At 42.1% G+C, this 106907-nt stretch carries 95 protein-coding genes, 9 tRNA genes and 1 other RNA gene; 55 read left to right on the top strand and 50 right to left on the bottom strand.

The window, feature by feature from the left end:
• Nucleotides 1-97: 97 nt before the first annotated feature.
• Complete coding sequence (locus tag RJ01_RS07085; protein ID WP_034170530.1) at nt 98-394, top strand: MGMT family protein; 297 nt, start codon at nt 98-100, stop codon at nt 392-394.
• A 39-nt stretch (nt 395-433) separates the two neighbouring features.
• Here RJ01_RS07085 and RJ01_RS07080 read toward each other — a convergent pair whose 3' ends face one another.
• Nucleotides 434-874, bottom strand: coding sequence for a universal stress protein (locus tag RJ01_RS07080; RefSeq protein WP_034170524.1), 441 nt, complete (start codon nt 872-874; stop codon nt 434-436).
• Between the two features lie 417 nt (nt 875-1291).
• On the bottom strand, nt 1292-1705 hold the full coding sequence (locus RJ01_RS07075; RefSeq protein ID WP_034170523.1) for a hypothetical protein: 414 nt from the start codon (nt 1703-1705) through the stop codon (nt 1292-1294).
• Between the two features lie 325 nt (nt 1706-2030).
• On the opposite strand from RJ01_RS07075, the gene RJ01_RS07070 reads away from it, so the two are divergent.
• A tRNA-Met gene (locus tag RJ01_RS07070) sits at nt 2031-2107 on the top strand.
• Nucleotides 2108-2311: 204 nt separating this feature from the next.
• On the opposite strand, the gene RJ01_RS07065 is transcribed toward RJ01_RS07070, so the two are convergent.
• The 3 genes from RJ01_RS07065 to gltA form a co-directional block, all read right to left on the bottom strand.
• Entirely contained in the window at nt 2312-3937 is a 1626-nt protein-coding gene (locus RJ01_RS07065) for an NAD+ synthase (RefSeq protein ID WP_034170522.1), read from the bottom strand.
• A gap of 373 nt (nt 3938-4310) precedes the next feature.
• Nucleotides 4311-4814, bottom strand: a complete 504-nt coding sequence (locus tag RJ01_RS07060) for a hypothetical protein (RefSeq protein WP_034170521.1) — start codon at nt 4812-4814, stop codon at nt 4311-4313.
• Between the two features lie 170 nt (nt 4815-4984).
• Nucleotides 4985-6259, bottom strand: a complete 1275-nt coding sequence (gene gltA, locus RJ01_RS07055; RefSeq protein WP_004782984.1) for a citrate synthase — start codon at nt 6257-6259, stop codon at nt 4985-4987.
• 1002 nt (nt 6260-7261) lie between these two features.
• Here gltA and sdhC point away from each other — a divergent pair.
• From sdhC to sucD, 9 genes are all read left to right on the top strand, one after another.
• The gene (sdhC, locus tag RJ01_RS07050) at nt 7262-7660 is read left to right on the top strand and encodes a succinate dehydrogenase, cytochrome b556 subunit (RefSeq protein WP_034705238.1); all 399 of its coding nucleotides are present in this window, start codon (nt 7262-7264) and stop codon (nt 7658-7660) included.
• Nucleotides 7660-8025, top strand: a complete 366-nt coding sequence (gene sdhD, locus RJ01_RS07045) for a succinate dehydrogenase, hydrophobic membrane anchor protein (RefSeq protein ID WP_004782980.1) — start codon at nt 7660-7662, stop codon at nt 8023-8025. Before sdhC ends, sdhD begins: the two co-directional genes overlap by 1 nt.
• A 12-nt stretch (nt 8026-8037) precedes the next feature.
• Entirely contained in the window at nt 8038-9936 is a 1899-nt protein-coding gene (locus RJ01_RS07040) for an FAD-binding protein (RefSeq protein ID WP_034170520.1), read from the top strand.
• Between the two features lie 14 nt (nt 9937-9950).
• The gene (locus RJ01_RS07035) at nt 9951-10661 is read left to right on the top strand and encodes a succinate dehydrogenase iron-sulfur subunit (RefSeq protein WP_034170519.1); all 711 of its coding nucleotides are present in this window, start codon (nt 9951-9953) and stop codon (nt 10659-10661) included.
• A gap of 822 nt (nt 10662-11483) precedes the next feature.
• Nucleotides 11484-14306: a 2-oxoglutarate dehydrogenase E1 component gene (locus tag RJ01_RS07030; RefSeq protein ID WP_034170529.1), complete on the top strand. Its 2823-nt coding sequence runs from the start codon at nt 11484-11486 to the stop codon at nt 14304-14306.
• A gap of 18 nt (nt 14307-14324) precedes the next feature.
• Nucleotides 14325-15545, top strand: a complete 1221-nt coding sequence (odhB, locus tag RJ01_RS07025) for a 2-oxoglutarate dehydrogenase complex dihydrolipoyllysine-residue succinyltransferase (RefSeq protein WP_034170518.1) — start codon at nt 14325-14327, stop codon at nt 15543-15545.
• Between the two features lie 60 nt (nt 15546-15605).
• A complete protein-coding gene (gene lpdA / locus RJ01_RS07020) occupies nt 15606-17039 on the top strand; it encodes a dihydrolipoyl dehydrogenase (protein WP_004782973.1) in 1434 nt (477 codons plus the stop codon).
• A 184-nt stretch (nt 17040-17223) separates the two neighbouring features.
• Entirely contained in the window at nt 17224-18390 is a 1167-nt protein-coding gene (sucC, locus tag RJ01_RS07015) for an ADP-forming succinate--CoA ligase subunit beta (protein ID WP_034170517.1), read from the top strand.
• 11 nt (nt 18391-18401) lie between these two features.
• Entirely contained in the window at nt 18402-19292 is an 891-nt protein-coding gene (gene sucD, locus RJ01_RS07010) for a succinate--CoA ligase subunit alpha (RefSeq protein ID WP_005234623.1), read from the top strand.
• Nucleotides 19293-19393: 101 nt separating this feature from the next.
• Here the strand turns inward: sucD and RJ01_RS07005 are convergent, their stop codons facing one another.
• From RJ01_RS07005 to RJ01_RS06995, 3 genes are all read right to left on the bottom strand, one after another.
• Entirely contained in the window at nt 19394-21112 is a 1719-nt protein-coding gene (locus tag RJ01_RS07005; RefSeq protein ID WP_034170516.1) for a flotillin family protein, read from the bottom strand.
• 51 nt (nt 21113-21163) lie between these two features.
• The gene (locus RJ01_RS07000; RefSeq protein WP_005234626.1) at nt 21164-21799 is read right to left on the bottom strand and encodes a YqiJ family protein; all 636 of its coding nucleotides are present in this window, start codon (nt 21797-21799) and stop codon (nt 21164-21166) included.
• A gap of 270 nt (nt 21800-22069) precedes the next feature.
• Entirely contained in the window at nt 22070-22612 is a 543-nt protein-coding gene (locus RJ01_RS06995) for a hypothetical protein (RefSeq protein ID WP_034170515.1), read from the bottom strand.
• A gap of 317 nt (nt 22613-22929) precedes the next feature.
• On the opposite strand from RJ01_RS06995, the gene cysD reads away from it, so the two are divergent.
• From cysD to RJ01_RS06965, 6 genes are all read left to right on the top strand, one after another.
• Complete coding sequence (gene cysD / locus RJ01_RS06990; RefSeq protein ID WP_034170514.1) at nt 22930-23844, top strand: sulfate adenylyltransferase subunit CysD; 915 nt, start codon at nt 22930-22932, stop codon at nt 23842-23844.
• Nucleotides 23845-23994: 150 nt separating this feature from the next.
• Complete coding sequence (cysN, locus tag RJ01_RS06985; protein ID WP_034170513.1) at nt 23995-25608, top strand: sulfate adenylyltransferase subunit CysN; 1614 nt, start codon at nt 23995-23997, stop codon at nt 25606-25608.
• Nucleotides 25609-25754: 146 nt separating this feature from the next.
• Nucleotides 25755-26021 carry a hypothetical protein gene (locus tag RJ01_RS06980; RefSeq protein WP_034170512.1) on the top strand — a complete coding sequence of 89 codons (267 nt, stop codon included), beginning with the start codon at nt 25755-25757 and terminating at the stop codon, nt 26019-26021.
• 254 nt (nt 26022-26275) lie between these two features.
• Entirely contained in the window at nt 26276-26791 is a 516-nt protein-coding gene (locus RJ01_RS06975) for a PadR family transcriptional regulator (RefSeq protein ID WP_034170511.1), read from the top strand.
• Nucleotides 26792-26800: 9 nt separating this feature from the next.
• Complete coding sequence (locus RJ01_RS06970) at nt 26801-27112, top strand: DUF3861 domain-containing protein (RefSeq protein WP_034170510.1); 312 nt, start codon at nt 26801-26803, stop codon at nt 27110-27112.
• Nucleotides 27113-27130: 18 nt separating this feature from the next.
• Nucleotides 27131-27391, top strand: a complete 261-nt coding sequence (locus RJ01_RS06965) for a DUF2798 domain-containing protein (RefSeq protein WP_034170509.1) — start codon at nt 27131-27133, stop codon at nt 27389-27391.
• An 18-nt stretch (nt 27392-27409) separates the two neighbouring features.
• Here the strand turns inward: RJ01_RS06965 and RJ01_RS06960 are convergent, their stop codons facing one another.
• Complete coding sequence (locus RJ01_RS06960; RefSeq protein WP_034170508.1) at nt 27410-27760, bottom strand: co-chaperone YbbN; 351 nt, start codon at nt 27758-27760, stop codon at nt 27410-27412.
• Between the two features lie 24 nt (nt 27761-27784).
• On the bottom strand, nt 27785-28225 hold the full coding sequence (locus RJ01_RS06955; RefSeq protein WP_034170507.1) for an N-acetyltransferase: 441 nt from the start codon (nt 28223-28225) through the stop codon (nt 27785-27787).
• Nucleotides 28226-28354: 129 nt separating this feature from the next.
• Between RJ01_RS06955 and RJ01_RS06950 the strand changes: the two genes are divergently transcribed.
• The 3 genes from RJ01_RS06950 to RJ01_RS06940 all read left to right on the top strand — a co-directional run bounded on the left by RJ01_RS06950 (nt 28355) and on the right by RJ01_RS06940 (nt 30831).
• Nucleotides 28355-29347, top strand: coding sequence for an NAD(P)H-quinone oxidoreductase (locus RJ01_RS06950; RefSeq protein WP_034170506.1), 993 nt, complete (start codon nt 28355-28357; stop codon nt 29345-29347).
• A 238-nt stretch (nt 29348-29585) separates the two neighbouring features.
• The gene (locus RJ01_RS06945) at nt 29586-29786 is read left to right on the top strand and encodes a hypothetical protein (RefSeq protein ID WP_004782944.1); all 201 of its coding nucleotides are present in this window, start codon (nt 29586-29588) and stop codon (nt 29784-29786) included.
• A 139-nt stretch (nt 29787-29925) separates the two neighbouring features.
• Nucleotides 29926-30831, top strand: coding sequence for a YafY family protein (locus RJ01_RS06940; RefSeq protein ID WP_034170505.1), 906 nt, complete (start codon nt 29926-29928; stop codon nt 30829-30831).
• Between the two features lie 132 nt (nt 30832-30963).
• On the opposite strand, the gene RJ01_RS06935 is transcribed toward RJ01_RS06940, so the two are convergent.
• Nucleotides 30964-31049 (bottom strand) — tRNA-Leu (locus RJ01_RS06935).
• An 11-nt stretch (nt 31050-31060) separates the two neighbouring features.
• Nucleotides 31061-31134, bottom strand: a tRNA-Cys gene (locus RJ01_RS06930).
• A 153-nt stretch (nt 31135-31287) separates the two neighbouring features.
• On the opposite strand from RJ01_RS06930, the gene folD reads away from it, so the two are divergent.
• Both folD and RJ01_RS06920 read left to right on the top strand, forming a co-directional pair.
• Complete coding sequence (folD, locus tag RJ01_RS06925; protein ID WP_005234671.1) at nt 31288-32136, top strand: bifunctional methylenetetrahydrofolate dehydrogenase/methenyltetrahydrofolate cyclohydrolase FolD; 849 nt, start codon at nt 31288-31290, stop codon at nt 32134-32136.
• Between the two features lie 264 nt (nt 32137-32400).
• On the top strand, nt 32401-33069 hold the full coding sequence (locus tag RJ01_RS06920; protein ID WP_034170504.1) for a methyltransferase: 669 nt from the start codon (nt 32401-32403) through the stop codon (nt 33067-33069).
• A 56-nt stretch (nt 33070-33125) separates the two neighbouring features.
• On the opposite strand, the gene RJ01_RS06915 is transcribed toward RJ01_RS06920, so the two are convergent.
• The 3 genes from RJ01_RS06915 to RJ01_RS06905 all read right to left on the bottom strand — a co-directional run bounded on the left by RJ01_RS06915 (nt 33126) and on the right by RJ01_RS06905 (nt 37223).
• Nucleotides 33126-33551 (bottom strand): hypothetical protein, encoded by a 426-nt coding sequence (locus tag RJ01_RS06915; protein WP_081402652.1) that lies wholly within the window; start codon nt 33549-33551, stop codon nt 33126-33128.
• 133 nt (nt 33552-33684) lie between these two features.
• Complete coding sequence (locus RJ01_RS06910) at nt 33685-35037, bottom strand: MFS transporter (protein ID WP_376738167.1); 1353 nt, start codon at nt 35035-35037, stop codon at nt 33685-33687.
• Between the two features lie 356 nt (nt 35038-35393).
• The gene (locus RJ01_RS06905) at nt 35394-37223 is read right to left on the bottom strand and encodes a phosphoenolpyruvate carboxykinase (GTP) (RefSeq protein ID WP_034170502.1); all 1830 of its coding nucleotides are present in this window, start codon (nt 37221-37223) and stop codon (nt 35394-35396) included.
• A 414-nt stretch (nt 37224-37637) separates the two neighbouring features.
• Here RJ01_RS06905 and RJ01_RS06900 point away from each other — a divergent pair, with 414 nt between their 5' ends.
• The 4 genes from RJ01_RS06900 (at nt 37638) to groL (ending at nt 41506) form a co-directional block, all read left to right on the top strand.
• Nucleotides 37638-38576, top strand: a complete 939-nt coding sequence (locus RJ01_RS06900) for a diacylglycerol kinase family protein (RefSeq protein ID WP_034170501.1) — start codon at nt 37638-37640, stop codon at nt 38574-38576.
• A complete protein-coding gene (locus tag RJ01_RS06895; RefSeq protein ID WP_034170500.1) occupies nt 38557-39333 on the top strand; it encodes a metallophosphoesterase in 777 nt (258 codons plus the stop codon). Before RJ01_RS06900 ends, RJ01_RS06895 begins: the two co-directional genes overlap by 20 nt.
• 178 nt (nt 39334-39511) lie before the next feature.
• Nucleotides 39512-39802, top strand: a complete 291-nt coding sequence (gene groES, locus RJ01_RS06890; RefSeq protein WP_004646315.1) for a co-chaperone GroES — start codon at nt 39512-39514, stop codon at nt 39800-39802.
• Nucleotides 39803-39871: 69 nt separating this feature from the next.
• Nucleotides 39872-41506, top strand: a complete 1635-nt coding sequence (gene groL / locus RJ01_RS06885; RefSeq protein ID WP_005234685.1) for a chaperonin GroEL — start codon at nt 39872-39874, stop codon at nt 41504-41506.
• Nucleotides 41507-41576: 70 nt separating this feature from the next.
• On the opposite strand, the gene RJ01_RS06880 is transcribed toward groL, so the two are convergent.
• A complete protein-coding gene (locus RJ01_RS06880) occupies nt 41577-42083 on the bottom strand; it encodes a copper resistance protein NlpE (RefSeq protein ID WP_034170499.1) in 507 nt (168 codons plus the stop codon).
• Between the two features lie 230 nt (nt 42084-42313).
• Here RJ01_RS06880 and RJ01_RS06875 point away from each other — a divergent pair, with 230 nt between their 5' ends.
• The gene (locus RJ01_RS06875) at nt 42314-43468 is read left to right on the top strand and encodes a helix-turn-helix transcriptional regulator (RefSeq protein ID WP_034170498.1); all 1155 of its coding nucleotides are present in this window, start codon (nt 42314-42316) and stop codon (nt 43466-43468) included.
• Between the two features lie 38 nt (nt 43469-43506).
• Here the strand turns inward: RJ01_RS06875 and RJ01_RS06870 are convergent, their stop codons facing one another.
• Complete coding sequence (locus RJ01_RS06870) at nt 43507-44691, bottom strand: hypothetical protein (protein WP_034170497.1); 1185 nt, start codon at nt 44689-44691, stop codon at nt 43507-43509.
• A gap of 309 nt (nt 44692-45000) precedes the next feature.
• Between RJ01_RS06870 and RJ01_RS06865 the strand changes: the two genes are divergently transcribed.
• Nucleotides 45001-45579: a 1-acyl-sn-glycerol-3-phosphate acyltransferase gene (locus RJ01_RS06865; protein WP_034170496.1), complete on the top strand. Its 579-nt coding sequence runs from the start codon at nt 45001-45003 to the stop codon at nt 45577-45579.
• A gap of 64 nt (nt 45580-45643) precedes the next feature.
• Here RJ01_RS06865 and RJ01_RS06860 read toward each other — a convergent pair whose 3' ends face one another.
• The 3 genes from RJ01_RS06860 to RJ01_RS06850 all read right to left on the bottom strand — a co-directional run bounded on the left by RJ01_RS06860 (nt 45644) and on the right by RJ01_RS06850 (nt 47695).
• The gene (locus RJ01_RS06860; protein ID WP_034170495.1) at nt 45644-45967 is read right to left on the bottom strand and encodes a hypothetical protein; all 324 of its coding nucleotides are present in this window, start codon (nt 45965-45967) and stop codon (nt 45644-45646) included.
• A gap of 132 nt (nt 45968-46099) precedes the next feature.
• Nucleotides 46100-46861: a 3-oxoacyl-ACP reductase gene (locus tag RJ01_RS06855; RefSeq protein ID WP_004782917.1), complete on the bottom strand. Its 762-nt coding sequence runs from the start codon at nt 46859-46861 to the stop codon at nt 46100-46102.
• 84 nt (nt 46862-46945) lie between these two features.
• The gene (locus RJ01_RS06850; RefSeq protein WP_034170527.1) at nt 46946-47695 is read right to left on the bottom strand and encodes a sulfite exporter TauE/SafE family protein; all 750 of its coding nucleotides are present in this window, start codon (nt 47693-47695) and stop codon (nt 46946-46948) included.
• Nucleotides 47696-47939: 244 nt separating this feature from the next.
• Between RJ01_RS06850 and RJ01_RS06845 the strand changes: the two genes are divergently transcribed.
• Entirely contained in the window at nt 47940-48146 is a 207-nt protein-coding gene (locus tag RJ01_RS06845) for a hypothetical protein (protein ID WP_004782913.1), read from the top strand.
• Between the two features lie 79 nt (nt 48147-48225).
• Here RJ01_RS06845 and rsmD read toward each other — a convergent pair whose 3' ends face one another.
• Both rsmD and mrdA read right to left on the bottom strand, forming a co-directional pair.
• On the bottom strand, nt 48226-48783 hold the full coding sequence (rsmD, locus tag RJ01_RS06840) for a 16S rRNA (guanine(966)-N(2))-methyltransferase RsmD (RefSeq protein ID WP_034170494.1): 558 nt from the start codon (nt 48781-48783) through the stop codon (nt 48226-48228).
• Between the two features lie 3 nt (nt 48784-48786).
• Complete coding sequence (mrdA, locus tag RJ01_RS06835) at nt 48787-50829, bottom strand: penicillin-binding protein 2 (RefSeq protein WP_081402651.1); 2043 nt, start codon at nt 50827-50829, stop codon at nt 48787-48789.
• 234 nt (nt 50830-51063) lie between these two features.
• Between mrdA and RJ01_RS06830 the strand changes: the two genes are divergently transcribed.
• The 4 genes from RJ01_RS06830 (at nt 51064) to RJ01_RS06815 (ending at nt 53998) form a co-directional block, all read left to right on the top strand.
• Entirely contained in the window at nt 51064-51582 is a 519-nt protein-coding gene (locus RJ01_RS06830; RefSeq protein ID WP_034170492.1) for a hypothetical protein, read from the top strand.
• Between the two features lie 65 nt (nt 51583-51647).
• The gene (locus tag RJ01_RS06825) at nt 51648-52964 is read left to right on the top strand and encodes a membrane protein (RefSeq protein WP_034170491.1); all 1317 of its coding nucleotides are present in this window, start codon (nt 51648-51650) and stop codon (nt 52962-52964) included.
• Between the two features lie 82 nt (nt 52965-53046).
• Nucleotides 53047-53706, top strand: a complete 660-nt coding sequence (gene adk, locus RJ01_RS06820) for an adenylate kinase (protein ID WP_004782907.1) — start codon at nt 53047-53049, stop codon at nt 53704-53706.
• An 82-nt stretch (nt 53707-53788) separates the two neighbouring features.
• Complete coding sequence (locus RJ01_RS06815; protein ID WP_034170490.1) at nt 53789-53998, top strand: hypothetical protein; 210 nt, start codon at nt 53789-53791, stop codon at nt 53996-53998.
• Between the two features lie 35 nt (nt 53999-54033).
• Here RJ01_RS06815 and nth read toward each other — a convergent pair whose 3' ends face one another.
• Both nth and RJ01_RS06805 read right to left on the bottom strand, forming a co-directional pair.
• On the bottom strand, nt 54034-54747 hold the full coding sequence (gene nth / locus RJ01_RS06810) for an endonuclease III (protein WP_034170489.1): 714 nt from the start codon (nt 54745-54747) through the stop codon (nt 54034-54036).
• A gap of 3 nt (nt 54748-54750) precedes the next feature.
• Nucleotides 54751-55542, bottom strand: coding sequence for an RnfABCDGE type electron transport complex subunit B (locus RJ01_RS06805; protein WP_034170488.1), 792 nt, complete (start codon nt 55540-55542; stop codon nt 54751-54753).
• Nucleotides 55543-55889: 347 nt separating this feature from the next.
• On the opposite strand from RJ01_RS06805, the gene gdhA reads away from it, so the two are divergent.
• Nucleotides 55890-57233, top strand: a complete 1344-nt coding sequence (gdhA, locus tag RJ01_RS06800; RefSeq protein WP_034170487.1) for an NADP-specific glutamate dehydrogenase — start codon at nt 55890-55892, stop codon at nt 57231-57233.
• A gap of 71 nt (nt 57234-57304) precedes the next feature.
• Here the strand turns inward: gdhA and RJ01_RS06795 are convergent, their stop codons facing one another.
• The 3 genes from RJ01_RS06795 to rlmH form a co-directional block, all read right to left on the bottom strand.
• The gene (locus RJ01_RS06795) at nt 57305-58087 is read right to left on the bottom strand and encodes an META and DUF4377 domain-containing protein (protein ID WP_034170486.1); all 783 of its coding nucleotides are present in this window, start codon (nt 58085-58087) and stop codon (nt 57305-57307) included.
• Nucleotides 58088-58226: 139 nt separating this feature from the next.
• A complete protein-coding gene (locus tag RJ01_RS06790) occupies nt 58227-59003 on the bottom strand; it encodes a dioxygenase (RefSeq protein WP_034170485.1) in 777 nt (258 codons plus the stop codon).
• A 106-nt stretch (nt 59004-59109) separates the two neighbouring features.
• Nucleotides 59110-59592 (bottom strand): 23S rRNA (pseudouridine(1915)-N(3))-methyltransferase RlmH, encoded by a 483-nt coding sequence (gene rlmH / locus RJ01_RS06785; RefSeq protein ID WP_004782895.1) that lies wholly within the window; start codon nt 59590-59592, stop codon nt 59110-59112.
• Nucleotides 59593-59747: 155 nt separating this feature from the next.
• Here rlmH and RJ01_RS06780 point away from each other — a divergent pair, with 155 nt between their 5' ends.
• Nucleotides 59748-60707 carry a M28 family peptidase gene (locus RJ01_RS06780; protein WP_034170484.1) on the top strand — a complete coding sequence of 320 codons (960 nt, stop codon included), beginning with the start codon at nt 59748-59750 and terminating at the stop codon, nt 60705-60707.
• Nucleotides 60708-60772: 65 nt separating this feature from the next.
• Here the strand turns inward: RJ01_RS06780 and lon are convergent, their stop codons facing one another.
• The 5 genes from lon to RJ01_RS06760 all read right to left on the bottom strand — a co-directional run bounded on the left by lon (nt 60773) and on the right by RJ01_RS06760 (nt 65340).
• Nucleotides 60773-63199, bottom strand: coding sequence for an endopeptidase La (lon, locus tag RJ01_RS06775; protein WP_034170483.1), 2427 nt, complete (start codon nt 63197-63199; stop codon nt 60773-60775).
• Nucleotides 63200-63346: 147 nt separating this feature from the next.
• Nucleotides 63347-63928, bottom strand: a complete 582-nt coding sequence (locus RJ01_RS06770) for a 5-formyltetrahydrofolate cyclo-ligase (RefSeq protein ID WP_034170526.1) — start codon at nt 63926-63928, stop codon at nt 63347-63349.
• A 288-nt stretch (nt 63929-64216) separates the two neighbouring features.
• Nucleotides 64217-64401: non-coding RNA, 6S RNA (ssrS, locus tag RJ01_RS15790), on the bottom strand.
• Between the two features lie 97 nt (nt 64402-64498).
• A complete protein-coding gene (locus RJ01_RS06765; protein WP_005234746.1) occupies nt 64499-64786 on the bottom strand; it encodes a cell division protein ZapA in 288 nt (95 codons plus the stop codon).
• Entirely contained in the window at nt 64783-65340 is a 558-nt protein-coding gene (locus RJ01_RS06760) for a hypothetical protein (protein WP_004782884.1), read from the bottom strand. Before RJ01_RS06760 ends, RJ01_RS06765 begins: the two co-directional genes overlap by 4 nt.
• A gap of 65 nt (nt 65341-65405) precedes the next feature.
• Here RJ01_RS06760 and RJ01_RS06755 point away from each other — a divergent pair, with 65 nt between their 5' ends.
• The 3 genes from RJ01_RS06755 (at nt 65406) to RJ01_RS06745 (ending at nt 68158) form a co-directional block, all read left to right on the top strand.
• Nucleotides 65406-66038 (top strand): UPF0149 family protein, encoded by a 633-nt coding sequence (locus tag RJ01_RS06755; RefSeq protein WP_034170482.1) that lies wholly within the window; start codon nt 65406-65408, stop codon nt 66036-66038.
• 151 nt (nt 66039-66189) lie between these two features.
• Nucleotides 66190-67524, top strand: a complete 1335-nt coding sequence (gene pepP / locus RJ01_RS06750; RefSeq protein WP_034170481.1) for a Xaa-Pro aminopeptidase — start codon at nt 66190-66192, stop codon at nt 67522-67524.
• 394 nt (nt 67525-67918) lie between these two features.
• Nucleotides 67919-68158 (top strand): DUF378 domain-containing protein, encoded by a 240-nt coding sequence (locus RJ01_RS06745; protein WP_034170480.1) that lies wholly within the window; start codon nt 67919-67921, stop codon nt 68156-68158.
• Nucleotides 68159-68348: 190 nt separating this feature from the next.
• Here the strand turns inward: RJ01_RS06745 and RJ01_RS06740 are convergent, their stop codons facing one another.
• On the bottom strand, nt 68349-69392 hold the full coding sequence (locus RJ01_RS06740; RefSeq protein ID WP_052209080.1) for an acyltransferase: 1044 nt from the start codon (nt 69390-69392) through the stop codon (nt 68349-68351).
• 1213 nt (nt 69393-70605) lie between these two features.
• On the opposite strand from RJ01_RS06740, the gene RJ01_RS06735 reads away from it, so the two are divergent.
• From RJ01_RS06735 to RJ01_RS06720, 4 genes are all read left to right on the top strand, one after another.
• Nucleotides 70606-71046 (top strand): BLUF domain-containing protein, encoded by a 441-nt coding sequence (locus RJ01_RS06735; RefSeq protein WP_034170479.1) that lies wholly within the window; start codon nt 70606-70608, stop codon nt 71044-71046.
• A 410-nt stretch (nt 71047-71456) separates the two neighbouring features.
• Nucleotides 71457-72665 (top strand): 2-octaprenyl-6-methoxyphenyl hydroxylase, encoded by a 1209-nt coding sequence (gene ubiH / locus RJ01_RS06730; protein ID WP_034170478.1) that lies wholly within the window; start codon nt 71457-71459, stop codon nt 72663-72665.
• Nucleotides 72662-73909: an FAD-dependent monooxygenase gene (locus RJ01_RS06725; protein WP_005234756.1), complete on the top strand. Its 1248-nt coding sequence runs from the start codon at nt 72662-72664 to the stop codon at nt 73907-73909. The genes ubiH and RJ01_RS06725 overlap by 4 nt, the downstream gene beginning before the upstream one ends.
• 174 nt (nt 73910-74083) lie before the next feature.
• On the top strand, nt 74084-74335 hold the full coding sequence (locus tag RJ01_RS06720; RefSeq protein ID WP_004782870.1) for a hypothetical protein: 252 nt from the start codon (nt 74084-74086) through the stop codon (nt 74333-74335).
• A 68-nt stretch (nt 74336-74403) separates the two neighbouring features.
• Here RJ01_RS06720 and rsmI read toward each other — a convergent pair whose 3' ends face one another.
• A complete protein-coding gene (gene rsmI, locus RJ01_RS06715; RefSeq protein ID WP_034170477.1) occupies nt 74404-75246 on the bottom strand; it encodes a 16S rRNA (cytidine(1402)-2'-O)-methyltransferase in 843 nt (280 codons plus the stop codon).
• Between the two features lie 10 nt (nt 75247-75256).
• Between rsmI and RJ01_RS06710 the strand changes: the two genes are divergently transcribed.
• From RJ01_RS06710 to RJ01_RS06695, 4 genes are all read left to right on the top strand, one after another.
• Nucleotides 75257-76216 (top strand): penicillin-binding protein activator, encoded by a 960-nt coding sequence (locus tag RJ01_RS06710; RefSeq protein ID WP_034170476.1) that lies wholly within the window; start codon nt 75257-75259, stop codon nt 76214-76216.
• 9 nt (nt 76217-76225) lie between these two features.
• Nucleotides 76226-76639, top strand: coding sequence for a YraN family protein (locus tag RJ01_RS06705; protein WP_034170475.1), 414 nt, complete (start codon nt 76226-76228; stop codon nt 76637-76639).
• A gap of 136 nt (nt 76640-76775) precedes the next feature.
• Nucleotides 76776-77468, top strand: coding sequence for a BON domain-containing protein (locus RJ01_RS06700; RefSeq protein ID WP_004782863.1), 693 nt, complete (start codon nt 76776-76778; stop codon nt 77466-77468).
• Nucleotides 77458-78336, top strand: a complete 879-nt coding sequence (locus RJ01_RS06695; RefSeq protein ID WP_034170474.1) for an alpha/beta hydrolase — start codon at nt 77458-77460, stop codon at nt 78334-78336. Before RJ01_RS06700 ends, RJ01_RS06695 begins: the two co-directional genes overlap by 11 nt.
• Before the next feature lie 69 nt (nt 78337-78405).
• Here the strand turns inward: RJ01_RS06695 and nudC are convergent, their stop codons facing one another.
• The 3 genes from nudC to dnaQ all read right to left on the bottom strand — a co-directional run bounded on the left by nudC (nt 78406) and on the right by dnaQ (nt 82328).
• A complete protein-coding gene (gene nudC, locus RJ01_RS06690) occupies nt 78406-79185 on the bottom strand; it encodes an NAD(+) diphosphatase (RefSeq protein ID WP_034170473.1) in 780 nt (259 codons plus the stop codon).
• On the bottom strand, nt 79185-80828 hold the full coding sequence (locus RJ01_RS06685; RefSeq protein ID WP_034170472.1) for a hypothetical protein: 1644 nt from the start codon (nt 80826-80828) through the stop codon (nt 79185-79187). The genes nudC and RJ01_RS06685 overlap by 1 nt, the downstream gene beginning before the upstream one ends.
• 126 nt (nt 80829-80954) lie before the next feature.
• Nucleotides 80955-82328, bottom strand: coding sequence for a DNA polymerase III subunit epsilon (dnaQ, locus tag RJ01_RS06680; RefSeq protein ID WP_034170471.1), 1374 nt, complete (start codon nt 82326-82328; stop codon nt 80955-80957).
• A 208-nt stretch (nt 82329-82536) separates the two neighbouring features.
• Between dnaQ and RJ01_RS06675 the strand changes: the two genes are divergently transcribed.
• The 5 genes from RJ01_RS06675 to RJ01_RS06655 all read left to right on the top strand — a co-directional run bounded on the left by RJ01_RS06675 (nt 82537) and on the right by RJ01_RS06655 (nt 91134).
• A complete protein-coding gene (locus tag RJ01_RS06675; protein ID WP_034170470.1) occupies nt 82537-85839 on the top strand; it encodes a LysM peptidoglycan-binding domain-containing protein in 3303 nt (1100 codons plus the stop codon).
• Nucleotides 85840-85882: 43 nt separating this feature from the next.
• Entirely contained in the window at nt 85883-87688 is a 1806-nt protein-coding gene (locus tag RJ01_RS06670) for an extracellular solute-binding protein (RefSeq protein WP_375725721.1), read from the top strand.
• A gap of 22 nt (nt 87689-87710) precedes the next feature.
• Nucleotides 87711-88754: an ABC transporter permease subunit gene (locus RJ01_RS06665; RefSeq protein ID WP_034170468.1), complete on the top strand. Its 1044-nt coding sequence runs from the start codon at nt 87711-87713 to the stop codon at nt 88752-88754.
• On the top strand, nt 88754-89764 hold the full coding sequence (locus tag RJ01_RS06660; RefSeq protein WP_034170467.1) for an ABC transporter permease: 1011 nt from the start codon (nt 88754-88756) through the stop codon (nt 89762-89764). The genes RJ01_RS06665 and RJ01_RS06660 overlap by 1 nt, the downstream gene beginning before the upstream one ends.
• A 125-nt stretch (nt 89765-89889) precedes the next feature.
• The gene (locus tag RJ01_RS06655; protein ID WP_034170466.1) at nt 89890-91134 is read left to right on the top strand and encodes an NADH:flavin oxidoreductase/NADH oxidase family protein; all 1245 of its coding nucleotides are present in this window, start codon (nt 89890-89892) and stop codon (nt 91132-91134) included.
• 66 nt (nt 91135-91200) lie between these two features.
• On the opposite strand, the gene RJ01_RS06650 is transcribed toward RJ01_RS06655, so the two are convergent.
• From RJ01_RS06650 to pyrC, 12 genes are all read right to left on the bottom strand, one after another.
• Complete coding sequence (locus RJ01_RS06650; protein WP_034170465.1) at nt 91201-92622, bottom strand: iron-containing redox enzyme family protein; 1422 nt, start codon at nt 92620-92622, stop codon at nt 91201-91203.
• A gap of 303 nt (nt 92623-92925) precedes the next feature.
• A tRNA-Glu gene (locus tag RJ01_RS06645) sits at nt 92926-93001 on the bottom strand.
• Nucleotides 93002-93046: 45 nt separating this feature from the next.
• Nucleotides 93047-93122, bottom strand: a tRNA-Glu gene (locus tag RJ01_RS06640).
• A 24-nt stretch (nt 93123-93146) separates the two neighbouring features.
• Nucleotides 93147-93222: transfer RNA gene (locus RJ01_RS06635), tRNA-Glu, on the bottom strand.
• Between the two features lie 131 nt (nt 93223-93353).
• The gene (locus tag RJ01_RS06630) at nt 93354-94265 is read right to left on the bottom strand and encodes a hypothetical protein (RefSeq protein ID WP_034170464.1); all 912 of its coding nucleotides are present in this window, start codon (nt 94263-94265) and stop codon (nt 93354-93356) included.
• Between the two features lie 248 nt (nt 94266-94513).
• Entirely contained in the window at nt 94514-95404 is an 891-nt protein-coding gene (locus RJ01_RS06625) for an alpha/beta fold hydrolase (RefSeq protein ID WP_034170463.1), read from the bottom strand.
• A gap of 84 nt (nt 95405-95488) precedes the next feature.
• Nucleotides 95489-96901 carry an amino acid permease gene (locus RJ01_RS06620; protein ID WP_034170462.1) on the bottom strand — a complete coding sequence of 471 codons (1413 nt, stop codon included), beginning with the start codon at nt 96899-96901 and terminating at the stop codon, nt 95489-95491.
• A gap of 110 nt (nt 96902-97011) precedes the next feature.
• A tRNA-Glu gene (locus RJ01_RS06615) sits at nt 97012-97087 on the bottom strand.
• Nucleotides 97088-97297: 210 nt separating this feature from the next.
• Nucleotides 97298-98719 carry an amino acid permease gene (locus RJ01_RS06610; RefSeq protein WP_034170461.1) on the bottom strand — a complete coding sequence of 474 codons (1422 nt, stop codon included), beginning with the start codon at nt 98717-98719 and terminating at the stop codon, nt 97298-97300.
• Nucleotides 98720-99166: 447 nt separating this feature from the next.
• Nucleotides 99167-99242 (bottom strand) — tRNA-Glu (locus tag RJ01_RS06605).
• A 20-nt stretch (nt 99243-99262) separates the two neighbouring features.
• Nucleotides 99263-99922, bottom strand: coding sequence for a ribonuclease T (gene rnt, locus RJ01_RS06600; protein ID WP_034170460.1), 660 nt, complete (start codon nt 99920-99922; stop codon nt 99263-99265).
• Nucleotides 99907-100941 carry a dihydroorotase gene (gene pyrC, locus RJ01_RS06595; RefSeq protein ID WP_034170459.1) on the bottom strand — a complete coding sequence of 345 codons (1035 nt, stop codon included), beginning with the start codon at nt 100939-100941 and terminating at the stop codon, nt 99907-99909. The genes rnt and pyrC overlap by 16 nt, the downstream gene beginning before the upstream one ends.
• Before the next feature lie 152 nt (nt 100942-101093).
• Between pyrC and RJ01_RS06590 the strand changes: the two genes are divergently transcribed.
• Nucleotides 101094-102365: a GGDEF domain-containing protein gene (locus RJ01_RS06590; protein WP_034170458.1), complete on the top strand. Its 1272-nt coding sequence runs from the start codon at nt 101094-101096 to the stop codon at nt 102363-102365.
• A gap of 54 nt (nt 102366-102419) precedes the next feature.
• Here RJ01_RS06590 and argG read toward each other — a convergent pair whose 3' ends face one another.
• Nucleotides 102420-103763 carry an argininosuccinate synthase gene (gene argG, locus RJ01_RS06585; RefSeq protein WP_034170457.1) on the bottom strand — a complete coding sequence of 448 codons (1344 nt, stop codon included), beginning with the start codon at nt 103761-103763 and terminating at the stop codon, nt 102420-102422.
• A 243-nt stretch (nt 103764-104006) separates the two neighbouring features.
• Here argG and RJ01_RS06580 point away from each other — a divergent pair, with 243 nt between their 5' ends.
• The 3 genes from RJ01_RS06580 to RJ01_RS06570 all read left to right on the top strand — a co-directional run bounded on the left by RJ01_RS06580 (nt 104007) and on the right by RJ01_RS06570 (nt 106722).
• Complete coding sequence (locus RJ01_RS06580; protein ID WP_034170456.1) at nt 104007-104360, top strand: hypothetical protein; 354 nt, start codon at nt 104007-104009, stop codon at nt 104358-104360.
• 147 nt (nt 104361-104507) lie between these two features.
• The gene (locus RJ01_RS06575; protein ID WP_034170455.1) at nt 104508-106544 is read left to right on the top strand and encodes an NADPH-dependent 2,4-dienoyl-CoA reductase; all 2037 of its coding nucleotides are present in this window, start codon (nt 104508-104510) and stop codon (nt 106542-106544) included.
• Nucleotides 106545-106631: 87 nt separating this feature from the next.
• A tRNA-Ser gene (locus RJ01_RS06570) sits at nt 106632-106722 on the top strand.
• The last annotated feature ends 185 nt before the right edge of the window (nt 106723-106907 follow it).

Below are 106907 nucleotides of genomic sequence, written 5' to 3'. Positions count from 1 at the left end.
TTGGTGTAAAGCCAAATGAGGACACGCCCTAATTATTAGAAGTTTCTATCAAGATTGAAAGCCTATGACATCAAGTGCAAGCCAGGAAATGGCACAAATGATTCTGAGTGTGGTTAGCCAAATTCCTTATGCGAAGGTAGCGACCTATGGACAGATCGCTAAGCTGGCTGGCTTGCCTAAACATGCACGTCTGGTAGGTAGGGTTTTAAGTCAGCTTGATACAAAAACCGATTTGCCTTGGCATCGTGTCCTGAATGCTCAAGGTAAGATCAGTCTCAATAAACTGGATGAATATGGACATAATATTCAACAGCAAAAATTAGGCGCAGAAGGGATTCTATGTGCTGGAAATTGGGTCAGCTTAAAGCAGTTTCAATGGGATGGATTTGTTTGAAAGAGAAATCCCCACTTAATTGAAGTGGGGATTTTTTTATTACTTACGGATGACCATTACAGGAACATTGGCCTGTCCCAAGATGCTTTGTGCAACACTTCCCAAGAACAGTTTCTTGAAGCCAGTGCGGCCATGTGAACCAATCACAATCAGATCAGTATTCAAAGATTCTGCCGCCTTGACAATTTCACTATAAATCACCTGACCTTCGAGTAATTGAGTTTCTGCATCAATACCTGCCGCAGCAAATTTCGCTTTTGCTTCGTCAAGTGTCTTCAGAATTGCAGTACGGGCACGTTCAACCAGGTCATTAGTTTGAGCTGCAGTAATGTATTCAGCAGCGATATAGGGATCAAGCGCCAGCACCTGAACCACTGTCACTTTACTGTTAAATGCTTTGGCAATTTCGACGGCTTTATCGACTGCAGCATAGGAAGTTTCTGAACCGTCAATGGGTACTAAAATATGTTCAAATGACATTAGAATTCTCCTTATCGGAAATAAGTTTTATAAAAATATGACGCGTTAAAATCGTGTACGAATTGTTGTTTATACTTTGATCATAGCGCGTATTTTATAAAAATAAAACCAAGTAAATACCTCAGTATTATGTTTAACAAAGCAATAATTTTTAATGGTTGGTATATTTTATAAGTTTTTGATTTATAATTATATTTTAAGATTAAAATAATATGATTTTAGAATATTAATGAACTAGGTTAAGAAAGCCATCTAATTTTAATAATGTATTATTACCTGTAATTTTAGATTCAAAAAATCCCTGTTATATAAAACTGTAGGGACAGGTTTAAAATTGAGATTTTAATAATAAAAAATCTATCAAACTGCATAAAGATAGCCTGCTATTTCTAATAGTAAGCTTCTATCAGCATAATTTTAGTGTTCTAAAATTTCCCTTTCCGAGGGTGGGGTAATACCGTTATTTTCTTGTTTAGATTGATCATGATCTGAAATGGATTTCTCACATTCATTATAGTGATCAATTGCAAAATTTTTAATTAAGGTTGAGCGTTCAAACTGATCTTGTAGTATTTCATATTTAAACGCTTTTTCAGTAAGTTTTATACCAATCAGAGCATGGAGATCATTCTCTGTACCGTAGTGCTGCTTTATTTGCTGAATCATCCATTTCTGAGGTGCACCTTTGAGTCTAAAGAGCATGACTTCTTGAGCCAGATCCTTTACATCTTCACATCCTAAAAATCTGCTGCTTGGATAAATAACAGTTGCAGTGGCTAAACTTGTAAAACTCAATAGGAGCAGGCTTAGGTATATTTTGAATTTCGTCATCTTCAGTTTTGCTTTAATCCAGAGATACTATTGGCCATATTTGGAAAAGCATTATAGCGATAGGAAAAGGTAGTAGATTCACTTTTTATTTTGTTTCTTCAGCAAGTTATTCTTAAAATTAAATATTATTTGATACGACTTCGATTCAGATTTGGCTTTAAAAAAAGATACTAATTTTCATAGTATTTGCTAATAGGTTTCGAATTAAAGCATGATTTGTACAAAGTTTAAGAGTTTATGATTAATTTGCATAAAGACTGAACATTTGTGGTTTAAAATGCTTGACGATACAACCTGAAATTACGATAATGCGCACACAGTTTACGGCTATGTAGCTCAGTTGGTTAGAGCACCGCACTCATAATGCGGGGGTCACAGGTTCAAGTCCCGTCATAGCCACCATTTTTAAAGACCAAGCTCTCAGCTTGGTCTCTTTTTTTGTACCATAAAAATATTAATAAAAAATTAAGAGAAAGTTCTTCTAAATTTCTTTCTGTTTAAATTTTTGAATCTTCTTTTAATTTCTTAACCCTATTTATTGCTTAAAGATAAAAAAATGCCCAAGCATTTACTTGGGCATTATGGCTAATCTAGTTTTGTTAAAACTTAGATACCTGCTTTCCAACCATTAACGACTGGATAGCGACGTTCACGACCATAAGACCGCGAGCTGATACGTGGACCAATTGCCCCTTGACGACGTTTGTATTCGTTAATATCAACTAGACGAATCACTTTTTTCACGACTTCAGCTTCAAAGCCTTTGGCAATGATGTCATCTTGGCTCAGATCTTCTTCAATATAAGCATAAAGAATCGCATCAAGCACTTCATAAGCCGGTAATGAATCCTGATCGACCTGATCTGGACGAAGTTCTGCTGATGGTGGACGAGTAATGACACGCTCAGGAATTACTGGAGTTTCTGCGATGCTGTTACGGTATTTTGCCAGTTCAAACACAATGGTTTTATAAACATCTTTTAATACCGCGAAGCCGCCGACCATATCGCCATATAGTGTGCAGTAACCAACGGCAAGTTCGGATTTATTACCGGTTGCCAGAACCAGATTGCCGAACTTGTTAGAAAGCGCCATTAATAAAGTACCGCGTGCGCGCGCTTGCAGGTTTTCCTCAGTAGCATCTACAGGGGCATTGCCAAAGAATGGATACAGGGTTTGCAAGAAGCCACTTACAATCGGGTTAATCTCAGCAATACCGAAAGTTACACCCATCGTTTTCGCCTGTTCAGTGGCATCTTCTACACTGATCTGAGCAGTATAGGTATAAGGCATCATCACTGCTTGGACTTTGTCAGGGCCAATCGCATCTGCTGCGATGGCAAGAGTCAGGGCAGAGTCAATACCACCAGACAGACCCAGAATCACGCCTGGGAAACCTGAACGCTGTACATAGTCACGAGTTGCCGTCACCAGACTTTGATAAATCTCAGCCATGGTTTCTAGGGCTGGAGTAATCGTGCCTTTGCTGAACTCTAATTTTTCTGCATCATATTCAGCGATATACAAGCCTTTTTCAAAGCTAGGCGCTTGTAGAGCCACTTCGCCTGATTTATTAAGTACAAAGCTGGTGCCGTCAAAAATGAGGTCATCTTGGCCACCTACCTGGTTACAGTACACCAAATTGATATTCAACTGTTTGACCAGTGCAGCCATGGTATCGATACGGTGTTGCGGTTTGCCTACTTCGTATGGAGAAGCATTTAGAACCAGCGCAGTATCAATATTTAATTGAGCCAGCTGTTGAACGGTAGATAATGACCAGACATCTTCACAGATCAGAACACCAAACTTGTGTCCCAGATATTCGAAGACCAGATGCTGATGTCCTTCACCAAAATAGCGTTTCTCATCAAATACACCATAGTTTGGCAGAGTTTGCTTATTATAAACCCCTAAAACTTCACCATCTTTCATGACGGCTGCTGAGTTATAGCGTTCACCATCTTCAGCCTGATTGACAAACCCGAAGACCATGACGATATCTTTTACTTCAGTCAGTTTCTCAAACGCCAGTTTTGTACGTTTAGCCAGACTTGGACGAATTAATAAATCTTCAGCCGGATAACCTAAAGTTGAAAGTTCAGGGAAAATAATAAGATCAGCATTATCTTTTTTGGCCTGATTTGCCAAATCTATCATTGTCTGCGTATTTGCATCTAAATTGCCCACATGTGGAGAGAATTGAGCAATCGCAATTTTAAAACTTTTCATTCCAATTAAGTCCTATTCCTATAGGTGAATACACTAAATCACTGATTTTTAAAATTCTAATTATCCAGCTGAGTGCAGTTTGATACGAACAAAATGCCAAATGGCCAAAATTAAAAAAGTCATGACCGCATGATCATTAAATCTTGATTTGCGAGCTACAAATATCATACTTGGCTTATTTTATCGAAATTTGAGGCAGATGCTAGAGCTGTTTCAGGAGAATTGAAACAGATATACAAAGTTATGATCAGAAATGATTTATTATGGTGCTTTTTTATTCTGGTAAATGCAAAAAAATACTCAATTGGATTTAAATGAGTTTATTTTCCAAAAATAGAAATCAACAGAATACTTGAGTGAAAAATATTCAATATCATCTGCTTAACTGATTTTTTAAAATAATATTAGGGATTTTTTTTAGAAAAATATCGCGTGCAATATCTCCCTGTTGTTCAATGTTATAGTCTAAAAAGGATTTGTTGGGATTAAATTGATATTTGTAAGGATTATATTTTCCCATACTTAAAAAATAAGCGGCTTGCAAAAAAGCACCCTTAAACAACACATTAATATTCTGCTGATATTGATAAATATGCGCCATTTCATGAATGAAAAGCGCCTGATAAGAACGGCTTTCTTTAGAATAATCGTCCCGATAATTCAGGTTACGCACATGAATATAACCACTTGGTGCCATAATCACATGCTTGGATTGCCAAGGCAGGAAAGGGTGATTCATGACACGGACTGCTGAATAGTCAATCAGGTCAGCAAAGACTTGCTGGCAAAGCTTGATTTCTCCTGAAGTCAGACTCCGGCTTTTAAACTGATCAAAACGAATCATTCTCAGGATGAAGGGAAGCAGGTAAAACAGCATTAAAACTCAATCCTTAACGATATAAGAGTAATTTCTAGAAATTTGCAGAAATTGAAAATTCTTCAGGTTTACTATTTTAAGTTTTTCACATCTTGGTTGTGTTGGTTTTTGTCAGTCATAAAAAAACCACCCAGAAGGGTGGTTTCTTACGTCTTTCAACGCTAACCGAATTAACGGTTGATGTCGCGTTGAACTTCGCCAGTGTAAAGCTGACGAGGACGACCGATCTTGTAAGGACCGCTGTGCATTTCTAACCAGTGGCTGATCCAACCAACTGTACGAGCAAGCGCGAAGATCACAGTAAACATTTCTGTTGGGATACCAATCGCTTTAAGGATGATACCTGAGTAGAAGTCTACGTTAGGGTAAAGGTTACGTTTGATGAAGTATTCGTCAGAAAGTGCGATACGTTCAAGTTCCATAGCAAGAGCAAGCTGTGGATCGTTGATGCCAAGAGCACCAAGAACTTCGTCACAAGTTTCTTTCATTACTTTCGCACGTGGATCGAAGTTTTTGTACACACGGTGACCGAAGCCCATGAGTTTAACTTCTTTAGTTTTCACTTTTTCCATGAAGCCAGCAACGTTTTCTACAGTGCCGATTTCATCAAGCATCTTAAGAACAGCTTCGTTCGCACCACCGTGAGCAGGACCCCAAAGTGCAGAGATACCAGCAGCGATACATGCATATGGGTTAGCGCCAGTAGAACCAGCTAAACGTACTGTAGACGTAGAAGCATTTTGTTCGTGGTCAGCGTGAAGTGTGAAGATACGGTCCATTGCTTTCGCAAGAATTGGATCTACTTTGTAGTCACGGTCTGCTGGAGTAGCAAACATCATGTACAGGAAGTTTTCAGCGTAAGTCAAATCGTTACGTGGGTAAACGAATGGTTGACCAACAGTATATTTGTAGCTCCAAGCCGCCAAAGTAGGAATCTTAGCGATTAAACGAATCGCAGTGATTTCACGATGGTTAACATCTTCGATGTCCAGATTGTTATGATAGAACGCAGACAACGCACCAACAACACCAACCATGATTGCCATAGGGTGAGCATCACGGCGGAAACCGTTATAGAAGCGGCTTACTTGATCGTGAACCATAGTGTGGTTACGAACTTTAGCGTCGAATTCTTCTTTTTGCTCAGCTGTTGGAAGCTCGCCATTAAGAAGTAAGTAGCAAGTTTCTAGGTAATCAGCTTTAGTTGCTAACTGGTCAATTGGGTAGCCACGGTGTAAAAGAACACCTTTATTACCATCGATGAAAGTGATTTTAGACTCGCATGCAGCTGTTGCCATAAAACCAGGATCAAAAGTAAAGTGACCTGCAGCCAACACATCCTTAACGTCGATTACATCTGGGCCCAATGTGCCGCTGTAAATTGGTAATTCAATTTCTTTGCCATCAAGCTGTAAAACGGCTTTCTTGCCAGTTGCTTCAGACATTCAATAGATCTCCTGTCCTGGTGAATGTATATCCGAGTTGCCTATCAATCTTTTAATGCACAAAACGGACGGATCAAAAATTTGCTATAAGATTAGTGGCTACTGAAATTTTGTCAATTATACTTATGGATGAAAAATGACATTCTCACAGTGGTTTAGTCATTTATCTTGGTATAAAAAGTTTAATAAAATCACAGTACCAAACCTCTATAATAAGTCAAATTGAACAGAAGGTGCAGAAAAAAATATAGTCTCTGCCGTATTTGTAAGCGTTTTTTCCTAGCAAAAAATAAAGCAGAAATTGAGAAAATATTTTAAGGCTGCAACTTAAAATTATATAAATCTCGTAACTTACATCGATTTCCTTAAGTTTTTACTTCAAACTTGAATTATAAATAAAAGCAATAAATTTTCTTTTTAGCTGTCTTTAGTCGGCTAAAAAATAGCTCGCAAATTTGCTTCACTTTGTTTAATGCAACTTAAACAAAAATAAATAAGTGTTTTTTTGAATCCAAAATGTCTAAAAACATCAAAAAAACTATGATCTACAAAGAGATAAGTAGGTTTTGGTACAAAAATTCCAAATTGAGATACCTCTATATAAATAGTCATTATTTATTTGTGAAATATATCCTTATGATTTTACTTGGGATTAAAGGACTTAGGGGCAGAATTACATTTTTACCGTTCATCTTTAGTCTAAATCTACTTAGTCGAAGCTTGGCTACATAACAGGCTAAATTAATCAGGTTAATTATTAAAAAACAAATATCTAGAATGAAAATATGAAGATAAAGCAAGTAGGGGAGAACTTAAAGTTGTTGTTAATGATTCTTATTTAAAGGTTTTTTGTTTAAAAAGCCAAATACAGTTGTTTGTATTTTAATAGTTCACGTTTTATAATTCAGTGTCGTTTTATGTTTAGGCATGTATTTGCCTGATAATGCCAGCTTTCCTTCGAATTAATTCCAACAAACTCCGGATGGAGTTTTTAACTACAGGATGCCCGCTGTGAAAAGCAACAGACCTGTCAATTTGTCCATGGGTCAAGTTTTAGAAGTAAACTTAAAATCACCCGTGGCTATTGCATCAATTCTACACCGTCTTTCAGGTGTCATCGTATTTTTACTCGTACCGGTCCTTTTGTGGCTGTTGGATAAATCATTGTCTTCAGCAGAAGGTTTTGCTGAAGTGCAGGAAATCTTTAACGGTTTCTTTGTTCGCTTTATCGTATGGGTATTTGTAGCCGGCTTAATTTATCATTTGTTCACTGGTATTAAGCACTTACTTGCAGATATCGGCGTTGCAGAAGAACTGCAAAGCGGTCGTACTGCAGCTACTATTTCATTAATCTTGTCTGCAATCGGTATTGTTGCAGCATTTGTATGGATCGTACTCTAATGAAAAGTGCTACTGGTTTAACAGGTTCAGGTTCTCGTGATTGGTTTGTCCAACGCATTAGTGCTGTAGTTCTAGCTGTTTATACCGTTGTGGTGTTTGGTTGGATCCTACTGAATGGTGGCTTCAACTACGAGCAATGGTACGGCTTTATGATGACAGTTCCAATGAAGATTATGTCTTTGTTGGCAGTCTTATCTCTTGTTGCGCATGCATGGATCGGTATGTGGCAGGTATTCACTGACTATGTGACTACTCGTCAAATGGGTCCATCAGCATCAGGTTTACGCCTTGTACTGACTTCAGCAGTGATTATTGCTGTATTTGCATATGCGATCTGGGCAATCCAGATTTTTTGGGCGAATTGATAGGAAACAATCATGGGCGCTATAACCCCTAAAGAAGATTACACAAATATTCCACACGAAACTTTCGATGCAGTTATCGTTGGTGGTGGTGGTTCTGGTATGCGCGCTTCTTACCAACTTGCTCAAGCAGGTTTGAAAGTTGCGGTACTGACTAAAGTATTCCCAACACGTTCTCACACTGTAGCAGCGCAGGGTGGTATCGGTGCATCTCTTGGTAACATGCAAGAAGATAACTGGCATTACCACTTCTACGACACAGTTAAAGGTTCTGACTGGTTAGGTGACCAGGACGCGATCGAGTTCATGACTCGCGAAGCACCGCAAGTGGTATACGAATTAGAACATTTAGGTATGCCATTTGACCGTAACGCAGACGGTACGATTTACCAACGTCCGTTTGGTGGTCACTCTGCAAACTACGGTGAAAAAGCAGTTCCACGTGCATGTGCTGCAGCCGACCGTACAGGTCACGCGCTTCTTCATACGCTTTATCAAAGCAATGTTAAAATGGGTACTCAGTTCTTCGTTGAATGGATCGCGCTTGACCTGATCCGTAACGAAGCAGGTGATGTACTAGGTGTAACAGCAATTGACCAGGAAACTGGTAAAATTGCCGTATTCCAGGCGAAAGCTACATTGTTCGCTACAGGTGGTGCTGGTCGTGTTTACCGTGCATCTACTAATGCTTATATCAACACTGGTGACGGTCTTGGTATGGCAGCTCGTGCAGGCATTCCATTACAAGATATGGAATTCTGGCAATTCCACCCTACAGGTGTTGCGGGCGCAGGCGTACTGTTGACTGAAGGTTGTCGTGGTGAAGGTGCAATCCTTCGTAACAAAGACGGCGAACCGTTCATGGAACGTTATGCACCGACTCTGAAAGACTTGGCTCCTCGTGACTTCGTATCACGTTCTATGGACCAGGAAATCAAAGAAGGTCGTGGTTGTGGTCCTAAAGGCGATTATATCCTTCTTGATATGACTCATTTGGGTGCTGACACCATCATGAAACGTCTGCCATCTGTATTCGAGATTGGCAAGAAATTCGCGAACGTCGACATTACTAAAGAGCCAATTCCTGTAGTACCAACAATCCATTACCAAATGGGTGGTATTCCTACGAATATTCATGGTCAGGTAGTTGTTCCTGAGTCTCCAGAATCTGAACCTCTAGTAACGAACTACGACAAGAATACTGATACCTATTCTACTAACCAAGAAGGTCGCAACTTCACGAAACCAGTGAAAGGCTTCTATGCGATCGGTGAATGTTCATGTGTATCTGTACACGGTGCAAACCGTCTAGGTACAAACTCACTGCTTGACTTGGTTGTATTTGGTAAGGCTGCCGGTCAGCACATCATCGATTATGTGACTAAACACCACGGTGATGAATATGAACCGCTTCCTACAACTGTACTTGAGCAAACTGTTTCACGTATTCGTAAACTTGACGAATCAACTACAGGTGAAAATGCTCAAGAAGTTGCTGATGCGATTCGTGATATCGTTCAAGACCACGCTGGTGTATTCCGTACATCTGCACTTCTTGAAGAAGGTGTGAAACAGATTCTTGCAATTGAACCGCGCGTGCGCAACATTCACTTGAAAGACAAATCTAAAGTATTTAACACAGCACGTATTGAAGCACTTGAAGTTGAAAACTTGTATGAAGTTGCTAAAGCGACTCTAATTTCAGCTGCAGCGCGTAAAGAATGCCGTGGTGCGCATACGGTAGTAGACTTTGAAGAGTCTCCTGACCATCCTGCATACCCATACGGTCGTCGTGATGATGAGTGGATGAAGCACACATTATGGTTCTCTGCGGACAACCGTCTTGAGTATAAGCCAGTGCGTTACCGTCCATTGTCGGTTGATGCGATTCCACCTAAACCACGTACATTCTAATTCGGAGAAGTAAGATGAGTAGAGGTACTCGTACATTTAATATCTACCGCTACGATCCTGATAAGGATGCAGCACCGTACATGCAAACTTTTAAACTGGAATTGACTGACAAGCACCGTATGTTGCTTGATGCACTTCTAGCCTTAAAAGTACAAGACGAATCTTTAACGTTCCGTCGCTCATGTCGTGAAGGTATTTGTGGTTCTGATGGTGTAAACATCAATGGTAAAAACGGTCTTGCATGTCTGTGGAACCTGAATGATTTACCAGAAACAATCACAATCCGTCCACTACCAGGTCTTCCAGTAGTTAAAGACCTTGTAGTTGACATGAACCAGTTCTACGATCAGTACAACAAGATTCATCCGTTCTTGATCAACAACCAGCCTGCACCTCCTAAAGAGCGTCTGCAGTCTCCTGAAGAACGTGAACATCTTGATGGTCTGTATGAATGTATTCTTTGTGCATGTTGTTCAACTTCATGTCCATCATTCTGGTGGAACCCAGACAAGTTCTTGGGTCCTTCAGCATTGTTGAATGCATACCGCTTCATCATTGATTCGCGTGATACAGGTACTCAAGAGCGTCTGGCTCGTCTTGACGATCCGTTCTCTCTGTTCCGTTGTAAAGGTATCATGAACTGTGTATCTGTATGTCCTAAAGGCTTGAACCCTACTAAAGCAATCGGTCACATCCGTAACATGCTTCTAGATATGGCTGGCTAATTTAGACTGCAATCAACAGTTTTTCAAAAAGCACACCACTTGGTGTGCTTTTTGCTTTATAGAGCTCCATAAATGAACAGTGGTAGTGAAAACTGCTGTTATTGGTGCTGTATCTTATATGATCAAATCGGGTGATGAATCATTGCAGAGCATTTTGGTCGGATTTATGCACTATTATGATGTTGTTTAAGGTATTTATGATTTTTAGATGTAATTCTGGACTGAAAAAGGTTTTCAATAATGTTATTATATAACGCAAAGTTGTAAAGGGAGTGGATTGGAAGATTTACTCTCTTTTTGTTTATCAAAAAGATGTAGGACTTTAGTCTACGCTGAATGTGTTTTTCATTTAAAGCTCCCTATGTTAGAGTAATTTCTGACGGAAGTATTTGACTAAAAAACATGCGTTTCTCGTCAAAAAAATCAATTGATTAGTCGAGATCGTGATAGCATTTAGCACAAGATTATATTTAAAAAATGTGTGGGCCGGTGTACATTTTTTAAACACGGAAAAAGTAGAGACTGGTATATAAATGTAAGTCAAAGTCGCTTTAGAAAAAATATAGTTTAAATCTTTGTTTTTTCTAAGTCGATTTGCAAAAAATTGCTCGGTCACGATCGGGTATTCAATGAGTGATGATGCCGCTGAGGGGCGTTATTGTTCATTAAACATATCAAGAATTTTCTTGGTGTGGTGATAACGCCTCATGGCTTATGCCTTATGGGGGACTAATGTTGAATTATCAATTTGACATTACTAATCCTGGGTTTTGCTTAAAAAGCATCCTGAAAATGTTTTTGCAATAGGAAATGGGTCCACAAATGCAAGAAGTTGCTGACGCTCTGCGTCTTGACACTGAACTTTCCGCTGATAGTGCAGCGTATATTGAAGAACTTTATGAGCAGTACCTCACTGCTCCAGACTCAGTGGGTGCTGACTGGAGAGCGTACTTCGATAAATTCCCAAAAGGTGATCAACCACACAGCAATGTACGTGAGCAATTCCTACTTTTAGGTCGCAATTCAAGCCGTATTCAGCCTGTTATCCAATCGACAGTAAGTTCAGAGCATGAACGTCGTCAAATTGGCGTTTTACAGCTGATTGCTGCGTACCGTAACCGTGGCCACCAAAAAGCAAAACTGGATCCATTAGGTCTGGCTAAACGAGAAGTTGTGCCAGATCTTGATCTTTCTGCGCACGGTTTAACTCAGTCTGATCTGGACACTATATTCAATACCGGTAACCTTGCGATTGGTAAGGAAGCAGCGACTTTGGGCGAAATGGTCCAAGCGATGGAAGCGACTTACTGTAGCTCTATCGGTGCTGAATACATGCATATCGTGGATACCAAAGAAAAACGCTGGATCCAGCAACGTCTTGAAAGCGCACGTGGTCAATATGGCCTGAGTGCTGATCAGAAAAAACATGTTCTTGAACGTTTAACTGCGGCTGAAGGTCTGGAAAAATACCTCGGTAATAAATTCGTGGGTGCAAAACGTTTTGGTGTTGAAGGTGGTGAGTCTTTCATTCCTATGGTGAATGAATTGATCCAGCGTGCCGGTTCTGTAGGCTGTAAAGAAGTCGTAATTGGTATGCCACATCGTGGTCGTCTGAACCTTCTGGTTAACATCATGGGTAAAAACCCGGCTGACCTGTTTGGTGAGTTCGAAGGCAAATCACTACACAAGAAAGGTTCTGGTGACGTTAAGTATCACCAAGGTTTCTCTTCTAACGTGATGACTCCAGGTGGTGAAGTTCACTTGGCATTGGCATTTAACCCATCTCACCTTGAAATCGTTGGACCTGTAGTTGAAGGTTCTGTACGTGCACGTCAAGTCCGTCGTAAAGACATTGGCGGCGATGACGTGTTACCAGTGATTGTTCACGGTGATGCTGCATTTGCAGGTCAAGGCGTAAACCAAGAAACTTTCCAGATGTCACAGACTCGTGGTTACACAGTAGGTGGTACAGTTCATATCGTAGTGAACAACCAAGTTGGTTTCACCACATCTGATCCACGTGATGCGCGTTCTACAGAATACTGTACTGATATCGCGAAAATGATCCAGGCACCGATCTTCCATGTAAATGGTGATGATCCGGAAGCTGTATTATTTGTTGCTCAGCTTGCACATGACTTCCGTCATACTTTCCGTAAGGATGTCGTGATCGATATGTTCTGTTACCGTCGTCGTGGTCATAACGAAGCGGACGAACCAGCTGCAACTCAGCCAATGATGTACCAGGTGATCAACAAAAAAGCGACCACTCGTACGCTTTATGCTGACAAACTGGTTCAAGAAGGTGTACTTGATCGCGCAACTGCAGATCAAATGGTTGAACAATACCGTTCTGATCTTGAAGCAGGTAAACATGTTGCCAATGCACTGGTTCTAGAGCCGAACAAGAAAATGTTCGTAGACTGGACACCGTACCTGGGCCATGAATACACAGACGAGTGGGATACTACATGTGATCTAGAACGTCTTAAAGAGCTTGGTCGCAAAATGCGTGAGCTTCCAGAAGGCTTCATGATGCAGCGTCAGGTATCTAAAGTGATTGACGACCGTCTGAAAATGCAAACTGGTGAAATGCCGCTGAACTGGGGTGCTGCTGAAACTCTAGCCTATGCATCACTGCTAGATGATGGTTATCTGGTCCGTTTAACTGGTGAAGACGTGGGTCGTGGTACATTCTCACACCGTCATGCAAAACTGCATAACCAGGTAGATGGCTCAACTTATATTCCACTTTGCCACATCAAAGAGAACCAACCGCGCGTTGCGATCTATGACTCTTTATTGTCTGAAATGGCAGTACTGGCATTTGAATATGGTTATGCGACGACTCTTCCTAAGAGCCTGATCATCTGGGAAGCTCAGTTCGGTGACTTTGCAAACTGTGCACAGGTGGTAATCGACCAGTTCATCTCATCTGGTGAAACCAAATGGGAACGTGTATGTGGTCTGACTATGCTTCTGCCACACGGTTTCGAAGGCCAAGGTCCTGAGCACTCATCTGCACGTCTGGAACGTTTCTTGCAACTATGTGCTGAAGACAACATGCAAGTGATGACTCCAACTACACCTGCACAGATCTTCCACGCATTACGTCGTCAGGCAATCCGCCCGATCCGTAAGCCAATGATCATCATGTCACCTAAATCATTGCTTCGTCATAAATTAGCGGTGTCTAATCTGGAAGAACTGGCTAACGGTACATTCCAGACTGTGATCGACGAAGTAGATAACATCAACAAAGCAGACGTAACCCGTCTGGTATTGTGTGGTGGTAAGGTTTACTACGATCTGGTTGAAAAACGTCGTGAAAAAGAATTGAACAACACTGCAATTGTACGTATTGAACAATTGTATCCGTACCCAGAAGCACGTCTTGCAGAAGTTCTTGCTCAGTATCCAAACGTGAAAGAACTGGTTTGGGCACAAGAAGAACCGAAAAACCAAGGTGCTTGGTTGTTCATCGCGCCTCGTTTATATGACGATGTGATGAAAGCGGGCAAACAAATCCGTATTAGTTACGCAGGCCGTGAAGCTTCAGCTGCACCGGCGTGTGGTTCACCATACTTGCATGCAAAACAACAAGCTCAGCTCGTTAACGACGCTCTAGCGATCGATGCTGAATAATCCAGGAGATTCTAAATAATGGCAACCGAAATTAAAGCACCGGTATTTCCAGAGTCAGTTGCGGACGGTACGATCGCAACTTGGCACAAACAACCAGGTGAAGCAGTATCACGTGATGAAGTGATCTGTGATATTGAAACTGATAAAGTTGTTTTAGAAGTTGTTGCTCCTGCAGACGGTACAATTGCATCAATCGTTAAAAATGAAGGCGATACAGTGCTTTCTGCTGAAGTGATTGCACAGTTTGAAGAAGGTGCTGTATCTGGCGCAACTCAAACTCAAGCAGTTCAATCTGAAACTGAAGCATCAGTAGAGCAAGCTGCTGCAAAAACTGAAGCGGGTAATGCACCGATCGTTGAGCGTCAACAGGTTCAAGACCAAGCTCCAGCAGTACGTAAAGCATTAACCGAATCTGGTATCAATGCTGCTGACGTATCTGGTACAGGTCGTGGCGGTCGCATCACTAAAGAAGATGTTGCGAACCATCAGTCTAAACCTGCAGCGCCTGCTGCTGCACCGTTAAGCGTTGCGGTTGGTGAACGTATCGAAAAACGCGTTCCAATGACTCGTCTGCGTAAACGTGTTGCTGAACGTCTGCTTGCTGCAACTCAAGAAACTGCAATGTTGACTACGTTCAACGAAGTTAACATGAAACCAATCATGGAAATGCGTAACCAGTACAAAGAAGTGTTTGAAAAACGTCATGGTGCGCGTCTAGGCTTCATGTCATTCTTCGTTAAAGCTGCGACTGAAGCATTGAAACGCTATCCAGCAGTGAATGCATCGATCGATGGCGACGACATTGTTTACCATGGTTACTATGACATTGGTGTAGCGGTTTCTTCTGACCGTGGTCTAGTGGTTCCTGTTCTTCGTGATACAGACCGCATGAACTATGCTGAAGTTGAAAACGGCATCCGTGCATACGCTGGTAAAGCGCGTGAAGGTAAACTTGCAATCGAAGACATGACTGGTGGTACTTTCACTATTACCAACGGTGGTACTTTCGGTTCATTACTTTCAACTCCAATCTTGAACACTCCACAAACTGCGATCTTGGGTATGCATAAAATTCAGGAACGTCCTATGGCAGTGAATGGTCAGGTTGAAATCTTGCCAATGATGTACCTAGCGCTTTCTTATGACCACCGTCTCATTGATGGTAAAGAAGCTGTAGGTTTCCTTGTAACAATCAAAGAATTGTTAGAAGAACCAGCTCGTCTGATCCTTGATCTTTAATTCTAAAGAATAAATCCATGGGTTTAGGGTGATCCTCTAGGCCCATTTTTGGAGAGAATAATGTCTCAACAATTCGATTTAGTTGTAATTGGTGGTGGCCCAGGTGGCTACGAAGCTGCAATTCGTGCTGCACAGCTTGGTTTTAAAGTTGCATGTATTGAAAAACGTATTCATAAAGGTAAACCTTCTTTAGGCGGTACTTGCTTAAACGTCGGTTGTATTCCTTCTAAAGCACTTCTAGATTCTTCTCACCGTTATGAAGATACTGTTAAGCATTTAGATGACCACGGTATTACAACGGGTGAAGTTGCTTTCGATTTGTCTAAAATGCTGGCGCGTAAAGACAAAGTCGTTGAGCAATTGACTGGTGGCGTTGCACAGTTACTTAAAGGTAATGGCATCGAATGGTTACAGGGTACTGGTAAATTACTTGCTGGTAAAAAAGTTGAGTTCGTACCGCATGAAGGCGAAACTCAGGTTTTAGAGCCTAAATATGTCATTCTTGCATCTGGTTCTGTACCAGTAAATATTCCTGTCGCTCCTGTAGATCAAGACCTGATCGTGGACTCAACTGGTGCGCTTGAATTCCCAGAAGTGCCTAAACGTCTTGGTGTGATCGGTGCTGGTGTAATCGGTCTTGAACTTGGTTCAGTATGGCGTCGTCTCGGTGCGGAAGTTGTTGTATTTGAAGCAATGGACGCATTCTTGCCAATGGCTGACAAAGCATTAGCAAAAGACTACCAAAAATTACTGACCAAACAAGGTCTTGATATCCGTATCGGTGCGAAAGTTTCTGGTACTGAAGTTAATGGTCGTGAAGTGACTGTTAAATACAGCCAAGGCGGCGAAGACAAAGAACAGACTTTCGATAAGCTGATCGTTTGTGTGGGTCGTCGTGCTTATGCTGAAGGCCTATTGGCTGAAGATTCAGGTATCAAACTGACTGAGCGTGGTCTGGTTGAAGTAAACGACTGGTGTGCAACTTCTGTTGAAGGCGTATACGCAATCGGTGACTTAGTACGTGGTCCAATGCTTGCACATAAAGCAATGGAAGAAGGCGTAATGGCTGTTGAACGTATCCACGGTCATGCTGCTCAAGTGAACTATGACACTATCATTTCTGTCATCTACACTCATCCGGAAGCGGCTTGGGTAGGTTTAACAGAAGAGCAAGCCAAAGAAAAAGGTCATGAAGTGAAAACTGGTCAATTCGGTTTTGCTGTAAATGGTCGTGCTTTGGCGGCTGGTGAAGGTGCAGGTTTCGTGAAGTTTGTTGCTGATGCAAAAACTGACCGTCTACTAGGTATGCACGTGATTGGACCTGCTGCGTCTGATATCGTTCACCAAGGTATGATTGCACTTGAGTTTGTATCTTCAGTTGAAGATCTACAGTTGATGACGTTTGGTCACCCAACATTCTCTGAAGTCGTACATGAAGCTGCTCTTGCAGTCGATGGTCGTGCGATTCACGCGATCCAACGTAAGCGTAAGTAATTCTTCAAAGAGCGGCTCCGGCTGCTCTTTTTACATTTGATGGTTGTTTTTGAATGAATAATCATCTAAAAATAAAGATAAGTAAAATTTAAGATCCAAAAATACCAATATTGATTGATGTGAACCAAGAAATATTGGGAATACGTGTAATAACAAAGTCAAATAAGTAGTAAAAGGTTAATCAATGAATTTACATGAGTATCAAGCAAAAGCGTTATTAAAAAAATATGGGATGCCTGTACAAGAAGGTATTCTTGCTACCAATGCTGAAGAAACAGTACATGCTTTTGAGCAGCTTGGTGGGAAGTTTGCAGTATTAAAAGCGCAGGTTCACGCAGGTGGTCGTGGCAAAGCGGGTGGGGTAAAAGTGGTAAAGTCGGCTGAAGAAGCAGCTGAATATGCCAATCAGATTATTGGTTCACGTTTAGTGACCTATCAAACCGATGCAAATGGTCAGCCAGTCAATAGTATTTTGGTGTCTGAAGATGTTTATCCGGTTGAACGTGAACTTTATTTAGGTGCGGTGGTTGACCGTTCTAGCCGTCGTATTACTTTTATGGCATCTACTGAAGGTGGTGTCGAAATTGAAAAAGTTGCAGAAGAAAATCCTGAAAAAATCATTAAAGTGGAAGTTGATCCTTTAGTAGGGTTATTGCCATTTCAGGCGCGTGAAGTGGCGTTTGCACTTAAGTTAAAAGATAACCAGATCAACCAATTTGTCAAAGTCATGACAGCTGCTTACCAAGCTTTTGTCGAAAATGATTTTGCTTTATTTGAAATTAACCCGCTCTCTGTACGTGAAAATGGTGATATTCTTTGTGTCGATGCCAAAGTCGGCATTGATTCGAATGCACTGTATCGCCTGCCTGAAGTCGCAGTTTTACGTGATAAATCACAAGAAAATGAGCGTGAGCTGAAAGCGTCTGAATTTGATTTGAACTATGTAGCGTTAGAAGGCAATATCGGTTGTATGGTCAATGGTGCCGGTCTTGCGATGGCAACCATGGACATTATCAAGCTTTATGGTGGTCAGCCAGCTAACTTCCTGGATGTGGGTGGTGGTGCAACCAAAGAGCGTGTAATTGAAGCATTTAAAATTATCTTGGCAGATTCTTCTGTACAAGGTGTCTTGATTAATATTTTTGGTGGAATTGTACGTTGTGACATGATTGCTGAAGCAATTATTGCAGCGGTTCAGGAGGTAAATGTCACTGTGCCTGTCGTTGTTCGTCTTGAAGGGAACAATGCAAAGCTTGGTGCCAAGTTACTGGATGAATCTGGTTTGAAATTGATTTCTGCAAATGGCCTGGCCGATGCTGCAGAAAAAATTGTTGCTGCAGTAAAAGCTTAAGGAGTATCACAATGAGCGTATTAATTAATAAAGACACCAAAGTTTTAGTCCAAGGCTTTACAGGCAAGAACGGTACATTCCACTCTGAACAGGCTATTGCCTACGGCACTAAAGTTGTTGGTGGAGTAACACCGGGTAAAGGTGGTCAATCACATCTGGATCTGCCAGTATTTAATACTATGCGTGAAGCGGTGCAAGAAACTCAAGCTGATGCTTCTGTGATTTATGTGCCTGCACCTTTTGTACTTGATTCTATTGTAGAAGCTGTTGACTCAGGTATTGAGCTGATCGTTGTGATTACTGAAGGTGTACCAACACTGGATATGCTGAAAGCCAAACGTTATTTGGAAACCAATGGTAATGGCACGCGTCTGATTGGTCCAAACTGTCCGGGTATCATTACGCCAGGCGAGTGTAAGATCGGGATTATGCCGGGTCATATTCACCAGCCAGGTAAGATCGGCATTATCTCACGTTCAGGTACTTTAACTTATGAAGCGGTTGCACAAACCACTAAATTAGGTCTTGGACAGTCTACATGTATCGGGATCGGTGGTGATCCGATTCCAGGCATGAACCAGATTGATTGCTTGAAACTGTTCCAGGAAGATCCACAAACTGAAGCCATTATCATGATTGGTGAAATTGGCGGTACTGCTGAGGAAGAAGCAGCTGAGTATATTCAGTCACATGTGACCAAGCCAGTGGTAGGTTATATCGCCGGTGTCACAGCGCCGAAAGGTAAGCGTATGGGTCACGCAGGTGCCATCATTTCCGGCGGTAAAGGAACTGCTGAAGAGAAGTTTGCAGCCTTTGAACGCGCGGGAATGGCGTATACACGTAGTCCTGCTGAGCTGGGTTCAACCATGCTTCAGGTCTTGAAAGAAAAAGGTTTAGCTTAATTTATTAAGCTGATAAAAAGCCCTCACTCTTGAGGGCTTTTTTATAATTGCTGTAAAAGAAAATTAAAGTCTAACTAAATGATAATTCGAAAATTGAGTATTTAGCTATCTACACCAGCTTTAGCTTTCAGGCTTTGGGTCAGCCCATTGATGTCACCGCCCTGAATGCCTAATTCATTCATCAGACTATCAATCAAAGGTGCCTGGCTACGATAACGCAAAGCACTATTCACCACCTGATCGGAGAGGGCAACATTGCTGCCTTCATGATGGGCATCTGCCTGACAAGAACCCGCATGTGTGCCATGTAAACCATTGACTTGCAAAATCTTGATGTCATCAATGTTTTCCATAGGCTTAACACTTTCACGAATGATTTCAGGCAGGTATTTCAGCATGGCTAGGCGGATTTGCATTTCCACCTGTTCAGATGACAGTACATTATTTGCTTCATTCACTGCACGGGTACCTTCAGCATCGACCTGATACTGTTTCTCCATCGCTTGAGCAAGTAAGACTTTGGCATCCGCTTCACCTTTGGCTTTCAGGCGAACTTTTTCAGCTTCGGCTTCAGCGGCAATACGAACCGCTTCTGCATCGTCGGCTGCTGCCTGCTTTCCAGCTTCAGCTGCAACGGTAATAGCAATTGCATCTTTCTCAGCCTGTTCTTTGGCTGCCACCAGTTCAACCGCTTTTTGACGTTCAGCTTGCTGGATCTGACGGACAGTGACGACTTCTTCTTCCGCTTTAACCGCTTGAGCACGTGCCTGATCAGCTAAAGCTTTGGCTTCAGATTCAGCACGGGATTTTTCTGCAATTGCAATCGCACGATCCTGCTCAGCTAGTTCGATAGTTTTCTTCTGTTCAACTTGGGCTTTTTGAATAAGCTGAGCTTTCTGAATGTTTTCATTTTCGACATCACGAGCCGCCAAAATACGTTTCAGTTCTACTTCACGTTCAGCAGCAATACGGGCTTCTTCTGCTTCACGTTTTTTTGCAGCTTCCTGAGCTGCAATTTCGGCTAACTGTTCTGCGCGGCGAATGGAAATTTCACGTTCCTGTTGCAGTTTGGCATATTCTTCTTCACGGATAATTTGTAGACGTGCTTGCTCGGCTTCCAGATTTTTGGCTTTAATGGCCAGATCTGTATCCTGTTCAATATGATTACGCTTACGGCGACGATCTTCAATCGTTTCAGTGAGTTTGGTCAAACCTTCAGCATCGAAAGCATTTTGCGGATTAAAGTATTTAAAGCCAGTTTGATCTAAGCCAGTTAAAGAAACAGTTTCAAGCTCCAGACCATTTTTGTGCAGATCTTCAGATACCACTTGCTGTACTTTTTGTACGAAGTCGACCCGTTTTTCATGTAGTTCTTCCATGGCCATTTCAGCAGCTACCGCACGTAAAGAGTCGACAAATTTGCCTTCCACAAGATTTTTCAATTCATTTGGCGACATGGTTTTTTGACCAAGAGTTTGTGCTGCAGTTGCAATCGAATCGGCAGTTGGCTTAACGCGTACGTAAAATTCAGCCATTACATCGACACGCATGCGATCACGGGTAATCAAGGCCTGATCATCGGCACGGCGGACTTCCAGACGTAGGGTATTCATATTCACTGGAATGATTTCATGTAGCACTGGTAGCACCAAAGCTCCGCCGCCTAAAATTACTTTTTCACCACCCCAACCGGTACGTACAAAGGAAATCTCTTTACTGGAACGACGGTATAAACGTGCAATGATTAATCCGAAGGTGACTAGGCCAACGAATATAATCCCCGCAATAGTCAAAACATTATATAAATCAAAATTTAGCATTGTTATAAAGTCTCTTTGGGCAAGCTTGATTTTTATAGGAAATTGGTTTAATTAAAGTTCAATAGCCTGAAAGCCATTTTTAGTTTTTTGAGTCAGAACCACTGTCTGACCTTGATTAAATATTTCATTGCGTTCAGGTTCGACCAGCACATAATGGGTCTTACCATGCTGATCCTGAACTTTGGCCTGAGCAGGGGAGTTAGCTTTGGCATCTCCCAGAATAATGGTAGCGGTTCGTCCGATCAGTTCATCGCTATAGATCGCGATGGTTTCATCCTGAGGCAGAATTTTGGCAGCAAGCACGGACAGCCCACGTACAATCGGCATGCATAAAAATAAACAGGCAGGGGAAATAATCCATGCATTTAAAAGCTGGCTGGTAAATCGTTCGAACAGGCCTTGGATTAATAATCCGCTCAGACCATAACTGGTCAGGAAAATAATGAGCCAGATAAAGAGAGGCAGGCGACCCAGATAAAGCCAGTCGAATACTTTATTGAGCAGGCCAGTATGCTGATCAACACCTACTTCCGGGTGAAGCGGTTCTTCAGGCAGAAATTGTTCGAACATATTTTGGGAGCCGCCTCCCAGCATCAGCAAGACACATTCCAAGGCAGCAAACATCAGCATCAGACTTAAACTGATACTAAATACAATGTTGGAAGGATGAGTGAACAGTTCCCACATGAATTTCTGTCTCTAATTATGGTTTTATAGAAATTTTATGACCCTGTTAAAGATAACAGTTATTAATAAAATTGTAAGTAAAAAACAACAAAAATCCCTATCGGGATAACTTGATAAAACTAATATTTAACAACATATGATGTATTTTTCTTAGCTACAAATAAATGTCGACTATTTATATAGGTGAGCGAATCTGAGGATTTATCTAAAGAATAGAAAAGCAATTGATGTATGTCTGCTTTTCTATTCCTATATAGATGTATAAAAAAACTAAAGGATGGCGGTCTGGATACGGACTTTCATTTCTAGGGCTTGTTGCAGGATATAGCTCTTCATCCATTGCACCTGTTCGCCCATTGGATTGGTTTTTACTGCAGTCTCCAGAAATTTAAGTTCAGGCTGATTAAATAGTTGTTCGTCGAGAGCCTGTTCCAATACCTGAGTATTTGCAGACAAAGGTAAGGTCACCAAGAAGAATGCTTTAGGATAGTTATAGAAAGCATAAAGCAGGTTAAAAGCCTTTTGATCGCCTCTCAGATTGCCGGCACCTATTTCGTAACCTGCCTGCTGGTTGCTATAAGTCATACCGAGCAGGTATTCCCATTGACCATTCAGCTTACGCAGGCCAAACTGCACGCCAATCTGATCCGTTGTCAGTTCATGCTGGATATAAATATTTAATGGACTGCCATCTTCAGTATAGGGTTCCTGAAGAACCAAAATATGTTGCTGGTGCTGGTAAATAAAAACGGCAAGTTTTACCTGTTCCAGACGGGATTTTAAAGTATCTAAATCAAATTCGTTATAAGGCATACATAGTTTATAAATTGGAAGAACTAATCCTACTCTAATTTTTTTTCACCACGATGTGAACTTTCCGTTTAGATGATTAATATATCATTTCATTGCTAAAAGTAATCTTCCAGAGTGCTTTGACTAAACAATCAATTGTCTTTATTTAGCTAAGCTATCAGATTCATAAAAACTGATAGTTGATATTAGTGAATTTTTATATGACGTTTTAATATATGAATATCACAAAACAAGCAATCGTTATGAGAAGTTAATCACTATAATGAATATAAATTTTATAAAGTGTAATAAGTACACGTGTAATACGCAGGTTGTCCATGTCATTAAATGAGGAAAGACTTACTCATCTTAAACAGCTTGAAGCTGAGAGTATTCACATCATTCGCGAAGTTGCTGCCGAGTTTGAAAATCCGGTTATGCTTTATTCAATCGGTAAAGATTCAGCAGTCATGCTGCATTTAGCACTGAAAGCGTTTTATCCTGCAAAACTTCCATTCCCGCTACTTCATGTAGATACCGGCTGGAAATTCAAAGACATGATCAAGTTCCGTGACAACATGGCCAAAGAACATGGCTTTGATCTGATCGTGCATCAGAACAAAGAAGGTCGTGATGCGGGCGTAAACCCATTTGACTATGGTAGCTCTAAATATACTGACATTATGAAAACCCAAGGCTTGAAACAGGCTTTGGATAAATATCAGTTTGATGCTGCTTTCGGTGGTGCACGTCGTGACGAAGAAAAATCACGTGCCAAAGAACGTGTTTATTCATTCCGTGACTCTAAACACCGTTGGGATCCGAAAAACCAGCGCCCAGAACTTTGGAACCTTTACAATGGTAAAGTGAACAAAGGCGAAAGTATTCGCGTATTCCCATTGTCTAACTGGACTGAGCTGGACATCTGGCAATATATCTATCTTGAAAATATCAAACTTGTTCCATTGTACTTAGCTGCTGAACGTCCAGTCGTTGAGCGTAATGGTACGCTGATTATGGTTGATGATGAGCGTATGCGCCTGAATCCAGGCGAAGTGCCACAAATGAAATCGGTTCGTTTCCGTACTTTAGGTTGTTACCCTCTGACTGGTGCAGTTGAATCAACTGCAACAACTTTACCGGAAATTATCCAGGAAATGCTTTTAGCGACCACATCTGAACGTCAAGGCCGTATGATCGACCATGATGAAGCAGGTTCGATGGAAAAGAAAAAGCAGGAAGGTTACTTCTAAGAATCTTGAGAAATCTCCCCCTAACCCCCTCTTTGATAAAGAGGGGGAACTCCTGAAAGGAAACGGAGGAAAGTCCTCCTTTAGTAAAGGAGGATTTAGGTGGATTTGAAGATTAGAAACGATTTCAACGTATTTGTGGAGCTATGAGCGATGTCTCACCAATCAGAACTTATTAGCCAAGACATTTTGGCTTATTTGAAACAGCACGAAAATAAAGACTTATTGCGTTTCCTGACCTGCGGTAACGTGGATGATGGTAAATCAACCCTGATCGGTCGTCTGCTTTATGATTCAAAACTGATTTATGAAGATCAGCTGCAAGCGGTTACCCGTGACTCTAAAAAAGTCGGTACGACTGGCGATGCACCTGACCTTGCACTTCTTGTAGATGGTCTGCAAGCTGAACGTGAGCAGGGTATTACAATCGATGTGGCTTACCGTTATTTCTCTACTGAAAAACGTAAGTTCATCATTGCCGACACCCCGGGACACGAGCAATATACCCGTAATATGGCGACAGGTGCGTCGACTGCGGATCTTGCCATCATCCTAATCGATGCGCGTTACGGTGTTCAGACTCAAACACGTCGTCACTCATTCATTGCGAGCCTGTTAGGTATTCGTAATATCGTGGTTGCAGTGAACAAGATGGACCTAGTTGAATTCTCTGAAGCACGCTTCAATGAAATTCTGGCTGAGTACAACAAGTTCGTGGATCAGTTGGGCGATCGTAAACCTGAAAATATTATTTTCACACCGATTTCTGCGTTGAACGGTGATAACGTGGTAAACAAATCACCAAATACGCCGTGGTACCAAGGTCAAACCTTAATGGAGACGTTGGAAACTGTAGAAATTACGCGTAATACCAGCAAAGATGAATTCCGTTTCCCAGTTCAGTATGTAAACCGTCCTAACCTCGACTTCCGTGGTTTCTGCGGAACGATCGCACTGGGTGAAGTGAAAGTTGGTGATGAAATTGTTGCGCTGCCATCTGGCAAGAAATCGACAGTAAAAGAAATCGTCACTTTTGATGGCAATCTGGATCATGCTGTAGCTGGTCAAGCTGTTACGTTAACACTGAATGATGAGATTGATATTTCACGTGGTAACGTGTTGGTAAAAGCTGGCGAACAACCACTGATTTCACGTTCTGCTCGTGCATCTGTGGTATGGATGAACGATCAGCCGCTTGTCGTTGGCAAACTTTATAACGTGAAGTTTGGTACTCAAACTATCCCTGCGAAAGTTGCGCAAATTAACTACCGTACCAATGTCAATACATTGGAAAAACTACAAGTTGAGCAACTGGATCTGAATGCGATTGCTGACGTGACTATCGAATTTGATGCGCCAGTGGTATTTGACCGTTATCAAGACAGCCGTTACACAGGTTCATTCATCTTCATCGACCGTCTAAGCAACGTGACGGTTGGTGCGGGTATGGTTGAAGCTGCAGTGGAATGGACTGCACATAACGAGCCTGTCACTGCTGAAGCACGTGCTGCACGTTTAGGTCAAAAACCTGCCGCAGTCACTGTCACTGCTAAAGCGCTAGAAAATGCTCAAGCACTTGAAAGCCTGTTGATTCAACAAGGTGTAGTTGCAATTGCGAAAGCGGGTCTGACTGCTGAACAGGTTGCGCTTGTTCGTGAAACTGGTGTAGTAGTGATTACTGACCTTACAGAAGGTACAGATGTGACTTACACAGCCGATGCAGTTGAAGAACTGGCTGAGAAAGTTGTGGAATTGGTTCGTCTATAAGGCTGGACTGATTTAAGAAAAACCCGCTGTAAGGCGGGTTTTTTATTGTCTGAATTTTGATTGTTTGAAAATCATTCGAATAATAAAAATGTGATCTTTCAATTTATTCGCTGCTTTATACAATGCTCCGTAGATGGGGGGAGTGTATGAAAAAATTATTATTACTAGTTGGACTATGTGTAGCTTTTGGGGCTGAAGCAAAGCAGAGCAGCCAAGGTGTAGAAGCAATTAAACAGAAGATTATTAAGGAATCTATTGAGAGCTATCCGGGCAATTGTCCATGTCCTTATAATACTGCACGTAATGGCAGTCGTTGCGGTAAACGGAGTGCTTATAATCGTGCTGGAGGTTATGCGCCACTTTGCTATCCGGAAGATGTCAGTGATCGGATGGTGAGTGAATATAAAAGTTAAAATTTAAGTTGAGGCACTAAGATTATAAATCATCTATTTTTATACATTTAGATAAGACAGTAACTATACAAAAGGTTCCTAGTTAAGTGTTGTAATCTCAACTGAGAAAATGGCTTTATAAAGAAGGATGTTTTTCACAAGTATTTCGTGCCTATTTTTCTTCTTAAATTTAACTTTTATTGCTTCACTTGAAATAAATTCAATATTATCTATGATAAGATATATCTTAATTAAATTTAAGATATATCTTTGTTATGTCTAAAACACCTCATTCTGTCTTAACAGAAGAACGAGAAAGTCCCGCAAAACCTCGTAAACGCCTCTTTGAAGCAGGTGAAATGAAACTGCTCGTGCTGCATTTTATTGCTCAAGCGCCTAAGTACAGTTATGACATTATCAAAGATGTTGCTGCTTTGGTTGGGGGGGACTATAAACCGAGTACAGGCACGATCTGCCCGACGATTAACTATCTTGAAGAACAGCAATATACCCAAGTGGTTATGAGTGCTGATGAACGCAAGCAATACCACATTACAGGCAAAGGCCGTGAACATCTTAAAGATAGTCAGGAAACCCTAGAAAAAGTGCTTAGCCGTTTTGAAACCCGTCGCCGTATTCAAGAAGATGAGCGCTATATCGATATCCATAATTCAATGGAAAACCTGAAAGCTTCACTACGATTCAAACTGCAAAATGAACTTCGTCCAGAGCAGCTCAGTGATATTGCTGCCCAGATTGAACAGGCTGCAAACAATATCCGTCAACTATAGGAGCAGGGTATGAAACAACATCAATATGAAGTGACTATTAAACATCTGGCTGATGCTCAGGGTAATCCATCAACCTATACTGAGGAGCTACAGTTTCAGATGGGTAATCACGATGACATCTTTAAAATACTGGAAAAACTTCAAGCCAGTCAGTTGCTGGATTCGGAAAGCACCAAGGCATTTACTGTTGGTTTAAAACTGTTTAGTGAAGTCATGCTGGAAAATAAAGATTTGCCACTCTTCAAGGAATTCATGCCGCAATTTGCCCAGTTTATGAAATCCCTGAAACAGACAGTTAAAGCGCAAAGTGAAGGAAAGTAAGTATTCTAAAGGTCGTTTATGAAAAAAAATCTCCCAAAATTTCACCCAAAACATCTGAACTGGTTAATGCCCTTGATTCTTTCCGGCATTATGAGTGGCGCGATTTCCTGTTTTAACATGCTGCTGAATAAAGGCTGGAGCAATGCGTTTATCTCGCTATGGTTTCATGCTTGGGGACTGTCATGGCTGGTGGCATTTCCACTGATTCTACTTGTCTTGCCGCTGGTACGTAAATTCCTGATACAATTTGTGCAGATGCCAGATCAATCTGCTAAATAAAAGATTGATCCGCTTGAATCAGTCGGAATCGGATGATTCATTTAGAAATTGAAATAAAATAGATTTCATTTCAGTTAGGCTTTTCACACCAGCAATACGGTGAATAATCTGTCCATTTTTAAAGATCAGGGTAGAGGGTAAGCCATAGACGTTATAGCGTAAGGTCAGAATCGGTGATTGATCGACATTGATTTTACCGAACTTAATTTCTGGATCATGCCTAGCATATTGTGTTGCCAGTGCCTCAAAAACTGGAAAATTCTGTACACAGGGCTTGCACCAGTCAGCATAGAACCGGATCACAGTAAGGCCTTCAAACCATTCGAAGTCACTGTAATTATCTTCATTGTAGGTGATGACTGCTGACATGAATTTGCTCTCATCATTTCAGAATTAAGATTTAAACCAGCTCATAGTGAGTTCAGCCCGACCGGTATTCTCATCGATTCCTTGATTGATCATTTTAAAACCCTGCTTTTGGTAAAAATGAACTGCTGATGTATTTGCAGCATAGACATTTAAATGCAGCTGATTACATTGCTGTTTTAAGAAATTAACTAAACAGCGGCCATAGCCAGCACCTTGTTGCTCTGGATCAATGAAAAGCGCAGCTAAGACATTTTCCGATTTTAATAACGAAACAAAGCCAAGCACCGTATGATTTTCTTTAAGGACATAGTTTTCTGCTAAGGGTAAATATAAATATCGCATTGGAAGCAGCTGATTTTCCCAATAACTAGCAGGAATAAAATCATGTGCCTTTAAAGAAGCTTTGAACCAGATTTCAAGAATAGCGTCGATATCCTCTGTTTTCGCTTTTGTAATTATTGTCATCAGTGGTCTTATATCAATTTACTAAATAGGCAGCTGATTATACATAAGTCCATGCTGCTTCAATCCATAACATTTCTATGTTCAAATAAGTTCGAAAAATACGAAACGTGAATATTAGGGAAAGAATCCATGAAGCAACATAGCATGCAACAAGTCATCATTACAGAACCGGGTGGTGTAGAGAAACTCGCTTATGAAACCGTTGCCATCCCTGAACCTAAAGCAGACGAAGTGCTAGTTAAGGTACATGCTTTCGGGATTAACCGTCCGGATATCTTGCAGCGTCAAGGCTTGTATCCAATGCCTAAGGGAGTGACTCCGGTACCGGGTCTGGAAGTTGCCGGTGAAGTGGTTGCAGTCGGGAGTAAAGTAAGCCAGTTTAAAGTAGGTGACAAAGTCTGTGGTCTGACCAATGGCGGTGGTTATGCAGAATATTGCGTCGTGCCTGAAAGCCAGGCTTTAAACATTCCTGAAGGCGTGAGCTTTGTACAGGCTGCGGCGATTCCAGAAACCTTTTTCACTGTATGGGCAAATGTGTTCCAGATGGGTAAGGCCAAGGCAGGAGAGACTGTACTGATTCATGGCGGAACTAGCGGGATTGGAACCACAGCCTTAATGCTGTGCAAATCATTAGGCATCAAAACCTTTGCGACAGCAGGCAGTGATGAAAAAATCCAGGCGATTTCACATCTGACCACAGGAATCAATTACAAGACCCAAGACTTTGAGCAGGTCATCAATGAAGCTACGGATAATGCTGGTGTAGATGTGATTCTGGATATGGTGGGTGCACCGTACCTGGAGAAAAACCTGAATCTGCTGCGTCGTGATGGCCGTCTGGTGTATATCGCCTTCCTGGGTGGTGCTAAGGCTAAGGATGTAAAATTGGGTCAAATCATGATGAAACGTTTGACCATTACCGGCTCCACCATGCGTGCACGCAATACGGCTGAGAAAGCTGAAATTGCCCAAGGTCTGAAAGAGCATGTGGCACCACTCTGGGCAAAAGGTGAATGTTTACCGATGATCTATCAAACCTTCAAATTTGACCAAATTCAGGATGCGCATGCAACGATGGATACGGGTGAACATATTGGTAAGATTGTGGTGGAAATCATCTAATTATTCTTGTGATAGAAATACTAAAAGCCAACTTTTGTTGGCTTTTATTTTGCATAAAAAAACGATAACTAATTTAAATTAATTGCTTGAAATAGGGATATAAATTTTAAAACACGGTAAAAAGTGTCGATTGTTCGACACAACCTGTCAAAACCGAGGAGTAAATTAGCGCTTAAATATAATCTGACTAAATTGTTTGGTATTAGATGAAATGTCACGTATTAAAAGGAAGTATATTATGAAGATAGTGTCGACCCCCTATACGCATGAACATGGCTTTCGTGCATTGAAGCGTTTGCATAAAGCGATTATCCGTAATCAGTTACTTCGTTCCGACTTACACAAGCTGTATCAAGCCATGTTGCATCTGGAACGCTATATGGAACGGCTGAGCCACTCAGCACCGAAACCACACTACAAACGTCGTAAAAAATCTTAAAAAACACCTTGCCTATTAGCCTTAAGTTGAAGTGAATAACTCTAATCTCCTTTTTATTTGGCTGTATAATTTCCCCATAATTTAAAAATTCTAAGCAGATGATTCATTGTGCTGCACAAGCGGCATGAAGAGGGTATTTATGAAGGGCAATGCGTCAACGCATGAGCGCCTCGCAGACCGTTTGGCAAATATTTTAACCAAACTTAATATAGGGCATCAGTTGAGTGTGCAGGAGCTGGCACGAGAATTTCAGGTCAGCACCCGTACCATTGAGCGTGATCTTGTTCGTCTGAATGCGTATTTACCGCTCATACAGGATGAAAATACCAAACGCTATTATCTTGAGCCTTCATATTTAGGGCGTTTCAAGTTACAGGATATCCAGAATTTTGCACAGTTGTCCGGAATCAGTGAGCTGTATCCGGCACTGGATATGTCTTTTATTCGTGAATTGTTGGATGAGCGGGCAAATCAGGTATTTTCGGCAAAAGGCTATTATTTTGAAGATGCCAAACAGTTTGCCGAGCATTTCAAGTTGCTTGCAGGGGCGATCTATAAACGGCAGCAGATTGAGCTGCAATATTCCGATCAAGCACGAATCATCCAGCCATACCGGTTGATTCATCATCATGGCATCTGGTATCTGGCCGGTGTCACTGAAGCTGAGCTTAAAACCTATCGTTTAAGTCAGTTGCAGGAAGTTAAACTGGTTTTTGAAAATGAAAGCTTTGAGCATGATCCTGAAGTTCTGAAAATGCTGGCAGATGAAGACAGCATCTGGTTTGGCCAGCAAAAACAGCAGGTTTTGATGAAGGTGCAACCTGAAGTCACGGTATTTTTTAAAGAGCGCCGTTTATTTCCGGAACAGCAGATCGAACAGGAATCAGAGTCTGGAGAATTGTTGATTAGTTGTCAGATTCGTCATGAAATGCAGTTGCTGCCACTGGTACGTTACTGGCTACCACATGTAAAGATCATTGAACCGATTCATTTTCAGGAAAAACTGGAACAGGATCTGGAAGGTTATTTACGCTCTGCTGGATAATATTTTGAAAGCAGAGCAGGTTGGTGAATACTAATAAGACTCTATTAAGAATTAGATTTAGCAAATTTCAGGCATAAAAAAAACCAGCTTTCGCTGGGTTCTTTATTTACACCATCTTCAGTAGTAGAAGAATGGTGCCCGAGGCCAGACTCGAACTGGCACGCTTTGTGGGCGGGGGATTTTAAATCCCCTGTGTCTACCGATTTCACCACTCGGGCTTTAACAAGATTGGAGGCGGAGGTCGGAATCGAACCGGCGTCCACGGAGTTGCAGTCCGCTGCATGACCACTCTGCCACCCCGCCGCGTCTTGTTGATGCGTATATTATCAAGCTCTGAAAAAAAAACAATAGGATATTCATTTGTATGCGCATAAAAACAGCATATGGCGGAAAATATTCAGAATTATCATGTAGAATGTGCAAAATTGATTCATATCAACACTTGGGAGAAGTGCCGTGGCATTAGTTCTAGACGGTCGTGCATTGGCGAAGCAAATTGAAGCTGACTTGTTAACTCGCGTAGAAGCGTTAAAAGCAAAATCAGGTCGTACTCCAATTCTTGCGACTATTTTGGTGGGTGACGATGGCGCATCTGCAACTTATGTGCGTATGAAAGGTAATGCTTGCCGCCGTGTTGGTATGGATTCATTAAAAGTTGAGCTTCCAAAAGAAACAACTACTGAAGAATTGCTGGCTGAAATTGAAAAGTTGAATGCAAATCCAGATGTTCACGGTATTCTGTTACAACATCCGGTTCCTGCACAAATTGATGAACGTGCTTGTTTCGATGCAATCTCGCTTGAAAAAGATGTAGATGGTGTGACTTGCCTGGGTTATGGTCGTATGGCGATGGGTGAAGCAGCTTACGGTTCTGCAACGCCTGCAGGTATCATGACCATCCTGAAAGAAAATAATATTGAAATCGCAGGTAAACATGCGGTAGTGGTTGGTCGTTCTGCGATTTTAGGTAAACCAATGGCAGCAATGTTACTTGAGGCGAATGCTACTGTGACCATTTGTCATTCACGTACTCAAAACCTGCCTGAATTTGTAAAACAGGCTGACATCATTGTAGGTGCAGTAGGTAAAGCAGAACTGATCCAGAAAGACTGGATCAAACCGGGTGCCGTTGTTGTTGATGCTGGCTTCCACCCACGTGATGGCGGCGGTGTTGGCGATATTGAATTAGTCGGTATCGAAGAAATCGCTTCTGCTTATACCCCAGTTCCGGGTGGTGTAGGTCCTATGACAATCACCACGCTGATTCGTCAAACTGTAGAAGCTGCTGAGAAGGCTTTGGGTTAATTGAAATTTAATTAGTTACGGCGGAGTCGTATCGTTGTGACTATTAAGATGCAAGAAGTTCATTTGTTACTTTTGTTTCGGCAAAAGTAACCAAAACCATTTGTCATTCGCAGAACTCGTCATATTTCTTTTGCGTGGTTGATGTGTCGCAAAAACAGGACGAATTAGATTTCAGTCTGCCTCGAACAGCTGCGAATGACGTGGTCATGTATCCGATTAATGTATAAATTCCAATAAAGATATTTTCGCATCAAGGCTTTCTTCATGAGCTGTACTGTCCAATTTCCTAAAGCCCCTAAGCATCTGCTTCAAGCCTTACACCAAGTCATTCCCAATTGTGAACTAACGGCGCAACAAGTGCCGGAAACACCGATTTCACTCTGGCTGATTCCACCAGTTTTTCCGACAGACAAACTTGACGATGAAGTGATTCGCCGGATCTGGAATGATACGCCATACTGGATCTTCTGCTGGGCATCTGGACTGGCCATGGCACAATGGCTGCTGGTTGAACCGCATCATGTCAAAGACAAGGTAGTGCTGGATTTTGGTGCGGGTTCCGGTGTAGTTGCGATTGCTGCGAAAATGGCAGGAGCCAAGCGGGTGATCTGTTGCGATATCGATCAGGTCAGTCTGAATGCCTGTCGTGCCAATGCTGAGCTAAATGATGTTGAGCTGGAATATCTGGATGATCTCTATAAAACAGAACAGGTGGATATACTGCTAGCGGCTGACGTGCTTTATGATCAGTGTAACCGCTTCTTTCTGGATGAATTCCTGAAATTTGCACCCGAGGTCTGGGTTGCAGACAGCCGGGTTAAAAACTTTAGTCATCCACAATATCTCAAACTGGATGAACGCAGTGCAACCACCTGGCCAGATCTGGATGAATCACCCGAATTTCGCAATGTTAGCTTCTATCGAACCAAATAAAACACAAGAGTTAAAAAATAAAAAAGGGCATCAAGCCCTTTTTTTATGCTCTGTTTTTATGAGCAGGTATAACGAATCACACGTACAGTGGTAGGGCGGGCATCTAATGCCTCTCGGGCACCTGGATTTTCACTGTTATATAAATCAGGTGTATTACTCAAGCTGATCTGGGTACGACTATCCCCGAGTTGACGGCCATACTGAACCTGTTCTGGAGTTGGGTTAACTATTTCCTGACTATTGATAATCTGGATATTATAGTTTTTAGAGGTTCCAAGAACTTGTCTGCAAGCAGCTTGTAATCTGTTTTCATCCTGACTTGGTCGTCCTGCTAATGTGTAGCTTAAGGTCGCAGTATTTTCTGAACGTTCCAGGACTTCATATCCGGTCTGACCGTTAAATTGTTGAGGTGCCGTCTGACATGCTGTCAGGCCTAAAGTGCCGATAGTTAAGCCGAGTAAAAAAACTGTTTTTTTCATCATGATGATTTCCCGTATTTTTATCAGACAAGTATGCCATAGCAACGAAATAGCGGAATGGCAGTAAACATAAAATTCCAATAAAAAAGCTTTCCGAATGTTTCCATCCGGAAAGCTCCTAGAGCAATACAGCTACTTAGTCATCAGTAATCATGCTGTGCTTTTTAGTGTCTTTCATAAAGACATAAGTCAGCAGTGACAGGCCAATCATAAAAGTAATGTAATAGAAGAAGTAGTTTTCATGGCCGGCATTTTTAAAGCTTAAAGCCACCAGTTCTGCTGTACCCCCAAATAGGGTGTTGGCAATCGCATAAGGCAAAGCTACGCCTAAGGCACGGATGTGGGCAGGGAATAGCTCAGCTTTTACTACGGCATTAATCGCTGTGTAACCAGTTACAATTACCATACCGCTCATACACAGCATGAATGCTGTAGTTGGGTTGGTAGTTGAGCCTAAGCCATTAAAAATAGGAATGGTAAAGAGTACACCAAGCACACCAAAAGCAATCATGATTGGCTTGCGGCCAATTTTGTCAGAGAGTGCACCCACAACTGGTTGCAATAACATGAATACAAAGATTGCAAGGGTAGTAATTTCAGTAGCAGTAGTTTTTTCAAAACCTGAAGTGTTCACCAGATATTTCTGCAAATAGGTAGTGAATGTGTTGAAAGCTAAAGTACCACCTGCAGTCAGCATGATCACGGTAAATGCCTGTTTTGGGTATTTAGTGAATAAAGCTAAGGCACCGGATTTAGGACCACCTTTTTTCGCCTGTTCAACGGCCTGTTTTGAAGATTGTGTTTCTACCAGACCGCGACGGATCCAGAACACTACAATTGCCAGGAATGCACCGATCAGGAAGGGAATGCGCCAGCCCCATTCAGTGAGTTGTGCTTCAGTCAAAGCGCGTTGTAGGAAAATCAGTACACACAGTGCCAATAGTTGACCTGAGATCAGGGTCACATACTGGAAGCTTGAGTAGAAACCACGGTGATTTTTACCTGCCATTTCGGTTAAGTAGGTGGCACTTGAACCGTATTCACCCCCTACACTCAGACCTTGTAATAAACGAGCAAATAACAGCAGCGCAGGGGCGAGCATGCCCACTGAATCATAGGTGGGTGCACAGGCGATAATCAGGGAACCGACACACATCAAAGATACAGAAAGTGTTAAACCGGCTTTACGACCTTTGCGGTCAGCGTAAATTCCCATAATCCATGCGCCAATCGGACGCATCAAGAAACCAAGTGCGAATACAGCAGCAGCCTGAAGGAGCTTGACAGTATTGTCACCATCAGGGAAGAACTGTGAAGCGAAATATAAGGTAAAAGCTGCATAAACATACCAGTCGTACCATTCGACCAGATTACCTGCAGAACCACCGAGAATAGATTTAACCCGTGTTTTACGGTCAAGCTGCGGTGTAGCAGCTTCAGGAAGTGGCTGATTCACAACATTGCTCCAAAGGAATGCTGTAAAACACATCTTTTTTAAATTTTCATTGCTATAAAATCTAAAAAGTTATGTTTTAGTGAGAGAGAAAGTGAGGAGATTTCATATACTTATACGCCTCCAAGTTTTCTGTTTTTATAGGACTTTAGTCTTAATAAATAATGGAATTTTCAAATATTTTTATAAAACATATATTTACCATTTGTTTAGAGTAATTGCTTGATTTTTATATTGGATTAACTGGTTAAATGATGTTCTTTGAGGAGATTAATAAACAGTGAATGTGGTTTTTATTTAGATGTAAAACAAATTAAAAGATTTGCTTTAACCTTGCCTTAAAATAATAAAAAAAGGCCGCTTACGCGACCTTTTTAAAATTAAATCAGCAATTAAGCAGATTTAACCGCTTCAAGAAGTTCAGCTTGGCGTTTTTTCAACGCTTCTGGCAGACGATCACCTAATTTGTTGAACAATTCAGTGTGGCTTTCAAGTTCTTTGATCCATTGATCTTTGTCTTGAGAAGTTACCAGGTCAAACTGTTCTTTAGTGAAATCAGAACCAGTCCAGTTGAGCTGTTCGTAAGTAGGTACACGGCCGATTGGAGTTTCAACAGCATCAGCACGACCTTCACAGCGATCGATGATCCACTCAAGAACACGCATGTTTTGACCGAAACCAGGCCATACGAAGTTGCCTTCAGCATCACGACGGAACCAGTTCACGTTGTAGATACCAGGAAGCTTGTTACCAGCAGCAGCAGCTTTCTCGCCAACTTTCTCACCCATTTCTAACCAGTGAGTGAAGTAGTCAGCCATGTTGTAGCCAGCAAATGGAAGCATCGCAAATGGGTCGCGACGAACGATGCCTTGTTGACCAACAGCAGCAGCAGTTGTTTCAGAACCCATGGTGGCAGCTTTATAAACACCATCAACCCAGTCAAATGCTTCTGAAATTAGAGGCACTGTGTCTGCACGGCGACCACCGAAGATGAACGCAGAAATTGGAACACCTGCTGGATTTTCCCAATCCGCATCGATAGAAGGGCATTGACCAGCAGAAACTGTGAAACGAGCGTTCGGATGAGCCGCTTTTTCTTCGCCAGTGTGTGGTTGACCTTTCCAGTTAGTCAGATTCGCAGGTGCTTCTTTAGTCAGACCTTCCCACCAAACTTCACCGTTGTCAGCCACAGCAACGTTTGTATAGATTACGTCTTTATGAAGAGTTGCCATACAGTTCGGATTCGTTTTGGTATTTGTACCAGGAGCTACACCGAAGAAACCAGCTTCAGGGTTGATTGCATATAAACGACCATCTTCACCTGGTTTGATCCAGGCAATATCGTCACCTACAGTTTCAATTTTCCAACCTTCATAACCTGCTGGTGGAATCAGCATCGCGAAGTTTGTTTTACCACAAGCAGATGGGAATGCAGCTGCGATGTAATGTTTTTCGCCTTTAGGGTTAGTCACGCCAAGGATTAGCATATGTTCAGCTAACCAGCCTTGTTGACGACCCATATAAGATGCAATACGTAAAGCCAGGCATTTTTTACCTAACAATGCGTTACCGCCGTAACCAGAACCAAATGACCAGATTTCACGAGTTTCTGGGTAGTGCACGATGTATTTTTCTTTGTTGCAAGGCCAAGCAACATCTTTTTGACCTTCTTCAAGTGGTGCACCCACAGTGTGTACGCAAGGAACAAATTCACCATCTGTCCCTAGAACGTCATAAACAGCTTTACCCATACGAGCCATTTTAGACATGCTGACTGCCACATAAGGAGAGTCAGTTAATTCGATACCGATGTGCGCAATGTGTGAACCCAAAGGACCCATAGAGAATGGAACCACATATAGGGTACGACCTTTCATTGAACCATCAAACAGACCATTCAATTTTTCGCGCATAACTGCTGGATCTTCCCAGTTATTGGTCGCGCCAGCATCTTCTTTATTTGCAGAACAGATAAAAGTACGGTCTTCAACACGAGCAACGTCAGAAGGATCAGAATTTGCAAGATAAGAACCAGGATGTTTCTCTTGGTTAAGCGCTTGCATTGTGCCGTTAGCGATCATCAAGTCGATATAACGTTGATATTCTTCTGCGCTACCGTCACACCATTCAATTTTTGCTGGTTTTGTTAATTTAGCAATTTCTTCCACCCATGCAATAAGCTTAGGGTGACGAACGAATTCTGGTGCGTTCACTTGGGTCATGGTGAGGCCTATCTCAAATGTGTACAAAATTTTGTACAAAGTACAATCTGGTCAATAAAATACTGGCCAGATGAAATATGAAAAAAAGTGGCTGTATTAAAGCATAAAATCATCAAAAAAATAAGACTAAAGAAGTGCTGGATTTTATTTGGAATATTATGCTATTTTCTGTTTAAATTTATATAAAACAATAAGATATAAATAAAATCAAAATCTTAAATATGTATTTATTATCTTTATGCGTGGTATTTATTTTAATTATTTATATTTGAATCAAATATTTAATTAAAATTGTTCACTTATATTTGTTATTGATTAAATAAATGGTCGCCATTCGAATTTTACATAAAGCAACTGTTAATTGTTTATGAATTGGACAAAATGCCAATAGGTGTGCATCAATCTGTGTAAAAAATGTCTAATCAATCTAAACCCTTATCTATTATTTATAATCATAATTCTGGTTTCCGTCTATTCGACCAACAAGAAAAATATAAGCAATTACTAGATATTTTTGCAGCGCATGATTTTGAGACTAAAGCCTTTGAAATCAACGATCCAGAACAGTTCAAAAAAGTCATTGCTGAAGTGCTGCAACGGCATCAACAATCGCCGGATCATGGTGTGGTCGTGGCAGCAGGAGGAGATGGAACGCTCAATTCAGTCGCCAAACACCTGCTTGAAACTGATATTCCAGTCGGAATATTGCCTTTAGGGACTTTTAACTATGCGGCAAGATTGCTGGATATTCCCTTAGATTTGGTTGAAGCCGCACAAGTCATTGCAACGGGTCAAACCAAACGTATCCATGTGGCACGCATCAATCAGGAAATCTACCTGAATAATGCTAGTCTGGGCTTATATCCCTTATTTATTAAAAAACGTGAAGACTATAATCGCATATTTGGCCGTTTCCCTTTACATGCCTATACCTCAGCACTCGATGTTTTGATTCGTGACCGTAAAGAATTAAAACTGGAAATTTGGGTAGGTCAGAAGAAATATCCGGTCAAAACTCCACTGATTTTCTTTGGTAATAATCCACTTCAACTGGCAGACATGAAAATGCGGATTGCCCAAGCTGCTGAGCAAGGGAAGGTGGCTGGGGTTGTGGTCTCCAAAAGTGACAAGCTGACGTTATTCAAGCTGGTATATCAGTTAATTCGGGGCAAGATTGATCAAGCCTCTGATGTCTATAGTTTTGCTGCAGAACAGGTGCGAATTGAGTCTAAACGTAAGAAATTAATGGTGGCTATAGATGGAGAAACGGTAGAAATGATACCACCTTTAAATATTTCAGTTTTAAAAAATAGTTTAAGTGTAATGGTGCCGCATGATTCTACATCTCTCTGATCTGCATTTTGGTACAGAAAGACCTGAATGTTTAGAGGCTATTCAGCAATTTTGTCGGGATCATGCATTGGAAGCGGTGGTAGTCAGCGGTGATCTGACCCAGCGAGCACGTTTGGGACAGTTTTTTGCCTGTAAACGGTTTCTGGATCAGTTGAATACGCCTTATCTGGTGATACCAGGGAATCATGACATTCCGCTTTATCATTTATGGAATCGGCTATTTACTCCATTTACCCGTTATCAATTATTTTTCGGTGAACTCGAGCCTGTTTTAGAAACTGAACATTTTTATCTGATTGGGGTAAATTCAATTAGACGTCGATATCATACCAAAGGCCATTTATCACTTGAGCAGATTCAAAGGATTGACCTAAAACTACAGCAGGCACCTGCTTCCAAAATTAAGATTATTGTCAGTCATCAACCTTTTTATGTGCCATTTCAGAATAGGCGGGGGTTTAAGGATATTCCCCTGATGGCCAAAATTGCATTGGAGTCTTGGTCGCAACATGGTCTGTTTGCTGTATTGCATGGGCATTTGCATCATACCGCAGTCTATGATTTGAACCATATATTCGAATTGGGAGGAGATCATCCGGTTTATGATGTACATGCCGGGACTTCTGCGTCACATCGGCTCCATAAGAATCAGCCGAATAGCTTTAATGCAATTGATGAAACAGGAAAAATTACGCAATATTGTTTTGATGAACAGTTAAAAACCTTTGTTCGACAGCCTGATCCCATAAATAAATAGACAAAAAATACGCAATCCATCAAAAAATTAAAAAAAAACCAATTTTTTTTCATTTTTGCCCTTGAAGCGTTTTATTCCATCTCCATAAAAAGGACATCAAAAAATTTTGATGATGACCAATGGAATAAATAAGTCGTCATCGGTGATCTAAAAAAGACTTAGTCTGATGGAGTTATTTATGAGCAACATTCGTCCATTACATGACCGCGTTGTTATTCGTCGTGTTGAAGAAGAAACAAAAACAGCTGGGGGCATCTTACTTCCAGGTTCTGCTGCTGAAAAACCTGCACAAGGTGAAATCATTGCAGTTGGTAATGGTCAAATCACTGACAATGGTGTACGCGCGTTAGACGTAAAAGTTGGCGACAAAGTATTGTTCGGTACTTATGCAGGTACAACTGTAAAAGTAAACGGCGAAGAACTTTTAATCATGAAAGAGTCTGACATTCTGGCAGTATTAGAAGCTTAATCTGCGCCAGATCGTTTTACTCATTCCAATTCAGATTTTGTAAAGATACAACAATATTCGGAGTCAAATATGTCAGCTAAAGACGTAAAATTTGGTGATTCAGCTCGTTCAAAAATGATCGCTGGTGTGAACATCCTTGCAGATGCGGTGAAAGTGACTTTGGGTCCTAAGGGCCGTAACGTTGTAATCGACCGTTCTTTCGGTGCACCGCACATTACTAAAGATGGTGTATCTGTTGCGAAAGAAATTACCCTGAAAGACAAATTCGAAAACATGGGTGCGCAACTGGTTCGTGAAGTTTCTTCAAAAACCAATGATATCGCAGGTGACGGTACAACCACTGCAACTGTATTGGCTCAAGCAATCCTGAACGAAGGGATCAAGTCAGTAACAGCGGGTATGAACCCAATGGATCTGAAACGTGGTATCGACCTTGCAGTTAAAACTGTTGTTGAAAATATTAAACAAACTGCAAAACCAGCTTCTGATTCTAAAGCGATTGAGCAAGTCGGTTCGATCTCTGCAAACTCTGACACCACTGTTGGTTCTCTGATTGCACAAGCAATGGAAAAAGTAGGCAAAGAAGGCGTAATCACTGTTGAAGAAGGTTCAGGCTTCGAAGATTCGCTTGATGTTGTAGAAGGTATGCAGTTTGACCGCGGTTATATCTCTCCATACTTTGCAAATAAACAAGACACTTTAACTGCTGAACTTGAAAACCCATACATCCTGTTGGTTGACAAGAAAATCAGTAACATCCGTGAATTGATCACTGTTCTAGAAGCTGTTGCGAAAACTGGTAAGCCTCTTCTTATCATCGCTGAAGATGTTGAAGGCGAAGCATTGGCTACACTTGTAGTGAACAACATGCGCGGCATTATCAAAGTATGTGCGGTTAAAGCACCTGGCTTCGGTGACCGTCGTAAAGCGATGCTTCAAGATATCGCGATCCTGACTGGCGGTACTGTGATTTCTGAAGAAATCGGTATGCAGTTAGATCAAACTTCACTTGAACACTTAGGTACTGCACACAAAGTGACTGTATCTAAAGAAAATACAGTGATTGTTGATGGTGCTGGTGATGCAAATCAGATTTCTGAGCGTGTTCAGCAAATCCGTGCACAAATCGAAGAATCTACTTCTGAATACGACAAAGAAAAACTTCAAGAACGCGTTGCTAAATTGGCAGGCGGTGTAGCAGTTATCAAAATCGGTGCTGCAACTGAAGTTGAAATGAAAGAAAAGAAAGACCGTGTAGACGACGCACTTCATGCAACTCGTGCTGCAGTTGAAGAAGGTGTTGTTGCAGGTGGTGGTGTTGCACTGGTACGTGCTGCATCTGCACTTGATGGTCTGACTGGTGCTAACGATGACCAAAACGTAGGTATCAACATTCTTCGTCGTGCAATCGAAGCTCCTCTTCGTCAAATCGTAGCCAATGCTGGTGATGAGCCATCTGTAGTGATCAATGCTGTGAAGAACGGTGAAGGTAACTATGGCTATAACGCTGCGACAGGCGAATACGGTGACATGCTGGAAATGGGTATTCTTGACCCTGCTAAAGTAACTCGTTCTGCACTTGAGCATGCAGCTTCTGTTGCTGGCTTGATGTTAACAACAGAATGTATGATTACTGAAATTCCAGAAGAAAAACCAGCTATGCCTGATATGGGCGGCATGGGTGGTATGGGCGGTATGATGTAATTCATCGTTCGATCATATGATGTAAAAAATCCCCGCATTTGTGGGGATTTTTTATTAAGTTACAAAATGATTAAGGTGATTTTTTAACTAATTTATAATTCAGATTACTCTGTATTTCCTTACCTGTTTCTATATCACGAGCTTCAACGAAATTATCACCTACATAAAACTTCCGGTTTTCAGCTTTTCCATCTAGGACGATAATAGAAGGTTGTTGAGGATCGAAAGTGAAGCTACCTTTGGTTTCAGTTTCATTATTTCCAGTTTTACCTAAATATTCCTCACTCAATTCATAAGTTTTGTCAGGGTTAAGATCTAGTTCAACTTTAATCCCTTCGCAGTCAGCACACGGGAAAACACCTTCATATTCACCTGCCCAGTTTGAGTTAACAGTAGCATTACTGGTCATCTCAGCACTCATATTGCTTTGACTATTTGTAGTCTCTGTAGTAACAGGAGCATTTGTGGTATTAGATTGAGTATCTGCACTGGCCATATCGCGGTCATTCTGTTTAGAACATGCACTTAAACTAGTAACTGTTACGACCAATAAAGCAGGCCATAGTATTTTTTTCATTGAAGATCATCCTCTTGTTCTTCTGTTCTAAGATTTACATTAGAAGTATGAGCTATCAATATACAGAGGGATCTTGTTAAAAATTGATTCGTTAAGTGAAACGGATTAAATATATGTAGATCAGAAACTAAGATAATTAAAATACAAAATAAGCGATAGGTTTTCTTTAGTTTAACTTTATAAATCTTAAGGTTATGATTTGATAGAAATAATTATTAAAAAGAGCGGTTATGAAAGCAGAACGGGAAAATAATATCATCGCGAAAATTTATGATGCTGCTTTATTGCCTGCTTTATGGCTGGAGGTCATTCAGGATATTGTGCAATATACCCAGAGTCATAGTGCAATTTTTACCGGCCTTGATCAATTCAATCCTGCCTATGACTTTGTTTATACCTACAATATCCCGGAAGAAAGTCTGGCTGCTTATCAGGATGAACGGATTCGGGTCATTGACATGAAGCTGCACATGCCTCTATGGAATGAAATTGATATGGGGGAGGCGCTTAATCAGGACTGCCGTCATTATGCAGATCAACCTGGAACAGAGCGGTATATCTTTTATGAAAAATGCCTTAAGCCTACAGGGATAGGATATATGGCGGGAGTATTACTTGACAGAGGAAATTATCGTTGGGCAGTCATGGGATTACATCGTGCTCCGCAAACCCAAGGATTTGAAGCAGCTGAACTGAATTTTCTCAAACGGATCGGCATACATTTGCGTCGCTCTTTACAGATTCATCGGCAAATCAGTTTAGTACAACAAGATAATATCAGCTTATATACCGTATTAGACTGTTTAAAAATCGGTATTATTTTGCTGGATCAGGACCTCAAGTTATCTTATTCAAATCCACTAGCACAAAGCATGATTGAAGCCTCCACATGTCTGGAAATGGATATGCATAACCGTCTAAAAACACCGGTAGGTGATCAGGAGCGTCTGGAAAGATTGCTATCCAGTGCTTTGCTGGAAGATACCAATATGTCGAGTGAAATAGGTGGGGTCTTGGCTGTGCAGGATTCTAAAGGACAGCAATTGATGCTCACTGTTGTGCCTTTTAAAAGATTGAGGAAAATGCAGCAATTTTCTGAAGCTCAGCATCAGATTGCCGTATTTATGACAGACAAAAATCGGCATTATTCATTATCCAGAGCTTATTTACAGCAAGCATATCAACTGTCGAAACGTGAATTTGATTTGTGTGAGCTTTTAATCAATGGCTACAAATTAGAAGAAATTGCGACAAAATGTGGGATCACTTTAAGTTCAGTACGAACTTATTTTAAGAATATTTATGAAAAAACTGACTGCACTTCACAAATTGAGCTAATGCACTTATTAATGGGATGTACGATTCATTTTGAACATATTAATTAAACCTACCTAAAGATAATTCTTTAGGTAGGCTGTGCTCATTATCTAACGCGCTGTAATGTTACAGGACCTTCACCTTGTGGATGCAAGATCAGAGTTTCAGCCGATACATTGATGTTTGCAATGGTCTTGCTGCCATCGGAATTGTCTTGTAATCCGCCACATTTATTGGTATCGAATAAAACTTCAGTGGTTGTGAGTGTATTACCTGAAAGAGTAAATTTGCCATATTCAATTCCAGGCCAGCCACAATCATCTCCGCCTTCAGTGTCCAGGAAGAAATAATAGTTTGTGTCAAAGAAGGCAAATAAATGGGTGTCACTAAATCTCCAAGCACCTACCAGACCATTAGCAGACTGTTTGACGCGGCTTAAACGGTATTCGGTATTGATCCCAGGTTCTGTCAGAATTAAGGTCGTGCCATCATAGTTTAAGGTATAAGGTTTGCCTTCTGCAGGATTTGAGAGTCCCCATTCACCATTACTGTCTTGAATAATGCGCGGTGAAATCACGCTTGTAGTTGCGTTCCAGTTTAACTCTCCAGTTTCAATGCCAGGCGTTCCATCACCGTCAGCAGCTTCTGCTTGACCTAAGGCATAACGGCCGTCTTCTAAAATATGGATCAGTACAGCGCTGTTTGCATTACGGCCAATTTCCCAAGTACCGGCGATGTCTTTATAGAAAGTTGACTGGAAGTTCTCTGCAGCTTTTTCAGGTGTAATCAATTTTTCTGTGGTAACTACGCCTGTTGATACCACATCTGTAGCAAATGCTGTAGGGGCCTTAGAAAAATCTAAACTTTGATTCAGAAGAGCATTAGCAGCTTCAGTACTGATACTAATCCCATTGTCATGATTACTATCTGTATCTAAAGACTGTAAAAACACCATCAGGTTGGTACGTGCATTTTCAGTTTGTGCTAAATCTAAAGGCGTAACACGTTCTTTAGCTTCAATTTCTTGACCTAGTTGAACGTCACCAATCAGGAATTTAACCTTTTCTCCGTCATTAAATCTAAATTCGCCTTTTTCATTAGTAACCCCTTCAGCACCACTGCTGGTGATATATGTTACCCCTGAGATAATTCCATCTGTCAGTACACCAGTTTCGCTCCCGACCGGAGCGGTAGGTGGAACAGGTGATGAACCCTCTGTACGATCATTATCTGAACCGCCACATGCTGTAAGTAACCCCGCTAAGGCAAGACAAATTAAAGTCTTTTTCATGAAAATCTTCCTGAAATTTATTATGTCAGCGAAGTATAGAAAGAAAGCTAAAATCGACATGTCCTAAAATTAGGATGGAAAAATATATAAATCAGTAAAATAAATTGAACTCACTATTTGCTTAAAAGTGTGAGCTTGCAGTAGGAAGTGAAAGAAGAAATATTAAAATAACAATAAATTGAAAATTCTTCCTAAAATTTAAAAATACAAATATACATTAATTGGTGCTTTATTGATCAGGATGCACTATCTATATTTTGCTGCATTGTTAGACTGTGGCGAAATTTTGACAATGATTGTGATGTAGCTGTGTTTGAAAATTTAGCTGAGAAAACTTTAAATTTAATGGGCTGGAAAACCGATGATCAATGGCCTGAAGACCTTGATCAATGTGTGATGATTGCAGCGCCACATACCAGTAATTGGGATGCACTATATGCACGTTTGGCCTTAAAGGCATTAAAAGTGAATGTACGTCTAACCATTAAAGACAGCTATATGAAATTTCCATTTGGGCCTTTTGTACGTGCGATGGGTGGAATTGGTATTGACCGTCGTCCTAAACAACCGGGTGAGCCACGTCCAAGCATGGTTCAGGTCATGACAGATCTATTTAAAGAGCATCCTAAACTAGTCATGTTGGTTACACCGGAAGGCACACGCGCCCGTCAGGAACAATGGAAAACTGGTTTTTATCACGTGGCGATCAATGCGGGTGTACCGATTGCGCTGGCTTATATGGATTATGCAAAAAAAGAAGCGGGTGTAGGTAAAATCATTTATCCAACAGGAAATTATGAACAGGATATGGCTGAGATCATGGCGTTCTATGCCAATATTGAACCTAAATTTCCTGAAAAATTCAGTATTGATCAACGCTATTTTTAATTTCAGGAAAAATAAAAGCAGAGGGATGAACTCTGCTTTTCTGTACGGTATATAAATACCGAATTTAATTTTGATTCTCTTCAGATAAAATTCCCCCCAGATTCTGGCAGGCATCTTTATAAAGATTGTATTGCTGTTCTACCACTTCATATAAAGGCAGGTCAAAGAGCTCTTCACCTTGATGATATTGCTCAATATAAGACTCGACCTTGGTTTTGCTGCTGTACAGCATGTGTTGATAATAATCCGTCATACTACTGTGTGGCATTTGCGCTGTATCAATCTTGGCACAATTGAAGTTTTGCAGAAGCTGTTCTGACTTTTTAAGATCATTGGACATACAACCTGCCAGTAACATGCTACTGAGCAATGCCGTTAGGAGTTTCATAGAAAATAGATGAACTTTGATGGGGAGCGCACTATTGTAGAAGTAAATGTGCTATGCAAAAGTAGTTTTATTCAACAACTGGTCAAAAAATAGAAGAATGAAATTTAGAATCTCATTCTTCCTTTGCGATCTTTAACCTTTAACCAGTCCGCCATCGACAATCAGGTTTTGGCCTGTCACTGCACGTGAATAAGGTGATAAGAACATTAAAATAGCAGACGCAAATTCTTCAGGTGTAATCACGCGACGTAAAGGAGTGGATTGAGCAATCAGGTCAAAGACAAAGTCAGGTGTTGCTTTACTTGCATCTGTAGTTTGCAGTAATCCGCCTGAAAGCATGTTCACATTAATCCCATACTGACCAAGGTCTTGCGCAGTAGTTCGGGTAAAGGCCAATAGTGCCGCTTTCGCAGTCGTATAATCGTGATAAGGAACGACAGGGTTTTGAACCAGGTTAGTCCCAATATTCACGATACGGCCAAAATGTGCCTGTTTCATATCTTCTAGTGCAGCTTGTGTCGTATTTAAACAGGCTTGAACTGCTCCACTAAACTGACGGGCCATGCTTTCCCAGGTCAGATCTTCAACTTTAGGTCGTTCATCACCATTAAACTCAAATTGCACCAGCGCGTTATTAATAACGGAATGAATGGCTTCTCCGAAATGGGCCTTGCTGGCAGCGAATAAAGCTTTTACATGATCAGCTTGTGTTACATCTGCCTGATAGGCAAAGACCTGATCAGGATACTGATTTTGCAAAGCCTCAGCTTGGGTTTTGCTGCTATGGTAATTTACTACCACACGTGCACCTTCCTGAATCAGGAGCTGGGTAATGGCTAGTCCCAGTCCACGAGCACCACCAGTCACAAGTACAATTTGATCACGAATTTGCATTGCTTATATCCGCCTGAGAATCATTTGGGTTAACATAACAGCAATAGGGCTGAAAGCAAAGTGATGTAAGGCTCTAGAGCTGCTCTATCGCGAAAATGAGTCAATACCTTCTTTGATCAGGAGAAAGCAGCCCGAGCTGAAGAGCAAGCCTAAGACAATCTGTTTAAAACGTAATTCTGAAATTTGATGAAACAGACGTGCGCCTAAAATAGCGGGAATACTTACAGCCAGAATGAGTACCGCTATATAGGGGAGGTGAGTCTGATTTAAGGTGCCTTGCAGTAAATAGGCGGCTAAGGTAAACACCTGTATGGCAAAATTAAAATGACGCAATATATAGCGTTGCTGTTCTTTCGGCAGCTGTTTCAGCATTAACCAGGCAGAGGGTACAGAACCACAGAATCCCCCTAAACCTCCTAAAATGCCACCAGCCAAACCAATCCCTGCATCCGCAGTTTTACCTGAATGCTGAATCAATTTAATCTGTGGATTAAGCAACATCAGTGGACACCAGATCACGAGAAATATACCCAGCAAAATACGAAAAGTACCCGCTTCAACGATATTCAGTAACCAGGTGCCGAGTGGGACACCGATCAGACCAGCAATTAAATAAGGTAGATATAAGGTTCGGTGCAGATGAGGAAGTCTAGGTTCATTGGATAATGAAATGAGGTGACTCCACGCCGAGGCAAAAACCACTAAGGGCGCAGCAAGTTGAGGACTCAATCCCCATACCCAGAATGACATGGCAATTAATGCAAAAGCAAAACCGGTAAGTCCCTGTACAAATCCTGCGATAATTGCACCAAGAATAAAGAGTAGCCAGGTCATAAAAATCAGGGCATTGGAAAAGTCTGTAGTATTCAAAATATAGCCAGAAAAACCAAGCAAATCCTTAGCTGTATTTATGCGAATCTAAGTGTAAATATGCATAAATGGTTTTTATTAAATCCGAGACAAATCCTTTAATTAAGTATGGAAAATGAACAAAATCATACAAGAGTGCAACAATGGCTCCGCGTACTCTTCATGAAATCACTTGATACTAATTGAGGGCGGTATAGAGGTGATGAACATGAAAAAAATGATATTACTGTCATCCGTATTGGCAGTAGCGCTAACAGGCTGTGTGGTTGATCCTTGGGATGAAGGTTATCGCGGTCATCATGATCGTAATGGACATTATGATCGGGATCGTGGTGATAAGGACTGGAAAAAACATAAAGATCATCGTGACTGGAAACGTGATAGAGGAGATCGGGACTGGCGTCGTAATCGTTAACCATTATCTTCTATTTATAAAAAAGGATTCCTTAAAGGAAGTAATCCTTTTTTATTTAAGTATTTAATATAAGTAGGTCTTAAGCCGCTTTTTTCTGATACAGCCCTGCGCGTACTGTACCGGCTTTGGTATTTTTAACTAAACGCCATGAACTTGGTAACTTCAATGTACTCAGTTCACGATCGGCTTCTACATAAATAAAACCATCTTCTTTAATCAGTGGATCAGCCTGAGTAGCCAGAGTTTCCCATAGATCCAAACTATAAGGCGGGTCTAGAAAGACCAGATCAAACTGCTGTTTCAGGCTGGTTAATGCTTGTTGTGCTGTCGCAACTTTAAGTTGCGCACGTGCTTTGGTGACTTTGAGTAATTCCAGATTTTGGGTGAGGAATTGTGCCTGAGTACGATCCGGCTCAATCATCACTACTGAAGCTGCACCACGTGATAATGCCTCAAAAGATAAAGCACCTGAACCGGTACACAGGTCCAAGACACAGGCATTCTGGACATCCCACATTAGCCAGTTAAATAAAGTTTCACGCACACGGTCAGGTGTAGGACGTAATCCTTCGATATTGGCAAAAGCCAATTGACGGCGTTTCCAGTCACCACCAATAATTCTAAGTTGGTTTTTCATGAATTATTCCTGATCGTCATTGGCTGAAGGGGTAGAGCGAGAAGTTGCAGGTTGCGGATTGTTTGGCTGTGCGTGGGTCGCCTGACCGCCTTCTTGGGTTGGGGTCGCATTCGGATCAGCACTTAACAGATTCGGTCCACTTGGCAATTCGCCCGGTTTAATACCTGCTGTCATGAGACCGCCACTAATTTGATGACCGGCAGGGTGAATCGGATTTTTATCGCGAGACAGTAACCAGTAGTCAAATAACGGTTTAGCCAGTTGCGCAGCAGAACCCCCATGTCGGCCATTTTCCCAGACAACGACTACTGCAATTTCAGGGGCTTCAGCAGGTGCAAAACCAACAAATAGACCATGATCCAGCTGGCGTTCAGTCAGCAGGGCTTCATTATAGCGCTTACCTTGGGCAATACTTTTTACCTGTGCCGTACCGGTTTTACCTGCGATTTGATACATCGGCGTGCGGATTCCGCGACCTGTCCCTGACTGAACCACATCGATCATCGCATCACGCATTTTGATCCAGTCATCTGGTTGACCATTAAAGTCGATTTTACCATTAGGGGCATTATGTACTGTAAAAGGTTTGGCACCTTTACTTTCACGCAGTACGTGAGGCGTAACATGTGAGCCTTGATTTGCTGTAATAGCAGTTGCCATGGCGAGCTGTAATGGTGTGGCGGTAAAGGCACCCTGACCAATACTCACCGAGATGGTTTCACCACGTGACCATTTAGATTTACGGGTACGCATTTTCCATTCCGGACTTGGGTATAGACCAGAGCTTTCACTTGGCAGATCGACACCAGTTTTTTCGCCAAAGCCAAACTGGCGCATCCATGTGTTCATTTTTTCAATGCCCATACGGAACGACAAAATGTAGAAGAAGGTATCGCACGAGACCACTTGCGATTTATGCAAGTTGACTACGCCGTGTCCTGACTTTTTCCAGTCGCGGAATTTATGCGAATCGCCCGGAAGTGTGAAATAGCCGGGATCGGAAATTGCTGTATCCCAATCGACCAGGCCATAATGAAGGCCACCCATGCCAAACATCGGTTTAATGGTCGAACCTGGAGGATAGGCCCCTTGAACAGCACGGTTATAGAGTGGTTGATCTAAACTGTCACGAAGACCTGAATAATCTTTGCTACTAATCCCAGTGACAAATAAATTAGGGTTAAAACTTGGACTGGAAACCAGCGCCAGAATTTCACCTGTACGTGGGTCAATCGCGACAATAGCACCACGACGACCGGCCAGTTGTTCAGTGGCAATGGTTTGTAGACCATAATCCAGTGATAAATACAGATCATTACCGCGTACCGGCTCTTTACGGCCTAAGTGACGCAGAACATTACCGAAAGCATCAGCCTCAACAGATTCATTACCCGGCACACCATGTAATAAATCTTCATAGTATTTTTCTACCCCGATTTTCCCGATCAGGTTAGACCCGGCATAGAGGTCCTTATCAATTTCTTTGAGTTCTTTGTCATTAATACGGCCGACATAACCAATCACATGCGCGAAGAGTTCACCATGTGGATAGTAACGCGTCATCTGCGTTTCAATATTGACGCCCGGAAATAGATATTTCACCTCACTAAAACGGGCAATATCATTTTCATTCAGATTCAGCTTGATTGACACACGCTCAGTTTTACGCGCCGTCTTGATTCGTGCCTGAAAACGTTCAATATCTTCTTCGGTTAATTCCAGAATAGGTGTAAGACGTTTCAGCGTATCATCAATATCCTGCACATCGGCGCGGCTTAAGGTAGCTGTGAAAACAGGATAATTATCGGCAAGTAAAATACCGTTACGATCGTAAATATAACCGCGTGCTGGCGCTAAAGGCTGCAGACGAATACGGTTCTGGTCAGAAGCCGTAGAGAAGGTTTCAAAATTAAAAATTTGCAAATAGGCATAGCGGCTGACCAGCAGCAGCATAAAGAAAACCACAATACCGACAGAGATCCAGACCCGACTGCTATAGATGCGCTTTTCTTGTTGTGCATTTTTTAAAGGAAAGTGCTGCTTCATACGCGATCGACTTAAGACCAGAGGGAAAGGAATCAAAGTGGAGTATTCTAGCGCAACTGTACGGGATTTGATAATGGAAAACTGGCTATAGCAATTCCTGTGTTTAAACTTTGACTTTGCAGACATGAAAATTGTAAAGTGCTGTGTACAAGAGTTTTAATAATTCTGATAAAGTCAAAATTAAATAAAAATAGGACTCTACCAAAAACTATAATTAAGGAAGATGGTGAAGGAATGAACAAAGTTTACCCTTTGTTGGCATTTGCATTCTTTGCAAATGGGGTATATGCACATGATCAAGTGAATAATACGACAAACAGAACTGAGGATCGTGAGCCTAAAGCATTTAATGTTGGGGTCGGTTTTACCCAGAAACTTATCCATCTAAACACTGAATGGGTGAATCCTTATGGGATTGCTTATGTGAAAGGTGGTGCTTTTCTCAACGATGATCGTACAGTTGGAGCACAAGTTGGCTTTCGTTATCCTGCACACCTCACCGGCAAGGACAAAAATGGTTATTATGTAGGGGCTTATGCCGGTCATATCGATAGCAAACAGGTTGATGGCAAATACGAAAGCCGTTTAGGTGGGGGCATTGATCTGGCGTATGTTTTGCTTAGTTCAGAACGGATCAGCAGTTTTAGTATCGGTATTGGGGCGGGGGAGAAATTACAGGACAGTAATGGTCGCGTTGTAGCCAAAACTGAACCCAGACTACAATTCTCCTATACTTTAAGTATCGGTTTATAGACAAAATATTCAACTTTATTAATACCTGTATTCTGTGAACAAAAAATTAAATATGGAATTTATGCATGCTTGAGTACGTCAATGAATTGTGGCAAGCCTTCTTGAATCGCCCAGATTTTTGGGCAGTGCTCAGCATTATCCCGGTGACCGCATTCGTAACATGGGCTCACGTGTGGATGGCGCTAAAAATGGTGTTTTATCCAATTAATTTTTGGGGTTTTCATGTCGGGCCTGTTCCTGTTGGCTGGCAAGGTATTGTGCCGCGTAAAGCTGGAAGAATCTCAGGAATTATCACGGATAATACCTTATCTAAATTGGGCTCCATCCAGGAGTTCTTGCAGGCAATGGATCCAGATGATATGGCACGTATTATCGGGGAACAGGTCGGTTTTGAACTCGAACATCTGATTGATGAAGTCATGATGGACCGTAATGCGGTGCTATGGGAAAACTTGCCTTATTCAATCAAGCGCCGTATTTATGCCCAAGCCCATAAACAGCTGCCACAGGTATTAAAAGAATTAGTGACTGAACTGACCATGAACGTCGAGTCACTGGTCGATATGCGCGACATGGTGGTCAGTCAAATGGAAGGCGATCGCCGTTTAATGGTGCGCATGTTTCTGAAAGTCGGGCAGAAAGAAATCAACTTTATCTGGCATATCAGTGCCCTGATCGGGATGTTCTTTGGCCTGTTCCAGATGGTGGTCTGGTTTGTGGTGCCATGGCACTGGACCGTACCGTTCTGGGCGGCTATCTGGGGCTTCCTGACCAACTGGATTGCGATCTGGATGGTGTTTAATCCGGTAGAACCGCACTATATCAAATACCCGCAATTCTTTAAGCGTACGGCTGATCACAGATTCCCTTGGATCAAACCGGTGATTCCAAGAATTGGTACCTATAACATACAAGGCGCATTTATGAAACGTCAGGAGGAAGTCTCTGACGTATTTGCAAGTGTGGTCACAGAAGATCTGATTACGCTAAAATCGATCATGACAGAAATGATGTATGGTGGTAAAAAAGATAAAACCCGCCGTATTGTCAAACGTCATATTAACGAAATTATGGAAACACCGCTGGTTCGGACCTCTTTACAGTTGTCTTTAGGGCCAAAAGAGTATGCAAAACTCAAGACAGACTTGATCGATCGCTCGATTGAAATTACGATGGTGCCTGTAAGCGACCCTGCGTTTAATGCGAGCCGTGCACAGAAGATCTACCAAATGTTTAGAGACCGCATACGTGATTTGACGCCTAACGAGTTTCAGAATCTATTACGTCCTGCCTTTCAGGAAGATGAATGGATCTTGATTGTCCTGGGGGGAGTTACCGGTTTTGTTGCGGGTTTAATCCATTTGTTTGTGGCTTTCTTATAATTAGATGCCAAAGAGCAGCACACGTTTTGGTCGTGTGAAGCTGGGTATCTTATACATAGTTAAAAAATGAGGATGTTTATATATGCGCATTATCTTACTCGGACCACCTGGAGCAGGTAAAGGTACACAAGCTCAGTTGATCTGTAAGCGCTACAATATCCCACAAATTTCAACCGGTGATATGCTCCGTGCTGCAATTCGTGAAGGAACTGAATTAGGTCTACAAGCTAAAAGCGTCATGGACAATGGCGGTTTGGTTTCTGATGAATTGATCATTGGTCTGGTCAAAGAGCGTATTGCACAACCTGACTGTGCAAATGGCTGCATCTTTGATGGTTTCCCACGTACGATTCCTCAAGCTGAAGCGCTGGAAAAAGAAGGCATTGCAATTGATCATGTAATTGAAATTGATGTGCCGGACGAAGAAATCGTTCAACGTCTATCTGGTCGTCGTCAACACCCGGCGTCTGGTCGCGTTTATCACATCGTTTACAACCCGCCAAAAGTGGAAGGTAAAGATGATGAAACTGGTGAAGATCTGGTACAACGTCCAGATGACCAGGAAGAAACTATTCGTCGCCGTTTAGGTTCATACCACACTGAAACTGAACAGCTGGTTGGCTTCTATCAAGGCCGTGCAGCTTCAGGCGAAAATGCACCGACTTATGACAAGTTAAATGGTCTACGTCCAATCGAAGAAGTTCAAAAAGATCTTTTCGCGATTCTGGATCAAGCAAAATAATCAGTTTCCGATCATTTTGACTTTCAAAGAGCCCTAAGTCATATTAGGGCTCTTTTTATTGCGTTGTTCAAAAGGATCTGCTGTGAAATTTGCTGTATTGGGATTGATGATTGTATTTCTGGCAGTACTGTTTGCGCTGTTCTATGTCAGCTTCAAGATGCTGAAAAAAGTACGTCAGGAAGAACGTGCTGAAAATGCGGGTAAGGTACCTGAGCGTCAGCTGCATCCTAAATTACAGGCCGAGCTTGAGCAAAAGCGCAAGCAAGAACAGGCTGAGCAAAATAAAAAATAAAAAAATTTCGAGTACTTAAATTAAAAAAGCTGAACCTAAAGTTCAGCTTCAATATTTTTCACCGGAATTGCGTGACCTGCACCAAATTCAAAACGGTCGGGCCAGTTACAGACATCAGCGACCACACACTCGTGACACTTCGGTTTACGTGCGATGCAGCAATAGCGACCATGTAAAATCAACCAGTGATGTGAATCAATAATAAATTCTTTTGGAATCACTTTGATCAGACGATGCTCGACCTCAAGCACGTTTTTACCCACTGCCAAACCGGTACGGTTACCAACACGAAAGATATGCGTATCTACAGCCATGGTTGGCTGGCCAAAGGCAGTATTCAGCACAACATTCGCTGTTTTGCGCCCTACACCCGGTAAAGCTTCTAGATCTGCACGATTGTCCGGTACCACGCTGTTATGCTTCTTGATTAACATTTCACAGGCTTTAATGACGTTCACAGCTTTGGAGTTATACAGGCCAATCGTTTTAATATATTCCTTGAGGCCATCTACACCAAGTGCATAAATTGCTTCCGGTGTATTGGCGACCGGAAACAGTTTATCGGTGGCTTTATTCACGCTCACATCCGTAGCCTGGGCAGACAGGGTCACTGCAACCAGTAATTCAAATGGACTTGAATAATTCAATTCAGTTTTTGGATTCGGACGCTGCTCACGCAGGCGCTCAAAGAAAGTCTGAATCTGTTTTTTAGTCATGTTTTTTACAGGCTTAGCTGTTACTGTTATCATGTCTTATCCCTGTAAAGCCTGTAATTGCTGCGTCAGTTCTTCAAGTTGCAGGCGTTTGCGTGCATCCTCACGAACAGAAAGCTGTTTTTCTAACTTTTTGATTTGTGTGCGTAATTTAGCAAGCTCAATCGTGGTTTTGGCATCAAGTGTAACCACTTCATCTGCTGGTTTTTTCACGATTTCAATGACAGGAACCTGATCGACCTGAGCAGAGAACTGGGCAAATAGGGCTGTATTAATTTCTGCACGAACCACTGGACCTTTACGGTCAATTCGGCGTTTTTCTTCACGTTGAATATGCGCATAGTAACGTTTACGCAAATCATCTTGTTCAGCAATACGCTGAGCTTCAGTTGGCAAAGGCTGAAGATCTTCGACCAGATCAATACAGTCTACCGGGCAGGGCGGAATGCAGAGTTCACAGCCGGTACACAAGTCAGTAAGCACAGTATGCATCAATTTGCCTGAGCCAATGATCGCATCGACCGGGCAAGCACTGATGCATTTGGTACAGCCAATGCATTCATCTTCACGGATGATGGCTTTCATGCGCTGAGGACGACCATCCGCCTGAATTGGCCAGACGCTTTCTTCAGCGGGCAGTTTAGAACGATTTAACAATGCTGCCAGAGCATCAGCGACGGGCTGTCCACCCGGTACACATTTATTGGCATCTTCGCCCTTAACAATGGACTGAGCATAGGGCAAGCAGCCATCACGATGACCACATAAACCGCACTGGGTTTGAGGCAATAAAGCATCAATAGACTGGACTAGAGAGATCTGCGAATTCATGAATAACCTAGGCTGCTCGGGCTGAGCCTTAGAGTGAATGAAACAAAATATATCAATTTAATGATTTTAACATGTTTTTAAGGAACTAAGTTATGCACGATTAAGGGTCACTTTGTGCATTATTATCAGGCATAAATTAACAATTAAGCATTGATTCAGTTGGTATTTAAGCACACAGAAAAAATATTCATAATCAATATAAATAATTGTTATCAAATTAAATTTAAACTATTTTTCAAAAAAGTATTGTAGATTAGTTACAAAAGATATTTAATATTTTGCGCCAAAATTTAACATTGATTGTAAATTTGACCAATTTTGATCCATTTTCTGCTGAGGATTAAGCGTTGAAATACAACACACTTAATGAGTTCCTAGATTACGTAAAATCACGTGATGCACATCAACCCGAATTTCTTCAAGCTGTAGAAGAAGTGATGACCAGTTTGTGGCCATTCATTGAAAAGAATCCACAATACGCAGCACATGGTTTACTAGAACGTCTAGTTGAACCTGAGCGTGCGATCCAGTTCCGTGTTGCTTGGGTAGATGACCAAGGTCAAACACAGGTTAACCGTGCGTTCCGCGTACAGTACAACTCAGCGATTGGTCCATTCAAAGGTGGTATGCGTTTCCACCCGTCAGTGAACCTTTCTATTTTGAAATTCCTCGGTTTCGAGCAAACTTTCAAAAATGCCCTGACTACATTGCCTATGGGCGGTGGTAAAGGCGGTTCTGATTTTGACCCTAAAGGCAAATCAGAAGGCGAAATCATGCGTTTCTGCCAAGCGTTAATCATCGAGCTTTATCGTCATCTTGGTTCTAATACAGATATCCCAGCGGGTGATATCGGTGTGGGTGGCCGTGAAGTTGGCTACATGGCTGGTATGATGAAAAAACTCAGCAATGACACTTCATGTGTATTCACTGGTAAAGGCCTGACTTTCGGTGGTTCTCTAGCTCGTCCAGAAGCAACTGGTTATGGTACAGTGTATTTCGCTGAAGAGATGCTGAAAACTCGTGGCGAAAGCTTCAAAGATAAAGTGGTAACAATCTCTGGTTCTGGTAACGTTGCGCAGTACGCTGCTGAAAAAGCAATGTTCCTGGGTGCTAAAGTTGTTTCTCTATCTGACTCTGCGGGTACTGTTCACGTTAAAGACGGTTTCACTGAAGAGCTTCTTGCTGAAGTGATGGAACTGAAAAATATTAAACGTGGCCGTATCTCTGAATTTGCATCTAAACACGGTTTTGAATACCTTGAAGGTCAACGTCCTTGGGGTATCAAATGTGATATCGCACTTCCATGTGCGACTCAAAACGAACTTGATGCGAATGATGCAGCAGCTCTTCTTGCAAACGGCGTAATCTGTGTTGCTGAAGGCGCGAATATGCCTTCTACACTTGAAGCAGTTGAGAAATTCGTTGAAGCGAAAATCCTTTATGCTCCAGGTAAAGCATCTAACGCCGGTGGTGTAGCAACTTCTGGTCTGGAAATGTCTCAAAACGCATTGCGTTTAGGCTGGACTTTCGAAGAAGTTGACGAGCGCTTACACGCAATCATGAAAGAAATTCACCGCAACTGCGTAAAATTCGGTACGAAAGAAGACGGTACCGTGAACTATGTAGACGGCGCAAACATCGCTGGCTTCGTAAAAGTTGCTGATGCAATGCTTTCTCAAGGCGTATTCTAAGTCTGACTGAGTTTAAGCTTGAAAAAAAACCGAGGTGAATGCCTCGGTTTTTTTATATTGCGATTTTATCGTTATAGAGTGCCTTTGACTGCTTCACGCTGTACGGTCATGTCGAATACATAGGCATATTTAGACTGGTCAGCTGCCGGATTTTTAATTTCATAACGTTTGACCCGAATAATCTGAAGCTCATTCGGTGTATGCTGAAAACCTTCAATTTGATCATAGAATAAAGCCCAGTCTTTATCGACCTGAGTCTTTAAGCCTTTTTCATCATATTTGATTTCTTTTACTTGCAAGCAGGTTTGTTGAGCTACACCCGTACAGGCTTTAGTCTGCGGTGAAACTTCTAGGAAAATGGTTTCTGCCTGACCTTGGTATTTGGTTTCCGGTGTCATTTTTCCGGTAAAGACATATTTTTGACTATCAGCTGCAGTAATACTCAGTTTCGGCTGATTGGCATCACTTAGATCCAGACTAAACGGAATATCACGCTTTTGCAGAAGCTGGCTGATAAAACGTTCCTGTTCCATTAATGGTGCATCACATGCCATCATGGTGCCCATCATGTCACCCGTACTCAGGGTATTATCTTTAACAGTCCAGCTCGTGCCAAGGCCATTACAGCCAGAAGCGACACTCAGTCTGCCTTGCTGATCAAAGCTCAGAACAATCGGGCGTTGCAGCCCACGATCAAGTTCCCAAGTATAAGCAGGCAAAATTTGTGTAGGCGTTTTTAATGTAGTAGATAGAGTAGAAATAGCCGGATCTCCTGAAGTGACAGGAAGATGAGAAGATTGACATGCAGTTAAAGCCAAAGGGAGTAGGGCAAGCGCAAAAATACTGAATTTCATTTGTTTATATTCTATGTGCTAAAGTTTCAACGTGATTATAATCAAGAGATTAGCAAAAAATATGGATACAAATCGTAGCTTTTGCTAACAAAATGTATCCAAATTAAAAAGTCAGATTTTAAATAAGCGGAGCTATCGGTTAGTCAAAACGGTAGATATCCATCCCCAAAGCGCCCATCGTAAAACTGCTGTGTACGATGCTGAAACGGTTGCCGGTACCCATAGCAAAGAACAGTGGAGCAAAGTGTTCCAGTGTTGGGTGATTACGTTTTAGCTGAGGAATAGACTGCCAGTCCAGAACGGCATCAAAATCACTATGGGTTAATTTATTGGCCACATAGTTTCGGAAGGTAGATGCCCATTCCGGAACTTCATCGCTATTTCCCTGCCAGGACAATTCACGCAAATTATGGGTAATGCTCCCTGACCCGATCAGGAAAACCTGCTGCTCACGAAGTGGCGACAAAGTCTGGCCAATCTTATAAATCTCTTCTGCACTCATCGACATCGGCAAAGAAATTTCAACTACTGGGATATCTGCTTCTGGATACATATGTAAGAGCGGCATCCAGACGCCATGATCACGCGGACGGGTGCTGTTGGCATGTGCAGAGAGACCGGCATTGGCCAATAAGCCCAAGACTTGCTCAGCCAGCTCTGGATTGCCGGGAGCTGGGTAGCGTAACTCATACAATTCATGTGGAAAGCCACGGAAGTCATGCCAAGTTTCAGGACGAATACCTGTATTGACTTCCAGAGCTTCACTTTCCCAATGTGCCGACATAACAATAATGGCAGTTGGACGTGGCAGATTCAGGCTTAAACGGTGCAATGCCGGGCCAACCTGCTCAGGATTGAGCGCGAGCATGGGAGAACCATGAGAAATAAATAAGCCGGGCAAAGTCTGTAAGTTCATAAGTCAAACCACATTAATTCAATGTTTTAATCATGCAATAAAAAGGAAAGCAAAGGCAGGGGTGATTGTTCAACAAAACGTTGCATAATCAGAACGCATCAACAGATCAGCCTGCACGGTGATAAGGATGATTATGGTTAATGCTCATGGCACGATACAGTTGTTCAATCAGCATTACACGGACTAGCGGATGTGGCAAGGTAAGTTTAGACAGAGACCAATGCCAGGCTGCTGCTTTTCGAACTGCTTCAGAATGGCCATCTGGCCCGCCAATCGCCAAGGCAATATCATGACCTTCCAGCATCCAGCCTTTCATAGTTTCAGCCAGTTTTTCCGTACTAAACTCACGTCCACCGACTTCTAGTGCAATCAGGACTTCATTCTGTTTTAAGGCATTTAAAATACTGTCACCTTCAATATTCCGGTATTTCAGAATATCGGCTTCAGAATCGTTTTTGCCCCGTTTCGCCATGGGCAATTCAACCACCTGAGTCTGTACAAAAGGCTGGATACGTTTGAAATAGTCTTCAAAGCCTGTCAACACCCAAGCCGGCATTTTCTGGCCGATGGTTAAGATACGGATTTTCATAGAACTGGATCAATAATTAGATACTTCATTATAACGATCAAACAACACGAAGTTGAGCTAGGGAAACAAATTGAAATTGAAATCATGAATTTAATGTTGCTTTAATATCCATGATTCAAGTATCCGCTTGATAATAAAGGAATGGATAATAAGAAATGCGGACCAGTTTCATTATTAAAAGATCTTGTACTTTTCTACTAATTATTCTTGGTTTAACCAGTTCAGGCATGAGCTTTGCTGCGCCTGCAAATTTTTCCTCCAAACAGGCTCAGCCAGAACATCTGGAACTGTTTATCAAACAGATTATCAGTGTGGACGAATACCGGAATTTTAAAAATACAAGTGAATTGAATCGAGTATCCGCATGGCTCAAAGAACAAATGCGTCTGCTTGGCATTCCATGTCAGTTCCAAAACTATATTGTAAATAACCTAAGCTATAGAAATGTGGTATGTCAGCTGAATTCCAAAGCCAAAACCAAACTGGTTATTGGCGCCCATTATGATGTCTTTAGTGACTTGTATGGAGCTGATAACAATGCTTCTGGTGTAGCAGGGGTACTGGAAACAGCTCGATTACTGGCCTTACAAAAGTCAAAACTCAAACATAATATCGAGTTTGCTTTCTATACACTGGAGGAGCCACCATATTTCAAGACTGAACATATGGGAAGTTATTTACATGCCAAAGTACTAAAGATCCAGAAGCAAAAAGTGAAAGGTGTCATTATTCTGGATTCTATTGGCTATTATGATGAAAATCTAGTGCAGACCTATCCGACAGGTTTGAAATGGATCTATCCACGGCATGGGAACTTCATTGCTGCGATTGGACATTTGGCATCAGCCAGTTTGACAGGAGATTACTGCACGTCCATGCAACGTTTCAAGCGGCTAGACTGTCAGCGTTTTATTAGTCCGGCATTTGCTCAGGACATGAATTTTTCTGGCTATTTGAATTATGCCAAGTTTAACTATTCAACTATGCTGATTACAGATACAGCGTATTATCGTAATCCTTACTACAATACCGAGCAGGATACCTTAGATAAACTGGATCTGACCAAGATGGCTCAGGTCGTGAATGGTTTGGTCGATATGGTGATTCGTCTTTAAAATTATCTTCGTTTGGATACAAAAACACCCTGCCAGAGCAGGGTGTTTTTCAAAGCCTTTAGGTCTTAATGACGTGCAGCTTTAGCTTCTTCGCTCGCTTTCACAATTGGTGGTTTGACCAGTGATTTCGGCATATCGATCAAAGCCAAAGGTAAAATCTCATCAATCGATTTAACAGCTTTGATTTCTAAGCCTTCTTTTACATTCTCAGGAATTTCCGCAAGGTCGCGAACGTTTTCCTGTGGAATGAACACCAGTTTAATGCCACCACGGTGCGCAGCAAGCAGCTTCTCTTTCAAACCACCGATACGCATTGCACGGCCACTCAAGCTGGTTTCACCTGTCATCGCAATATCTGGGCGAATCGCAATACCGGTGAATGCAGACACTAGAGCAGTCGTCAGTGCCAAACCTGCAGATGGGCCATCTTTCGGAGTCGCACCTTCTGGTAAATGCACGTGCACATCAGTTTCTTCAAAGCGGGAAGCTTCGATACCTAATTCAGCCGCACGGGTACGAACGACAGTCATGGCAGCGGTAATTGATTCTTTCATTACATCACCAAGTGAACCGGTGGTAATGAATTTACCTTTACCGGGTACTGCTGCAACTTCAATAGTCAGTAACTCGCCACCCACTGAAGTCCAAGCCAAGCCGTTTACGCGGCCGATTTGAGCTTCTTCTTCCGCCATACCGTAGTCAAATTTATGTGGACCCAAGTAATCTGGAAGATTACCTGCATTCACTTCAACCTGAAGATTTTTAGCTTTCTTGCTAACCGCTTCTTTCACTACCTTACGTGCAATTTTAGACACTTCACGTTCAAGGTTACGAACACCAGCTTCACGCGTATAACGACGCACGATGTCACGAATCGCTTCTTCATGCACAGTCAACTCTTTAGCACGTAAACCATTGTTCTTAATTGCTTTAGGAACAAGGTAACGGTCAGCAATGTTAACTTTCTCTTCTTCGGTATAACCAGGCAGACGGATCACTTCCATACGGTCCAGCAGGGCCTCTGGAATATTCATGCTATTGGCAGTACAGATGAACATCACTTCTGACAGGTCAAGGTCAAGATCAAGATAGTGATCGTTGAACTTGTTGTTCTGTGATGGATCAAGTACTTCAAGCATCGCAGAAGCTGGATCACCACGGTAGTCTTGAGCCATCTTGTCGATCTCATCGAGCAGGAACAGCGGGTTTTTCACGCCAACTTTGGTCAATGACTGCACGATCTTACCTGGCATCGCACCAATGTAGGTACGACGGTGACCACGAATTTCTGCTTCGTCACGTACACCACCGAGGGCCATACGGACAAACTCACGGCCAGTCGCTTTGGCAATCGATTCACCCAAGGAAGTTTTACCTACACCTGGAGGACCGACTAGACACAGGATTGGACCGCGTAATTTTTTCACGCGAGACTGAACCGCCAGATATTCCACAATACGGTCTTTGACATCGTCCAGACCATAGTGATCGGCATCCAGGATTTCCTGAGCTTTGTTCAGGTTAATGCTAACTTTGCTGGCTTTGTTCCATGGCGTATCTAGAATCACTTCCAGATAGTTACGAACTACCGCAGCTTCGCTAGAGGCTGGTTGCATTGCTTTGAGTTTACGGAACTCAGATTCCGCTTTCTTACGCACATGCTCAGGCAGATCAGCTTCAGCCAGACGTTTTTCGATTTCCGCAACGTCATCTTCTGCACCGCCATTCATATCGGAAAGCTCGCGCTGAATGACTTTCATTTTTTCATTCAGGAAGTATTCGCGCTGGTTTTTTTCCATTTGACGTTTAACCGAGTCATGCAAAGTCTGTTCAATCTGCTGTTCTTCAGACTGTTGCAATAAATATGTCATCAACTCAGTTAAATGTGCATCGAACTCGTCGTATTCGAGGAATTTCTGTTTCACTTCGATATTCAGAGGAACACGGGTCGCTACGAAGAATAACAGCTGCAGTAAGTCTTCGATTTTATTCGCCGCTGCAATCAGCTCACGAGCATTACGAAGTTTTGCTTCAGCATACTGAGCGAACAGGGCACGCAGCTCCTGTAAGCGCGTAGCTTGAGTGGTTTCATCGACTGATACAGTCATTGGGCTAAGTTCATGCTCAGCAGTCAAATACTCATTTTCATCAATGATGGTTTTGAGCTTGGCACGATACAGTCCTTCAATCAGGACTTTAATACAGTTTTCATCATTTTCGTGATTCACAACTTGCACAATCTTCGCGACAGTACCGTATTGATAGAGGTTGTCGTGATCAATTTCTTCTGTAAGCGAATCTTTTTGCGCAACTACAAATACTAGATTGTCACTGTTACGAGCCACATCAACTGCATTGATCGATTTTTCACGACCGACAAATAGCGCAATTTGCATGTGTGGATACACCACCACATCACGTAGCGCCAAAAGTGGTAATACACTTGGAACCTGAGGCTCTAAGGTTTCTTGATTCATAATAATTTCAGACATGAGCACTCCTAATGAGTGACAACGGTGTTGCCATGTTTTTAATAGTGATGGGTAATTTAAAAATTACAAGGGCTATAGCGACTAAATTGTATAAAAAATTACTAATTATTTGATTTTAAAGTACTTGTGTATTTGGAAATACATCATTTAACGCTTAAAACGTTGTAAAAGTGTAGGCGTAAGCAGGGCATCTAGAGGCTGGTCCCAAACTTCTCGGACTAAAGGTTGTGACACACGCTGAAAGTCATGCGCCAGTCCAAGGCGAAAAGGACGGCGCGCTGCTGTTGCCAGCGTACGATCATAATAGCCACCTCCCATACCAATCCGGGTACCATATTGATCACAAGCTAATAGTGGCATAACCAAAAGATCCAGTTTTGAGACATGCAGCCCCCGTGTAGCCATGGGTTCACGCATTCCCAACCGATGATGAGCAAAACGCTGGGAATGATAATGATTTTGACTGATTTCTACCCACGTGAGCCGCTGGTTCATATTGCAAATATTTGGGAGATAAACCCGTTTATGATGCTTAAAGCAGTATTCAATTAGCGCCTGAGTGCGAACCTCACCGAAAGCATCCAGATAAACCCCCACAGACTTGCTTGCATGAAATTCTGGCAAAGTCCGAATCATATTCAGGATACGTTGTTGAGTCTGTTTTTGGGTAAATCGAGAGAGTTGACGGCGCTGTTTACGTAGCTGTTTGCGAAGTTCGGAAAGATTCATCGTCGTCATAAATATGGTCTTCAAGATTTTAGGGCATTAGATTAATAAAATGCCATAACTTAAATAGAGGGTAGCAACATAGCGAGTATTATAGGCATCTGTATGAATTTTTGATTGAATTTTAAAAATAATGAAACATTTATGATGAATTAATCGATCTGTACTTAGATCCAGGTAACTTTTTAAAAGACGAAAAAAGATACGGATACAGGACGCTAAACCAGGAAAATGTAATAAATTTGAGATTTATAAAACAAGATAAATAATGAAATATTTTTAGAAAAATAGAAGCACTCCGAAGATGCCGCTGCATGTCATTACCCTTGAACCCTAAAGTTCAAGGTGGACGAGACGCATACTTGCTGGGTTTCCCATACCGGATGGGCATACACTCTAAATATGCAGAACTCAATCCTAAGATTTAAATATCGGCTCAGGGGAATCTGACCCGCTGGCGAACATCTCAGAGTTAGACTAAGTATAAACGATAATGCCGATGTGGCAACTCTATGCTGTTCGTGAACTGTAAACAGTTTAGTCGAACGACCGAAGTTTAAACAAAAAACTCGATTATTCAGTTAGTTCTTCAACTTCTTCTAAAATAGTTTGTAACAAACGTTCGCAGTGCGCATATTGTTGCAGGGATTTATTCATCGTCAATACTTCCTGCATCAGTTCCAGTGCCACCATAATGATCAGTTTACTTGGTTCCATACGAGGGGCTTTACGGCGAAATTCATCGTATTTTTCATTGAGTAATTGCGCTGCACGTTGTAGTTCATCCTGCTGATCCGCAGTGGAGGCCAGACGGAAACTATGACCCAATACCTTTAAGTCGATTGCGATTTGTTCACTCATGATGAAGCTTCCTCAGTCACTTCAGTAGGATGGGCCAATTGCTGAATTTCCTGTGCATTTTGGTCTTGGGCTGTTCCCAAAATCGCCAGACGTTGAATAATGGCTTCAACTTTAGCTTTGGCATTTTCATTTTTTTGGGTAAGACGTTCAGATTCCTGATTCAGGCGCTGAATTTCTTGTTGAGCATGACGCTGTTCCAGCAATAACTTTTCTTTCAGCACACGCAATTCATTGCGTTCAGCCAGAATTTCCTGAAAACGGTTCTTTAGATCAGTGCAACTTTTTTCCAGACGGCTATAACGATCTGCCAGTGCTGTAGCATCTTGGTTTAAATGCTGAAACTGATTACGTGATTCTGTCAGTTGCTGATTGAGGTTCTGGATTTCTTGTTGTTTTTGCGCAATAAAGCTATTTTTTTGTTCAATTTGAGTTTCATGTTGCACGCTTGAAGCCTCTTGCTTCTCACGTAAACTGGTATTCTCACTTTCAAGTTGTGCAAGTCGCGTTTTTAAAACGCCAATATGCACTTGTAGACGCTGTAATTCTTCTAACATATCGAGGTCGCACAGTGTTGCAAACAAAGGTAATATATAAAGCAGTATAGAGATTGGATAAACGAATGCAAGACGATATTTCAGGTTGGTCAGAATGGTACCGCAATTTTTCTTCAATTGAAGAAATTTCTAGCCCAAGCGAACTGCATGGTTTGCTTACTGGAATTGTCTGTGTCACTCAGGCACCTTCAAGTGATGAATGGGTACAGATTTTAGAAACGCTAGATGTCCCTGAACTGAATCCTGAAGCATTAGAATTGTTAACAGGTGAGGCAGAAGACATCTTTCATGCGCTGTCTGAAGATGAGCTGGATTATCTGCCATTACTACCAGATGATGAGCATAGCTTGGCAGAACGCGTTCAGGCTCTGGCTGACTGGTGTGCAGGCGTAGTGCTTGGTTTTGGTCTGGCTTCAGGTCATATCCGCAATGATGAAATGGAACTGATTGAACATTTACAAGATGTTGCAGCAGTTGAATTTGAAGACTCTGATGACGATGCCGAGGGTGAAGAAAGTTATCAGGAGTTGTATGAGTTTGTTCGTCTGATTCCAGTAAGCCTGTCCGTCGGTCGTAAGAAAGTAGAGGTTGAGGAAACACCTTTATTGCAGAAATTCACGCAAAAAGCACCAGCTCCAGCTTCTGCAACTGAAGCGCAATCTGTAGTTGAAATTTTCTCGCCGAAACGTCCGAGTTAAGTTCAAGCGGTTTTAAACACAAATTAAAAACGGTTCTGAAACCGGCATATTTTTTGCTGAGTCTTCTCATGAAGATGATAGTAAATTGATCTGACCCGTTTTCAGAATCAAATTTTAAATAACAGTAGCAATTGATAAGAAGTAAGGTGTAATGAAGAAACTGACTCAAGCCGATTTTCAGGAACGTCGTGACATCCTCGCAGGGGAAATGGGATTACGTAGTATCGCGATTATTGCCACCAGCCCGGTTGCCCTGCGTAATCGTGATGCAGATTATAAATATCGTGCGGACAGCAGTTTCTTTTACCTGACCGGATTTGCTGAGCCTGAAGCAGTTGCAGTCATTGAAACTTTTGATACGGAAGAAGAAGGCTATACCTATAGTCTGTTCTGCCGCGAACGTGATCGTGAAATGGAAATCTGGAATGGCTACCGTGCCGGAGTGGATGGCGCCGTTGATGATTATGAAGCGGACGAAGCTTATGCGATTGATCTACTGGATGAGGAAATCCTCAACAAGCTTCAGAACAAAGACAAGCTTTTCTACCGGATTGGGCACAATGCCGAATTTGATGCACGTGTAGCTAAATGGATTGCAACAGCCAGTGGTGAAAGCCGCCGTGGTACTTCTGCACCGGCACAGATCATGCAGCTGGATCGTATCGTTGATGAAATGCGTCTGCATAAAGATGAAAATGAAATTGAACTGATGAAGCTTGCATCGGATATTTCTGTAGAAGCCCATACACTGGCTATGCAGAAAGTTCGTCCAGGCATGATGGAATATGCTTTAGAAGCTGAATTGAATTATATCTTTGGTAAAAATGGCTGTGTACCATCCTATAACAGTATTGTCGGTGGCGGTGAAAATGCCTGTATTCTGCATTATGTGGAAAATGATAAAGAGCTGAAGGATGGTGATCTGGTTCTGATTGATGCTGCCTGTGAATATCAGTTTTATGCATCAGACATTACCCGTACGTTCCCGGTAAATGGTAAATTCAGCCCGGAACAAAAAGCTTTATATAATGTCGTACTGGATGCACAGATTGCTGCGATCAATGCTGTTCAAATCGGGAATTCTTATAAAGAGCCGCATAATGTGGCGGTTCGCATTCTGGTTCAAGGTTTACTTGATCTGGGGATTATGCAGGGGGAACTTGAAGAAATTATCCAGACTGAAAGTTTCCGCCAGTTCTATATGCACGGTACTGGGCATTGGCTCGGTATGGATGTACATGATGTAGGTACATATAAAGCCAACGGTGAATGGCGTGCATATGAAGAAGGTATGGTCGTGACCGTTGAGCCAGGTCTTTACATTGCGCCAGATGATGAAACTGTGGATGCGAAATGGCGTGGCATCGGAATCCGGATTGAAGATGATGTGGTTGCTACCAAAAATGGCCCACTAGTGCTAACTGCAAAAGTGGTGAAAACTGTGGAAGATATTGAAGCCTTAATGGCCAAAGCTCATGCTGCTTAAATGAAAGATATAAAAAAGCCGGTGATCTCACCGGCTTTTTTATATAGTAGAAAGTTAAAAATGTATTCGTGAATGATAGTAATTTTTTAATTTATTGATATTAAAATGAATATTTATAAAATTTTAAGAAAAAAATGGATTAATTCCTTAGGCAATAAGTTATCCAATAGCTAGATAGAACAAAGATACTATCGAGAAACATGCAAGACTTTTACTTACGTTAATCGCGACTTATTCAAATAAAATTAACTTTGTTAAAATTGAGAATTATAAGATGACAGGAATTCAACACAGCCAATCAGTTTTTAGCATCAAAGCAACATATTAATCCCGATTTCGTTCTCATACTTGACCTGTTCCTTAAATAAACTCAAAGAAGAGCAGGAGAAAAATGATGAGACTAAATACGCTTGACTGGATTGCTTATGCTTTAGCGATTATTGGTGGCATCAACTGGGGTCTAGTTGGTGCGTTTAACTTTGATTTAGTCGCTGCCATCTTTGGTGAAATGAGTGCACTATCTCGAATTATATATGTATTGGTTGGTTTGTCTGCCTTGTATCTGCTTTATACGGGTACAAAATTGGGTCGACGTGATGTACATCATGAGTCTCAAGCTCGAGTAGTACGTTAACTGACTAAAAGTTAATTGAAGTCATTGATATTTTTTTTAATTAACTGATGCCTATAATAGATTAGTTAATTTAAAAGATATAAAGGCATTTAACAGAAACGGAGCTTAGGCTCCGTTTTTCGTCTTTAAATTGGTCAACCTAGATAAAATTTTAAATCAATAAAAACCGTATAAAGTGATCAAAAAATATCTATAAGTTTTTTCTATCTACCGGATAAAAATACCTAAAGAAATTAAATGGTTCTTTGCCTAATTTAATTAATCTTTTTTCTAAAACTAGATACGTAATAGAACCTGCCAAGATCGAAGAGGTAATAAGTATGGAACTAAATAGGTAAGGGTTTAATATATTGAGTTTGTTTAAAACCATAGCAACTGGGCTTAAAGTAAAAGGATGAATCAAATATAAAGAGTAAGATGAATCTCCAAGATGATTAAAGAATCTTAAAATTAGTGAGTTAGTTTCTGTGATTAAGTCTTCTAAAGCTACGCATCCAACAAAAATGAAAAACATCGGGATCCCAATTTTTAATGATCTTAAGGTGATGAAATCAGGCAATTTATAAAAGTTTTGATAGGCTAATAGGGAAGCACCGACAAGAATCATAAATATAGACATTAATCGTGAAAGCTTAGTATTTTTTATAATGATAAATGCCAGAACGCCTAGAGCGAATTCAAGCAGAAGGTTATGGGTTAAAAATATCAGAAATTCAGATTTTGGTTGGAGTATTAAACCTATAGCCACAACAACTGAAAAATATAGAATGATAGAAAGATATTTATATAAGTCTTTTAATAAAAAGATTAGGAAAAATGAAAATATAAAATAATAATAAAATTCATAGCTTAAGGTCCATCCATTATTAATTAAAAATTTACTGCCATTCGGAATTAAGAAGAAGGATTCGAAAATACCTGTTTCACCACCGGATGAATTTATAAGATTTGGAGAAATAACAAATACAATTAAAGCAAAAAAACTGAGAACCCAATAAAGAGGAATAATTCTGATGAATCGGTTTCTCATGAAATTTAGAAAATTAACTTTTTTATTATATGTTGTATAACACATAATAAAGCCAGAGATTATGAAAAATAAATCAACGCCAGAACCACCTATGTGATACCACTGGAGCGTATCAACATTATATTGTTGTCCTTTAAAGGAGGTATGGCTTATAACTACCATTAAGGCAGCAATCCCCCTAAGAAATTGCACTGAATAAAGCATAGTTATTATTTTATTAAAGTATTTAATTTAAACTACCATACTCAATGTTTGTCTAACAAATATACCTTATGAAAGACCGTGAATATTACTAATTATTTAATCAAAAAATATTACAGTTGGTTTTATATAAAAGTAGCCGTATTTTACGAGAATTCGATTGTTTGCTAGAGTATTTTAAATAAATGAAAATTGAATTTTTTATTAATTATTATTATTTATTAGCCCCTTTAAAATATGTTTCAAAATTTTAATAAAAAGTAAAAGTAATCAGCTTAATAAAAGAAATTTCAGAAACCATTTATGAATCAATTCAAAGACCACGTATACATTATCTTCTTCACACCAAAATTTGGGAATTTTCTATACATACATGAAAAATATATTTAGCAGTAATTGCTAAGATTTCTGTTTAGAAACCTTAGTATTATCTTCAAATTTTTAATCATTAGATAATAAAAAACCCCGGCATCCTGCCGGGGTTTTTCATATTGGTTAGCTTGGTATAACTCCTGTCGTACCTTACCGTCCTTGTGCTTATCTATTGTTATTCTTATGTGGGACTTCCTGTTCCTGATGAAATCATCATATGAAAATTCATTTAACTAAAATAGTAGTAAAGGACTTGAATGACTGTAAGTCAAAGAGTACAAGATTGATTATTAAATAGGCATGTTTTCTGTATTATTCAGAAATTAAAAATAATTACCCTTTAAAAATATTAGGACAAGAGAAGTAGGAGAATGTACATACTTAATAAGTTATAAGTTGTATGAGCTCGACTTAGACTGTCGTTTCTAAGTAGAGTAGCAAGACTCATATAATCCTTTCCTTCATCTTTGCTATTGTATTTGTAGCAGTTGCACTACTGATCGAGAACAAATCGCTGATTTACATTTTTGCTGGCTTGATGCTGTTCTGACAAAGATATGTGGTGCTCAAATTACATGAGCATTTAGAAAGTAAAAAAACCGATACTTGATGGCCGATTTCAAATAGCAATATTTTGAGGCTTTTTAATATAGAAATATTTTGGAAATGTGTGTTAAAAGTAAGTGGCTGAATTTATATAAAAATTCATTTTATTTTTCAAGTTATTTTACTATTCGATAAATTATATTGTATCTAATCATAGAAAATTTTTATAAAATCAGTTATATATATTAAACGGAAAAATATTGAGTAATGTACATAATCTAAAATATTGAGGTAGACAATGAGCGACGCAAGACTTTTATATGTTAGTAAGTTGTATGATTGCGAAGATCCAATGAATGATCTATTCAATATTCTTACAGAAGCGTTGAATTTCAATTCACGTAATGCGATTTTTGGGGCTCTATATTATGGGAATGGTTACTTTGTTCAATGTCTGGAAGGAGATAGGAACAAGATTGAAGATCTGTTCTATAAAAAAATCTTGAAAGATCCTCGACATAAAAATTGTGAAGTTCTGTATTTTGAAGATGTAAATGATCGACTCTTCTCAGACTGGCATATGAAATATGCCAATATCCATCAGGATATTCTTGGATTCTTTGCCGAGCATAATCTAGATGAATTCAATCCTTATACCTTGAATGCCGAGACCATTCCTCAATTTGTTCAGATATTGGCAAGTTTGAATGACCATGCCTATACATTGAAAGCGAGTTAAGCCTTACATCAACATGCGATATGAGCTAAAGCTATGTATCGCATGATTTTTTAGAATGGGATTTACTTTAAATAATTGAAATAAAAAATATTTTATAAATTTAAAAATATAAATATTGTTAATTCAAAAAATTATATCCAGATCCCATCCTTATCATTTCATACCAAGCCAAGCTTTTAAACCTAACAATCAGTGCAAAATTCTTCTGCTTTTCGTCAGGCAGACGACACTTCTGTATTTTGAAAAATTTAAGTAGGCCGTTGAGGTTAGCTATAAATTAACCACAAGCAGACTTCGCTTCGAAACCGCTGCCTAATTTATTATAAAAAAGAAATTTTTTGGGCTAATATAAAATTCATCATGATTATAAGTATCTATGTATATAGATACGATATTAAAAGGATTACAGTATGCAACAAGAAGTCATCATTGTCGGTGGTGGTATGGTCGGCCTGAGTCTCGCGCTGATGTTGGCCAAAACCAATATTGCAGTCAAACTTTTGGAAGCGATCAAATATCCAGATTATGATGATGTAAACCTTGCACCCTATCATTCCAGCTTTGATGCACGTAACAGTGCCTTGTCACGTCGTAGTGTACAGATTTATCAGGAACTTGGGCTTTGGGATGCCTTGCAGGAACATGCAACGCCGATTCTTGAAGTGAATATCACTGAGCAGGGCAGTTTTGGTAAGGCGCGCTTAATTGCAGAACAGGAAAAAGTCGAAAGCTTTGGCCAAGTGATTGAAAATGCCTGGCTAGGTCGTGTGCTATTAACTCAAGTCAAAAAAGAACCACTCATTGAACTGATTGATGGGGTTCAGGTCAGCTCTCTGACTCAAGATGCTGAGTTTGCTTATCTTGAAGCACAACGTGGTGATGCTTTATTGAGACTTCAATCCAAAGTGGTGATTGCTGCTGATGGGCGTGATTCTTTCTGTCGTAAAGCGCTTGGCATTGGGGCTTCAGAGCATGACTATGATCAGGTCGCCATTGTCACTACCGTTCAAACTTCTAAACCGCATAATCATGTTGGCTTTGAACGCTTTAGCCACCTAGGACCATTAGCCTTATTACCACTTCCAGGTGAATATCGTCGTTCTGTCGTCTGGCCTGTGAAGAAAGGAACGGAAGGAGAATGGCTGGGTGAGGAAAATGACCAGCATTTCCTGAACGCCTTACAAGAAACCTATGGCGATCGTGCCGGTAAATTCCAGAAAACAGGCAAGCGCTTCAGTTTTCCATTGTCCCAAGTATTAGCAGAAAAACAGGCTGTGGGCCGCGTGGTCTTGATGGGTAATGCTGCACATACGATTCATCCAGTAGCGGGTCAGGGTTTTAACCTGTGTATGCGAGATGCGCATGTATTGGTGCGCTACCTGAAAGAGCAGCAGTCACAAGGCGCAGACTTAGGTGATGCAGCGGTATTACAGGACTATGAGAAATCCCGCTTGAATGATCAGCAAAGAGTGATCAAGTTCTGTGATTCAGTCGTACGTGGTTTTAGTAATCAGAATACATTCTTGAAACTGATCCGTAATACCGGACTGATTGCTTTTGATACTATTCCTGGCATCAAGCCACTGGTCGCTAACTATGCCATGGGGTTAAAAGCATGAGTCTGAATCCGAGTTCTGATGTATTAGATGTTGTCATTGTTGGTGGTGGGCTAGTAGGTGGCCTGACCGCTTTATTACTTGCTCAAGGTGGTGTGCAAGCTACTGTGCTGGATGCTGCGCCTATTCTGGATGCAGACAAAACTTTAAGCGTAGCCAATCCGCGGGTTTTGGCTTTAAGTCAGGCGACCATTCATTTATTAAAAACCGTGGGTGTGTGGGACAAACTTGCACGCCAGCAGCCATATACTGGAATGCAGGTCTGGAATAAAAATGGCTACGGTGAAATTAACTTTGGTCATTCTTCAGAAAGGACACCTTCTGTAGAGCAGGCGCTAGGCTCGATGGTAGAACCGAGTATCCTGAATCTGGCCATACAGCAAAAGATGCTTGAAGAGGTGCAAGATTACCGCACACAGGTCAAAGTTAGCCGGGTGGAACGTGGTGTAAATGTCTGGATCATTCATCTGGCAGACGGCACCCAGCTCAAAACCAAGTTGGTCATTGGCGCAGATGGCGCGAACTCCTTTGTACGTGAACAAGCCTTTATCGATATCGATGTACTGGACTATAAACAGGCTGGAATCAGCTGTGCAATTAGAACAGCCCAGCCGCATCAGCATGTGGCTCGTCAGATTTTTCTGGAAACCGGTCCTTTGGCTTATCTGCCAATGGCAGGTCTTAAAGAAGAAGAGCAAGGCCACTGGCAATCCATAGTCTGGACATTACCTGATGATTATGCCGATGAATATGCAGCATTATCAGATGCTGACTTCACTCAACTATTGACCCGTGAAAGCTATCATATGCTGGGCGAAGTGCTGGAAGCGACACCGCGAGCTAAATTCCCACTCAAAGCTCGTGCTGCACAGCAGTATGTACAAGATGGCTTAGCATTAATTGGTGACGCTGCGCATGTGATTCATCCGCTTGCTGGACAAGGGGTTAATATCGGCTGTCTGGATGCTGCTGTACTTTGTGAGGTGTTGCTACATGACAAAGCGCGTGGAGTGTGGGCCCATGTGCAGACCTTAAAACGTTATGAGCATCGTCGTAAAGGCCAGAATGATGCGATGATGCATAGCATGTCGGCGATTGGCTGGATGGAAACTACTGAGCTTTTCCCAGTGGTATGGGCACGTAATTTCGGGCTGAAACAGGTAGAGCAACAGGCAGTCCTGAAAGATGCATTTATGGCTCAGGCGAATGGTTTAAGTTTACTCAAAGATACACGTTATTCAACCTAGTGGCCGAATGTAAATTTTTTAAACAAACATCTATAAAGAGTAACTATTTTGTTTAAAAAAGATACGATTTTTTGAAAATTAGGGCTAGGCGAAGACCAAAGAGATTGCTAAATTTCAGTTAATTTAAAGCTTGGTTCAATAGATAAAAGCGAAGCCGTTTGTGGGGAGAGCAAAATGACAGACGTAAATGATTATGATGATGTAGAAGATCCTGTAATCGACGACGATGAAGCAAAAGCAGCAGAAAAAGGTGCTGCAAGTAGCGAAGAAGTTGTGAATGATACAGACGTATTAGAAGCTGAAACTTTGACTGTAACTGCTAAGCAGAAAAAACGCCAGGCACTTGAGGATGAAATTGCAGCTTTTCTGGCAAGTGGTGGCCGTATTACTGAAGTTCCAGCTGATGAATCCGTTGCAAGAGAATAATTGCACTTGATATTAGCGAATAAAAAAACACCACATTGATTGTGGTGTTTTTTATGGATAAAGAAAAGTTAATCGTTGGCTGAAGTCAGTTCCAGAGCACGTTGATAGGCAATTTTTTTCTTGATCCCGGTCAAATCTGCAGCCAGTTGTGAAGCTGCTTTGACAGACAGGTCCTGTAATAAACGCAGTAACAGCTTGTCCAGTTTTTCCTGATTCAGATCTTTCTCTTCGATAGAACCGCCAATCACCAGTACGATTTCACCTTTTTGCTGATTATGGTCATTGGCAACAAATTCGACCAGTTCACCCAGTGTCATTTTCTTGATGGTTTCAAAGGTCTTGGTAATTTCACGGGCAAAACCTACAGGACGTTCTGCACCGAATACCGCTGCCAGATCTTTAACACATTCCAGAATGCGGTGCGGTGCTTCATAGAAAATTAAGGTCTGGGTTTCATCTTTCAGTTTTTCCAGAGTCAAGAGCCGCTGGCTTTGTTTAGACGGCAAAAAACCTTCAAAGCTGAAACGGTCACTCGGTAAACCTACTGCGCTTAAAGCGGCAATTGCAGCACATGCACCCGGCACAGGAACCACTCGAATATTATGTTCTTGCGCAGCGCGTACAAACTTGAATCCTGGATCGCTAATCAGTGGTGTGCCTGCATCACTGATTAATGCTATATCTTCACCATTGAGCAGGCGTTGAATCAACTGATCAATCTTGTTGCTTTCATTATGTTCATGACAGGCTGTCAAAGGTGTTTGAATATTAAAGTGTTTAAGTAATTGTGCAGAAGTTCGTGTATCCTCAGCTGCAATAAGACTCACCGATTTCAATACATTAATTGCACGATAACTAATATCATCTAAGTGCCCGATTGGAGTCGCAACAACAAATAACTGAGCACTCATAGGTTTCTCCATGTGGAATAAATCGAATAATAAAAAATGGAAGATTCAAAATAAAATTTTGGGCTTGGGGTTACTGGTCTGCGTCAGCAGCGTACAAGCGGAAGTGCTGATTATTCTACCTGAAACCGGCCCCTTGGCGCGAGCTGCTTCGAGTATCAAGCAAGGATTTCTCAGTGCATATACGGCGTCAGGACAGAAAGTACCATTGAAATGGGTCAATTCAGACCAGAAAAAAATCTCTCAGCTACTCAAACAGCATGTCAGTAAAAACACACAAATGGTGATTGGTCCTTTGGCACGTCAGGATGTAGAGCAGCTGGTGCAGACTAAACCCAAGATTCGTACACTGAGTTTGAATGAAACTGGCCTAACGGCCCCAAATATTTGGCAATTTAGCCTGTCGAAAAAAGAAGATGCAGCTGCCTTACAGAAGCAGATTGCGCTAGATGGGATTCAGCAACTGTTTGTGCTGCGTCAACCGGGCAGTGAGTCAGAACATGAACTCTTGCTAATGTCACTACTTAGCCAGAGTGAGCTGCAACTGGAAATGATCCAGAAGCCGCCATTTTTTCTGAAGAGCAAGCAGGGGATCCTATTGCTCGGCAATGCGGACTGGCTGGCATCCTTACATGGTTTAGGACATAAACGGATTTACACAGTCGCGAATGCAATTAATGAACAGCATGCTCCGCCACGAGGCATCAAGTTCTGCGATGTGCCGGCACTTTATTTTGCTAACTGGCCTGATGTGATGCAGGCTTATCAACAGGCACCGGTGAATATGTCCTATCAGCGTTTGATTGCTTTTGGTGGGGATGCCTGGCAAATCACCCAGTATTATTTAAACAATAAAAAAATACGCAATATTGAATTCCAGGGTCGTACTGGAATGATTCGGGTATCGGATCAAGGCATACAACGTACGCCGTCCTGTTTTCAGCAGAGTGCCAAAGGTCTCAAGGCACTATAAGGGTCAACGATGCAGAAACAATTAGGTGCATGGGCAGAACAACAGGCTGCCCAACTGATGCAGCAACAAGACTTTCAGCTCATTGCCAGAAACTGGCATAGCCGCTATGGTGAACTTGATCTGGTCATGCAGCGTGAGCAGGAACTGGTCTTTGTCGAGGTAAAAGCACGAGCTAAAACAGCTTATGCATTGGCTTTTGAATCGGTTTCCTCTGCCAAGCAACGAAAAGTCCTACAAACGGCTGTATGTTTTATTCAAAAAAATCCACAGTTTGCACATTATTACTATCGTTTTGATGTGATTTGTTTTGATTTTAATCGGTATTTTGCAAAAACCATACAGCATGATTTTTCGCAATACCCTTATGATCTGCACTGGTTTGAAAATGCTTTTACTTTTGATCAAGAGTTTATTAATCTTTGAATAAAATAAGATCTGATGCGGTAGATAAAATTTGCAGCATCATGGGAAAGTTCAAGTATGATGAAGAACATCTGGCCTTGAAAAAACAGATTATTATATTGAAATAAGACTGATTAAAATTAAGGAGTCTTGCTGAGTGGTTAAGCGTATTGCAATAACAATGCTGTGTGTCGCAAGTTTATCGGGTTGTGCCAGCTTTATTTCTAGCGGTACTGGTACGGCTCCTGTAGGTACCGAAAATGGAGCTCGGACGCTAGGACAGGTATTTATCGATTCTTCTATTGTACGTACTGCAAAAATTAATCTTTATAAACTAGATTCACGTTTTAAACAGTCAAGGGTCAATATTGAAAGCTTCCATGGCAATGTCCTGTTGACCGGACAGGTGCCGGATGCGCATCTCAAGCAATTGGCAGAAGATAATGTCAAATCCATGAGTGACGTCAAAGCGGTGCATAACTTTATCACTGTGGGTAACCAGAGCAGCTACACTACGATCATGCAGGATACCGCCGTGACGGCGAATACCCGTGGCCTGATTATGAAAGCACCGGTGGTATCTGACAGTAAAGTGCATGTGCATACTGAAGATGGTGTGCTGTATGTGATGGGACGTCTGAATAGTGCAGAAATCGATGACCTGAATCAGGTGCTGCAACAAGTGGGGAATATCACTAAAATTGTCACGCTCATCGACAACGTGGATCAGCGCTCTGGTTATAATACTAACCAGAATTTTGCAGCGCCTGCATCTTATGCACAGTCGGGTGTTGAACAGACTCCAGTCGCCATTGATCCTGATACAGTTGAACCAACCGATGTTCCATAAGGTCGGTCAATTTAAAACGCAGCTGTCAGATCAGATCCTTGAAGTCCAGCAACGTTATAAAGATTTCCGGATCTATGATTTTGGCAGTTATGCGCTGAACCGTTTAACCCCAAAACAGGGTTATAGTGTTGAAACCCAGTTAGCCTATGGCTTAAATGCCCGTCAACGTTTTGATCTGTTTTTAAGTCATCAGCCTTTAGCGCATCGCCCCCTGATTGTCTTTGTCCATGGTGGTGCCTGGCTGCACGGTGATAAAAAGGATTACCATTTCATTGGCGAGGCCTTTGCCAAAGAAGGCTATGATGTGGTGGTGATGAACTATCACCTAGCGCCTGAACACATTTTCCCGATCTATATTAATGACCTGCATCTGTTGCTGAATCATTTGCAGCAGCATGCAGGCCAGTTAAATGTTTCTACGGAAAATCTGGTCTTGATGGGACATTCAGCTGGGGCATTTAATGTCATGTCAGCGCTATACCATCCACAAAAGGCCATGATTGAGCGGGAACAAATCCGCGCCATTATTGGTCTGGCAGGACCGTATCATTTTGACTATAAAGATGATCCGATCTGTGCGGATGCTTTTGACCAGTCGATTCCGTATCAGCAGGTGATGCCATATTATTTTGTGGAAAATACCTCCACCAAACATTATCTGTTCATGGCAGAGCGGGACAATATTGTCGGCCATTTTAACAGTCAGGATCTGGATCGGGTATTAAAAGACCATGGCAATCATAGCGAGCTGATTACGATTCCGAAACTGGGCCATATTACAATGATTGGTTCATTGTCCAGTTTGTTTAGCCGGTTCTTTGAAACCAAGCCGCGTGTGATGTGGGCACTAGAAGATGCTTTTAAGTGAAGATCTGTGATTTTGGTAATTCCCACAAAAAAGCCCGGTATAAAAACCGGGCTTTTTTAGTTGAAAACCTTAGAGCCATTCACGGGTATCATCTGCGACCGGTGTACCTTGAGTCACATGCATGATCATGGCATGGGCAATACTGCCTTTAAACGGAATTTCCGGCAACTGATCAAACTTGAAAAATTTCGCATCGCTAATTTCTTCTTCCTGCAATTGCAGCTCACCGCCAGCATATTCTGCTTTGAAGGCAATCATCAGATTACTCGGGAAGGGCCAGGGCTGACTAGCCAGATACTGGATATTTTTCACTTTCAAGCCGACTTCTTCCAGCGTCTCGCGACGTACCGCTTCTTCAAGCGTTTCCCCAACTTCGACAAATCCGGCAATCAGGCCATACATCTGGCTTTTGGTATTACGTGCATTTTTAGCCAGCAAAATTTCATCTTCACCACGGGTAATCACAGTAATCACACAAGGTTGCACCCTTGGATACTGACGATAATGGCAAGCTGGGCAAACCATGGCATATTCAACAGCATGGGCTTCAGTCGGGGTGCCACAGTGGCTACAGAACTTGTGATTCCGGCGCCATTCCAGTAGTTGCACAGCACGGCTGGCCTGTTCAAATTGCTGAACATTCCAGAACTGTAATAATTGACGGATCGGAACCAGTTGCAGGCCTTCAGGAGTTGGCTCATCTGGAAGAAGATCACGGGCAATCACCTGATCACCCGGATTCAGCAGCAAATCACTTGCCAGAGCTTCAACTCGAGGCAGTTGAAAGTGTTGGTCGACCAGCAACTGTTGCTGCTGGAAAATATAAGCAAGTGATAATTTTTTAGACATTAGGCAACGATTTTCAGTTTTTCACTACTGTCTAATGCTACCTTAAACATGGACTGTAATACAGGCTGTTTATTCTTTAAGTTATCGATCATCATATCGGCACTAGCCAATGCATCCAGCGCATGATGAATTTCTGCTGGTGTTAATGCAACCGACTGTTCAATACGGTTTTTGATAAACAGGGCAGTTGTATTGAATGCAGCTTTCACATGTTCAGCATTCAGGAACAGCATGGCACCGCCAATTTCGCAGAACTGGATGGGTACAGGTTCAAGTTTGGCCAGGTCCTGATCCTGCAGATAATCAGTCAGAATCTGGCTAGACAATTCAATCAGTGCCTTGGTTTCATTCAACAAAGCGTTATGTGCTTCGTCCAGACGATCCAGCGAGATATTCATGTTATTCACACGTAGCTGCAGACGGCTCGAAGTATGGTGACGTTCCAATACACCAATCGAGTTCATCGCGGATAGAATCACATTCATCAACTGCTGGGCAAAAGACTCATCTTTCAGAATATCTGCCTGGCTGAGTGAAGCTGCCTGACGGTTTAAATCATGATAGGCTTCGTTCAGGTTCAGAACCTTGAAGATATTGGCCAAGCTATTCAGCTGAGTCTGGAGTTCCTGCGTTTTTTCAGGTGTCATGTGCTGATAGTTGTATTCGATATCATTGCGGATCTGGGTCATTTCCGCAGTCACCAGCTCGCTAATAGTATGCATGGTTTCAAAGTCCGGACCATATAGGTGACGGCTAAATACTTGAAGTTGCATATCTGTCAGTAGATCATCACCAATATTCAGCTGGCTACGGATTTGCTGTGCAGTTGCATCTTCCTGACTGATACATAAGCTCAATACATTTGCCAGATCAGACAGAGAGGCTTTGAAGCTGTCGGCTGAACTAAAGTACTGTGCCATGTTGCGTTCAATACTGATTAAAGTACGTAAACGTGGTTCATTGATGAGCAGGTGATCAATATTATCAAAAGCAACATGCACCAGATGCCAGTATTGCTTGCTTGGATGATTTGCTGAAAGACCTGCCAGATAAGTACCGACCAGTTTGATCGCTTGCAGATCCATCTCGCTTTCTTCCTGTTTTAGCAGTTTGTTAAGAGACAGCTTATACAGGTGTTGCACATATTTGGATTTTTCCAGACCTGGTACTTGGGGTAACTGGAAGTCTGGAGTAATCAGATCAAGCAAAGGTTCAATATGCTGACCTTCGGTCGTCAATGGTTTACCAAGCGCAAGTTCCAGACGGTTCAGGGTATCGAGCAGGAACTGCGGAATTTTCACTTCACGCAAGCAGATAAATTCGATATAGCGTTTCAGCATGGTGGTGCCTTCACTCAATGCGATCACATCCTGAGTGTTGACCTGCGCCGGATTCCCCATAATCTTGCGCATCAGTTCTGCTGAATATTGAGCAATTTGTGCCAGATTCGGCATATCAATCAGTGCCAGTACCTGTGCACATTGTTCGAACTGATTTAATGCATCGTCAATGCCAAAAGGTAAAGTTTGATCTTCTACCAAGGTGCTTACTGCTGATTCGACTAACTTGATCGAGTTATCAACCTCATTTTTTATTATCAGTAAAGCTGTTGGATCAAAATGTATAGAGGTTTGGTAAGACATGGATCTGCACCTTTCCTTGAGTATTTTCTATATATGAGCCCCGCTTTATCGGACGGGGCCTCTTTGGAATTACTATAACTGAAGAACTGTATTTTAAAAGCGAAATTACTGCTTGAAATTTAGATTTTATTTTGCAAAAAGGCAAGGCGTTCCATGCTTTTCTTCAAATTGTTTGACCCATTTCTCATGTTCGGCAAGTTCTTCATCTGATGGAGGAATCACAGGCAATTCAATTTCGATTTTCACAGTGCTTGAACTGCCACCTTGTTCTTCGGTATGTGACAGGGCATCCATATCAAAAGAGACCTGTCCACCGGTCATGGCCAGATAAACATCGGACAGAATTTCCGCATCGAGCAAGGCACCGTGGAAGGTACGGTCACGTTGTGGAATTTCATAACGACGCACGAGGGCATCTAGAGAGTTTTTCTGTCCAGGATGCTTGGATTTGGCCATTGCCAGAGTATCGGTTACTTCACAAACTTCAGAAAGTGCGACAAAGCCTGCACGCTTGAATTCCATATCCAGGAAGTTCATATCGAAGGTCGCGTTATGCGCAATAATTTCGGCACCTTGCAGATAGTCAAACAGTACCTGTGAGATTTCTTCAAACAGCGGCTTGTCTTGCAGGAACTCGTCGGTAATACCGTGGACATTCACCGAATCACCAACCGGTTTTTTAGGATTGATATAAATATGGATTGAGCTGCCGGTAAGTTTCCGGTTAATCATTTCGATCGCACCCACCTCAATGATCCGGTCACCATCCTGATAATAGAAACCGGTGGTTTCCGTATCCAGAATCAATTGACGGGGGCCATGCAGCTCTAAGGTCGGCGGTGTAATCACAATTTGCGGATGTAGTTCGGTTGAATCTGAAGTGACTGAAGCAGACTCATCGGTATTTTCAATTGTTTCTAAATTTTCAGTCCGTTCCATTTTTTCTTCGGCCATTTCCATGCTCTCTTCGAGTTCTTCTTCACTATCGACAAGATCCAGCCCGAAAGGGTCGTCTAGAAGCCAGTCAGGTTCAGATTTTTTTTTATTTTCAGTGATTGCAGTAACTGATTTGGATTTTTTCAAGGTTTCATCTGCGCCCTGATTAGCCAGTTGATCGGCCATTTCATTGCCAGGATGTCCGGCATGGCCTTTTACCCAGTGCCATTCAATATCCCGACCTTGGCAAATGGCATCCAGTTTTTGCCATAGATCCGGATTTTTAACGTCTTTCCAGTTTTTCTTTTTCCAGCCATGAATCCATTCGGTAATGCCTTGTTTGACATAATTGGAATCGGTATAAATGACCAGCTTGGCATCTTTTGGACAGAACTGGATGCCTTCGATCGCTGCGGTCAGCTCCATGCGATTATTGGTGGTATGATCTTCGCCACCGCAAATTTTGTGTTCCTGCTGTTCGGTAATTATGTACGCACCCCAACCGCCTAAACCCGGGTTGCCGCGACAGGCGCCATCAACATATAGCGTGATAGTGTGAGACATAAATTAAAATCCGATCAAAAAAGAACTTGCTGAAGCGGATATTGTATAACGCAAATACGCTTGATGCGTCTAGATGCACCAGTTTTTTTAATTTCTTGTAACATTTAACGTGAAATCGGGGTAAATTAATGCCTTGTGTCCACGACATGCTTCACTACAATGGCATATCTAAAAAATAAATTTATATACGAATTGTTTGGATTTCTTTATGTATAAACCAACCGCAATTTTGTGGCAGCCTGCATTACCAACATTTTTAAAATTTTCTGTACTTGGAACGGCACTCGCTTCCTTGGGACTGACGGGCTGTTCTTCTACACAAAGTGCGACCCAAAAAGCGTCAAGCAAGCAGGTTGGCTCACAATATCTAGATGCAAGCAGTTTGGATGGGCTGGAAGATTTACTTTCTGCAACGGATATGCGTGCGGTTGAAGGTGACCGCTTACTGATTTTGAAGCATGGTGATATCTGGAAACGGATGACCGTGGGTTTCAAGATGGATCTGAATACCTGGAATCCGCGTATTGATGCACAGCGTGGCTGGTTTATTTCCCGTCAGCCTTATCTGGACCGCCTGAGTGCCCGTGCATCGCGCTATCTCTATTATACGGTGAAAGAAGCAGAACGCCGTGGCATGCCTACAGAGCTGGCTTTATTACCGATCATTGAAAGTTCTTATGACCCGGCGGCGACCAGTAGTGCAGCAGCAGCAGGTTTATGGCAGTTCATTCCAAGTACTGGCCGTATTTATGGTCTGAAACAAACCTCACTTTACGATGGCCGTCGTGATGTCGTTGAGTCGACTCGTGCGGCTTATGAGTTTCTAGGCAGCTTATATAACCAGTTTGGTTCCTGGGAATTGGCTTTGGCCTCTTATAATGCCGGTCCAGGCCGTATCCAGCAGGCGATTAACCGTAATAAGGCCGCAGGCTTGCCTACCGATTACTGGTCCTTGAAACTGCCTCAGGAAACCATGAACTATGTGCCGCGTTTCCTGGCAGTTGCGCAGATTGTGAAAAATCCGGGTACTTATGGCGTGAGTTTGCCACCAATTGCCAACCGTCCTCACTTTCGTGAAGTGACTGTCGGTGCAGCCAATTTAAATGAGATTGCAGCCATTACCGGTTTAAGCCGTGCTGAACTGTATCAGCTTAACCCGGGGCATCGTGGTGATCGTATTGATCCGGAAAGTCCGCGCCGTATTTTGATTCCGGCTGACTTAAGTCCATCGATTGATGGAAAACTGAAAAAACTGCAGTCTAGTTCAAGCGGCTTATGGGCAGGTACTGTCAGTAACTCGCCTAAAACGACCACTACAGTAACTCCAAATCCAACTGTAGCACCAGCATCAACCAGTACCACCATCGTACCTGCCAAGCAGACTCCGCCGGTGCTTGCCACTACGACTGCTAAGACTGCAACAGCAACTAAAGCTCCAACTGCGACTACATCACCAAAGCCAGCTACGACTGCACCAGCAGCAGTGTCAACCACGACGACACCTAATCTAACTGCACAAACCACCAAACGGGTCAGCACACCACGTGGTTCCGAAGCACTTGCTGAATTTGCGGCAAAAAGTGAATTGCCTATTCCAAGCGCGCCACGTATTCCGGTTGCTGTGACGCCAGTTGCTTCAGTGAAGCCTATCCAGGTCGAGCCACCAATTACCGCAGCTGAACGTCAGCAAATCCAGAAAGTGGTGTCAGCAGAAGAAATTAATAAGACCGTGGATGAGCTTTTACAACCTGTGGCGACTGCAGCTGAACAGGCACAGGTCATTGAAGAGTTGAAAGCACTGGCACCTGCAGGCACAGAAATTGTTGACCCTTATGATGGCAAGATCAAACTGACTGCAATTCAGACCAGTCAGTCTATTGCCGAGCAGCAGGGCAAGGAACTGACCAAAGGATTCTCATATCCGAAAGAAGTCGCTGTAAACACCAGTGCAGATTCAGTTGAAGCTCGACTCAATCAGGGCAAAAACTATGTAAAAACTGATTCAGAAGTTGTGGTTGTGGCACCGAAAGGTAAGCGCAGTACCTATAAGGTTTTACCGGGCGATAATCTGGCATTGATTGCAGCGAAGAATGGCGTGAACTGGCGTGATGTCGCGAAATGGAACCAGATTGATCCAAACTCTACATTATATGTGGGCACCACAATTTATCTCTATGATGCCAACCCAGTACAGGAAGTACCGAAAGCCAAAGAGAAACCGGAAAGTTATGTGGTTCAGGCCAATGATTCTTTGACCAGCGTTTCCAGCCAGTTCGGCCTGAGTGTTAAACAGTTGGCTGATTATAATGATCTGAGTACGACCAGTGGTTTATTTGTGGGGCAAAAGCTTTCCCTAAAAGAAAGTACCAGCAAAGCGAAAGTTGAAGACAGCAAAAAAGTCGAAACTGTCAAAGTCCAGACCAAGTCCTATACCGTTAAACGTGGTGAGTATCTGAAACTGATTGCAGATCGCTACGCATTGTCGAATGCAGAACTTGCTGCACTAACTCCGGGTTTAACCGCGGGTAGCAGTTTGATGATCGGACAGAAGATTAATGTTCCTCTCAATGAAGTTGATGAACTGACTGCGAGCAGCAAGAAAACCGAAAAAATCGAACAGAAGTTTGAGAACGTTAAGGTTGATCATACGCCAACAGAAAGCTATCAGGTCAAACGTGGTGAAACCCTGTACAGCATTGCCAATCAAAGTAAATTGACGGTATCTGAACTGGCAGCGTTAAATGGCCTGTCTGCAAACAGCGGCTTACGCATTGGTCAGACCATCAAGATTCCGGCCGGTAGTCAGGTTCCTGACAGTTATACGGTTCAATCGGGTGATACGCTGACCGGGATTGCAGCAAAATATAATCTGTCGATGGATCAGATTGCCAACCTGAACAATATTTCCCGTAGTGCCAATGTGCGTGTGGGTCAGCATCTGAAATTATCTGGTAGTCCTGAACCTGTGCAGGAAGTGGTCACCGAGACTCAGGAAAACAATGTCAAATCAGATACTCACATCGTGAAATCTGGTGAAACCTTAAGCTCGATTGCCCGCCAATATCATCTACAATTACGTTATCTGGCAGACCTGAACGGCCTAAGCACCAATAGCAATGTGCGGATTGGACAGCGTTTAAAAATTAATGAAGATATTCAGATTGCCAAAAAAGAGCCGGTAGTAAAAGTCGCAACAAAATCTGCCTCTTCTAAGGCGACAGAATCCTATACGGTAAAATCCGGAGAATCACTGATTGCGATTGCCAATCGTGTAGGAGTACCCGTTACTGATCTGGCGAGCCTGAATAATCTTAGTCCACGTGCTGGTTTACGTGTGGGCCAAACGCTTCAGCTTCCAAAGCTGGTCACTGAATACAAGGTGAAGCGTGGCGATACCTTGATTGGTCTGGCATCCCGTTATGGTATGGCAACCAATGAGCTGGCAGAAATGAATGAGCTGAAACCCAATACTCAATTGCGTATTGGTGATGTGATTAAGGTTCCAAATTAATTTCTGGATCGTGAAATTGTTTAATCCCGTCCATGTCTTATGGATTCTTGCTGCCCCTTGGATCATCAGTTCTAGCGGGGCAGCAGTCATTACGACACCTTATATTGCACTGCATGGTGCACCCAAATATGCACAGGCTAAATCTCTGCCTTATGCCAATCCGCAAGCGCCCAAAGGCGGCATTCTTATTCAGGCAGCCGATGGCAGTTTTGATAATCTGAACAGCATGAATGGTAAGGGGAATGTCACTGAAGGGATTAATTATATTTTTGACAGCCTTATGTCGAAATCCCTGGATGAGCCCGGCGTTTATTATCCTCTGCTGGCGGAGAAAGTCAGTTTCGATCCAAAGCAGACTGCTTATATTATTTTCCATTTAAATCCTAAGGCCAGATTCAGTAATGGTCAGCCAGTGACGGCTAAAGATGTGAAATACAGTTTTGATCTGTACCAGACCCAGTCTAATTTTGGCTTACAGATGTATCTGGCAGATATTAAAAAAACCGAAGTCCTGTCACCTTCAAAAGTTAAGATTAGTTTTAAATCTCGCCATAATCCGGAAATGGCCATGATTGTGACTCAGATGCCGATCTATTCTCAGCAGGAATGGCAAAAGCGTAATTTCAAAGACATTAACCTGAAACCGATCTTGGGTTCTGGGCCTTATGTGATTGAACGTATTGATGCAGGACGCAGTATTTCCTATAAACGTAATCCGCATTACTGGGGTAAAGATCTGCTGGTCAATCGTGGGCGTTATAATTTTGATCGCATACAGTATCGTTATTACCGTAGTCCGGAAATCAAGTTTGAAGCTTTTAAGTCGGGCCAGTTCACACTGCATGAAGAAAAACAGGTTAACCGCTGGGTAAGTGATTATCGCTTTCCTGCGGTAGAGCAAGGCCAGATCAAAACCTATCGTTTTCACCATCACAATCCGATTCCAACCCAAAGCCTGATTTTTAATATGCGGCGTCAGCCCTTTGCCGATATCCGCTTCCGGCAAGCTTTAACTCTGGCCTATGATTTTGAATGGCTAAATAAAGCCTTGTTTCATGGGGAATATCAGCGTCTCAACAGCTTTTTTAGTAACAGTGAACTGGCATCTACAGGCAAGCCGAGTGCCCAAGAGCTGAAAATATTACAGCCAAATTTATCTAAATTGCATCCGGTGCAACGTCAGACGGTATTACAGGATTGGCATTATCCGCAATCAGATGCCTCCGGGTTTAACCGCAAAAATTTATTACAGGCGCGACAAATTTTATTGAATGCCGGTTACCGTTATCAGCAGGGAAAACTGGTGACTGCTCAAGGTAAACCTGTACAGATTGAATTTCTGTTGCATCAGGCTGAACAGCAGCGTCATCTAATGCCTTATCTACGCCATTTGAAACGTTTAGGAATTCAGGCGTACATTCGGATGGTGGAAACGGCTCAGTACTATGAGCGCCTTAGAAATTATCAGTTTGATATGATTGTGGATACTATGCCGCAATCGCTGACACCGGGGCAGGAACAGAAACAGTTTTGGGGTAGTCAGGCGGCACGTCAGCCTGGCAATTATAATTATGCCGGTATTCAAAATCCGGTGATTGATCGGGTGATTGATCAGGTGGTTCAACCACAAAGCCGGGAGCAGCTGATTTATAGTAGCCGAGCTTTAGATCGTTTATTGCGAGCCGGTTATTATCATATTCCGACTTATGGTACGGGTGAATACTGGTATGCTTACTGGAATATGTATCAGCAGCCTAAAATCAAGCCCAAGCTTTCTGCGGGTATTGATTACTGGTGGGTGGATGCAGCTAAAGCCAGACAAGTGGCGCCGTACTTAAAATATCGCTAGATTTCCAGCTTTGGGGAGTGCCATGAGCACTTATATCGTCAAACGTTTGCTTCTTATGATTCCGACATTATTGATGGTTTTACTAATCAATTTTGTGGTGATTCAGCTTGCACCGGGTGGTCCAGTGGAACAGGCCATCTATCAGGCACAGCATGCAAATAATTTGGCGATCGGTGGCTTGCAGTATCAGGGACAGCAAGGCCTGACGCCCGAAATGCTGGAGCAGATCAAGACTCAGTATGGATTTGATCAGCCGGTTTATTTACGTTTCTGGGAAATGTTGAAAAGCTATGCCCAGTTTGATTTAGGCCAGAGCTTTTTTAAAGGCCAAGCTGTGACTGAACTGATCTGGGAAAAATTGCCAGTTTCACTGTCTCTAGGTTTCTGGAGTACCTTGCTCATTTATCTGGTCTCTATTCCTCTTGGCATCCAGAAGGCCAAAAAGCCTGGCAGCCTGTTTGATCAAACGACGTCTTTGCTGCTGGCTGTGGGCTATGCTATTCCAGCCTTTATCTTTGCCATTTTGCTGATTGTATTTTTTGCAGGTGGTTCCTATCTGCAATGGTTTCCTTTACAAGGGTTAAGCTCGGAAAATTTTGCTGAATTATCCCTCTTTGGAAAAATTCAGGATTATTTTTGGCATATGGCTTTGCCGCTACTGGCTATGGTACTCGGCGGTTTTGCACGGCTGACTTATCTGGTGAAATTTTCCTTTATGGAAGAACTCAGTAAACAATATGTGCTGGCAGCAAGAGCGAAGGGACTACAGGACAGAGCAGTGTTCTACCGTCATGTACTGCGCAATGCTGTGCTGGTGTTGGTTGCCAGTTTGCCAGAAGCTTTGCTCGGTATTTTATTTGTCGGGAACCTGTTTATTGAAATCCTCTTTAATCTGGATGGTTTGGGCATGCTGGGATTTGAAGCGATTCTGCAGCGGGATTATCCGGTCATTTTTGGAACCTTGTTTATTTTTACCTTATTGGGCTTGGTGCTGCGTTTGATCAGTGATGTGCTGTATCGGGTGATTGATCCCCGGATCCATTTTGATTCGCGAGGGTCAAAATAATGTCACCAATGCTACGCGCCAGCCTGCAACGTTTTAAAAATAATAAAACCGGATTTGCCTGCTTCATTGCCTTTACCATTATTTTTATCTTGTCACTTGGTGCTGAGCTGATCGCTAACGATAAGCCTTTACTGGTCAAGTATGAGGATTCCTATTATCTGCCAGTAATAAAGTCATATCCTGAAACGACTTTTGGGGGTGTCTTTGAAACTGAAGCCGAGTATCAGGATCCTACGGTACAGCAGCTGATTAATGCCAAAGGCTGGGCAATCTGGTCGGTGATCCACTTCGGCTATGACACACCCAATTTGGCACTCGATATTCCAGTACCTTCACCTCCAAGCCGACAAAATTGGCTAGGAACAGACGATCAGGGAAGGGATGTGCTAGCACGTATTTTATATGGCTTGCGTATTTCCTTGCTGTTTGGCTTTGCACTGACTTTGCTGTCGGCAGGATTAGGTGTGCTGGTCGGTGCAGTTCAAGGCTATTATGGTGGCTGGATTGACCTGATCGGACAACGTGCACTTGAGGTCTGGAGCAGCCTGCCGATGCTGTTTATGGTGATGATTCTGGTCAGCGTATTTAGTCCAAATATTTACTGGCTATTTGTAATCATGCTATTTTTTGGTTGGACCACACTGGTGTCGATGGTGCGTGCCGAATTTTTACGGGCCAGAAATCTGGAATATGTCTGGGCAGCGAAAAGTATTGGTGCAGGGCATGGCCGGATCATGTTCCGGCATATCTTGCCGAATGTCATAGGTTCCAGCCTGTCACAACTACCTTTTATGCTGACCGCCAATATCAGCGCACTGACTGCACTGGACTTTCTAGGTTATGGTTTGCCGCCTGAAACCGCTTCTCTGGGGGAATTATTGCTGCAAGGTAAAAATAATCTCAATGCGCCGTGGTTGGCTTTATCTGGTTTTTTAACTTTGGCCATTGTCTTGTCTTTGCTCATCTATATCGGTGAAGCCATCCGGGATGCTTTCGATCCCAAAATTTAAAATAATTTTAAGACTAACTTAATTTCCACAAATAAAATTTGTATCCCTTTGACAATATGAATTGTCAATTATGGCAAGTTGGGTTATAACACATACAAAATAAGATAAACATTTCAGGAAAGTACATGACACAATTGGCCGATTCCATCCAGATCCGTAATACCCAGTTTAAAAACCGTATCATTAAAGGTGCCATGAGTGAGGCGTTGGCGAATGATGCAGGCCAACCTAATCAAGCCCATTTAAAGTTGTATGAGGCTTGGGCCAAAGGCGGTTTAGGCTGTGCGATAACAGGTAATGTCATGGTGGATTTTCGTGCCAAGAATGAACCTGGTGTAGTGGTAGTAGAAACTGAACGTGACCTGGAAAAGTTAAAAGCCTGGGCGAATGTCGGCAAACGTCATGGCATGGTACAACTGGTACAGTTGTCTCATCCGGGGCGTCAATGCCCGAAAGGCTTGAACAAAGAAACTGTAGCACCTTCAGCTGTTCCTTTTAGTCCAGCATTGGCGATGAGTTTCGGTACGTCACGTGAACTGCGTGAAGATGAAATTTTAGATATTATCCAGCGCTTTGCGACTTCAGCTGCCATTTGTGAAAAGGCGGGATTTGAAGGCGTACAGCTACATGGTGCACATGGTTATCTGATTAGCCAGTTTTTATCGCCACTGACCAATAAACGTCAAGATCAGTGGGGTGGCAGTATTGAAAACCGCAGCCGATTTTTGCTAGAAGCCTATAAGGCGGTGCGTGCAGCAACTTCAGAGAATTTTATTATTTCAGTAAAATTAAATTCGGCAGACTTCCAGCGCGGTGGCATTAGTGAGGAAGACGTTATTTATGTTTTTAAGGCGATGGATGCAGCCGGGATCGATATTATTGAAGTTTCTGGTGGAACCTATGAAGCACCCGCAATGGCCGGGGTAAAAGCAGAGAAACGTAAAGCATCAACGATTGCCCGCGAAGCCTATTTCCTCGACTTTGCCGAAAAGATCCGTCAGGAAGTTAATTGTTATTTGATGGTGACGGGGGGCTTCCGTACCGCAGTGGGTATGAATGCAGCCCTTGACAGCGGCGCATGTGATTTTGTCGGTATTGCACGTCCATTTGCGGTCGAGCCTGATCTGGGTAACCGTCTGGTGGCTGGGCAGGATGTACGTTATGCAGTTGAGAAAATTAAAACCGGTATTCCGATGATCGATAAAATGGCGATTATGGAAATCATCTGGTATGCCGCGCAATTTAAGGAAATTGCCAAAGGTAATCGACCAAATCCAAAACTGTCACCTTTAAAGGTATTTTTAAATTATGTAAAGGGCAATGTGAAAGCTGTGATTAAAGGTCAGATCAATTCACGTAAATCGGCTTAATTTGCATAATGCATTGAAGTAAAAACAGGGCATATAAAATGCCCTGTTTTTTTATGAATCATCTTTTTAAGAATAAGTCATGGCTTGAGTCTGGAAAGGGAAGAGCAGCTTGGAAAGCTGACGTGTTGCCCACAAACCCACTTCCTGATGATGCATATGCGGTGCCACGTAAGGAATCAATAAATCAATCTTTTGTTCGGCAGCGGCACAGCGATTCAGACGGCTTTTCAGCTGATGGATCTGCTGCTGGTCGATACGGTTCAGCACCGGTTCCATCTGGTTATGTACTTGAGATCTGCTACGTGATGGCAGACGAGCAGCAAAAGTCTCACTTTGAATCCAGTCTTTAATAATCTGTTTTTCAGTGGCATTAAATACACCAAACATTTTGCCATCTGGATCATCAATCATTTTCCAGAAACGGCTTTGTTCAACAGGTGCGTCTTTTACAATCCAGCCTTTTTCAATCATGACTTTCAGGAAGTCCGCAATCTGTGCCGGATCGGATAACCATTCATTAATGGTCTTGCCACTAAACTGGCATTTCTGGTTATGAATATATTGTCCAATCAGCGCTTTGTTCTGGAACACTTTCAAAGCCAGTTTTTCAGTATCCAGTTGCTTGATGATCTGGGTAGAACTTTTGCCAATGTCATTCAGCACATAACCTTTTTTAATCAGGTCAAGATACTGGGCAGGATCTTCAGCGAGTGCATACTGATCTAAATACGCTTGCAGAGATTTTTGCGCATGACCGTTGTGAGCATTATCAATGGTAATGTGTACATTGAAATAATGTGGATCAATACCGAGTTCAGACAGCTCATAATTGGTAATTAACAGGTGTAAGGGCAGCTGCTCATAACCCAGATTGAAGCCAATCACTAAAGGCAAATACTCGGGTGGTGCATAGCCCAGTGCGAGCTGTACGGCTGCTTGTTCATAATAGCTGGCATCCAGTTGCTCGGCATAGCTGTTCAGTTCATAATGATTCAGCAAGTCCTGATACATGGTGACATGATTGGCACGAGTATGACCCATGCCCAGTTCTTCCAGATAGATATAAATCAGGTCTTTGGTTTCCGGACGATTCCAGTTTTGCACAGTTGAATACAGCCATGAGCCGTCTACCAGTTTTACAGGTGCGACTTTGGCCAGGAACTCAAATGCGTGTGACACAGTCGGGAAGTACTCGCGTCCTTGCTGCTGTTTACGCCGTTCTACATACGACTGGAAAATTGCGCAGGTTTGGTGGTGCTGTTCCAGAAAATATTGCTCTACATGTCTGGGTTGATCTAGCCATTCCAGCCCAGCCACATCAACTTGCTGGATTAAGTCTCTTAAATAGTTCTCAGCCTGTTCGGTCTTTACTGCCGTCGAAATCTGTTGATCTTGAAAGAAGTTGACCCAATCTTTAAAGTTATTAAATTGATGATTATGATTTTTAATAGATGATTCAGGCGAACTTAACTTTGTACTGACGAACATAATCTGATCCTTGCAGATATATTATGCTTTCTAACTTAACGGCATGCTTATACCACCGGTGTTGATTTTTTGTTCGGATTTATAGTGCGATTGCTGTAAATGAAAATGAATGGATAACGAGTTGAAGAGAAATGTAAAAGAATAAGATTTTTGAATGAATTATTTATAAACAAATAAAATTGCAATCGAGACAATTTGATCAAACATTAAAAAACAGGAATGAAGGAACATGCAATAAAAAAGCCCAAGTCATCATGCTTGGGCTTTTTTATGAGAAGTTAATTAAATTAACCATCTCGAAAATGGCGTCCCTACGGGGATTCGAACCCCGGTTACCGCCGTGAAAGGGCGATGTCCTAGGCCTCTAGACGATAGGGACAGTATAGAAGTGATATTTTAAACCAGAACTTTTGATTTGAAGTAATGGCGTCCCTACGGGGATTCGAACCCCGGTTACCGCCGTGAAAGGGCGATGTCCTAGGCCTCTAGACGATAGGGACTTAATAAAATATGACTTCTGAAATTGGCGTCCCTACGGGGATTCGAACCCCGGTTACCGCCGTGAAAGGGCGATGTCCTAGGCCTCTAGACGATAGGGACGTTTCAGAGGTGGGCGTATATTAGGGTGAAAACAGAGGGGTGTCAAACGCTTTTCCAGAGTTTTTTGGAATTTTTCTTTTGAGTGCATAAATTTAAAACAATATTAGTAGAATACTTGAAAAATGCCGGATTTAAGCCGGATTTTTAAGTAATTCCAGAATAGCTTCAACGACCTGAGGATGTAGTAAATAGCCAGTAATATCATGTGGACGATGAATATGTGTACGAATGCCATGATTGATGATTTCAGGTTCAAACTTGAATGGCGGTTGAGTAAGTGGAATGGCGGTAAGATAATCATCTGTTGAATAGAAATTGATCCAGTCGCCTTTAATTGCCGCAGGTCGTACCACCGGTTGTGCCAGGCTGGATTGAATCACCTGAAAGGCTAATGGTGAACCTAAAGTAATAAAACGCTGTACATTCAGTTCAGGGTGCTGGATGAGATGATTATAGGCAATCACACTTCCTAAAGAATGGGCAATGACAATGCAGGGTTTGCGACCACTCAGTTGTCTGGCAATCCGTTCATGTACTTCCCTCATGAAATCAGGATTATCGAGATAAAGATAAGTTTCAATCAGAAATCTCTGCAACAGATTGCGATGCAGAGTGGGAAAATAATTGAGCAATAAGGCAAAATCCCGAAGCGCCACATTCCTGCCGAGAGCGGTAAAATAATTGAATTTCTGTCTGAAATCCATGGTGTCACTTGAACCGGGTTGGGAAAAATCGGTAATTGTGGGCCTACGCCAGCCAGGACGTGGAACAGGGGCAGGAAGCTGAGGTTGAGCCGGCTTGCGAAAAGGAAAGCTGGGCCATTCCTGTGGCATCAGGGTGCCGGCTTCTAGAATATTGCGGACGTTATAACGTGAAAGCAGATCGCCATAAAATGGAATACGAATGTGGCGTTTTAAATAACTAAATCTGGCATCTTGTTGATGTTTGCGCATCCCTTTTTGAAGTATATGGAGCCAGCGCTGGCGGATGGAGGCAGCGCTATGATGTTGCTGATTCATTCCATGAATAAAAATAACTTTCATCGACACCCCACTGAGTTCGATAGAATTATATTTACAGTATAGAAAAAATTAACGTAGCAAAAGCAGCGCTTTTTGTGGTGTTAATGTGTAAATTATCTTTGATAAAACAATAATTAACAGACATCTGTATATTTATGAAAGAGTCATAAATAAACCAGAAAATGAGTAGGTATGGATAAAGAATTTTACTGAGCAGAAAAATAGTGCATAGGAAATATTAAAATTAAATCTGTAAATTAAGATGCTTTTTAGAGTAATTCTAGCAAGGCTTTGATGACTTCCGGATGCTGGACATAGCCATCAATATCATGAGGATGATAAATCGAAGTACGAATCTCCCGATTGATAATTGCCGGCTGAAACTGAAAAGGCGGTTCTGATAATGGAAAGGCAGTCAGAAAGTCATTGCTGCAATAAAAATTAATCCAGTCACCTTTAATAGCTTCTGGCCGATGAATAGGTTGGGGCAAATGTTCCTGAATGACCCGGAAAGCCATTGGTGATCCCATGCTGATAAAACGCTGTACATTCAGTTCTGGATGCAGAAGCAGATAATGATAGGCAATCACACTTCCTAAAGAATGAGCCATCAGGATACAGGGTTTATCGCCATGCATTTTCTGGCCAATTCGCTGATGCACCTGCTGCATGAATGTGGAATTTGCCAGATAAGAATAGGTTTCAATCAGGAATTTTTTGATCAGCGTATCATGCAGCTGAGGGAAATGATTCAGTAAGATTACAAAATCCCGTAATAGAGTATTCCGGCTTAATATACTAATAAACTTCAGCTTCTGGTTAAAGGTCATGGCATCCTCAACCTTTAGCTCGGGAATTTCACAAATTTCAGGTGAATATTGATTGAGATGGGGTGGTGGCTGGGATTTAATTGGAGACTGGAAAGGAAAGCGAGGCCAGTCTTGCGGCATTAAGGTGCTGGCATTTAGCACATTATGTAAATGATGACGGGACAGTAAGTCGCCATAAAAAGGGATACGGATATGCCGTTTCAGATAAGCAAAATGTGCCTGTTGATGTGACTGTTCCAGACCGCGTTTTAGTAGACTCAGCCAACGTTGACGCAGAGACGCAGAACTGAATTTCTGCTTGTTCATGCCATGAATATAAATAATTTTCATCGACACACCACGCTGGCTGCCTAGAACATTTTCAGTATAAATAAAAAAGAGCAGCCGAAGCTGCTCTTTTGGTCATTTTAATGTTTAAGCATTTTTGTGATAGAACTTGTAGTAGCTGGCATAGCACAGTGCGATAAACAGCAAGCAGCCAAAGAAACTGATACGCATGCTCGGATCAAACACCATACTGATACAGGTAATCAGACAGAACAGAAAACCCAGAATCGGTACGATCGGGAACAATGGCGCAGCAAAATCAAGATCCTTCGCTGTTTTACCCTGTTTGTACCATTCACGGCGGAAGTTGAACATGCTGAGACAGATGCTCATCCAGACCACCACCATGGTAAATGCTGCAATACCTAGCAAGTTCGTGAAGATGGTTTCCGGGGCAAACTGTTCAGACAGCAAACCAGGCATACCGCCAATCATGGTGACAATGACTGCAATATAAGGTACACCACGCGCATTTAAGCGGGAAAATACTGCTGGTAACTGTTTGCTGTAAGACAATGACCACATCATACGGGATGCAGCGAATAGACCTGAGTTAGCAGCAGACAGCAGTGCTGTAATAATCACAAAGCGGATAATATCTTCGGCATAAGGAATACCAATATGCTGGAATACTGTCACGAATGGACTGCTACTGACACCTTCAGCTGCCAGACCTGCTTCCTGATGCGGAAGAAGGGAGGTCACCACAATAATTGTACCTACAAAGAAAATCAGTAAGCGGAAAATTGCAGTATTAATCGCTTTCGGTACATTTTTGGCAGGATCTTTAGTTTCACCAGCAGCCACACCAATCAGTTCAGTTCCAGAGAAAGCGAAGTTTACAATCAGCATAGTTGTGAAGATTGGAAATAAACCTTCCGGGAACCAGCCTTGAGCTGTCAGGTTACTGAATAGCGGAGCAGTTTCCTGTCCTTGGTAGCTTACTACACCAAAAATAGCGAGTAGGCCAAGCAGGATAAAGGTCACGACAGTAACGACTTTAACCAGTGCTAGCCAGAATTCTGATTCAGCAAACCAGCGGGTGGAAATCATATTCAGTGCGAATACGAAAGCACCAAAAATCAATGTCCACATCCACATGGAGCTATCTGGGAACCATTCCTGCATTAATAAGGCTGCAGCGGTAAATTCAGTTCCCAGAGTTACTGACCAGGTCAGCCAGTATAGCCAGGTAATGGTGTAGCCAGTCCCTGGTCCAATATAGCGTTTGGCATAGGCGCCAAATGAGCCCGATTCGGGCATATGAACGGCAAGTTCACCCAGACATAGCATAACCATGTAAGCGATGATCCCGCCAAGGAGATAAGCAAGAATGGCACCTACAGGCCCCGTTTGTGCAATGACTTCACCCGAACCTAAAAATAGGCCTGTTCCGATTGCGCCGCCAAGCGAAATCATGACCAGATGTCGAGTACTCATAGCGCGTTTTAAAGGCGCAGAATTGCCCTGATGCGTAGCATCATTCGGAGATGAGTGCATAGGAGTCGAAAAAATAAGAGAATGAAGCGGGTTATTGTAGTGAAAAACTACAAATCTGCAACGTATTAATATGGATTATGTATAAGACTTGATCGTGTGCGATCAGATAATGGCGTCCCTACGGGGATTCGAACCCCGGTTACCGCCGTGAAAGGGCGATGTCCTAGGCCTCTAGACGATAGGGACGTTGCGAGGTGATGGCTATATTAAGGACTAAGCCGGACTTTGTCAAAAGAGTTTTTACTAAAATGTATTTAACAGTTTAAACATTAGGCAAAACAAAAACTTTATTTTATTAAGATGTTATTTTCTGAACGGATTTACCTGATATGAAAAAATAAACCCAATCGGAATTGGGTTTATTAAAGAAATTATTTCAGTTCAAAAGTTTAGAATTTAAGCTTTTTGATGATAAAGCCAGTAGTAACTTGCATAACATGCTGCCATAAACAATAAACAGCCAATAAAACCAGAGAGCATTTCAGGGTCAGCTGCCATACTCAGGCCAGTTGCAGTACAAGTTACAAAACCTAGAATGGGAACTAAAGGGAACCAAGGTGTACGGAATTTTAGTTCAGAGACGCTATGACCAGACTTCAGCCATTGGTGACGGAAATTAAACTGGCTCCAGCAGATACTCATCCAGACAATCACCATGGTAAAAGCGGCAACACCCATCAGGTTCTTGAAAATAACATCAGCACCAAACTGTTCAGAGAGCAGACCAGGCAAACCGCCAATCATGGTGACCCAGACTGCTACATAAGGCACGCCGGATTTGCTGACTTTAGCAAACAGTCGCGGTAACTGGTTTTGTGAAGACAATGCCCACATCATCCGTGAAGCCGCATAAAGGCCAGAGTTTGCAGTCGACAGCAGTGCAGTGATAATTACGAAACGGATAAAATCTTCGGCATAAGGAATACCCATCTGGGTAAACACAGATACAAACGGACTGCTGCTTAAGCCCCCATGACCACCGACCTGTAGACCTGCATCGGTATAAGTCAGTAATGAGCTGATCACAATGATGGTACCGACAAAGAAAATTATCAGACGCCATACTGCAGCATGAATTGCTTTCGGTACATTTTTCGCAGGATTTTCGGTTTCACCGGCTGCGATCCCGATCATCTCGGTACCATTAAAGGCAAAGTTCACGATTAGTAATGTGGTGAATAACGGAATTAAACCATTTGGCAGCCAGCCATGTTCAGTCAGATTGCTGAACAGCGGTGCGGATTCATAACCTTGAAATGGAATAAAGCCAAAGATACAACCAAAGCCCAGAATAATGAAAATCAGTACAGTCGCAACTTTAACCAGTGACAGCCAGAATTCTGATTCGGCAAAGGTACGGGTTGAGCTTAAATTGGAGAGCAGTACACCTGCAGCAAAGATCAATGTCCATAACCAGATCGAAGTTTGGGGAAACCATTCCTGCATCAAAATCGCAGCGGCAGTAAATTCGGTTCCCAAGGTGGCTGACCAGCCGAGCCAGTACATCCAGGACACCATATAGCCTGTACCCGGTCCAATATAATGGGTTGCAAAGGCACCAAACACGGGTAAATGTACGGCCAGTTCACCAAGACAGAGCATTACCATATAGGCAATCAAACCACCAATAATATAGGCAAGGACTGCGCCCAAAGGTCCAGCTTGTGAAATCACTTCACCTGAACCCATAAACAGACCAGTACCGATCGCACCACCAAGGGAGAGCATGATCAGATGACGTGTGCCCATGGCACGTTTTAACGACGGAGTTTGACCCTCAACAGACGAATGCTGTGAAGGTGGAGAGGGAGATTGCATAGCTCAATTAAAAGGAGAGATTTAAAAAGTATTTTAGTTTTAATTATGTGAAATATCACATAAATTGGAATTTCCTCATAAAGTTGTTTTTTTAATTTGAAAAATAAATATTTACAAAGTCTCTTAAAAACTAGTGATCTGGAGTCTGGTATTGCTCAGTTGATGTTTTTTCAGCAGATGTAGTTTCTGTTGAGGTCTCAGCAGTTTTATCATCGCGACTAATCACATAAATATAAATCGCTGAAGGGGCCAGAATAAGTAAAACAAGCAGGATTTTCTTTAACATGGGAAAATTGATTAAAACCTAATATCAACTTGATTATAGCCTAAGCAGATGAGAAAGGGCACTAAACTCAGTCATGCAAATTTATAACAATAGGATTGAAAGCAATAATAAGAAAAAGAGGTTTCTTGGAAAAAATAAAAGAAGAAGGGGGATAAATAAGATGGCGTCCCTACGGGGATTCGAACCCCGGTTACCGCCGTGAAAGGGCGATGTCCTAGGCCTCTAGACGATAGGGACGTTTAGAAGATGGCGGTATCTTATTGATCCGCCACCAAAGTGTCAAGCAGGTGAGGTGCGAGTTTGTTTAAAATATAGCAAAACAGTTCCGCAGTCTTTTGCGTATCGTATAACGCAGAGTGTGCTTCTTTGCCATCAAACTCAATCCCGGCCTGAATACAAGATTTAGCCAGAACCGTTTGACCGAACATCACCGCACTTAACGTCACGGTATCAAACACAGAAAAACTGTGGAACGGGTTCTGGTTTTTGGTTCCGGTACGGGCAATTGCGGCCTGTACAAAGCCCAAATCAAAATGCGCATTATGACCGACCAAAACGGCATGTGTACAATTTTGCTGACGACGCACTTCATTGACCGATTTAAAAATACGTTTTAACGCGGTTTTTTCATCTTCAGCCATCGCGATCCGCATCGGATTTGACGGGTCAATCCCAATAAATTCCAAAGAACGGCGATCCAGGTTGGCACCTTCGAAAGGATTGATATGTGCATGGTAAGCTTCACCGGGCACAAACTGGCCATTTTCATTATAAACAATAGGAATGGCCGCAATTTCTAACAAGGCATCAGTCTGTGCATTAAAGCCCGCTGTTTCAACATCGACAACAACAGGCAAAAATCCACGGAAACGCTGACCAATGACTGGAAGAGTTTCATTTGTCACATTTTTCTCCATTGAATGGTTTTTCCTGCATATAGCGGAACGATTTGTTCACCATCCAAGTAGTCTAGACTTTCAGGAATAACTTGATCTTCTTTGACCAACGTAATGGTTTTGGTATTACGTGGGAGGCCGTAGAAATCTGCACCAAAATGGCTAGCAAAACCTTCTAGACGGTCGATTTTACCTACTTGATCAAAGGCCTGAGCATATAACTCAATTGCAGTCAGTGCACTATAGCATCCTGCGCAGCCACACGCATTTTCTTTGGCATTTTTTGAGTGCGGTGCACTGTCGGTGCCTAAGAAAAATTTAGGATTACCGCTGGTTGCTACTTCAAGCAACGTTTGCTGATGCGTCTGACGTTTTAAAATTGGCAGGCAATAGAAGTGCGGCTTGATCCCACCAACCAGCATATCATTACGGTTAAACAGTAAGTGCTGTGGAGTAATGGTCGCAGCTACATTACGATCCTGTTCCAGCACGAAATTAGCTGCTTCGCTGGTGGTAATGTGTTCCAGAACCAGTTTCAGTTTCGGGAACTGTTTCAGTAACGGTGCTAAGACTTCGTCTAGAAAGCGTTTTTCACGGTCAAAAATATCGACATGGTTATGCGTCACTTCACCGTGCAGCAATAAAGGCACCTGATGCTCTTCCAGCTGTTCAATGACAGAATATACTTTACTAATGTCGCTTACACCGCTATCCGAGTTGGTGGTTGCGCCAGCAGGGTAAAGTTTAATGGCATTGACATGCTCAGAATCTTTAATCTTTTTGACTTCACTTGGAGAGGTATTATCTGTGAAATACAGCACCATGCGTGGATCAAAATCGCTACCTTCAGGAACATGCGCCATAATACGTTCACGATAGCTTAATGCTTCTTCCACAGTTTTAACTGGGGGAACAAGGTTCGGCATACAGATTGCGCGGGAAAACTGTTTGGCTAGATCAGGAACGGTGCGTTGCAGAGCGAGACCATCACGCAAGTGGGCATGCCAGTCGTCTGGCTGGAGAAGGGTAATCGTATTCAAGGCGAATTCAATCGGAGAAATAAAACAAATGATAATGCATCTATGGCCAAAATGGTAACGAGAAATATATACAAAATAAGGGATATCTATAAATTAATTTATAAAAGTATGATATTTTAAAATTAATAAAAAAATTACATAAATACTTGGCAATGGAATACAAGTACAATCTAGCAAAATTGCAAGATGAAAAAGAAAAAATAGAAGAATTAATCACACGGCAAAGTCAGCGTGTAGGTTCGATTTTCCCTCAGAATCTGGAACAGGAGTTCTGGAGCAAAAACCTGGAGCGAGCACGTAAACATGTCGAAAAATATGTTTGGGCAGGAGTACTGACCTATTTTATTTTTCTGCTCGTTATGGTTCCAACGGACTACTGGATTATCGATTCACAATATTTCGTACAAGATTTTGTGCGCTGTATGCTGGGGCTGATCAATGGTAGTCTAGCTTTACTTGCTTTTTATTTCTTCTCCTGTCTACCTAAAATCAAACGCTTTTTTCCGCAAGCTTCCATGCTGCTGATGTTCTGGATGATAGTCTCGACCTCCTATCTGACCATGTCCATTCAAACAGTAAGCTTGCAACATCAGTCGATGGCGATCATCACCATTATCTACATTCTGGGTTATATTCTGACCGGAGTAAAACCTTTACAGATGTTAATCATGGGGGTATTTGCTGCACTTTGTACAGTCTGGCTGTTATCCATGTTATCGATCGACTTTAATGCGCTGGTCTTGGGACGGATTCTGATCGGCAGTAGCCTATTGGGATGTGTGATTAGTTATATGCTTTTTGCCCGTGAGCGAATGATTTTTCTCTATACTATGCGGGCCAGAATCAGTGAGAAAATTCAGCGGATTCATACCACAGAATTACTGCATTTAAGCCAGCATGATGAACTGACCAAAATCTCTAATCGACGAACTTTCGATGAAACACTGGATATCTTTTTTGAACGTTCCCGTCGTAATCAGCATGCTTTGGCGATTTTGTTTATCGATGTCGATCACTTTAAAAACTATAACGATTTTTATGGACATCAAAAAGGGGACGATGTAATTTCCAGTATTGCCTTTACCATTAAAAATGCGATTCGGCATATGGATTTTGTGGCCCGTTATGGTGGTGAAGAGTTTGTCGTACTGCTTCCGGAAACCGATGCGCATGGCGCCTATGCAGTGGCTTCCAATATCTTTAATGCAATTGAGCGTCTGGAAATTCCACATGAGAAATCTGGTGTAGATGATCACATCACTATTAGTTTAGGCATTACCGTTTATCGTGGTGAAGACTTTATTGATAAGGATGCCTTATTGGGAATTGCCGATCAGGCGTTGTATCGGGCCAAACAGTTGGGTCGAAACCAGATTTATTATCAGTCGATCCGCACCGTAAACCCGAACAGCGTGAATACCTAAATCGAATCCATAAAAAAACCGCTCAGATGAGCGGTTTTTTTGACCTTAACAAACTTATTTGTTTTTGTCTTTTAATTGAGGTACTGCAGAACCTGTACCTACTGCAAGTAAGCCAGAATCTGTATAGATACCCAGTTTCGCACGTGTATCTGTGATGTCCAGGTTACGCATAGTCAACTGACCGATACGATCTGCTGGAGAGAACATAGAATCACCTTTCTCCATAGTCAAACGCTCAGCTTCATAAGTGAGGTTAGGAGATTCAGTGTTCATGATGGTGTAGTCATTACCACGACGCAGTTCTAAAGTCACAGTACCAGTGATAGCTTTAGCTACCCAACGCTGTGCAGTTTCACGAAGCATCAATGCTTGAGAATCGAACCAGCGACCTTGGTACAGAAGACGACCCAAACGAAGACCGTTGATACGGTATTGTTCGATCGTATCTTCGTTATGAATACCAGTGACCAGACGTTCATAAGCGATGTGAAGAAGGGCCATACCCGGAGCTTCGTAGATACCACGAGATTTCGCTTCGATGATACGGTTTTCGATCTGATCCGACATACCTAGACCATGACGGCCACCAATACGGTTCGCTTCAAGAATGAACTCAACTGGATCTTCGATACGTTGACTATTGATTGCAACAGGGAAACCTTCTTCAAAAGTAATCGATACTTCTTCAGGTTTGATTTCAACGTCTTCTTTCCAGAATGCAACGCCCATGATTGGGTCTACGATTTTGATACCGGCATTCAGGTATTCTAGATCTTTGGCTTCGTGAGTCGCACCCAACATGTTTGAGTCAGTTGAGTAAGCTTTCTCTTTTGACATTTTGTAGTCAAAGCCATTGTCGATCAGGAACTGTGACATTTCTGCACGGCCACCTAGCTCGTCAATGAAGGTCTGGTCTAACCAAGGTTTGTAGATTTTCAGGTTAGGGTTAGTCAACAGACCGTAGCGGTAGAAACGCTCGATGTCGTTACCTTTATAAGTAGAACCGTCACCCCAGATGTTCACGTCATCTTCTTTCATTGCAGTTACCAGCATGGTACCTGTTACTGCACGGCCAAGAGGAGTCGTGTTGAAGTATGGAACGCCACCTGTAGAAATGTGGAACGCGCCACATTGAATTGCAGCAATACCCTCTAATGCAAGCTGTAAACGGCAGTCGATCAAACGTGCTTTTACTGCGCCATAAGCTTCAGCTTTTTTTGGAATCGCATCGTAATCGTCTTCGTCTGGCTGACCCAGGTTTGCTGTGTAAGCATAAGGTTCAGCGCCTTTTTGTTTCATCCACAAAAGAGCTGCAGAAGTATCTAGACCGCCAGAAAAGGCAATACCAACTTTTTTGCCTACTGGGACATTCTGCAAGATAGTTGCATTATCAGACATTGTTCATCCTAATGATATGAAATAGGCACACCAGAAGTGGTGGCCTGAAAAAACACATATTGCGTCAATTGTATCATTATTTTATTTAGGTTTGCTTTAGAAAAGAAAAAACTCGTTTCAAAATCTTGATTCAATAGGCTTAGATAATCATAAAATTACCGTATTTTTGACAAATACTTAAAAATAGGAAAATCTGGGAAGATTCAATAACATCATTAAAAAAACATCTTCAGGATAGCCCTCATGAGCCCGAATATTCCTCCTTTACCTAATCTGCAACCGGCTGCCAAAAATGAAACCCTGTCGATTGTGCATGGAATCTATGCCGGTTTGCTGGTTTTTAGTACGGTTGCATTTTTATATCTGGAATATCAGCAGTCGACGATTTCCATGTTGAGTCTGGTTATTGTGTTGCTACTTTTGGCTGTGCTGATTGTTTTGAATATTCAGGCCTGTCTCAAGGTAAAACAGGGCAATGGTTCAGGACGCACCTTGTCCAGAATTATGGCGATCCTGATGCTGCTCAGTTTTCCCATTGGTACAGTACTCGGTGTAATTGCCTTATGGAAATCGAGCAAAAATCAATGGCAGCAATAAATTCACCATTAAGTTACGGCGTAAATATCACAATTGGTATTTGTGCCTGAGAAAGCGGACCTGATAGTCATAAAAAGCCTCTAAAAATCAGTTAAAGTACATTGATAAGATTTAAGCTTTTAGCCAAATAAGAATCAGGGATATTTTATGACAACGACGCGCTATGCAAATATTTTAAAACCATTACATCTGGGTTTCACCACGATTAAAAACCGTGTGGTGATGGGATCAATGCATACGGGCTTGGAAGATCGGTTTTATAATTATCCTAAACTGGCAGCTTATTTTGGTGAACGTGCCAAAGGTGGTGTGGGTCTCCTGATTACTGGCGGGATTTCACCGAATCGTCAGGGCTGGTTATTGCCCGCTGGTGGAACGATGAATACCTTGGGTGATGTTGCACCGCACCGACTGGTTACGCATGCCGTGCATAAGCATGGGGCCAAGATTCTGTTGCAAATTTTGCATGCCGGACGTTATGGCTATCAGCCTTTTGTGGTATCTGCGAGCCCGATCAAATCGCCAATTTCACCCTTTAAACCACGTCAGATGTCTGAAAACCAGATTCTGGATACGGTTCAGGACTATGTTAAAACTGCAAAACTGGCTAAAAAAGCGGGCTATGACGGCGTGGAAATCATGGGATCTGAAGGGTATTTGATTAACCAGTTTTTAAGCCGTCACGTCAATCAGCGTACTGATCGCTGGGGTGGAGAAATTGAAAACCGCATGCGTTTTGCGGTGGAGATTGTTAAAGCAATCCGTGCTGAAATTGGTGAAAAATTTATTATCTGTTTCCGCTTGTCCTTGCTAGATCTGGTGCATGATGGCAATACTATGCAGGAAGTGATTACAGTGGCTAAAGCACTAGAGAAGGCTGGAATAACTTTGCTTAATACCGGTATTGGCTGGCATGAAGCACGTATTCCGACGATTGTCACTTCAGTTCCTCGTGCTGCATTCGTAGATTACACCGCAGAAGTCAAAAAGCATGTTACTGTTCCAGTCATTGCATCGAACCGGATTAATATGCCAGAAACTGCTGAAGCGATTTTGGCATCGGGTCAGGCAGATATGGTGCAAATGGCACGCCCACTATTGGCAGATGCATTCTGGGTGAATAAGACAGCAACCAATCGTGTTGATGAAATTAATACCTGTATCGCCTGTAATCAGGCCTGTCTGGATCATACATTTAAAAATAAACGCGCTACCTGTTTAGTGAATCCACGTGCTGGTTATGAAACCGAACTGGTTTATGTCAAAACCAAAAAGCCTAAAGGGATTGCCGTGGTGGGTGGTGGTGTGGCAGGTTTATCCGCAGCCACAGTCGCTGCCAGCCGCGGTCATGATGTGACTTTGTTTGAAGCTACTAGTGAAGTGGGTGGGCAATTTAATCTGGCCAAAGTGATTCCAGGCAAAGAAGAATTCCATGAAACCATTCGCTATTTTAAAGTACAACTGGAAAAAACTGGGGTAGATGTCCGTTTAAATACTCGAGTGAATCGGGAGCAATTGGAACGCGAAGGTTTTGATGAAGTCATTGTTGCTACGGGCGTTGTTCCGCGTGAATTGAAAATTGCCGGTAGTGATGCACCTCAAGTTCTGTCTTATGCTGAAGTATTGCGCGGTGCACCAGTAGGAGATCGTGTCGCGGTCATTGGTGCCGGTGGAATCGGTTTTGATGTATCAGAATTTTTATTAAAGCCCCCGCATCAGCCGCAACCACAACCTGTAGATGAATGGAAACGGGAGTGGGGTGTAGATCTGCATGCTAATTATGTAAGTGAAGGCGGACTGCAGCCAGCAGAACTCGAGCCACCAGTCCGGGAAATTTATTTATTACAGCGTAAAACTACTGCTTTAGGAGCAGGTTTGGGTAAAACCACAGGTTGGGTTCATCGTGCCCAACTAAAAAAACATGGCGTGCGCATGTTACGCGGCGTGCACTATAAATCGATCACGGATGAAGGTTTGTGGATTGAAGTGGATGGGCATGATCAGTTGCTGCGTGTAGATACGGTCGTCGTTTGTGCTGGTCAGGAGTCAGTCAAAGATGTCATGCCTTCAGAGGATCAAAAGACTTTAGCGAATTACCATATTATTGGTGGAGCAAAGCTGGCTGCTGAGCTGGATGCCAAGCGTGCAATTCGTGAAGGGGCAGAATTGGCAGCAAAATTGTAAGGATTTGATGAAACTATATGCAGTTGATGAGATTCACTGTAATTTTCACTTGTCAGTCGCCTAAAAGCTCCGTATTATTGCGCACATGGAAGCGTGGCAGAGCGGTTTAATGCACCGGTCTTGAAAACCGACGAGGGCTTATACCCCTCCGTGAGTTCGAATCTCACCGCTTCCGCCAAATTTTGAATTAAGCCCTTGTATTTGCAAGGGCTTTTTTCTTGTCTATGATTTTACCCCCACAACCTACCCCTCATCAAATTTTGGATTGGATTGGCTATTTTTAGCTGTATTTAGAAAACTAAGGAATGTAGTTTAAAAACTGTATTTAAAACTAACTAGGGTCTGTTGACATTTACTGTTCAT

This window comes from Acinetobacter sp. YZS-X1-1, assembly GCF_000804305.1.
GTDB classification, from domain to species: Bacteria; Pseudomonadota; Gammaproteobacteria; order Pseudomonadales; family Moraxellaceae; genus Acinetobacter; species Acinetobacter variabilis.
The sequence above is the reverse complement of the archived record's forward strand: the minus strand, read 5'-3'. Positions and strand labels throughout refer to the sequence as shown.

What these genes read in the sequence shown, in the direction of transcription:
- RJ01_RS07085 (WP_034170530.1), top strand. Translation starts at nt 98, where the DNA reads ATGATTCTGAGTGTGGTTAGCCAAATTCCTTATGCGAAGGTAGCGACC.
- RJ01_RS07080 (WP_034170524.1), bottom strand. Translation starts at nt 874, where the DNA reads ATGTCATTTGAACATATTTTAGTACCCATTGACGGTTCAGAAACTTCC.
- RJ01_RS07075 (WP_034170523.1), bottom strand. Translation starts at nt 1,705, where the DNA reads ATGACGAAATTCAAAATATACCTAAGCCTGCTCCTATTGAGTTTTACA.
- RJ01_RS07065 (WP_034170522.1), bottom strand. Translation starts at nt 3,937, where the DNA reads ATGAAAAGTTTTAAAATTGCGATTGCTCAATTCTCTCCACATGTGGGC.
- RJ01_RS07060 (WP_034170521.1), bottom strand. Translation starts at nt 4,814, where the DNA reads ATGCTGTTTTACCTGCTTCCCTTCATCCTGAGAATGATTCGTTTTGAT.
- gltA (WP_004782984.1), bottom strand. Translation starts at nt 6,259, where the DNA reads ATGTCTGAAGCAACTGGCAAGAAAGCCGTTTTACAGCTTGATGGCAAA.
- sdhC (WP_034705238.1), top strand. Translation starts at nt 7,262, where the DNA reads ATGCCCGCTGTGAAAAGCAACAGACCTGTCAATTTGTCCATGGGTCAA.
- sdhD (WP_004782980.1), top strand. Translation starts at nt 7,660, where the DNA reads ATGAAAAGTGCTACTGGTTTAACAGGTTCAGGTTCTCGTGATTGGTTT.
- RJ01_RS07040 (WP_034170520.1), top strand. Translation starts at nt 8,038, where the DNA reads ATGGGCGCTATAACCCCTAAAGAAGATTACACAAATATTCCACACGAA.
- RJ01_RS07035 (WP_034170519.1), top strand. Translation starts at nt 9,951, where the DNA reads ATGAGTAGAGGTACTCGTACATTTAATATCTACCGCTACGATCCTGAT.
- RJ01_RS07030 (WP_034170529.1), top strand. Translation starts at nt 11,484, where the DNA reads ATGCAAGAAGTTGCTGACGCTCTGCGTCTTGACACTGAACTTTCCGCT.
- odhB (WP_034170518.1), top strand. Translation starts at nt 14,325, where the DNA reads ATGGCAACCGAAATTAAAGCACCGGTATTTCCAGAGTCAGTTGCGGAC.
- lpdA (WP_004782973.1), top strand. Translation starts at nt 15,606, where the DNA reads ATGTCTCAACAATTCGATTTAGTTGTAATTGGTGGTGGCCCAGGTGGC.
- sucC (WP_034170517.1), top strand. Translation starts at nt 17,224, where the DNA reads ATGAATTTACATGAGTATCAAGCAAAAGCGTTATTAAAAAAATATGGG.
- sucD (WP_005234623.1), top strand. Translation starts at nt 18,402, where the DNA reads ATGAGCGTATTAATTAATAAAGACACCAAAGTTTTAGTCCAAGGCTTT.
- RJ01_RS07005 (WP_034170516.1), bottom strand. Translation starts at nt 21,112, where the DNA reads ATGCTAAATTTTGATTTATATAATGTTTTGACTATTGCGGGGATTATA.
- RJ01_RS07000 (WP_005234626.1), bottom strand. Translation starts at nt 21,799, where the DNA reads ATGTGGGAACTGTTCACTCATCCTTCCAACATTGTATTTAGTATCAGT.
- RJ01_RS06995 (WP_034170515.1), bottom strand. Translation starts at nt 22,612, where the DNA reads ATGCCTTATAACGAATTTGATTTAGATACTTTAAAATCCCGTCTGGAA.
- cysD (WP_034170514.1), top strand. Translation starts at nt 22,930, where the DNA reads ATGTCATTAAATGAGGAAAGACTTACTCATCTTAAACAGCTTGAAGCT.
- cysN (WP_034170513.1), top strand. Translation starts at nt 23,995, where the DNA reads ATGTCTCACCAATCAGAACTTATTAGCCAAGACATTTTGGCTTATTTG.
- RJ01_RS06980 (WP_034170512.1), top strand. Translation starts at nt 25,755, where the DNA reads ATGAAAAAATTATTATTACTAGTTGGACTATGTGTAGCTTTTGGGGCT.
- RJ01_RS06975 (WP_034170511.1), top strand. Translation starts at nt 26,276, where the DNA reads ATGTCTAAAACACCTCATTCTGTCTTAACAGAAGAACGAGAAAGTCCC.
- RJ01_RS06970 (WP_034170510.1), top strand. Translation starts at nt 26,801, where the DNA reads ATGAAACAACATCAATATGAAGTGACTATTAAACATCTGGCTGATGCT.
- RJ01_RS06965 (WP_034170509.1), top strand. Translation starts at nt 27,131, where the DNA reads ATGAAAAAAAATCTCCCAAAATTTCACCCAAAACATCTGAACTGGTTA.
- RJ01_RS06960 (WP_034170508.1), bottom strand. Translation starts at nt 27,760, where the DNA reads ATGTCAGCAGTCATCACCTACAATGAAGATAATTACAGTGACTTCGAA.
- RJ01_RS06955 (WP_034170507.1), bottom strand. Translation starts at nt 28,225, where the DNA reads ATGACAATAATTACAAAAGCGAAAACAGAGGATATCGACGCTATTCTT.
- RJ01_RS06950 (WP_034170506.1), top strand. Translation starts at nt 28,355, where the DNA reads ATGAAGCAACATAGCATGCAACAAGTCATCATTACAGAACCGGGTGGT.
- RJ01_RS06945 (WP_004782944.1), top strand. Translation starts at nt 29,586, where the DNA reads ATGAAGATAGTGTCGACCCCCTATACGCATGAACATGGCTTTCGTGCA.
- RJ01_RS06940 (WP_034170505.1), top strand. Translation starts at nt 29,926, where the DNA reads ATGAAGGGCAATGCGTCAACGCATGAGCGCCTCGCAGACCGTTTGGCA.
- RJ01_RS06920 (WP_034170504.1), top strand. Translation starts at nt 32,401, where the DNA reads ATGAGCTGTACTGTCCAATTTCCTAAAGCCCCTAAGCATCTGCTTCAA.
- RJ01_RS06915 (WP_081402652.1), bottom strand. Translation starts at nt 33,551, where the DNA reads ATGATGAAAAAAACAGTTTTTTTACTCGGCTTAACTATCGGCACTTTA.
- RJ01_RS06910 (WP_376738167.1), bottom strand. Translation starts at nt 35,037, where the DNA reads ATGTGTTTTACAGCATTCCTTTGGAGCAATGTTGTGAATCAGCCACTT.
- RJ01_RS06905 (WP_034170502.1), bottom strand. Translation starts at nt 37,223, where the DNA reads ATGACCCAAGTGAACGCACCAGAATTCGTTCGTCACCCTAAGCTTATT.
- RJ01_RS06900 (WP_034170501.1), top strand. Translation starts at nt 37,638, where the DNA reads ATGTCTAATCAATCTAAACCCTTATCTATTATTTATAATCATAATTCT.
- RJ01_RS06895 (WP_034170500.1), top strand. Translation starts at nt 38,557, where the DNA reads ATGATTCTACATCTCTCTGATCTGCATTTTGGTACAGAAAGACCTGAA.
- groES (WP_004646315.1), top strand. Translation starts at nt 39,512, where the DNA reads ATGAGCAACATTCGTCCATTACATGACCGCGTTGTTATTCGTCGTGTT.
- groL (WP_005234685.1), top strand. Translation starts at nt 39,872, where the DNA reads ATGTCAGCTAAAGACGTAAAATTTGGTGATTCAGCTCGTTCAAAAATG.
- RJ01_RS06880 (WP_034170499.1), bottom strand. Translation starts at nt 42,083, where the DNA reads ATGAAAAAAATACTATGGCCTGCTTTATTGGTCGTAACAGTTACTAGT.
- RJ01_RS06875 (WP_034170498.1), top strand. Translation starts at nt 42,314, where the DNA reads ATGAAAGCAGAACGGGAAAATAATATCATCGCGAAAATTTATGATGCT.
- RJ01_RS06870 (WP_034170497.1), bottom strand. Translation starts at nt 44,691, where the DNA reads ATGAAAAAGACTTTAATTTGTCTTGCCTTAGCGGGGTTACTTACAGCA.
- RJ01_RS06860 (WP_034170495.1), bottom strand. Translation starts at nt 45,967, where the DNA reads ATGAAACTCCTAACGGCATTGCTCAGTAGCATGTTACTGGCAGGTTGT.
- RJ01_RS06855 (WP_004782917.1), bottom strand. Translation starts at nt 46,861, where the DNA reads ATGCAAATTCGTGATCAAATTGTACTTGTGACTGGTGGTGCTCGTGGA.
- RJ01_RS06850 (WP_034170527.1), bottom strand. Translation starts at nt 47,695, where the DNA reads ATGACCTGGCTACTCTTTATTCTTGGTGCAATTATCGCAGGATTTGTA.
- RJ01_RS06845 (WP_004782913.1), top strand. Translation starts at nt 47,940, where the DNA reads ATGAAAAAAATGATATTACTGTCATCCGTATTGGCAGTAGCGCTAACA.
- rsmD (WP_034170494.1), bottom strand. Translation starts at nt 48,783, where the DNA reads ATGAAAAACCAACTTAGAATTATTGGTGGTGACTGGAAACGCCGTCAA.
- mrdA (WP_081402651.1), bottom strand. Translation starts at nt 50,829, where the DNA reads ATGAAGCAGCACTTTCCTTTAAAAAATGCACAACAAGAAAAGCGCATC.
- RJ01_RS06830 (WP_034170492.1), top strand. Translation starts at nt 51,064, where the DNA reads ATGAACAAAGTTTACCCTTTGTTGGCATTTGCATTCTTTGCAAATGGG.
- RJ01_RS06825 (WP_034170491.1), top strand. Translation starts at nt 51,648, where the DNA reads ATGCTTGAGTACGTCAATGAATTGTGGCAAGCCTTCTTGAATCGCCCA.
- adk (WP_004782907.1), top strand. Translation starts at nt 53,047, where the DNA reads ATGCGCATTATCTTACTCGGACCACCTGGAGCAGGTAAAGGTACACAA.
- nth (WP_034170489.1), bottom strand. Translation starts at nt 54,747, where the DNA reads ATGATAACAGTAACAGCTAAGCCTGTAAAAAACATGACTAAAAAACAG.
- RJ01_RS06805 (WP_034170488.1), bottom strand. Translation starts at nt 55,542, where the DNA reads ATGAATTCGCAGATCTCTCTAGTCCAGTCTATTGATGCTTTATTGCCT.
- RJ01_RS06795 (WP_034170486.1), bottom strand. Translation starts at nt 58,087, where the DNA reads ATGAAATTCAGTATTTTTGCGCTTGCCCTACTCCCTTTGGCTTTAACT.
- RJ01_RS06790 (WP_034170485.1), bottom strand. Translation starts at nt 59,003, where the DNA reads ATGAACTTACAGACTTTGCCCGGCTTATTTATTTCTCATGGTTCTCCC.
- rlmH (WP_004782895.1), bottom strand. Translation starts at nt 59,592, where the DNA reads ATGAAAATCCGTATCTTAACCATCGGCCAGAAAATGCCGGCTTGGGTG.
- RJ01_RS06780 (WP_034170484.1), top strand. Translation starts at nt 59,748, where the DNA reads ATGCGGACCAGTTTCATTATTAAAAGATCTTGTACTTTTCTACTAATT.
- lon (WP_034170483.1), bottom strand. Translation starts at nt 63,199, where the DNA reads ATGTCTGAAATTATTATGAATCAAGAAACCTTAGAGCCTCAGGTTCCA.
- RJ01_RS06770 (WP_034170526.1), bottom strand. Translation starts at nt 63,928, where the DNA reads ATGAATCTTTCCGAACTTCGCAAACAGCTACGTAAACAGCGCCGTCAA.
- RJ01_RS06765 (WP_005234746.1), bottom strand. Translation starts at nt 64,786, where the DNA reads ATGAGTGAACAAATCGCAATCGACTTAAAGGTATTGGGTCATAGTTTC.
- RJ01_RS06760 (WP_004782884.1), bottom strand. Translation starts at nt 65,340, where the DNA reads ATGTTAGAAGAATTACAGCGTCTACAAGTGCATATTGGCGTTTTAAAA.
- RJ01_RS06755 (WP_034170482.1), top strand. Translation starts at nt 65,406, where the DNA reads ATGCAAGACGATATTTCAGGTTGGTCAGAATGGTACCGCAATTTTTCT.
- pepP (WP_034170481.1), top strand. Translation starts at nt 66,190, where the DNA reads ATGAAGAAACTGACTCAAGCCGATTTTCAGGAACGTCGTGACATCCTC.
- RJ01_RS06745 (WP_034170480.1), top strand. Translation starts at nt 67,919, where the DNA reads ATGAGACTAAATACGCTTGACTGGATTGCTTATGCTTTAGCGATTATT.
- RJ01_RS06740 (WP_052209080.1), bottom strand. Translation starts at nt 69,392, where the DNA reads ATGCTTTATTCAGTGCAATTTCTTAGGGGGATTGCTGCCTTAATGGTA.
- RJ01_RS06735 (WP_034170479.1), top strand. Translation starts at nt 70,606, where the DNA reads ATGAGCGACGCAAGACTTTTATATGTTAGTAAGTTGTATGATTGCGAA.
- ubiH (WP_034170478.1), top strand. Translation starts at nt 71,457, where the DNA reads ATGCAACAAGAAGTCATCATTGTCGGTGGTGGTATGGTCGGCCTGAGT.
- RJ01_RS06725 (WP_005234756.1), top strand. Translation starts at nt 72,662, where the DNA reads ATGAGTCTGAATCCGAGTTCTGATGTATTAGATGTTGTCATTGTTGGT.
- RJ01_RS06720 (WP_004782870.1), top strand. Translation starts at nt 74,084, where the DNA reads ATGACAGACGTAAATGATTATGATGATGTAGAAGATCCTGTAATCGAC.
- rsmI (WP_034170477.1), bottom strand. Translation starts at nt 75,246, where the DNA reads ATGAGTGCTCAGTTATTTGTTGTTGCGACTCCAATCGGGCACTTAGAT.
- RJ01_RS06710 (WP_034170476.1), top strand. Translation starts at nt 75,257, where the DNA reads ATGTGGAATAAATCGAATAATAAAAAATGGAAGATTCAAAATAAAATT.
- RJ01_RS06705 (WP_034170475.1), top strand. Translation starts at nt 76,226, where the DNA reads ATGCAGAAACAATTAGGTGCATGGGCAGAACAACAGGCTGCCCAACTG.
- RJ01_RS06695 (WP_034170474.1), top strand. Translation starts at nt 77,458, where the DNA reads ATGTTCCATAAGGTCGGTCAATTTAAAACGCAGCTGTCAGATCAGATC.
- nudC (WP_034170473.1), bottom strand. Translation starts at nt 79,185, where the DNA reads ATGTCTAAAAAATTATCACTTGCTTATATTTTCCAGCAGCAACAGTTG.
- RJ01_RS06685 (WP_034170472.1), bottom strand. Translation starts at nt 80,828, where the DNA reads ATGTCTTACCAAACCTCTATACATTTTGATCCAACAGCTTTACTGATA.
- dnaQ (WP_034170471.1), bottom strand. Translation starts at nt 82,328, where the DNA reads ATGTCTCACACTATCACGCTATATGTTGATGGCGCCTGTCGCGGCAAC.
- RJ01_RS06675 (WP_034170470.1), top strand. Translation starts at nt 82,537, where the DNA reads ATGTATAAACCAACCGCAATTTTGTGGCAGCCTGCATTACCAACATTT.
- RJ01_RS06665 (WP_034170468.1), top strand. Translation starts at nt 87,711, where the DNA reads ATGAGCACTTATATCGTCAAACGTTTGCTTCTTATGATTCCGACATTA.
- RJ01_RS06660 (WP_034170467.1), top strand. Translation starts at nt 88,754, where the DNA reads ATGTCACCAATGCTACGCGCCAGCCTGCAACGTTTTAAAAATAATAAA.
- RJ01_RS06655 (WP_034170466.1), top strand. Translation starts at nt 89,890, where the DNA reads ATGACACAATTGGCCGATTCCATCCAGATCCGTAATACCCAGTTTAAA.
- RJ01_RS06650 (WP_034170465.1), bottom strand. Translation starts at nt 92,622, where the DNA reads ATGTTCGTCAGTACAAAGTTAAGTTCGCCTGAATCATCTATTAAAAAT.
- RJ01_RS06630 (WP_034170464.1), bottom strand. Translation starts at nt 94,265, where the DNA reads ATGAAAGTTATTTTTATTCATGGAATGAATCAGCAACATCATAGCGCT.
- RJ01_RS06625 (WP_034170463.1), bottom strand. Translation starts at nt 95,404, where the DNA reads ATGAAAATTATTTATATTCATGGCATGAACAAGCAGAAATTCAGTTCT.
- RJ01_RS06620 (WP_034170462.1), bottom strand. Translation starts at nt 96,901, where the DNA reads ATGCACTCATCTCCGAATGATGCTACGCATCAGGGCAATTCTGCGCCT.
- RJ01_RS06610 (WP_034170461.1), bottom strand. Translation starts at nt 98,719, where the DNA reads ATGCAATCTCCCTCTCCACCTTCACAGCATTCGTCTGTTGAGGGTCAA.
- rnt (WP_034170460.1), bottom strand. Translation starts at nt 99,922, where the DNA reads ATGGAGAAAAATGTGACAAATGAAACTCTTCCAGTCATTGGTCAGCGT.
- RJ01_RS06590 (WP_034170458.1), top strand. Translation starts at nt 101,094, where the DNA reads ATGGAATACAAGTACAATCTAGCAAAATTGCAAGATGAAAAAGAAAAA.
- argG (WP_034170457.1), bottom strand. Translation starts at nt 103,763, where the DNA reads ATGTCTGATAATGCAACTATCTTGCAGAATGTCCCAGTAGGCAAAAAA.
- RJ01_RS06580 (WP_034170456.1), top strand. Translation starts at nt 104,007, where the DNA reads ATGAGCCCGAATATTCCTCCTTTACCTAATCTGCAACCGGCTGCCAAA.
- RJ01_RS06575 (WP_034170455.1), top strand. Translation starts at nt 104,508, where the DNA reads ATGACAACGACGCGCTATGCAAATATTTTAAAACCATTACATCTGGGT.